This window comes from Aeromonas sp. DNP9 (genome assembly GCF_001728955.1).
Classification (GTDB): Bacteria; Pseudomonadota; Gammaproteobacteria; order Enterobacterales; family Aeromonadaceae; genus Aeromonas; species Aeromonas veronii.
In genome coordinates this window covers 1-112,724 of the sequence record NZ_LYSQ01000020.1, presented here as the reverse complement: position 1 = coordinate 112,724, position 112,724 = coordinate 1, and the positions used below count along the sequence as shown (strand labels likewise).

At 58.5% G+C, this 112,724-nt stretch carries 96 protein-coding genes and 1 other RNA gene; 50 read left to right on the top strand and 47 right to left on the bottom strand.

All coding sequences use genetic code 11. The features are described from left to right. Positions 1–231: 231 nt before the first annotated feature. The 7 genes from A9G06_RS14875 to A9G06_RS14845 all read right to left on the bottom strand — a co-directional run bounded on the left by A9G06_RS14875 (position 232) and on the right by A9G06_RS14845 (position 7,068). Entirely contained in the window at positions 232–1,161 is a 930-nt protein-coding gene (locus A9G06_RS14875; RefSeq protein WP_216093220.1) for a class I SAM-dependent methyltransferase, read from the bottom strand. A 21-nt stretch (positions 1,162–1,182) separates the two neighbouring features. After that, complete coding sequence (gene pseC / locus A9G06_RS14870) at positions 1,183–2,316, bottom strand: UDP-4-amino-4,6-dideoxy-N-acetyl-beta-L-altrosamine transaminase (RefSeq protein WP_069555725.1); 1,134 nt, start codon at positions 2,314–2,316, stop codon at positions 1,183–1,185. Beyond that, positions 2,313–3,317, bottom strand: coding sequence for a UDP-N-acetylglucosamine 4,6-dehydratase (inverting) (gene pseB, locus A9G06_RS14865; RefSeq protein WP_069555724.1), 1,005 nt, complete (start codon positions 3,315–3,317; stop codon positions 2,313–2,315). The genes pseC and pseB overlap by 4 nt, the downstream gene beginning before the upstream one ends. A 146-nt stretch (positions 3,318–3,463) precedes the next feature. Beyond that, positions 3,464–4,321, bottom strand: a complete 858-nt coding sequence (locus A9G06_RS14860) for a cobalamin-binding protein (protein WP_069555723.1) — start codon at positions 4,319–4,321, stop codon at positions 3,464–3,466. Next, positions 4,314–5,276 (bottom strand): cobalamin biosynthesis protein, encoded by a 963-nt coding sequence (locus A9G06_RS14855; protein ID WP_069555722.1) that lies wholly within the window; start codon positions 5,274–5,276, stop codon positions 4,314–4,316. The genes A9G06_RS14860 and A9G06_RS14855 overlap by 8 nt, the downstream gene beginning before the upstream one ends. After that, positions 5,273–5,965 (bottom strand): 5'-methylthioadenosine/S-adenosylhomocysteine nucleosidase, encoded by a 693-nt coding sequence (gene mtnN, locus A9G06_RS14850; RefSeq protein ID WP_069555721.1) that lies wholly within the window; start codon positions 5,963–5,965, stop codon positions 5,273–5,275. The genes A9G06_RS14855 and mtnN overlap by 4 nt, the downstream gene beginning before the upstream one ends. Before the next feature lie 170 nt (positions 5,966–6,135). Beyond that, entirely contained in the window at positions 6,136–7,068 is a 933-nt protein-coding gene (locus tag A9G06_RS14845) for a ZIP family metal transporter (RefSeq protein ID WP_005361496.1), read from the bottom strand. Between the two features lie 338 nt (positions 7,069–7,406). Here A9G06_RS14845 and A9G06_RS14840 point away from each other — a divergent pair, with 338 nt between their 5' ends. Continuing rightward, positions 7,407–9,038: a methyl-accepting chemotaxis protein gene (locus A9G06_RS14840; protein WP_069555720.1), complete on the top strand. Its 1,632-nt coding sequence runs from the start codon at positions 7,407–7,409 to the stop codon at positions 9,036–9,038. 406 nt (positions 9,039–9,444) lie between these two features. On the opposite strand, the gene suhB is transcribed toward A9G06_RS14840, so the two are convergent. Continuing rightward, on the bottom strand, positions 9,445–10,248 hold the full coding sequence (suhB, locus tag A9G06_RS14835; protein ID WP_069555719.1) for an inositol-1-monophosphatase: 804 nt from the start codon (positions 10,246–10,248) through the stop codon (positions 9,445–9,447). Between the two features lie 199 nt (positions 10,249–10,447). Here suhB and A9G06_RS14830 point away from each other — a divergent pair, with 199 nt between their 5' ends. From A9G06_RS14830 to emrD, 3 genes are all read left to right on the top strand, one after another. Next, a complete protein-coding gene (locus tag A9G06_RS14830) occupies positions 10,448–10,903 on the top strand; it encodes a hypothetical protein (RefSeq protein ID WP_064342011.1) in 456 nt (151 codons plus the stop codon). A gap of 168 nt (positions 10,904–11,071) precedes the next feature. Beyond that, complete coding sequence (locus A9G06_RS14825; protein WP_069555718.1) at positions 11,072–11,734, top strand: glutathione S-transferase N-terminal domain-containing protein; 663 nt, start codon at positions 11,072–11,074, stop codon at positions 11,732–11,734. Positions 11,735–11,995: 261 nt separating this feature from the next. Beyond that, positions 11,996–13,192 (top strand): multidrug efflux MFS transporter EmrD, encoded by a 1,197-nt coding sequence (emrD, locus tag A9G06_RS14820; protein ID WP_005333920.1) that lies wholly within the window; start codon positions 11,996–11,998, stop codon positions 13,190–13,192. Positions 13,193–13,276: 84 nt separating this feature from the next. Here the strand turns inward: emrD and A9G06_RS14815 are convergent, their stop codons facing one another. Next, entirely contained in the window at positions 13,277–14,185 is a 909-nt protein-coding gene (locus A9G06_RS14815) for a LysR family transcriptional regulator (protein ID WP_069555717.1), read from the bottom strand. 161 nt (positions 14,186–14,346) lie between these two features. Here A9G06_RS14815 and fdhD point away from each other — a divergent pair, with 161 nt between their 5' ends. Both fdhD and A9G06_RS14805 read left to right on the top strand, forming a co-directional pair. Then, positions 14,347–15,144 carry a formate dehydrogenase accessory sulfurtransferase FdhD gene (fdhD, locus tag A9G06_RS14810; RefSeq protein WP_069555716.1) on the top strand — a complete coding sequence of 266 codons (798 nt, stop codon included), beginning with the start codon at positions 14,347–14,349 and terminating at the stop codon, positions 15,142–15,144. Further along, positions 15,131–17,422, top strand: coding sequence for an FdhF/YdeP family oxidoreductase (locus tag A9G06_RS14805; protein WP_069555715.1), 2,292 nt, complete (start codon positions 15,131–15,133; stop codon positions 17,420–17,422). Before fdhD ends, A9G06_RS14805 begins: the two co-directional genes overlap by 14 nt. A gap of 165 nt (positions 17,423–17,587) precedes the next feature. Here the strand turns inward: A9G06_RS14805 and ssrS are convergent. Together ssrS and zapA are read right to left on the bottom strand one after the other, a co-directional pair. Next, positions 17,588–17,769, bottom strand: a non-coding RNA gene (ssrS, locus tag A9G06_RS14800) — 6S RNA. A 16-nt stretch (positions 17,770–17,785) separates the two neighbouring features. After that, complete coding sequence (zapA, locus tag A9G06_RS14795) at positions 17,786–18,118, bottom strand: cell division protein ZapA (RefSeq protein ID WP_005333910.1); 333 nt, start codon at positions 18,116–18,118, stop codon at positions 17,786–17,788. A gap of 173 nt (positions 18,119–18,291) precedes the next feature. On the opposite strand from zapA, the gene A9G06_RS14790 reads away from it, so the two are divergent. From A9G06_RS14790 to A9G06_RS14780, 3 genes are all read left to right on the top strand, one after another. After that, positions 18,292–18,861, top strand: a complete 570-nt coding sequence (locus A9G06_RS14790) for a UPF0149 family protein (protein WP_005346580.1) — start codon at positions 18,292–18,294, stop codon at positions 18,859–18,861. 177 nt (positions 18,862–19,038) lie between these two features. After that, a complete protein-coding gene (gene ubiH / locus A9G06_RS14785; protein WP_069555714.1) occupies positions 19,039–20,262 on the top strand; it encodes a 2-octaprenyl-6-methoxyphenyl hydroxylase in 1,224 nt (407 codons plus the stop codon). A gap of 121 nt (positions 20,263–20,383) precedes the next feature. Next, a complete protein-coding gene (locus A9G06_RS14780) occupies positions 20,384–21,652 on the top strand; it encodes an FAD-dependent 2-octaprenylphenol hydroxylase (RefSeq protein ID WP_069555713.1) in 1,269 nt (422 codons plus the stop codon). Between the two features lie 212 nt (positions 21,653–21,864). On the opposite strand, the gene A9G06_RS22010 is transcribed toward A9G06_RS14780, so the two are convergent. Further along, positions 21,865–22,092, bottom strand: coding sequence for a hypothetical protein (locus A9G06_RS22010; RefSeq protein ID WP_115544863.1), 228 nt, complete (start codon positions 22,090–22,092; stop codon positions 21,865–21,867). Between A9G06_RS22010 and gcvT the strand changes: the two genes are divergently transcribed. From gcvT to gcvP, 3 genes are all read left to right on the top strand, one after another. Further along, entirely contained in the window at positions 22,069–23,166 is a 1,098-nt protein-coding gene (gcvT, locus tag A9G06_RS14775) for a glycine cleavage system aminomethyltransferase GcvT (protein WP_069555712.1), read from the top strand. The genes A9G06_RS22010 and gcvT overlap by 24 nt on opposite strands. 85 nt (positions 23,167–23,251) lie before the next feature. Then, the gene (gene gcvH / locus A9G06_RS14770; RefSeq protein ID WP_005333898.1) at positions 23,252–23,641 is read left to right on the top strand and encodes a glycine cleavage system protein GcvH; all 390 of its coding nucleotides are present in this window, start codon (positions 23,252–23,254) and stop codon (positions 23,639–23,641) included. 298 nt (positions 23,642–23,939) lie between these two features. Beyond that, a complete protein-coding gene (gene gcvP / locus A9G06_RS14765; protein WP_069555711.1) occupies positions 23,940–26,816 on the top strand; it encodes an aminomethyl-transferring glycine dehydrogenase in 2,877 nt (958 codons plus the stop codon). Between the two features lie 91 nt (positions 26,817–26,907). On the opposite strand, the gene A9G06_RS14760 is transcribed toward gcvP, so the two are convergent. Then, positions 26,908–28,461, bottom strand: coding sequence for a PAS domain-containing methyl-accepting chemotaxis protein (locus A9G06_RS14760; RefSeq protein WP_069555710.1), 1,554 nt, complete (start codon positions 28,459–28,461; stop codon positions 26,908–26,910). 283 nt (positions 28,462–28,744) lie between these two features. Beyond that, positions 28,745–30,127: an amino acid permease gene (locus A9G06_RS14755; protein ID WP_005333893.1), complete on the bottom strand. Its 1,383-nt coding sequence runs from the start codon at positions 30,125–30,127 to the stop codon at positions 28,745–28,747. Between the two features lie 347 nt (positions 30,128–30,474). Here A9G06_RS14755 and A9G06_RS14750 point away from each other — a divergent pair, with 347 nt between their 5' ends. Beyond that, positions 30,475–30,810 carry a hypothetical protein gene (locus tag A9G06_RS14750; protein WP_083243801.1) on the top strand — a complete coding sequence of 112 codons (336 nt, stop codon included), beginning with the start codon at positions 30,475–30,477 and terminating at the stop codon, positions 30,808–30,810. 239 nt (positions 30,811–31,049) lie between these two features. Here the strand turns inward: A9G06_RS14750 and A9G06_RS14745 are convergent, their stop codons facing one another. Then, positions 31,050–31,862 carry a pyruvate, water dikinase regulatory protein gene (locus A9G06_RS14745; protein WP_069555709.1) on the bottom strand — a complete coding sequence of 271 codons (813 nt, stop codon included), beginning with the start codon at positions 31,860–31,862 and terminating at the stop codon, positions 31,050–31,052. A 347-nt stretch (positions 31,863–32,209) separates the two neighbouring features. On the opposite strand from A9G06_RS14745, the gene ppsA reads away from it, so the two are divergent. Next, entirely contained in the window at positions 32,210–34,582 is a 2,373-nt protein-coding gene (gene ppsA / locus A9G06_RS14740) for a phosphoenolpyruvate synthase (RefSeq protein ID WP_069555708.1), read from the top strand. 67 nt (positions 34,583–34,649) lie between these two features. On the opposite strand, the gene A9G06_RS14735 is transcribed toward ppsA, so the two are convergent. Together A9G06_RS14735 and A9G06_RS14730 are read right to left on the bottom strand one after the other, a co-directional pair. Then, positions 34,650–35,108, bottom strand: coding sequence for a hypothetical protein (locus tag A9G06_RS14735; RefSeq protein ID WP_042053127.1), 459 nt, complete (start codon positions 35,106–35,108; stop codon positions 34,650–34,652). An 18-nt stretch (positions 35,109–35,126) separates the two neighbouring features. Further along, entirely contained in the window at positions 35,127–37,001 is a 1,875-nt protein-coding gene (locus A9G06_RS14730) for a S8 family serine peptidase (protein WP_069555707.1), read from the bottom strand. Between the two features lie 521 nt (positions 37,002–37,522). Here A9G06_RS14730 and A9G06_RS14725 point away from each other — a divergent pair. Next, positions 37,523–38,389 carry a MetQ/NlpA family ABC transporter substrate-binding protein gene (locus A9G06_RS14725; protein WP_253182335.1) on the top strand — a complete coding sequence of 289 codons (867 nt, stop codon included), beginning with the start codon at positions 37,523–37,525 and terminating at the stop codon, positions 38,387–38,389. Positions 38,390–38,474: 85 nt separating this feature from the next. Here the strand turns inward: A9G06_RS14725 and A9G06_RS14720 are convergent, their stop codons facing one another. Both A9G06_RS14720 and A9G06_RS14715 read right to left on the bottom strand, forming a co-directional pair. Continuing rightward, entirely contained in the window at positions 38,475–40,325 is a 1,851-nt protein-coding gene (locus A9G06_RS14720; protein ID WP_069555706.1) for a DUF3413 domain-containing protein, read from the bottom strand. Positions 40,326–40,372: 47 nt separating this feature from the next. Beyond that, on the bottom strand, positions 40,373–40,600 hold the full coding sequence (locus A9G06_RS14715) for a YejL family protein (protein ID WP_005333874.1): 228 nt from the start codon (positions 40,598–40,600) through the stop codon (positions 40,373–40,375). A gap of 73 nt (positions 40,601–40,673) precedes the next feature. Here A9G06_RS14715 and yejK point away from each other — a divergent pair, with 73 nt between their 5' ends. The 5 genes from yejK to A9G06_RS14690 all read left to right on the top strand — a co-directional run bounded on the left by yejK (position 40,674) and on the right by A9G06_RS14690 (position 47,161). Continuing rightward, positions 40,674–41,735, top strand: coding sequence for a nucleoid-associated protein YejK (gene yejK, locus A9G06_RS14710; protein ID WP_069555705.1), 1,062 nt, complete (start codon positions 40,674–40,676; stop codon positions 41,733–41,735). 408 nt (positions 41,736–42,143) lie between these two features. Then, entirely contained in the window at positions 42,144–43,325 is a 1,182-nt protein-coding gene (gene malE / locus A9G06_RS14705; RefSeq protein WP_005333871.1) for a maltose/maltodextrin ABC transporter substrate-binding protein MalE, read from the top strand. A gap of 75 nt (positions 43,326–43,400) precedes the next feature. Beyond that, positions 43,401–45,053 carry a maltose ABC transporter permease MalF gene (malF, locus tag A9G06_RS14700; protein WP_069555704.1) on the top strand — a complete coding sequence of 551 codons (1,653 nt, stop codon included), beginning with the start codon at positions 43,401–43,403 and terminating at the stop codon, positions 45,051–45,053. 12 nt (positions 45,054–45,065) lie between these two features. Continuing rightward, complete coding sequence (malG, locus tag A9G06_RS14695) at positions 45,066–45,956, top strand: maltose ABC transporter permease MalG (protein ID WP_005333868.1); 891 nt, start codon at positions 45,066–45,068, stop codon at positions 45,954–45,956. Positions 45,957–46,024: 68 nt separating this feature from the next. Further along, the gene (locus A9G06_RS14690) at positions 46,025–47,161 is read left to right on the top strand and encodes an ABC transporter ATP-binding protein (RefSeq protein WP_005333867.1); all 1,137 of its coding nucleotides are present in this window, start codon (positions 46,025–46,027) and stop codon (positions 47,159–47,161) included. A gap of 112 nt (positions 47,162–47,273) precedes the next feature. Here the strand turns inward: A9G06_RS14690 and ppk2 are convergent, their stop codons facing one another. Further along, a complete protein-coding gene (ppk2, locus tag A9G06_RS14685; RefSeq protein WP_005361444.1) occupies positions 47,274–48,089 on the bottom strand; it encodes a polyphosphate kinase 2 in 816 nt (271 codons plus the stop codon). A 128-nt stretch (positions 48,090–48,217) separates the two neighbouring features. On the opposite strand from ppk2, the gene A9G06_RS14680 reads away from it, so the two are divergent. Beyond that, positions 48,218–49,018: an alpha/beta fold hydrolase gene (locus A9G06_RS14680; protein WP_069555703.1), complete on the top strand. Its 801-nt coding sequence runs from the start codon at positions 48,218–48,220 to the stop codon at positions 49,016–49,018. Positions 49,019–49,129: 111 nt separating this feature from the next. Here the strand turns inward: A9G06_RS14680 and A9G06_RS14675 are convergent, their stop codons facing one another. The 3 genes from A9G06_RS14675 to A9G06_RS14665 are packed head-to-tail and all read right to left on the bottom strand — an operon-like array spanning position 49,130 to position 51,301. Further along, positions 49,130–49,936 carry a MipA/OmpV family protein gene (locus A9G06_RS14675; RefSeq protein WP_069555702.1) on the bottom strand — a complete coding sequence of 269 codons (807 nt, stop codon included), beginning with the start codon at positions 49,934–49,936 and terminating at the stop codon, positions 49,130–49,132. Positions 49,937–49,971: 35 nt separating this feature from the next. After that, the gene (locus A9G06_RS14670; RefSeq protein WP_069555701.1) at positions 49,972–51,042 is read right to left on the bottom strand and encodes an AI-2E family transporter; all 1,071 of its coding nucleotides are present in this window, start codon (positions 51,040–51,042) and stop codon (positions 49,972–49,974) included. 25 nt (positions 51,043–51,067) lie between these two features. Further along, the gene (locus A9G06_RS14665) at positions 51,068–51,301 is read right to left on the bottom strand and encodes a sulfurtransferase TusA family protein (RefSeq protein ID WP_069555700.1); all 234 of its coding nucleotides are present in this window, start codon (positions 51,299–51,301) and stop codon (positions 51,068–51,070) included. A 121-nt stretch (positions 51,302–51,422) separates the two neighbouring features. Between A9G06_RS14665 and A9G06_RS14660 the strand changes: the two genes are divergently transcribed. Beyond that, positions 51,423–52,877: a M48 family metalloprotease gene (locus A9G06_RS14660; RefSeq protein WP_005352930.1), complete on the top strand. Its 1,455-nt coding sequence runs from the start codon at positions 51,423–51,425 to the stop codon at positions 52,875–52,877. A gap of 101 nt (positions 52,878–52,978) precedes the next feature. On the opposite strand, the gene A9G06_RS14655 is transcribed toward A9G06_RS14660, so the two are convergent. Next, positions 52,979–53,470, bottom strand: coding sequence for a TlpA disulfide reductase family protein (locus A9G06_RS14655; RefSeq protein WP_069555699.1), 492 nt, complete (start codon positions 53,468–53,470; stop codon positions 52,979–52,981). Between the two features lie 60 nt (positions 53,471–53,530). Here A9G06_RS14655 and arsC point away from each other — a divergent pair, with 60 nt between their 5' ends. Next, on the top strand, positions 53,531–53,881 hold the full coding sequence (gene arsC / locus A9G06_RS14650) for an arsenate reductase (glutaredoxin) (RefSeq protein ID WP_069555698.1): 351 nt from the start codon (positions 53,531–53,533) through the stop codon (positions 53,879–53,881). After that, positions 53,878–54,261 (top strand): DUF2069 domain-containing protein, encoded by a 384-nt coding sequence (locus A9G06_RS14645; RefSeq protein ID WP_005333836.1) that lies wholly within the window; start codon positions 53,878–53,880, stop codon positions 54,259–54,261. Before arsC ends, A9G06_RS14645 begins: the two co-directional genes overlap by 4 nt. Positions 54,262–54,317: 56 nt before the next feature. On the opposite strand, the gene A9G06_RS14640 is transcribed toward A9G06_RS14645, so the two are convergent. Next, entirely contained in the window at positions 54,318–54,926 is a 609-nt protein-coding gene (locus A9G06_RS14640) for an ACP phosphodiesterase (protein WP_069555697.1), read from the bottom strand. Positions 54,927–55,315: 389 nt separating this feature from the next. Here A9G06_RS14640 and A9G06_RS14635 point away from each other — a divergent pair, with 389 nt between their 5' ends. Beyond that, complete coding sequence (locus tag A9G06_RS14635) at positions 55,316–56,095, top strand: ABC transporter substrate-binding protein (protein WP_069555696.1); 780 nt, start codon at positions 55,316–55,318, stop codon at positions 56,093–56,095. A gap of 66 nt (positions 56,096–56,161) precedes the next feature. Further along, complete coding sequence (gene iadA, locus A9G06_RS14630; protein ID WP_069555695.1) at positions 56,162–57,292, top strand: beta-aspartyl-peptidase; 1,131 nt, start codon at positions 56,162–56,164, stop codon at positions 57,290–57,292. A gap of 97 nt (positions 57,293–57,389) precedes the next feature. On the opposite strand, the gene A9G06_RS14625 is transcribed toward iadA, so the two are convergent. Further along, on the bottom strand, positions 57,390–58,292 hold the full coding sequence (locus A9G06_RS14625) for a lysine exporter LysO family protein (RefSeq protein ID WP_069555727.1): 903 nt from the start codon (positions 58,290–58,292) through the stop codon (positions 57,390–57,392). A 533-nt stretch (positions 58,293–58,825) separates the two neighbouring features. Here A9G06_RS14625 and A9G06_RS14620 point away from each other — a divergent pair. The 10 genes from A9G06_RS14620 (at position 58,826) to maiA (ending at position 67,888) form a co-directional block, all read left to right on the top strand. Next, positions 58,826–59,596: an ABC transporter ATP-binding protein gene (locus A9G06_RS14620; protein ID WP_005337310.1), complete on the top strand. Its 771-nt coding sequence runs from the start codon at positions 58,826–58,828 to the stop codon at positions 59,594–59,596. 49 nt (positions 59,597–59,645) lie between these two features. Beyond that, the gene (locus tag A9G06_RS14615) at positions 59,646–60,419 is read left to right on the top strand and encodes an ABC transporter substrate-binding protein (RefSeq protein ID WP_069555694.1); all 774 of its coding nucleotides are present in this window, start codon (positions 59,646–59,648) and stop codon (positions 60,417–60,419) included. A gap of 215 nt (positions 60,420–60,634) precedes the next feature. Further along, entirely contained in the window at positions 60,635–61,375 is a 741-nt protein-coding gene (locus A9G06_RS14610) for an ABC transporter permease (protein ID WP_005352911.1), read from the top strand. 3 nt (positions 61,376–61,378) lie between these two features. Then, complete coding sequence (locus A9G06_RS14605) at positions 61,379–62,071, top strand: ABC transporter permease (RefSeq protein WP_005337302.1); 693 nt, start codon at positions 61,379–61,381, stop codon at positions 62,069–62,071. Positions 62,072–62,247: 176 nt separating this feature from the next. Further along, positions 62,248–62,907 (top strand): TIGR01621 family pseudouridine synthase, encoded by a 660-nt coding sequence (locus tag A9G06_RS14600; protein ID WP_069555693.1) that lies wholly within the window; start codon positions 62,248–62,250, stop codon positions 62,905–62,907. Between the two features lie 26 nt (positions 62,908–62,933). Further along, positions 62,934–63,602 (top strand): HAD family hydrolase, encoded by a 669-nt coding sequence (locus tag A9G06_RS14595; protein WP_069555726.1) that lies wholly within the window; start codon positions 62,934–62,936, stop codon positions 63,600–63,602. A gap of 224 nt (positions 63,603–63,826) precedes the next feature. Further along, positions 63,827–64,963, top strand: a complete 1,137-nt coding sequence (gene hppD / locus A9G06_RS14590; protein WP_058056156.1) for a 4-hydroxyphenylpyruvate dioxygenase — start codon at positions 63,827–63,829, stop codon at positions 64,961–64,963. Beyond that, positions 64,956–66,107, top strand: a complete 1,152-nt coding sequence (locus tag A9G06_RS14585) for a homogentisate 1,2-dioxygenase (protein WP_069555692.1) — start codon at positions 64,956–64,958, stop codon at positions 66,105–66,107. The genes hppD and A9G06_RS14585 overlap by 8 nt, the downstream gene beginning before the upstream one ends. Positions 66,108–66,117: 10 nt before the next feature. Beyond that, positions 66,118–67,113: a fumarylacetoacetate hydrolase family protein gene (locus A9G06_RS14580; RefSeq protein WP_069555691.1), complete on the top strand. Its 996-nt coding sequence runs from the start codon at positions 66,118–66,120 to the stop codon at positions 67,111–67,113. A 139-nt stretch (positions 67,114–67,252) separates the two neighbouring features. Further along, positions 67,253–67,888 carry a maleylacetoacetate isomerase gene (gene maiA, locus A9G06_RS14575; RefSeq protein WP_005361400.1) on the top strand — a complete coding sequence of 212 codons (636 nt, stop codon included), beginning with the start codon at positions 67,253–67,255 and terminating at the stop codon, positions 67,886–67,888. A gap of 125 nt (positions 67,889–68,013) precedes the next feature. Here the strand turns inward: maiA and A9G06_RS14570 are convergent, their stop codons facing one another. Genes A9G06_RS14570 through A9G06_RS14560 form a run of 3 tightly spaced genes read right to left on the bottom strand, consistent with a single transcriptional unit; the run spans position 68,014 to position 70,985 of the window. Further along, positions 68,014–69,546, bottom strand: a complete 1,533-nt coding sequence (locus tag A9G06_RS14570) for a tripartite tricarboxylate transporter permease (protein WP_019445074.1) — start codon at positions 69,544–69,546, stop codon at positions 68,014–68,016. A 9-nt stretch (positions 69,547–69,555) separates the two neighbouring features. After that, positions 69,556–69,987, bottom strand: a complete 432-nt coding sequence (locus A9G06_RS14565; RefSeq protein WP_069555690.1) for a tripartite tricarboxylate transporter TctB family protein — start codon at positions 69,985–69,987, stop codon at positions 69,556–69,558. Between the two features lie 11 nt (positions 69,988–69,998). Continuing rightward, on the bottom strand, positions 69,999–70,985 hold the full coding sequence (locus tag A9G06_RS14560) for a tripartite tricarboxylate transporter substrate binding protein (RefSeq protein WP_042082378.1): 987 nt from the start codon (positions 70,983–70,985) through the stop codon (positions 69,999–70,001). A 222-nt stretch (positions 70,986–71,207) separates the two neighbouring features. Between A9G06_RS14560 and tctD the strand changes: the two genes are divergently transcribed. Next, positions 71,208–71,882 (top strand): transcriptional regulator TctD, encoded by a 675-nt coding sequence (gene tctD, locus A9G06_RS14555; RefSeq protein ID WP_069555689.1) that lies wholly within the window; start codon positions 71,208–71,210, stop codon positions 71,880–71,882. Further along, entirely contained in the window at positions 71,878–73,281 is a 1,404-nt protein-coding gene (locus tag A9G06_RS14550) for a sensor histidine kinase (protein WP_069555688.1), read from the top strand. The genes tctD and A9G06_RS14550 overlap by 5 nt, the downstream gene beginning before the upstream one ends. A gap of 66 nt (positions 73,282–73,347) precedes the next feature. On the opposite strand, the gene A9G06_RS14545 is transcribed toward A9G06_RS14550, so the two are convergent. The 4 genes from A9G06_RS14545 to A9G06_RS14530 form a co-directional block, all read right to left on the bottom strand. Next, positions 73,348–73,596 (bottom strand): GlsB/YeaQ/YmgE family stress response membrane protein, encoded by a 249-nt coding sequence (locus A9G06_RS14545; RefSeq protein ID WP_069555687.1) that lies wholly within the window; start codon positions 73,594–73,596, stop codon positions 73,348–73,350. Between the two features lie 223 nt (positions 73,597–73,819). Beyond that, positions 73,820–74,554, bottom strand: a complete 735-nt coding sequence (lpxH, locus tag A9G06_RS14540; protein ID WP_069555686.1) for a UDP-2,3-diacylglucosamine diphosphatase — start codon at positions 74,552–74,554, stop codon at positions 73,820–73,822. Beyond that, entirely contained in the window at positions 74,551–75,348 is a 798-nt protein-coding gene (locus A9G06_RS14535) for a DUF4269 domain-containing protein (RefSeq protein ID WP_069555685.1), read from the bottom strand. The genes lpxH and A9G06_RS14535 overlap by 4 nt, the downstream gene beginning before the upstream one ends. Continuing rightward, positions 75,338–75,835, bottom strand: a complete 498-nt coding sequence (locus A9G06_RS14530) for a peptidylprolyl isomerase (RefSeq protein WP_005337417.1) — start codon at positions 75,833–75,835, stop codon at positions 75,338–75,340. Before A9G06_RS14530 ends, A9G06_RS14535 begins: the two co-directional genes overlap by 11 nt. A gap of 212 nt (positions 75,836–76,047) precedes the next feature. On the opposite strand from A9G06_RS14530, the gene cysS reads away from it, so the two are divergent. Continuing rightward, complete coding sequence (cysS, locus tag A9G06_RS14525; RefSeq protein WP_069555684.1) at positions 76,048–77,424, top strand: cysteine--tRNA ligase; 1,377 nt, start codon at positions 76,048–76,050, stop codon at positions 77,422–77,424. A gap of 568 nt (positions 77,425–77,992) precedes the next feature. On the opposite strand, the gene A9G06_RS21590 is transcribed toward cysS, so the two are convergent. The 10 genes from A9G06_RS21590 to A9G06_RS14480 form a co-directional block, all read right to left on the bottom strand. Further along, on the bottom strand, positions 77,993–79,720 hold the full coding sequence (locus A9G06_RS21590; protein ID WP_083243798.1) for an ATP-binding protein: 1,728 nt from the start codon (positions 79,718–79,720) through the stop codon (positions 77,993–77,995). Positions 79,721–79,728: 8 nt separating this feature from the next. Further along, on the bottom strand, positions 79,729–80,751 hold the full coding sequence (locus A9G06_RS21585; protein ID WP_083243797.1) for an SIR2 family protein: 1,023 nt from the start codon (positions 80,749–80,751) through the stop codon (positions 79,729–79,731). A gap of 1,227 nt (positions 80,752–81,978) precedes the next feature. After that, positions 81,979–82,734, bottom strand: a complete 756-nt coding sequence (locus A9G06_RS14515; RefSeq protein ID WP_069555682.1) for an ABC transporter substrate-binding protein — start codon at positions 82,732–82,734, stop codon at positions 81,979–81,981. Between the two features lie 139 nt (positions 82,735–82,873). Next, positions 82,874–83,620 (bottom strand): ABC transporter substrate-binding protein, encoded by a 747-nt coding sequence (locus tag A9G06_RS14510; RefSeq protein WP_069555681.1) that lies wholly within the window; start codon positions 83,618–83,620, stop codon positions 82,874–82,876. Between the two features lie 130 nt (positions 83,621–83,750). After that, complete coding sequence (locus tag A9G06_RS14505; RefSeq protein WP_042083708.1) at positions 83,751–84,497, bottom strand: ABC transporter substrate-binding protein; 747 nt, start codon at positions 84,495–84,497, stop codon at positions 83,751–83,753. 71 nt (positions 84,498–84,568) lie between these two features. Then, complete coding sequence (locus tag A9G06_RS14500; RefSeq protein WP_069555680.1) at positions 84,569–85,087, bottom strand: GDYXXLXY domain-containing protein; 519 nt, start codon at positions 85,085–85,087, stop codon at positions 84,569–84,571. Beyond that, entirely contained in the window at positions 85,084–86,088 is a 1,005-nt protein-coding gene (locus A9G06_RS14495) for a DUF4401 domain-containing protein (protein ID WP_069555679.1), read from the bottom strand. Before A9G06_RS14495 ends, A9G06_RS14500 begins: the two co-directional genes overlap by 4 nt. Next, on the bottom strand, positions 86,081–87,019 hold the full coding sequence (locus A9G06_RS14490; protein WP_069555678.1) for a DUF2157 domain-containing protein: 939 nt from the start codon (positions 87,017–87,019) through the stop codon (positions 86,081–86,083). Before A9G06_RS14490 ends, A9G06_RS14495 begins: the two co-directional genes overlap by 8 nt. A 163-nt stretch (positions 87,020–87,182) precedes the next feature. Continuing rightward, positions 87,183–87,740, bottom strand: coding sequence for a TMEM165/GDT1 family protein (locus A9G06_RS14485; RefSeq protein ID WP_005337386.1), 558 nt, complete (start codon positions 87,738–87,740; stop codon positions 87,183–87,185). Positions 87,741–87,999: 259 nt separating this feature from the next. Then, positions 88,000–88,329 (bottom strand): translation initiation factor, encoded by a 330-nt coding sequence (locus A9G06_RS14480; RefSeq protein WP_005337385.1) that lies wholly within the window; start codon positions 88,327–88,329, stop codon positions 88,000–88,002. A 119-nt stretch (positions 88,330–88,448) separates the two neighbouring features. Between A9G06_RS14480 and A9G06_RS14475 the strand changes: the two genes are divergently transcribed. The 3 genes from A9G06_RS14475 (at position 88,449) to A9G06_RS14465 (ending at position 91,312) form a co-directional block, all read left to right on the top strand. Further along, entirely contained in the window at positions 88,449–88,676 is a 228-nt protein-coding gene (locus A9G06_RS14475) for a FeoA family protein (RefSeq protein ID WP_005337384.1), read from the top strand. A 129-nt stretch (positions 88,677–88,805) separates the two neighbouring features. Next, positions 88,806–91,076, top strand: coding sequence for a Fe(2+) transporter permease subunit FeoB (gene feoB / locus A9G06_RS14470; protein WP_040067737.1), 2,271 nt, complete (start codon positions 88,806–88,808; stop codon positions 91,074–91,076). Then, positions 91,073–91,312, top strand: coding sequence for a FeoC-like transcriptional regulator (locus A9G06_RS14465; RefSeq protein WP_005350974.1), 240 nt, complete (start codon positions 91,073–91,075; stop codon positions 91,310–91,312). The genes feoB and A9G06_RS14465 overlap by 4 nt, the downstream gene beginning before the upstream one ends. Before the next feature lie 94 nt (positions 91,313–91,406). Here A9G06_RS14465 and A9G06_RS14460 read toward each other — a convergent pair whose 3' ends face one another. Further along, a complete protein-coding gene (locus A9G06_RS14460) occupies positions 91,407–92,057 on the bottom strand; it encodes a DUF2913 family protein (RefSeq protein ID WP_058059330.1) in 651 nt (216 codons plus the stop codon). Between the two features lie 98 nt (positions 92,058–92,155). Next, positions 92,156–93,451, bottom strand: coding sequence for a DEAD/DEAH box helicase (locus tag A9G06_RS14455; protein ID WP_069555677.1), 1,296 nt, complete (start codon positions 93,449–93,451; stop codon positions 92,156–92,158). 287 nt (positions 93,452–93,738) lie between these two features. Here A9G06_RS14455 and A9G06_RS14450 point away from each other — a divergent pair, with 287 nt between their 5' ends. Continuing rightward, on the top strand, positions 93,739–94,317 hold the full coding sequence (locus A9G06_RS14450; protein WP_069555676.1) for an O-methyltransferase: 579 nt from the start codon (positions 93,739–93,741) through the stop codon (positions 94,315–94,317). A 78-nt stretch (positions 94,318–94,395) separates the two neighbouring features. Here the strand turns inward: A9G06_RS14450 and A9G06_RS14445 are convergent, their stop codons facing one another. Further along, entirely contained in the window at positions 94,396–95,811 is a 1,416-nt protein-coding gene (locus A9G06_RS14445; protein WP_005346752.1) for an FAD-dependent oxidoreductase, read from the bottom strand. A gap of 12 nt (positions 95,812–95,823) precedes the next feature. Next, entirely contained in the window at positions 95,824–100,281 is a 4,458-nt protein-coding gene (gene gltB, locus A9G06_RS14440; protein WP_069555675.1) for a glutamate synthase large subunit, read from the bottom strand. A gap of 611 nt (positions 100,282–100,892) precedes the next feature. Between gltB and A9G06_RS14435 the strand changes: the two genes are divergently transcribed. From A9G06_RS14435 to A9G06_RS22005, 7 genes are all read left to right on the top strand, one after another. Next, complete coding sequence (locus A9G06_RS14435) at positions 100,893–101,822, top strand: TIGR01212 family radical SAM protein (RefSeq protein ID WP_069555674.1); 930 nt, start codon at positions 100,893–100,895, stop codon at positions 101,820–101,822. A gap of 377 nt (positions 101,823–102,199) precedes the next feature. Then, the gene (locus A9G06_RS14430) at positions 102,200–104,344 is read left to right on the top strand and encodes a type I secretion system permease/ATPase (protein WP_069555673.1); all 2,145 of its coding nucleotides are present in this window, start codon (positions 102,200–102,202) and stop codon (positions 104,342–104,344) included. Next, positions 104,337–105,770, top strand: coding sequence for an HlyD family type I secretion periplasmic adaptor subunit (locus A9G06_RS14425; protein WP_005350982.1), 1,434 nt, complete (start codon positions 104,337–104,339; stop codon positions 105,768–105,770). The genes A9G06_RS14430 and A9G06_RS14425 overlap by 8 nt, the downstream gene beginning before the upstream one ends. A 37-nt stretch (positions 105,771–105,807) precedes the next feature. Further along, the gene (locus A9G06_RS14420; protein WP_005359768.1) at positions 105,808–107,133 is read left to right on the top strand and encodes a TolC family outer membrane protein; all 1,326 of its coding nucleotides are present in this window, start codon (positions 105,808–105,810) and stop codon (positions 107,131–107,133) included. 135 nt (positions 107,134–107,268) lie between these two features. Next, positions 107,269–108,021: a transglutaminase-like cysteine peptidase gene (locus A9G06_RS14415; protein ID WP_253182336.1), complete on the top strand. Its 753-nt coding sequence runs from the start codon at positions 107,269–107,271 to the stop codon at positions 108,019–108,021. Between the two features lie 3 nt (positions 108,022–108,024). Further along, positions 108,025–109,950 carry a LapD/MoxY N-terminal periplasmic domain-containing protein gene (locus A9G06_RS14410; protein ID WP_005337342.1) on the top strand — a complete coding sequence of 642 codons (1,926 nt, stop codon included), beginning with the start codon at positions 108,025–108,027 and terminating at the stop codon, positions 109,948–109,950. A gap of 263 nt (positions 109,951–110,213) precedes the next feature. Then, on the top strand, positions 110,214–112,724 hold a 2,511-nt coding region (locus A9G06_RS22005), incomplete at its 3' end, for a retention module-containing protein (RefSeq protein ID WP_253182334.1).

Sequence of the window (112,724 nt, the reverse complement as noted above, 5' to 3'; positions counted from 1 at the left end):
GAATACCCTTGGTCTACCTGTCAGAAAGCCCCGAGTGTAACGGTCACTTGGGGCTGGGGCAGTTGTGGCTTGATGGTTGATTTGGGAAACAGCGCCGGTTAATTTTTGTGTGAGCAAGTGAGTTCATATTGGTAGGGATTAGTATAATTAAACTACTTCCACTTGCTTAGTGTAAAAATTCATGTCAAGCATTAAAAATAATAGTCAGTGGGAGACCTTATTAAATACAACTTAGTATGAATCGACTGGGTCAGGAATTTTTTCTATGGCAAAGCTTAAGTTCTCAGAAATATCCATTGTCAGGTAACGGAATCGATAGTTGTACTCCACACAGAACTCATGTACCGCTTCAATAACACCATAGCGTAATTGAGATCTCCAATTCCCCTGCATATAGTCATGACCGACAATGATGCCATTAGGTTTAATTTTATTGGCATACCCACGTAATTCATCTCGTGTCAGTTCATAGCTATGGGTGGTATCGATATAGATCCAATCAAAGTAATCATCTGGAAACTGTTGCAGTGCATCGAGTGAAGTCTGGCGGTGAATTGAAACGACTGGTCGTGCTGGGCTTTGATTGGTTGAAAACTGTGCTTTGACTTTTGAGTAAAGTGTTTCGCCGTAACGCTCCGAGCCCCAGGTATCAATCAGGTGAAGCTCTGTGGGTTGGCAAACATCCAATATCTGGCGACTAAAATCCCCTGCTGCCACGCCTAGCTCGGCAACTATACCCTGTTTGGGTAGCAGCCGAAGCAAGGACGAGCGATTTGTTAACAGGGTGGTGCCTTCGATATGCTGCTGTTGCAGCGGGATCTTGGGCAGGCGTTCCTCGGATTTAGAGCGTACGGCTCGCATGGCTTGGTCATATTCGCTACTAGTTTGCAGGACTTCCGTCAGGTCTGTGACCGGAATACCCGGCTCTATTCCATAACTGGCTAGCGTCAGGTTTATGTCGCTGACAAAACTGCTGGCGATCAGGATTTTGTCGAATTGGAGTCCCGCGAGCTGACTGGGGTGATAAACCGGCTTGTTCATCCAGAGCGAGCCCTGTTTGGCTGGGTCACTATCGACAAAGCCAAGCAGCGTATAGTTCAATGCCAAGGCCGGTAAGAAATGCAGCGCTTGGGTCGAGGTTCCGTAGATCAGAATGTGCATAAGGCGCTCCGCGGCTCGATATCAGATCGTTGACAACAAATTGGCGTGAATGAGGCCCTGCTGGGCAGAGCTCAAGCTTGGAAACAGTGGTAAGGTGATCGCTCCGGAGTAAAACTGTTCTGCCTGAGGCAGGGATGTTTGCTGCTTGCGTTGATACCAAGGCTGCTTGTAGATCGGTATATAATGCACGTTTGCACCTATACCTTGTTCACGAAGTTGCTGGAATCGGGCCTTGCGTTGCTCTGGGGCTACATGGTGTACATACAGGTGAAAGGCGCTACGGCGCTCTGAGCTGAAGTAGCGAGGGAGCAGCTCAGGTGCCAGCTCTTCAAAGTAGTGTCGGGCCAGTTCTCCGCGTTTAAGGATCCAGGTTTCCAGATTGGCTATCTGACTCAACCCTAGCGCAGCTTGGATATCGGTCATCCGGTAGTTGAAGCCGAGCATCTGTTGTTCATAGTACCAAGGGCCGTCTGGTTCATTGATAAAGTCTTCCGGTTCGCGGGTGATGCCGTGGCTGCGGAGCATGCGCATCGTCTTGGCAAGCGCAGGGTCGTTAGTCATGGCCATGCCCCCTTCGCCGGTTGTGATGATCTTCACCGGGTGGAAGCTGAAGACGGTGATGTCGCTGTAGCGGCCGTTGCCGGTGGGTTCATCGTGATAGCGAGCCCCTAGGGCGTGACAGGCATCCTCGATGATCCGAAAGCCATACTCTTGCCCCAAGCGATGGATCTCTTTCATATCGCAGGGGAGGCCGGCAAAGTGCACCGGTATGACCACCTTGGGTAGTTTTCCTTCCGCCTTGGCGGCAATCAGTTTCCTCTCCAGCTCCACTGCGCACATGTTCCCTGTATCGGGCTCAATGTCGACGAAGTCGACTTGTGCACCGCAATAGAGAGCGCAATTGGCTGATGCCACGAAGCTGATGGGGGATGTCCAGACCCAGTCGCTGGGGCCAACGCCCAGCGCCAGACAGGCGATATGGAGTGCTGCAGTACCTGAACTGACCGCCACCCCAAATTTAGCTCCACAGTAGTCGGCAACCGCTTGCTCGAAGCGAGGAACGACTGGCCCCTGAGTCAGGAAGTCGGACGTGAGAACTTCCACGACAGCATCGATATCTGCCTGGCTGATAGATTGACGGCCGTAGGGGATCATTCTGCTACCTTGCTCTGGTTCATCTTCTGCAGCTGTTCAATGGAGAAAAAGTCAGGGTTGCTTCGAGAGTTGTATTCAAATCCCTGCTCGACCATCTTTCCTTTTTCGCCCGCAGCGGTCTTTGAGAAGTCGTTGTTGCGATTATTGAAGTTGATTGTTGGGCCGATCACGAAGAAGTCATCAAATTCAAAGGTGTGATAAGAGTCATCGGCAGGGCACATCACTTCGTGAAGTTTTTCTCCTGGGCGGATACCGATGATCTTGTGTGGCAGGTTCGGCGCCATAGCACTGGCGAGATCCGTAATTCGGACGGATGGCAACTTGGGAACGAATATTTCCCCTCCCTTCATCCGCCCAAAATTATCCAGAACGAAATCCACCCCTTGCTGCAAAGTGATCCAGAAACGCGTCATCTCCTCATGGGTGATGGGCAACGCATCTGCATTCTGGTCAATCAGCTTCTGGAAGAAGGGGACGACAGATCCGCGAGAACCTACCACGTTACCGTAACGAACCACGGCAAAACGGGTGGGATCCTGACCAGCAATGTTGTTTGCTGCCACGAAGAGCTTGTCTGATGCCAGTTTGGTGGCACCGTAGAGATTGATTGGGTTGGCGGCTTTGTCAGTGGAGAGGGCGATAACTTTTTTGACTTGATTGAGCAAGGCGGCCTGGATGACGTTTTCAGCACCATGGATATTGGTTTTGATACACTCCATGGGGTTGTATTCAGCAGCTGGAACCTGTTTCAGTGCGGCTGCATGGACCACGTAATCGACACCACGCATTGCCATGGTAAGGCGGTTGGTGTCTCTTACATCACCGATAAAATAGCGCATGCAGGGGTCGTTAAACTCCTGCTGCATCTCGAACTGTTTCAGCTCGTCGCGAGAATAGATGATAAGGCGTTTCGGTTTATAACGTTCCAGTACTGTCTTGACCAATCGTTGGCCAAACGAGCCGGTGCCACCTGTGATCAGTAGCGTTTTATCGTTGAACATTGTGGGCATCTCGTCATAAAAACAGTAGATGAATCATATGCTAGCAAATAAAGTACCAGCTTTTTTGGCAAAGAGTGTGATCCATTCACAAAAACAGTTTTAAAGATTTGGTTACTACCCAGAACACCTCAGGTCGCTCCTCATCATCAGTGATTTATCAAGATGTGCTGGTTGCTTTGCGAGCTTAGCTGGATAGCTTGGCAAATCTGCTCCACTGCATTGAGGGCTCTCGGGGTGAATCGGTGCAGCTCATCCGAGTTGATCAAATCGAGTCGCTGATGCTGCACCGCGTCGAGATTAGGCCACTTCAGCCAGTGACGTAGAGCGTCAGGATCTTGACTCCCAGCAAGGATCAGCGATGGGTTGGCTCTGATCACCTGTTCCATGTCCACTTGAGGGTAAGGGGTCTTGGCATTTGCCATGATGTTGATCCCGCCGCAGAGTTCGATTGCCTGAGCCGGCCAGGCATTGCCACTGACGCTGGTGAGTGGCGGGTACCAGAGTTGGTAGAACACCTTGACGCCGGTTGGTTGGCCATAGAACTGTTGCAGGGAATGCAGACGTGCCAGATAGCGATCGGCGGCTTCGTTGGCACTCTTCTCCACCCCAAGCAATTTGCCCAGCGCCCGCATCTCGTTAGCCAGCGAGGCAAAATCGGTGGGCTCCGAGTAGAAAACCGGGATACCCAACAGCTCCAGCGGGGCCAGCATGCGTGACTGAGCCGAGCGCCAGCCCAGGATCAGGTCCGGCTTTTGCGCCAGCACAGCCTCGACGTTGATGCTGCGATAATTCGCTACCTTTGGCTTGGTTTTCACCTCGGCTGGGTAGTCGGAAGCATCGTCAATGGCCACCAGTTTGTCGCCGGCACCGATGTCATAAAGCAGTTCGGTCAGGTGGGGTACCACGCTCACCACACGGGTCGGCGTTGCAGCCTGCAGGACACTGGGCAACCAGGCAAGCAGCACGCAGGGCAGCCAGACAGGCAAGCGCAACACTCTACCCATGAAATAACCCCGCTACCGTGACAACCAGCGCCAGTATCAACCAGCCCCAGCCGCACCCTTGCAGAATATTGAGGACCTTGCGTGGTGACTCACCGTCGGGGTCATCACCGCTGCCAAGTATCGGCCAGCGTTGCAAGGTTCCCTGATAGTAGCGGGGGCCGCCAAGGCGGGTCCGGCACTTATCTACTAGCAGAGTGAGCAGCATCCCCATCGCGGGATAGGGCCAGAGCGTCCCACTGCGCAGCAATTGAGTGGCTTGCTTGAGCCGCGGGAGCAGGAGTGGCAGCCCCAGCAGCAGGATGGTGGGTGCATTGAGCCCCTGATAGAGGGCGCTGGCAGCTCGGCCAAAATAACCAAACGCGGGATCCTTCATGCTCCAGCCCTGGCTCATCAGCTGTACCAACCGCCAGAGCAGGGCGCCCTGCACCCCGACGAGGACATACCCCAGCAGCGGGCCAGCCCATTGGCCCACCAGACGCAGGGCGCAGCTCTCCGTCACCGCTTTGGCGAGCCCCATGGTCGAGAGTTTACCGGTCTCCCGTTTGAGCCAGGGAGTCGCCTGCAATCTCGCCAGCGGCAGGGTCTCCTGCGTGGCGAGCGAGCGGGTGGCATGGGCGAGTTCGCGCAGTGGACGGGATTCGAGCATCAGCAGCAGGAACAGCAGGTCGAAGATCGGCTCGCTCAGGGCCAGATTGCGCAGCGACCAGAGCCCGGCGGCGCAGGGGAGCCAGACTACCAGCATTGCCAGCAGTCCGGCCTGCATTTGCTGGCCGGGTGAACCATCGGGTCTGTGTACCTTGTGTCCCAGCCGGGTCAGCAGGGGCGTGACGGCCGAAAGACGCAGATGGGATGGCCACGGGATCACCGCCTCCAGCAGGGCAACACCTACCAGAATGGCCGCCGTCGTCGAAAGGAGGGCGTCGGCCATCAAATCAAGCGAGCCGGTCTCGATCACAGCTTGCCGAGCATCTTGATGATCACTTCGGCGGAGTGCTTGCCGGCCACTTCGATGAAGGCATCGAAGGATTCAACCTGTTCCTTGCCAGCGATATCGGACATGGCGCGTACCACCAGATAGGGCACCTTGAACATGTGGCACACCTGACCGATCGCGGCACCTTCCATCTCGACCGCCAGCATTTGCGGGAAGTCGGCGCGAGCCTTGGCGATGGCGTCCGGTTTGCACATGAACTGATCGCCGGTACAGATAAGGCCGACCTTGGTCTGGTGCTTGCCCTGCTCGGCGATGCAATCCTGAGCGATCTCGATGAGTTTCTCGTCGCAGGGGAAGGCGGCGGGTTGCTGTGCCATCTGGCCCATCTCGTAACCAAAGGCGGTCACGTCCACATCGTGGAAACGCATCTCGCTGGCGATAACCACATCACCGATGTGCAGGTCCTGGGCAAAGCCGCCGGCAGAGCCGGTATTGATGACGCAGTCGGGGGCAAATTTTTCCAGCAGCAGGCTGGTGGCAACGCTGGCGGCGACCTTACCGATACCGGAGCGGGTCAGGATCACCTCTTTGCCTGCCAGCTCCCCTTGATAGAACTCGCAGCCGCCCAGTTGCAGGGTGGTGGGGTTGCTCATCTGGCTGCGCAGCAGGGCCACTTCTTGCTCCATGGCGCCGATAATACCTACTTTCATTGCTGACCTCGTCTTGATAGCCGTGTGGCTGAATTTAAGTTGCTGTAGATCATAACAAAAGATGGCGTCGGCGCCGAGAGGCACAAGCGAAAGGAGAGATGAAACGCGGCGCCCCATATGGAGGCGCCGCAGGTGACAACAACAGCATTGGTTAGAGAGCAGAGGGGCCTTTAGCCGAGCGCGGTGTCGAGGGTCATCATCAGGGCAAAGCCTGCCATCAGGCCGAGGGTGGCATAGGTCTGGTGACCGTTGCGGTGAGTCTCCGGAATTACCTCGTGCGAGACCACAAACAGCATGGCGCCGGCGGCGAGCCCAAGTCCGATGGGGTAGGCGATGGCAAGGCCGCTGGAGAGCCCGACCCCTAGCAGGGCGCCAACCGGTTCGAGCAGGCCGCTGGCGATGGCAACCAGCACCGCCACCGAGGGGCGAAAACCGGCGGCGCACATGGCCAGCGCCACCGCCAATCCTTCCGGAATATCCTGCAGTGCGATGGCAGTGGTAAGCGGCAGCCCCACCGACATATCCCCCTGCGAGAAGCTGACCCCGATGGCCATCCCCTCCGGCAGGTTGTGCAGGGCGATGGCAAAGACGAACAGCCAGACCCGGGAGCAGCTCTCGTGGCCGGGACCGCAGGGGCCGGTCTTGTCATGCTCGTGGGGGGTGAACTGATCCAGTCCCAGCATCAACAGCACCCCGAGGGTCATGCCTACCACCACCACGGCGGCGGCGCTAAAGCCGTTGCCGGTAATCCCCTCGGCGGCCTCCAGCCCCGGCAGCAGCAGAGAGAAGGCACTGGCCGCCAACATCATGCCGGCGGCAAAGCCCAGCATGGTGTCCTCTACCTTTTGCGGTACCGAGCGCAGAAACAGAGCGGGCAGGGCGCCGATGGCGGTGGCGGCAAATCCGGCGGCACCACCGATCAGGCCGTAGCGCACGCCGCTGGTCACCTCACCGGTAGCGAGCATGATGAGACTCTGCAACAGCAGCAACAAGACGGCAGCCAGCGCGATAAAGAGACCGAGGGCAGTGAGTGGGCGGCTTTGCATCTGGCTACGCAGTTGCTGTGACCAGGATAACGGAGGAAGAGCTGAGAGATGGTCCATGGCATGACCTCGAGTGTGCAAAGTGGATGGTGGCATTACATCCACTTGGCCGCCCCTTGTCCATGCCTGCAAGGCGATTGCCACTATCGAGAAAATGGTGTCAGGTGAATATGAAGTTTTTTGTGATCTGGCTCCGATTCTTGGTTTTGTTAAGTTGCTTTTAATTTTTAAAGAAAAGTGAGGGTGTGGTCGCTTTGTGCTAGAGTGCGCGCCTTTGCGGAACCCTATCTTCCCGGTGTTCTGCATTCTTTCCCGTCAGGAAGGTCCGGGGATTTGCTCATAGGGACGTGATCGCCACACTCCATTCGCCTGTCAGCAGTAGAGGATCACCCGCCACTATGTTTTACAAGAATCTCTCCATCGGCAAAAAGATTGCCGTGGTTTTTGCGGTCATTGCCGCAGTCAACGTTCTCTTCGGTGTTTTTCTCTCCAGCGAATTGCGCGGTGTGCGTGATCGGGTGCTGAACTTTACCGACTCTACGCTGCCGAGTGTCCTGTCGGTCGAAACCTTGCTCTATGACGTCTCCTATGTCCGTCGTGCCCAGTTCGCCTTGCTGATGGTGAACGATGCCGCTGATCTGCAAGCTCGCCGCAGCCGGATCCAGCAGAATATCCAGAAAGTAGACAACGCATTTCACGCTTATGAGGCGACCGTCGGTGCTGATCATGAGCGTCAGGTGTTTAATCAGGCCAAACAACAGTGGCTCAGTTACCAAGGTGCAGTGAACGAGTTTGATCAACTGCTGGTACAAGGACAACAAGAGCAGGCCAAGGCACAGTTATTTGCCTCGAATGCTGCTTTTGGTTCTTTGGAGCGGGCAGTTAATGCTCTGATCGATGTGAACCTCGGTTTTGTGAAGGAAAACCGCAGCAGCTTGCTTGGCAGCGTCAGCATGGTGATCACTTTCGCCATGGTGAGCATTGGTGCTCTGCTGGTGTTCATGGTGGTGATGACCTGGTTCCTGACCCGCCAGATCTGCCTGCCGCTGCAAGCGGTAGTGGCTCAGGCCAACGCCATTGCCGCCGGCGATCTGACTCATCAGCTGGAGCGTCAGCATATCGGTCGCGACGAGCTTGGCATGCTGGCCAAAGCTTCCCTCAAGATGCAGGACAATCTGCGTGGTCTGATTGAAGAGGTCGTGGCTGCGGTTGCCCAGCTGGGTGCAGCGATTGACGAAGTGAGTGCGGTTTCCGAACAGTCTGCCAAGGGTATTCAGAGTCAGCAGCAAGAGATTTCGCTGGTGGCGACGGCCATGACCCAGATGAAGGCGACCGTTGCTGATGTGGCGGGCAATACAGAGCATACCTCTGAGTCTGCCAGTGCGGCTAATACCTTGGCTCGCAAAGGCAACCAGGATGTGCAGCGTTCGCTGGTGGCGATCACCCGTGTGGCTGAAGAGATTGAGCAGGCTGGCACGCTGGTGGCCGAACTGGAGCGTGAATCCGCCCAGATCAACGTAGTGGTCGATGTTATTCGCAGCATTGCCGATCAGACCAATCTGCTGGCTCTCAATGCCGCCATCGAGGCTGCTCGTGCCGGTGAACAGGGCCGTGGCTTTGCGGTGGTTGCCGATGAGGTGCGCACCTTGGCGGGCCGCACCCAGGCCTCTACCGGCGAGATCGTCGCCATCATCGAAACCCTGCAGTCTCGCGCCAATCAGGCCAAAGAGGTGACCGGGCTGAGCTGTGACATGATCCGACAGTGCGTCACCCAAAGCGAGCAGACCGGCACCGGTATACAGCAGATCGAAGAGGCTGTCGCCCAGATTGCCGACATGGCGATCCAGATTGCCAGCGCCTGCGGCGAACAGGATGCGGTCTCCGACGAGCTGGGCCGCAACGTCGAGCGGATCAACGAGTCCGCCAACGAGGTGGCTCTCGGCGCTGACCATACTGCCCGCGCCTGTCTGGAACTGAGCCAGCTGGCGGTGGGTCTGAAGCAGACCATCGGCCGCTTCCGCCTCGCCTGATAAAGGGGCTGGCGTACGCCGGCCTCTTCATTCATAAAAAGTCGGGGCGTTTTGCATGCCCTCACGACACCCGGCCATGTGCCGGGTGTTTTTTATCTGGCGATGGGTACGAGGCCTGATGGTTGGGGTTCTTCGCAAGAGGATGAAGGTCAGGGTAAACAGGGGGGGGCAGATGATTATCCCGGCCTGTGTGCGGTGATATTCAAGAAGGTTGGTTAAGGCGAATTTGCTAACCAGAGAAAGGCGACGAACGGTTTTGGGGAGGGGGAGCGGGGCGAGCTGTTGGGGCGTGCGCTACGGGGAAGAAGAGCATAAGCAGTTGGTTGGAATGCTCTGACAGGGTATATCGCAGCAATAAAAAAACCGGCTTGCGCCGGTTTTTTTATCTGTCTGCTCGAAGGCTGGCTTATTTGGCCAGAGACTCCGGCAGATCTTCGCGGATCTTGCCCAGCATCTCTTTCAGGACGCGCGGGTTGGCAACCACGATGTTGCCGGAGTTTTCGTAGTTGTGACCACCTACGAAGTCGGTGACGATGGCACCCGCTTCTTTGGCCAGCAGTTCACCGGCAGCGGTATCCCAGGGTTTCAGGCCGATTTCCCAGAAACCGTCGACGCGACCGGCAGCCACGTAGGCCAGATCCAGTGCGGCAGAGCCGGAGCGACGGATGTCGGCACATTCGATGAACATGCTCTGGAACATCTTCAGGTAGGACTCGATGTGGTGCTTTTGCTTGTAGGGGAAACCGGTGGCCAGTACGGTGCCAGCCAGCTCTTTGGCTTTGCCGACACGGATGCGGTAGCCGTTCAGCTGTGCGCCGCTACCACGGGTAGCAGTAAACAGTTCGTCGCGGATGGGATCGTAAACAACGGCTTGTTCGGTTTTGCCTTTCACGCGCAGGGCGATGGAAACGGCAAAGTGCGGAATGCCTTTGACAAGGTTGGTCGTGCCATCCAGTGGGTCAATGATCCATTGGTAGTCCGGATTGGTACCGGCAATCTCACCAGACTCTTCAGCAACAATGCTGTGCTCCGGGTAAGATTTTTTGATGGTGTGAATGATGGCCGCTTCGGCTTCACGGTCAACGTTGGTCACGAAGTCATTGCTGCCTTTTTGGATAGCCTCAATGTTCTCAGGCTGGGAGAAGGCTTTTACTACAACTTGACCGGCGTTGCGCGCAGCGCGCACGGCGATATTCAGCATCGGATGCATAGGTTCACCACTGGATGTTAAAGAACGGGGGATAAAAGGACGCGGTATGATACCAGTATTTTGTGCGATGGCAACTGTTATCCCCCTACGACCAATTGATTGCCACTGCCAGATTTGACGGCTCCAATATAGACCAGATCTGCGCTAGTCTTATCCCAGCAGCCGGATACAGGCTGTCATGAGCATAGGGATGTGAACCATGAATTTGTCATTAGTGAGTCAGAACGTGTCAGCGGCCAGCGAGGGACTGTTGGCCATCTTGCGGTCATCACCCGAGTATGGTGATCATTTTGCCCACATCACCGTGACCCCCCTGGCCCAGTGGCAACCGGCCAAGACGGAGGCGGCGATCCTGCTGATCGACGGCGATGCGCCCTGGCAGGATGCCGGATTTGCCCGGGGAGAGGATGAGACGATCGGTTTGCCGGTCTTGCCGCTGTTGATCCGCAAGGGAGACAAGGAGCTGACGGTCTGCGGGCCGGATGTGCGTGACCCCCGTTTCTATTTTGTCTCAAACGGCATCGTGCTGGATGAGTCGGAGCTGGCCGAGCCTGCCTGCAGCCGGGTGCTGTTGCGCAAGCTGGAGTCCTACTTCCCGCTGCTTTCCCGCCTGATCATGCTGCGCCAGCGCAAGCCGGTCGCCATGATCAACTAATATCTACCATCGCCAGAGCGCACCAGCGGCGCACCGTGGCCTTGTTTGGCCTACGGTGCGCCGCTTTTTAATGGTCTGGAGCCGGTCACTTGTTGCAAGATGAGGCGGCTATGGTGTTGCACCGAGTTCCAACCGTGCAATCTGGCTATGACCAACAAGGAGTGAATCATGATCGACTTTTACACCGCCGCGACCCCCAATGGTTTCAAAGTGGCGATCGCCCTCGAAGAGCTGGGTTTGCCCTATCGGGTCATTCCTCTCGATCTTTCGGCGCTGGATCAGAAGAAGCCCGAGTTTCTTGCCATCAACCCCAACGGCCGCATTCCGGCCATCGTCGATCGGGATAACGGCGATTTTGCCGTATTCGAGTCGGGCGCCATCCTTATCTATCTGGCGGAGAAGGCGGGCAAATTGTTGCCGGCGGATCCCAAACGCCGCTTTCAGGCCATCCAGTGGTTGATGTTCCAGATGGGCGGGGTAGGACCCATGATGGGGCAGGCCAACGTCTTCTACCGCTACTTCCCCGAGAAGATCCCCGCCGCCATCGAACGCTACCAGAAGGAGGGGCGCCGCCTGTTCGAGGTGCTCGACAGCCATCTGGCCCATCATGAATATCTGGCGGACGAGTACAGCATCGCCGACATTGCCACCTGGCCCTGGGTGCGTATTTATGACTGGAGCGGCATCTCCATCGAGGGATTGCCCCATCTGCAAGCCTGGATGGATCGGATGGCACAGAAACCTGCCTGCCAGAAGGGGATCACCATACCGCCGCGCAAAGAGCAGCCAGATGAGCTGATCAAGCAGGCGCAACAGATGGTAACGCGTTGATTTCTAACTGCGGACGGGGCGAAATGCCCCGTAATATTAGAAAAACTAAGGCAAGCCGATTATAAAGATTCGTTCGTTTTTTGTGAGCTGAATCACTATGATGCCCCCATACCACCAAGCGTCCTGTGCGGTGGTCTGGCGGGCTCCCCGCCTACTGTTTCCAACACTGTTTTTGATTGCATCACAGCCTCTGTGATCAGATTCCTCTGGGCCATTTTGTGCCAGAGGGCGGCAGCATTTTTTCGATTTTTTGGGACTGATATGGATCGGCACAGTTTTTATCCGTTGTTTTTACTGACCATTCTGATGGTCGCTGTGGGCCAGATGACCCAGACCCTTTATGTCCCCTCCATTCCCATGATGGCGGGGGACTTCAATGTGGCCTCGGGCCAGCTGCAGGCGGTGATGGCCTGCTACCTGATCCCCTATGGCCTCTCCCAGTTTGTCTACGGGCCGTTGTCGGATCGCATCGGTCGTCGTCCGGTGCTGATCGTCGGCATGATGGTGTTTCTGGTGGGCACCCTGATCATTCAGGTCATCCCCCATTTTGCCGCCCTGCTGGTGGGCAGCTTTATTCAGGGGCTGGGTACCGGTGCCGGTGGCGCCATGAGCCGTACCGTGATGCGCGATCGCTACAATGGCGCCGAGCTCAACCGCGCCAACAGTCTGGTGAGCATGGGGGTGATCTTCTCCCCGCTACTGGCCCCGGTGCTGGGTGGCTGGCTGACCGAGCTGTTCAACTGGCGCGCCGGTTACTGGTTCCTGTTCGGTTTTGGTGCCGTAGCCACTCTGGCGATCATGGCCTGGTTTGGTGAGACTCTGCCTGCTGCTGCCCGTCAGCCACTGCGCGTCGGTGCTGCCTATCGCCATGTGCTGGGCAACCCCAAGTTTCAGGGCAACCTGCTTTGCCTGATGGCGACCTTTGCCGGTTTGGCAGTGTTCGAGGCTGCGGCCGGTGTGCTGCTCGGCGATGTGCTGAAACTGAGCGCCCGCACCGTGAGCGTGCTGTTCGTGCTGCCGCTGCCCGGCTATCTGTTCGGGGCCTGGCTCTCTGCCAAGCTGAGCTTCCGTTTGACTCAGGGCAAGCTGATGCGTCTGGGGATCGCCTTTCTGGCGCTCGGCTCCCTCATCATTCTGGTGCCGGGGCTGTTCGGGGTGGTGAGTGCCGCCTCGCTGGTCGGTGGTGCTGCCGTCTACTTCATCGGTAGCGGTATTCTCTACCCGACCGCCACCTCCTGCGCCATCGAGCCCTTCCCGGGTCAGGCCGGCACCGCGGGGGCCATTCTCGGCGGGATGCAGAATCTGGGTGCTGGTGTGGTGACCCTTCTGGCGGCCGGTTTCCCGATGACCGGTCAGGTGACTCTGGGGGCCATCATGACCCTGATGGTGCTGATCGTGGCGCTGAGTTTTGTCTGGCTGCGCCACCACGGCTCGCCGCACGAGCAGATGGCGATTTGATGCCCGCGCTTGCTCTTTGAAAGCCCGCCTTCTGGCGGGCTTTTTCTTTGCCAGAACCGGATGAGGTTTACCGCTCGGCCTGCGTCAAGGCGCGTTTGCCGATTCACCTTCTGCCACCAGCTCAAGAAAGGCGCGCATGGCGGGGGTGACGCTGTGCTGGCGGGTGATGAAGGCGGTGTGGCCGATATTCTCCAGCGGAGCGAGTGGCAGGCAAACGAGATCCGAGAGCTTGCTGGCAGAGCGGGCGAGGCCTGCGCTGACGATGGCCCAGCCCAGCCGGTGGCGTACGGCGCTGACCAGATGGAACAGCGAGTCAGTCTCCAGTACCACGTTGAGCGAGGTTCCCCCCTGCTCGGCGGCGCGATCCAGATACTGACGAAATTGCATGGTGCGGCTGGGCAGCACCAACGGCTGTTGCTGCAGTTCAGCAAGCGCAATGTCGCCGCTGTGCGGGTACAGATCCGCTTCGTCACGGTTCATCAGAACCGCCATCTGATTGGCGCCTTGCGGGTAGACGTGAAAGGCGCGCCGGCCAGTTCCGCCAACCGGTTCATCAAATCCCAGCCCGATATCGCACTGATGCAGCTCCAGCTGTGATAGCAGGGCTTCGTTGCTGAGCACCGACAGGCGAATGACGATGTCGGGATAGCGCTGCTTGTAGCGGGCGATAAACGGCATGATGTCGAGATTGGACTGGGGCACGATGCCGATGCGCAGGGTGCCGGAGAGTTCGCCCTGGAACAGGGCCAGCTCCTGCTTGAGCGCCTCCTGTTCCAGCAACATCCGTTCGGCATATTGGCGCACCAGCTCGCCGGCCTCGGTCAGGGCGACAAACTGGCTGGTGCGTACCACCAGATCGGTGCCGACACTCTTTTCCAGCGCGGTAATGCTGGCCGAGAGGGTCGGTTGGGTGATGTGGCAGGCTTTGGCCGCTTTGGCAAAATGCCGGTGTTTGGCCAGCTCGTGAAAGTAGTGAAGTTGCTTGATGTTCATCTGGTTGTTGTGGAGGCAGTGGAATCGGCTATTGAAGAATTAATCAATTGAAAAAACATCTTCGATAGAGCAACTCTATCAGAATATAGATTTATTTCATTGGTTTTGCGTCAGTCGCCTCTCTAAACTTGAATGCAGTTTGCATTTTTAGGCCAACCTGCATGCCTGCCCATTCGCCCGTCGCAACCCCCGCCAACTTGCCGTCACTGGATCATCTGGTGGAAGAGGTAGCCGTCGCCATCAACATCAATGGCATCAACCACGCGGTGATGATGGCGACCCCGGACGATCTCGACGACTTTGCCGTCGGCTTTCTGTTTGGTGAGGGGATCATCCGGCATAACCACGAAGTCCACGACATCCAGGTCGCGCCAGCCGAACAGGGTATTGTGCTGGATGTGACCATTGCCAACCGCTCCCTGGCTGCTTTGGCTGAGAACAAGCGTCGGCTGACCTGGGCAACTGGCTGCGGCATCTGCGGCGTAGCGGCGGTGGAGCAGGCGCTGCCTGCATTGCCGGTGTTGCCGCTGACGCCGCCGCTGGATGGGGCCTTGCTGGCGGGGCTGCGCCCGCAGATCGCCCAGTGGCAGCTCAAGGGACAGCAACACGGCGCCCTGCATGCGGCTCTGGCGCTGGATGCCGAGGGCCGGATCCTCCACTGCCGGGAAGATATCGGGCGCCATAATGCCCTCGACAAGCTGATCGGCCTGCTGCTGCGTCAGCAAAGTGCGTGCGACACCCTGGTGGTGACCAGCCGCTGCGGCAGCGAGCTGGTGCAAAAAGCCGTCCGCTTCGGCGCCCGTCATCTTATCTGTCTGGCATCGCCCAGCCAGTTAGCGATCAGGCTGGCCCTCAAATACAACCTCAACGTCGTTCATATTCCCAAGTTTGATGCCCCGGTCAGCTATTCGAGCTATCGCCCGGCGGATCCCATCGGAGAGTGCCATGAGTCATATTGAAAAGCCCGCCAAAGCCGGCGGTTTTTCGTCCCTGCAATCCACCATGAAACAGGTGCTGCGCAGCCAGAAGACCCGTCAGAACATCAAGAACCTGCTGCGGGTCAACCAGACCGACGGCTTCGATTGCCCGGGCTGTGCCTGGGGTGACAACGACCACGGCACCTTCCAGTTCTGTGAGAACGGCGCCAAGGCGGTGGCATGGGAGTCCACCGGCAAGACGGTGGGGGCCGAGTTTTTCGCGGCCCACTCGGTGCGCCAGCTGGCCACCCAGAGTGACTACTGGCTCGAGTATCAGGGGCGGCTGACCGAGCCGATGCGCTACAACCCGGCGACCGATCACTATGAGCCGATAAGCTGGGACGACGCCTTCTCCCTGATCGCCGACACCCTCAAGGGGCTGAATAGCCCGGACGAGGTGGAGTTTTACACCTCGGGGCGTGCCAGCAACGAAGCTTCCTACCTCTATCAGCTGTTTGGTCGCCTGTTTGGCACCAACAACTTCCCCGACTGCTCCAACATGTGCCATGAGGCGAGCGGGGTTGCGCTGATCCAGTCGGTCGGCATCGGCAAGGGGACTGTGGTGCTGGATGACTTCGACCAGGCCGATGCGGTGTTCGTCTATGGTCAGAATCCGGGTACCAACCATCCGCGCATGATGAATGCCCTGCGCCAGGCGGCGCGTGGCGGCTGCAAGATCGTCAGCTTCAACAACTTGAAAGAGGTGGCGCTGGAGCGCTTCGCCAGCCCGCAGAGCCCGCTTGAGCTGCTGACCCCGGCGGCCACCACCATCAGCCACCAGTACCTGACGCCGAAACTGGGTGGCGATATGGCCGCCATCCGCGGCATGGCCAAGTACATCCTGGAAGAGGCGCCAGAGGCGGTGGAGCGCGACTTTATCGCCCGCCACACCCGCCACTTTGCCGAGTACGAGGCGCAGGTGCGTGCCACCGATTGGGCGGCGATCGAGCAGCAATCCGGCCTGACTCGCGCCGACATCGTGCAGGCTGCCCGGGTCTTTGCCGCCAGCCAGCGCATCATCAGCTGCTGGGCAATGGGGGTGACCCAGCATCTGCACTCGGTCGATACCATTCGCGAAATCGTCAACCTGCACCTGATGCGCGGCCAGATTGGCAAGCCGGGAGCGGGGCTCTGTCCGGTACGGGGCCACAGCAATGTGCAGGGCAATCGCACCATGGGGATCAACGAAAAGCCCACCGCTGCCTTCATCGACCGGCTCGAGCGTCACCTGCAGGTGAGTCTGCCGCGGGCCGCAGGTCACAACGTTTACGAGGCGCTCAAGGCGCTGCATGAGGGCAAGAGCAAGGTGCTCATCTGCCTGGGTGGCAACCTGGCGGCAGCGGCGCCCGATACCGACTTCACCTACGGGGCGATGAAAAAGGCCGAACTCAACGTGCAGATCAGCACCAAGCTCAACCGCAGTCATCTGCAGGTGGGCAAGGCGGCGCTGATCCTGCCCTGTCTCGGCCGTACCGAGCTCGATATCCAGCGCACGGGCAACCAGAAGATCACGGTGGAGGACACCTTCAGCATGGTGCACGCCTCGACCGGTGCGGCCGAGCCGGTGTCGCCGCTCTGCCTCTCCGAGACCGACATAGTGGCGCGGATGGTTCATGCCACCGTGGGCAGCGAGCGGGTCGACTGGCTGGCTCTGCGCGATGACTATGCCCGTATTCGCGATCTCATCGAGCAGACCATCGCTGGCTTTGCCGATTTCAATGCCCGCATCCAGCAGCCGTGCGGTTTTCATCTCGATAACTCCGCGGCGCTGCTGACCTGGAATACTGCCAGCGGCAGCGCTGAGTTTCGTGCCAGCACCCTGCCGCAATCTGTGTTGCCGGAGTGTACCCGCCATGCCGAACAGATGGTTGATCAGCCGGTACTGCTGCTGCAGAGCCTGCGCTCTCACGATCAGTACAACACCACCATCTACGGCATGGATGACCGTTATCGCGGCATCAAGGGCCAGCGCAACGTGGTGTTCATGAATGAGGCGGATGCCCGTCAGCTTGGCTTTGCCGAAGGGGATCGGGTCGACATGGCGGCCATCTGCAACGATGGGCGCGAGCGTAGCGTGACCGGTTTTGTAGTGGTGATCTACGAGATCCCGCGTGGCAACATCGCGGCTTATTACCCGGAGACCAATCCGCTGGTGCCAATCGACAGTATCGGCGCCGGGTCGTTTACCCCGACCTCCAAGTCCATCCCGGTGCTGGTGACTGCCTCCCGCCAGCAGGAGAATCTGTTGCTGGTCAAATAAAAGCGCTAATGCGACTGGCTGCGTTAACACAGCCTGCACAGTGAATGCGGTGATGCCCTGGGTGAGCTTTTCATCCGGGGCATTTTTTCAGCTCTGAAAGGGGTAGGGGGCGTTGATCATCAGGCAAAGAAAAAGCCCGTCACGCTGGTGACGGGCTTTTGCTGTTGGTACCCCGAGATGCCGTTGCCGGTTTGGGCCCTTGAACCGTCGGTTCAAGGCGGGGATCGGATCTGACCGCAGGCTTCTCGGTCGTGCCGAGCATGCGCAATAGCCAGAAGGCAGATCCCCTGTTTGGTATGAATATCGGCTCGGGGACTTGAACCGGCTGACAAACATCCCAGGGAATTTTAAAACGGTTTGCGATTAGGGCTGCTGCCCCTCTTCGCTGGAATCACCATATTGTCCGTGCTCGATCAGGGCCGCTTCGATGGTGCGCTGCAGCATCTTGATCCGCTTGTCCATGGTCTCAGAGTATTGGTGGTTCTTCTCTTTTTCAAGGCAGAGCTCATGACAGAAATTGAGCGCCGCCATGATAGCCAATTGCTCGTTGCTGGAGACTTTGGAACGTTGACGCAGGTCGATCAACTTGTCGGTCAGCTGCTCGGCGGCCTGGCGCAGGGCATCCTGCTGTCCCAAGGGACAGGATACCTTGTAGGGACGTCCCAAAATGACGATTTCTACGGCCTCTGTGCTCATGCCTTCCTCAATACGGCGGAGCTGATTTCCGCCTTTATCCACGTGGACAACTGGGCGGGACTATATAGCGCAGATGCATAAGTTTCAAGGCCTTGCTGGCTCTGCAAGAGGGAGAATGCTAGGATCCTGACCATTAATTCTGCAAATTTGACTGAACTTTGAGCGGATCCTCGATGAGCAAAACAAACCCCCTTAAATATGCGGCTGTGGCCGACATCATGGAGCAGCATGAGCTGATGGCCAGCGCAGTAGAGGCCCATGGTGTGATCTGCGGTCTGGTGTGCGGCGGTGTTGCACTGGACGACAAGAGTTGGGTGCCCCATTTCAACGATCTGGTGAACGACGGTTTTGGCCTGCCGGCCCCGGTGCGCCAGGTGATGACCGATCTTTATCACAATGTGGTCGAGAGCTTGATGGCTCAGAAAGGCGTCGAGCTGCTGCTGCCAAGTGATGATGCCCCCCTCGACGAGCGCATCGATTCGCTGGTGGACTGGTCACAGGCGTTTCTGGCCGGTTTCGGCGTGGTGCAGCAGGAGCTCTCCCGCGCGTCGGAAGAGCTGCAGGAGATGATCCAGGATATCGCCAGCATCACTCAGGTCTCTGCCGAGTTCGATCAGGAAGATGACGAGAACGAAGCCTCCTTCCTGGTGCTCTACGAACACGTCAAGCTGGGGGTCATGATGGCCTTCGAAGAGTTTGGCAAGCGCCCCGATACCCCGAGCGCGCCGCCGACCCTTCATTGAGGTGCGGGTCAACGCGACCCTTACTGAATCTGCAAGAGCGCCTGATGGCGCTCTTTTTTATGGCGCTGTTGTGGCTAACCCTGTGAGGCACAACCGGTTTTTTGCCGGTGACCTCGCATTCGGCCTGCGGCTTTGTGATAGCATGAGGCCACCTTTTTCACTTCTCCCTCTCTGCTTATGTCTCAATCTGATGTGCGACAGGTCGATGTCACCCTGGTCGGCGGTGGAATGAGCGGTGCCGTGCTGGCCCTCTCGCTGGCAGCCCTGCTTCGATCCGATGGCTCCCCCCTCGAGATCCTGCTGCTGGAGGCAAGCGTCCCCGAACAGCACACCCATTCAGGGTTCGACGCCCGCGCCATTGCGCTCTCGGCCGGTACCTGTGATGCGCTGTTGCGACGCGGACTCTGGCCGCTATTTGCCCCCCATTGCGCTCCCATTACCCAGATTCATGTCTCGGATCGGGGCCACTTCGGTCAGGCTCGCCTGTCGGCCGCTGAATACGGTCTGCCCGCGCTGGGCCAGGTGATCGAGCTTGCAGCTGCCGGTCATGAGCTTCAACGGGCGATGGCGGCCTCTCCCAATATCCGGGTCTGTTGTCCGGCACGGGTGAGCGAGATTGTGCCCGATGAGGAGAAGGTGACCCTCACCCTTGAGGACGGTGAACAGATTGAGACCCGCCTGCTGGTGGCGGCAGACGGCGGCAACTCCTTTGTGCGTCAGCACTTCAAGTTGCCGGTGACCCGCCACGACTTTGAGCAGCACGCCATCATCGCCACGGTCAAAACGGCGCAAGACCCTGCAGGACGCGCCTTCGAGCGCTTTACCGAAGGGGGGCCGCTGGCCCTGCTGCCGATGCAGGATGGGCTCTCCTCGCTGGTATGGAGCGTCGGGCAGCATGAGGTGGATGAGCTGATGGCCCTCGATGAGGTGGCGTTTCTTGCTCGCTTGCAGCAGGCCTTTGGCTGGCGGCTTGGTCGCTTCGAGCGATGCGGCGTGCGTCACGTCTATCCGCTCATTCTGACCGCCTGCGACTACCCGCTTGCCCAGCGCACCGTGCTGGTCGGTAATGCCGCCCACGCCCTGCACCCGATTGCCGGACAGGGCTTCAACCTCGGGATGCGGGATCTCGACCTGCTTACCGGCGCCGTAGCCAAGGCGTTGGCAGAGGGGGAGGATATCGGCAGCTTCAAGGTACTGAGTGGCTACTGGCAGCAGCGTCAGCGCGATCAGGAGCAGACCGTCTGGCTCACCTCTTCGCTGGCCCAGCTCTTCTCCAATGGTCACGATCCGTTGGTGGCGGGGCGCAATCTGGCGCTCACCCTGATGGGGCGATTCCCGTGCCTCAAGGCGCCGCTTGCCTCGCGCACCCTGGGCTTTGTCGCTGATGTGTGCGGCAACTAGCCAGCACTTGTTGACCGGAAGATGGTGACCGCCATTCGTTGATCAAAACCTATTGAATAAAGAGGTGATGCCTGCGGGCGCCCCTCGCTGGCCAGCCGGTCAGCCCTGAAAGGATGAGATGATGCAGATGCAAAATGTGGATGTGGTGATTGTCGGTGGCGGCATGGTGGGGCTGGGGCTCGCTGCGGCCCTGAAACATAGCGCCCTCAAGGTGCTGGTGGTGGAGGGGCAATTGCCCGATCCGCAGTTGGGGGAGGTGGCCGATAATCGGGTCAGCGCCCTGAGTCTGGCCAGCCAGCAGATCCTGCGCCATGTCGGCGCCTGGGACGGCATTGAAGCGCGCCGCCTGCAGGCCTACGACAAGATGGCGGTGTGGGAGCAGGACAGTTTCGGCCATATCGACTTCGATTCCGCCAGCCTGCGTCAGGCCAACCTCGGCCACATCGTCGAGAATCGGGTGATCCAGCTGGCGCTGCTTGAGGCGATTGAAGGTGTCAGCAATATCCAGTTGCTGACCCCCGCCAGAGCCAAGAGCCTGCAGAGCGGCCCGGCGGGCGCCCTGCTGCTTCTTGAAGATGGTCAGGCCATCTCGGCCAAACTGGTGGTGGCTGCCGATGGCGCCCACTCCTGGGTGCGCCGTCAGGCTGATATCCCGCTTACCAGCTGGGATTATGGCCACCACGCGCTGGTGGCGACGGTGCGCTGCGCCGAACCCCATGAGGCGGTGGCACGCCAGATCTTCACCCCGGATGGCCCGCTCGCCTTTTTGCCGCTGTGGCAGGAGAACCTCTGTTCCATCGTCTGGTCGCTGCCTGCGGCCCGCGCCGAGGCGCTCTGCACCTGCGATGACGAGCAGTTCAATCGCCAGCTTACCGCCGCCTTCGATGCCCGGCTCGGTCTGTGCAAGGTGGAGGGGCCGCGCAGCGCGATTCCTCTTACCGCCCGCTATGCCCGCGACTTTGCCTGCGAGCGGCTGGTGCTGGTGGGAGATGCCGCCCACACCATCCACCCGCTGGCGGGGCAGGGGGTCAACCTTGGCCTGCTGGATGCTGCCGCGCTGGCGGAGCAGATCTTGCAAAATCATGCCGCGGGTGAGGATATCGGCCTGCTCGCCAACCTGCGCAGCTACGAGCGCTGGCGCAAGAGCGAAGCGGCTCGTATGCTGGCGGCGATGGAAGGGCTCAAGCGGCTGTTCAGCGGGGCCAACCCGCTCAAGAAGCTGGTGCGGGGCGTGGGATTGCGCGCGGCCAATCTGCTGACTCCGTTCAAGGAGGGGGTGATCCGCGCCGCCATGGGGCTGGAGGGCGAGTTGCCCGCATTGGCCCGTCCTGACTGGGTCGTTGCGGCGACCAAGGGCAGTGCCATGCAGGCCAAGGGTGAAAAAAACTAATATTACTCGCGTTTTTTGACAACAAAAGTAATCCGACAAGGCTGATGACCCGTTTTGGGTGTCAGCCTTTAATTTTGCTCTGGAGCGAAACGTTTTTCTGCAAATTGTGACGAAACGGTAAAAATCAAAATTTAATCTCGCCTGAGTCGGCTTATGGCTGTTTTTATCACTGCATTTATCTTAGTGTCTGGAGTCAGTTTTACGGGAGGGGATTAGTTTTTTTTGAGCGGCACGCTCGCCTGCTTGTCATATAATCCGCTCCGTTCAAGGAATCCCTCTTGCCTGGCAAGGGCAGGAGCGAGCACACACTTTTGGATCCGGTCGCTTTTTGCTGCACGCAGTGCAGTCAGAGCGGTGACGCGGGTCGCAAGGGTGGTCGCCAAAGCGAAAAGGCTTTTTGCTAAGGAAAGAATGCGATGATCCAGACTACTGTACTGCATCCCAAACACCTGGAAGCCGGCGCCAAGATGGTGGACTTCCACGGTTGGGAAATGCCCATCAACTATGGCTCCCAGCTGGAAGAGCACCACGCGGTGCGCAGCGATGCCGGTATGTTCGATGTCTCCCACATGACCATCGTCGATTTGACCGGCGAACGGGTCAAAGCCTTTCTGCAACACCTGCTGGCCAACGACGTGGCCAAACTCACTGCCCCCGGCAAGGCCCTCTACAGTGGCATGCTCAACCCGGAAGGCGGCGTGATCGATGACCTCATCACCTATTATCTTGGCGATACGTTTTACCGGCTGGTGGTCAACTCTGCCACCCGCGAGAAGGATGTGGCCTGGATCCGCCATCACGCCATCGATTTCGATATCACAGTGACCGAGCGTCCCGAGCTTGCGATGATTGCGGTGCAGGGCCCCAACGCCAAGGTCAAGGCCGCAGCCGTGCTGAGCGCCGCTCAGCGTACCGCCGTGGTGGGGATGAAACCCTTCTTCGGCGTGCAGGCTGGCGATCTCTTTATCGCCACTACCGGCTACACCGGCGAAGATGGTTATGAAATCGTAGTGCCGCAAGAGAAAGCCTGCGAGCTGTGGCAGGCACTGCTGGATAACGGCGTGGCCCCCTGCGGCCTCGGTGCCCGCGATACCCTGCGCCTCGAGGCGGGGATGAACCTCTACGGTCAGGATATGGATGAGTCAGTCTCTCCGCTGGCCGCCAACATGGCCTGGACCATCGCCTGGGAGCCGAGCGATCGCAACTTCATCGGCCGCGACGTGCTGGAAGCACAGAAAGTGGCGGGCAATCAGCCCAAGCTGGTGGGTCTGGTGATGGAAGAGAAAGGGGTGCTGCGTGCCGGTATGCCGGTCACCTTCACCGCGGCAAACGGTGAGAAGCGGGAAGGTGTGATCACCTCCGGCTCTTTCTCCCCCACCCTGGGCTACAGTATTGCCCTGGCGCGGGTGCCCCGCGATATCGGTGAGCTGGCCGAGGTGGAGATCCGCAAGAAGCTGGTCACCGTGAAGGTCACCAAGCCCGCTTTCGTCCGTAACGGCCAGAAGCTGGTTTAACATCGTCTTGGGGGAGGGCAGTGCCTCCCCCCATCCCTTTTCATATTCGTTTTTAAACGCGACTCAAAGATCAAAGGAAGCACAAATGAGCCATATCCCGAGCGAACTGAAATATGCCACTTCCCACGAGTGGATCCGTGTTGAAGCCAACGGCGAGGCCGTGGTCGGTATCACCGAACACGCCCAGGAGCTGCTGGGTGACATGGTGTTTGTCGAGCTGCCGGAAGTGGGCAAGCAGGTCAGTGCCGGTGACGACTGCGCCGTGGCCGAGTCGGTCAAGGCGGCCTCCGACATCTACAGCCCGGTGAGCGGCGAGATCATCGCCGTCAACGAAGAGCTGGAAGGGAGCCCCGAGCTGGTCAACTCCGACCCCTACAGCGCAGGCTGGCTGTTCCGCATCAAGCTTGATGACGAGAGCGAGCTGGCCAACCTGCTGGATGCCGAAGGCTACCAGAACGTGGTGGACGAAGAGTAATGCCCCCGGGCCCTGCCAACACAGCAGGGCCCCTTTGTATGACCGCCAGCCGGACAAGCACCGGCCGGTGGAAGGGTGAAGTCGCCCGCGCCTGCCGTTTGCTTGCCTGCTTTTGCCAGGGCAAACGGGCCGGTTCGCAACAAGGCGATCCCCTCTTGATGCTGCCGCAGAATCCGGTGCCGCACCCTGTCTGCGGGACCCAGAACATGAGTGGAGTCGGTATCAGCCGACCATCAGGAACATCAGGTCTTGGTTATCAGGATGTCATGCCAGGACTTATTTATCAGGAAATAGGGAAATGACCCAGTCACTGTTTGAACTCGAGCAAAAAACCGATTTTGTCCGCCGCCATATCGGCCCGGGCGAGGAAGAGCTGCGCCAGCTGCTGGCGACCGTCGGGGCCGAAAGCCTGGACGATCTGATTGCCCAGACCGTGCCCGCCGCCATTCGCCTGCCGGGCCCGCTCGGCATCGGTGCCGGCATGACCGAAGTGGAGGCGCTGGCCAAGCTCAAGGGCTATGCCGCTCAGAACAAGATTGCCAAGAGCTACATCGGCATGGGTTATCACGATACCCATGTGCCCCACGTCATTTTGCGCAACGTGCTGGAAAACCCGGGCTGGTATACCGCCTACACCCCGTACCAGCCCGAGCTGGCGCAGGGCCGTCTCGAAGCCCTGCTCAATTTCCAGCAGCTGACGCTGGATCTCACCGGCATGGATTTGGCGAGTGCCTCCCTGCTGGATGAAGCGACTGCCGCTGCCGAGGCGATGGCGCTGGCCAAGCGGATGGCCAAGTCCAAATCCAACCTCTTCTTCGTGGCCGATGATGTGCACCCGCAGGTGATCGACGTGGTCAAGGAGCGTGCGGTTCACTTCGGGTTCGACGTGGCGGTCGGCGCCGCGAGCGATGCAGTGAGCGAAGAGGTGTTCGGTGCCCTGTTCCAGTACCCCACCACCACAGGTGAGGTGAAAGATCTGCGTGCCCTGATTGCCGCGGTACAGGCCCAGAAAGGGCTGGCCTGCGTCAGCGCCGACTTGCTCTCCCTGCTGCTGCTCAAGTCCCCGGGCGAGCTGGGGGCCGACGTGGTGTTGGGCTCCGCCCAGCGCTTTGGTGTGCCCATGGGCTACGGTGGCCCGCACGCCGCCTTCTTCGCCACCCGCGATGCCTACAAGCGCTCCATGCCGGGTCGCATTATCGGTGTCTCCAAGGATGCCCGCGGCAAGGCAGCGCTGCGTATGGTGATGCAGACCCGCGAGCAGCATATCCGCCGTGAGAAGGCCAACTCCAACATCTGTACCGCACAAGTGCTGCTGGCCAACATGGCAAGCTTCTACGCCGTCTACCACGGCCCGGTGGGACTGAAAACCATCGCCTCCCGCGTGCACCGTCTCACTACCATTCTGGCGCTTGGCCTCAAGGCCAAGGGCGTTGCCCTCAAGCATGCCAGCTGGTTCGATACCCTGACCGTGCAGACTGCCGACAAAGCGGCGCTGATTGCCAAAGCCGAGGGGCTGGGCATCAACCTGCGCGCCGATCTGGATGGCGCGGTAGGGGTGTCCCTCTCTGAAACCACCACCCGTGGCGATGTGGCCGAGCTGTTTGAGCTCTTCCTCGGTCAAGGTCACGGGCTTGATATCGAGGCTCTCGACAAGGCGGCCCAGGCCCATCACGCCATCCCGCAGGATCTGCTGCGCACCGATGCCGTGCTGACCCACGAGGTGTTCAACAAGTACCACTCCGAAACCGAGATGCTGCGTTATATCCACCGTCTCGAAGCGAAAGATCTGGCGCTCAACTACGCCATGATCTCCTTGGGCTCCTGCACCATGAAGCTCAACGCCACTGCCGAGATGATCCCGGTGACCTGGCCCGAGTTTGGCAAGTTGCACCCGTTCGCTCCGCTGGCGCAGGCCAAGGGCTATCAGCTGTTGCTGGCCGACCTCGAAAACTGGCTGGTGAAGGTGACCGGTTACGATGCGGTCTGCATGCAGCCCAACTCAGGTGCCCAGGGCGAGTACGCTGGTCTCTTGGCCATCAAGAAGTACCATGAGTCCCGCGGTGAGGGGCATCGCGACATCTGCCTCATTCCGGCCTCTGCCCACGGCACCAACCCGGCCTCTGCCCAGATGGCGGGGCTGAAGGTGATCGTCACCGCCTGTGACAAGTCCGGCAACGTGGATCTCGATGACCTGCGCGCCAAGGCCGCCGAGGCGGGCGATCAGCTCTCCTGTCTGATGGTGACTTACCCCTCCACCCACGGGGTGTATGAGGAGACCATCAAGGAGGTGTGCGACATCGTTCACCAGCACGGTGGCCAGGTCTATCTGGACGGCGCCAATATGAACGCGCAAGTCGGGCTGACGGCGCCGGGCTTTATCGGGGCAGACGTTTCTCACCTCAACCTGCACAAGACCTTCGCCATTCCTCACGGCGGTGGCGGCCCGGGCATGGGCCCCATCGGCGTGAAGAAACATCTGACACCGTTCGTGGCCGGTCACGCCGTGGTCAAGACCGACAAGGAGAGCCGTGACAACGGCGCCGTGTCGGCGGCACCGTTCGGCTCAGCCAGCATCCTGCCCATCAGCTGGATGTACATCGCCATGCTGGGTGACGAGGGGCTGAAGAGATCCACTCAGGTGGCTATCCTCAACGCCAACTATCTGGCCAAGAAGCTGGGTGAATCCTTCCCGGTGCTCTATTCCGGCCGCAACGGTCGGGTGGCCCACGAGTGCATTCTGGATATTCGCCCGCTCAAGGAGGCTTCCGGCATCAGCGAGATGGACGTGGCCAAGCGGCTGATGGACTACGGCTTCCACGCGCCGACCATGAGCTTCCCGGTGGCGGGTACCCTGATGGTCGAACCGACCGAGTCGGAATCCAAGCGCGAGCTGGATCGCTTCGTCGAAGCGATGACCTCCATCCGCGCCGAGATTGCCAAGGTGCAGGAGGGGCAGTGGAGCCTCGCCGATAACCCGCTGGTCCATGCGCCGCACACTCAGGACGATGTGATGGATGCAGAGTGGTCCCGCGGCTACAGCCGTGCCGAGGCGGTCTTCCCGTCCGACGCCGTGCGTGCCAGCAAACTGTGGCCCTCGGTCAACCGCATCGACGACGTCTACGGCGATCGCAACCTGTTCTGCTCCTGCATTCCGACCGAGGATTACGCCAAGTAAGTGGCGTTTAGGTGCAACAGTTAAGCCGTATAAACAACAGGGCCACCCAGACGGGTGGCCCTTCGTTTACATGGACTTTATCTGCATGCTGCTATCCGAATGTCCGGCTTAAGTCCTTGAGCTGGCTCGCTTTGCTCTGCAAATTGGCACTGGTTTCACTCACCTGATCGATTTTGAGACTGTTATCGTGAGAGAGCGAGGATATCTGGTTGATATTGCGACTGATCTCCTCGATGACCGCTTGTTGCTCGGTGGCCGCGGCGGTGATCTGGTTGGAAAAATCAGAGACCTTGTCTATCTCGACCACAACCTGATTCAGGTTGCCGGTGCTTGCCCGGGTGGTGGCGAGGCAGGCGTTGGTTCTGGTCACATTGAGATGCATCATCTCTTTCCATCCCCCAAGGGTTTGCTGGATATGGCCAATGCTGTTCTGGATCTGCTCTGTCGCCTTGTGGGTTCTGGTCGACAGGCTGCGAACCTCGTCCGCCACCACCGCAAAGCCGCGCCCCTGATCGCCTGCCCGTGCGGCTTCGATGGAGGCATTGAGCGCCAGCAGGTTGGTTTGATCCGCAATCCCGCGAATTTCGCTCATGATGGTGCCAATCCGCTCGGATTCGCTCGCCAGCTCGACAGCTGACTGAAAGGCTTGCTCCGCCTGGGTGGCCAGTGCCGACATCTCTTCTCCCGCTTCCGAAAGCTGGGTGCTGGTGGTGATGCAGTGGCTACGAGCCTCTTCGATCTGGCTGTTGCTGTCTTGAATATTGCGGTTGATCTCCTCGGCGGCCGAGGCCATCTGGGTGACGGCGGTGGCAATCTGCTGGATCTGCGTGTCTTGCGAAGAGATATCCTGGCTGGCCAGCGAGGCGGAGCCGCGCAGGTCATTGGCCATGGCATTGAGCGAAGCCGTGGTGTCATCCACCCGGCCGAGTACGGTACGGATCTTCGCTTGCCCGAGCTTGATATGGAAATCGGCGATGCTGTGGGGCGCATCCCCCGAGAAGATAAGGCGGCTGATGCTGTCGTAATCCTGCTCGAGCTGCTGCAAGAATCGTGGTGTGAGGAAGAGTGGGTGGCGATTGAACCAGATGGCGGCCAAGAGAGGAATGATGACCCAGAGCGCCTGCAGCGGTGATAGCAGCCAGAGCGCGCTGAGCACGCTGACGAGCAGCAGGGGGATGGTCATCATGGCCGGTGTGAGTTGACGCAGGCCCATGTGAATGGCAGAGCCGGTTTCACGGGCTTTAAGGGTTTTGTACATCTGGCTGGCACGCGCTTTGTGCTCTGCGGCGGGACGGCAGCGGACGGATTGGTAACCCACCATCTTGCCATCTTCATAAATCGGGGTGACATAGGCATCAACCCAATAGTAGCGACCATCTTTGCAGCGGTTTTTTACCATGCCTCGCCATGGTTTACCCGCCTGCAGGTGGGCCCAGAGATCGGCAAACGCTGCCTTGGGCATGTCGGGGTGGCGCACCAGATTGTGATGCTGCCCCAACATCTCTTCCAGGCGATAGCCTGCCACCTGACAAAACGCCGGATTGGCGTAGGTGATGTCCCCTTTGAGGTCGGTCGTCGATACCAACTGGATATCGTCGGCAAATTCAACCTCGGTATCTGTGGTGTGAAGCGAGCTGGTTACCATGATCAAACTCCGGTTTCGGCGTAACGGAATACTTCGTCTGAGTATGGCAGAGGATGTTCATTTATTGTGTTGTTGCATATTAACTCTTGTGCTACTGCGTGGGGACGGGATGGGTCTCACAATTTTACAGCACAGTTCGGCGAGGGGAGGCAGGCCAAGTCACATGGCCCGGAGAGCAGCAAAAACCTCATTCTTTTGGCTGTCTCAAACTGATTGCCGTACGGAATAGACAAACGCCGATCAGTTGATCGGCGTTTTGCATTGATCTTCTCAGCTGCGGGTATTAACCCAGATTGGCTGCAACCTTGCTTTGGGCTTGTCCTTTGCGCTTGATGACAAAGCCAATGCCCAGTACCACCAGCCAGGCGGGGATAAGTTCGACCGAGATGCGAAAATCCGGGGTCATATACATGATCACCAGAATACCGGCCATGAACGCGAGGCAGAGGTAGTTGCCGAAGGGATACCAGAACGCCTTGAACTTGGGCTGGACGCCTTCTGCGACCTTGGCCTTGCGGAACTTGAGGTGCGCGAGGCTGATCATCGCCCAGTTGATCACCAGTGCGGAGACCACCAGCGCCATCAGCAGGCCGAACGCCTTGCCCGGCATCAGGTAGTTGATCAGCACGCAGAGCAGGGTGGCGATGGCCGAGACCGAGAGGGCAACCAGTGGCACGCCGCTCTTGTTGGTCTTGAGCAGGGCTTTCGGGCCGTTGCCCTGTTTGGCCAGACCGAACAGCATCCGGCTGTTGCAGTAGACGCAGCTGTTGTAGACCGACAGTGCCGCCGTCAGCACCACGATGTTGAGTACGGTGGCGACCAGATTGCTGTCCAGAGCGTGGAAAATCATCACGAACGGGCTGCCGCCTTCCACCACTTTACCCCAAGGGTAGAGGGACATCAGGATAGCCAGAGCACCGATGTAGAAGATGAGGATGCGGTAGATCACCTGATTGGTGGCCTTGGGAATGCTCTTCTCGGGGTTGTCCGCTTCGGCGGCGGTAATGCCCACCAGCTCCAGACCGCCGAAGGAGAACATGATCACCGCCATCGCCATCACCAGACCGCTGATGCCGTTGGGGAAGAAACCGCCCTGAGCCCACAGGTTGGTGACGCTCGCCTCGGGTCCGCCGGCACCGGAGATGAGCAGATAGCCGCCAAAGCCAATCATGCCGATGATGGCGACCACCTTGATGATGGCGAACCAGAACTCCATTTCGCCAAACGCTTTGACGTTGGAGAGGTTGATGGCGTTGATCAGCACGAAGAAGAAGGCGGCCGACATCCAGGTCGGGATCTCGGGCCACCAGTACTGGACATAGATGCCCACCGCGGTCAGCTCGGCCATGCTCACCAGCACGTAGAGCACCCAGTAGTTCCAGCCGGACGCGAAACCGGCAAACTCACCCCAGTATTTGTAGGCAAAGTGGCTGAAGGAGCCGGCTACCGGCTCTTCCACCACCATTTCACCGAGCTGGCGCATGATCAGGAAGGCGATAAAGCCGCCGATGGCATAACCCAGCAGGACTGAGGGGCCTGCCATCTTGATGGTTTGGGCAATGCCCAGAAAGAGGCCGGTGCCGATGGCGCCGCCCAAAGCAATCAACTGAATGTGGCGGTTTTTAAGGCCGCGTTTCAGCTCCTCACCGTCTTGTTTCAAATCCATGGGTCTGTCCTTACGTCTCTGTTGTCTCTGGTCGGTGTTGGGCTCATCCTGAGCAGGCCGCAGTGCGTAGCCAAAACCTGACGAAAGCTGTATTTATTTCGTTACGCCATGCCATTTTCAATTTTTAGTGTTGGCTGGCAACCGAAGCAGAATAGTGATAATCCGCCATGAATGCACCTGTTTTCCATCTCTAATGGCCGTATTTTGTACCAAAGGCAGCTTTTTCATGATTTGAAGAGGCTTCTTGGTAGTTTCTGGTTGATGTTTGTGCAATCGAATTCTGTTTTGTTGACATTTTGTCTTGTTAGTGTGCTTTTGTGGTGCCAAGCCACAAATGGATGCAAATGATGCCAAACAAGCAAGAGTACAGGGAAGAGTGCAGGGAGTTGGAGTACAGAGAGCGCGAAAGCGTTCTGCAACAAGGGGTTGCCCGGGGTGTGCTGGTGGCGCTCTGGTTAGGGATTGCTGCCAGTCCGCTGTTGTTGCTGGTGGCCGCCACCATGCTGCTGGGCTGGCTCTCGCTCGGTGATCAGGAGTTGCTGCACTACTGGCAGCTGCTGTTGCTGGTGGGTGGGGTAACGGGGGCGCTCGTTGGCGGCTGGTTGGCGGAGCGGGTTCGCCTGCGCCACGGTTTGCTGGCCTTCTATGCCCGGTTGATGAACAACCCTGAGCTCAATCGTTAGTGAACGCTGGCTGTTTGCCGAGCGCAGCAGAACGGAATCGAATAGCGGCTAACTGGCAGCGGGTGACAAGGGCACAACGCCAAGGTCGACAAGAAGAGGGATAAGCATTTGTGGTGCTTATCCCTTTTTTATCCACGCTTTTCACTGTCATCGATGTGAATTGCAGTTCGCCACAGCTGACTTTCGCCGCGACACTGTAATTTTTATCTTTTGTTGATGCCGATAGCTGTCAAGCTGGCTTAACAGAGCTGGCGGCGCAGACCGGTCGCCTCGAGGACCTTGGCGCTGATCTCCTCCACCGAGTGGGAGCTGGTATCGAGGAAGCGGATCGCCTCCTGGCGAAACAGTCGCTCCACGCAGGCCAGCTCCTGCTCGCACTGTTCGATGGAGGAGTAGCGGCTGTTGGCACGGCGCTGGTTACGGATCTCGTGCAGCCGCTGCGGCGCTATGGTGAGGCCAAACAGCTTGTGACGGTTGGCCTTGAGGGGGGCGGGCAGCTCCAGCATCCCCATGTCCTGCTCGATAAAGGGGTAGTTGGCGGCGCGAATGCCGAACTGCAGCGCCAGATAGAGGCTGGTGGGGGTCTTGCCGCAGCGGGAGACCCCGATCAGGATGATGTCCGCCTCATCGTACTCCTTGGTGGTGATACCATCGTCGTTGGCCAGCGCAAAGTTGACCGCCTCGATGCGATCGTCATAGAGCTTGCGGTTCTCCATACCGTGGGTGCGGTGGAGGCGGGGCTCGGCTTTTACCCCCAGCTCCTGCTCCAGCGGGCTGACGAAGGTATTGAGAAAGTCGTGGCCGCACGCTTCCGATTTCAGTACCTCTTCCCGTACCAGCGGGTCGACGATGGTGTGAAACAGGATGGGGCGTACCCCGGTCTGGCGGAACTGCTCGTCGATCCGCATCCGTACCTGACGGGCTTTCTCCAGTGTCTCCACAAAGGGGATAGTGATCTGCTCGAAGGCCAGCGGAAACTGGCTCAATACCGCGTGACCGAACACTTCGGCGGTGATGGCGGTTCCGTCTGAAACATAAAATACGGCGTGCACGTAGGGCTCCTGTGATACCGCGGGTGGGGTCGCATGGGGTAAGGGGGGAGAAGTATCTCCCGAAACCATACCAGTTTTGTCAACCGGTCTGCTGTGCCCAAGTTGTGAAGTGGCTTGCAAACCTGAATCGTTATCTTTTTGTGTCGCCATTGTAGAATGTTCCGGTCATTCGACCATCCCCACCTCTTGCTCGGGGATTTTTTTGAAAACCAGTAGAAAACGTTTTCATGGTCGTTGGCAACAAAAGAAACAGACAATAACGCACCTGACTTACCCATAACCTCATCGATTAAATCGGGCGCACGAGGTGCTATGGCATCGGTGCCCACCAACCTGGAGACATCCAAGTGCAACAGTACGTGCTCTGGTACGAACAACTCGGAATGCAGGACGTAGAACGAGTTGGCGGCAAGAACGCATCCCTTGGCGAGATGATCAGCAACCTCTCTGGCGCCGGCGTATCCGTGCCGGGGGGCTTTGCCACCACCGCCTTTGCGTTTAACGAGTTTCTGGAGTCAAGCGGCCTCAACGGCAAGATCCACCATCTGCTCGACAATCTGGACGTGGACGATATCGCCGCCCTCAACCGGGCCGGTCAGCAGATCCGCGACTGGGTGATCGAAGCCCCGTTCCAGCCCGAGCTGGAGCAGGCGATCCGGGTTGCCTATGAAAAGTTGAGTGCCGGTGTCGAGGCCTCGTTTGCGGTGCGTTCCTCCGCCACCGCCGAGGATATGCCGGACGCCTCCTTTGCCGGTCAGCAGGAGACCTTCCTCAACGTACGTGGCATCGATGCCGTCATGACGGCGGTCAAGCATGTGTTTGCTTCCCTGTTCAACGATCGCGCCATCTCCTATCGGGTGCATCAGGGCTATGACCACAAGGGGGTTGCCCTCTCGGCCGGGGTGCAGCGGATGGTGCGTTCCGATCTCGCCGCCTCCGGCGTCATGTTTACTCTGGATACCGAGTCCGGCTTCAACGACGTGGTCTTTATCACCGGGGCCCATGGTCTGGGCGAGATGGTAGTGCAGGGCGCGGTCAACCCGGATGAATTCTATGTGCACAAGCCGACCCTCAAGGGGGGCCGCCCGGCGGTGGTACGCAAGACCCTCGGCTCCAAGCTTATCAAGATGACCTACTCGGGCGATGCCGGTCACGGCCGTCAGGTGAAGATTGTCGACAACAATGAGGCGGAGCGCAGCCGCTTTTGTATTACCGATGCCGAGGTGATGGCGCTGGCGAAACAGGCCCTCATCATCGAGCAGCATTATGGCCGACCGATGGACATCGAGTGGGCCAAGGACGGGCAGGATGGCAAGCTCTACATAGTGCAGGCGCGCCCGGAAACCGTGCGCAGCCGCCAGGAGGCCAATACCCTCGAGCGTTTTGCCCTCAAGCAAGCGGGCAAGGTGCTGATCGAGGGGCGGGCTATCGGTCACAAGATTGGCGCGGGCCCGGCGCGGGTCATCTCCTCCATCAGCCAGATGGACGAAGTGCAGCCCGGCGATGTGCTGGTCACCGACATGACAGACCCGGACTGGGAGCCCATCATGAAGCGGGCCTCCGCCATCGTCACCAACCGGGGTGGCCGTACCTGTCACGCCGCCATTATCGCCCGCGAGCTGGGCATTCCGGCAGTGGTGGGCTGTGGCAACGCTACCGATCATATTCAGCCGGGCCAGCGGATCACCGTCTCCTGCGCGGAAGGGGATACCGGTTTTATCTATGACGGCGAGCTGGACTTCGACGTGGCGGTGACCGAGGTGGGCAATATGCCGCGCCTGCCCATCAAGATCATGATGAACGTCGGCAACCCGGACCGCGCTTTCGACTTTGCCCAGTTGCCCAATGCCGGGGTAGGGCTGGCACGCCTTGAATTCATCATCAACCGGATGATCGGGGTGCACCCCAAGGCCTTGCTGGAGTTTGACCAGCAAACCCCAGAGCTGCAGGTCACCATCGGCAAGATGATCGCCGGTTACGACAGCCCGCGGGAGTTCTACGTGGCCAAGCTGACCGAGGGGATCGCCACTCTGGGCGCTGCATTCTGGCCGGAGCGGGTGATCGTGCGGATGTCGGACTTCAAGTCCAACGAGTACGCCAATCTGGTGGGCGGTCGTGGCTACGAGCCCCACGAGGAGAACCCGATGATCGGTTTTCGTGGCGCATCCCGCTACATCGCCGATAGCTTCCGCCCCTGCTTTGCCCTCGAGTGCGAGGCGATCAAGCGAGTGCGCGATGTGATGGGGTTGACCAACGTCGAGGTGATGATCCCCTTCGTGCGCACTGTGGGCGAGGCGGAGCAGGTGATCGACATCCTGGCTGAGAACGGTCTGCGCCGCGGCGAGCGGGGGCTCAAGGTGATCATGATGTGTGAGATCCCGAGCAACGCCCTCTTGGCAGACAAGTTCCTCGAGCACGTGGATGGCTTCTCCATCGGCTCCAATGACATGACCCAGCTCACCCTTGGGTTGGATCGGGACTCGGGGCTGATTGCCCATCTGTTCGACGAGCGCAACGAGGCGGTCAAGGCGCTGCTGGCGATGGCGATCCAGGCTGCGCGCAAGGCGGGCAAGTACGTGGGGATCTGCGGTCAGGGGCCATCCGATCACCCTGACTTTGCCGCCTGGCTGGTGGAGCAGGGGATCGATTCGGTGTCTCTCAACCCCGATACCGTGGTCGATACCTGGCTCTATCTGGCGGAGCAGCATGGTGCCAAGTAAGTCACTGTCAAAATGAGCAGCAGAAAGGGGGCCATGATGGCCCCCTTTGTTATCTGTGTGTCGCGACCTATTTCGGCTGCTGTTCGGCCCCCGACAGCTCGATCTGCACATTCACCCCTTCGCTCTTGAGCTTGGTGGCGATGGCGTTGAGATCGGTGCCCGATTTGGCCTCCAGCAGGGCGATACCACCGCTGCTCTGCTTGAAGTTCAAGCCGTGGCGAGTCGCCAGCGCCTTGGCGCTGGCATCGTCAGCTTCCACCAGCAGGGTGCCGCTTACAGTCAGCTCGGGGCTGGCGGCCCCTTGCATCAACACGTCACCGCGGCGCAGGGTCTGTTGCGGGACCTTGCTGTCAAGGCTGCGGGCGACCCGCTTCTTACTGCCGTTGTCAGGAATGAGGTAGGTCTGGCCGTTCACCTCTATGGTGCTGTACTGCTTGCCATCCATGGTGACGGACTCCTGAGCGCAGAGCTGTCCCGAGAGGGGGGCCAGCAGGGTTGCCAGAAGCAAGGTAACAGGTTTGTTCATGGTAATACTCCTAGCGTGTTAGCTGCGGTTGGCATCGTGACCCAGGACCCGCAGGGACCATGAGATCAGTTTGCCCGGTTGACGGTTGTTGCGCTCGGTCAGGGTGGTGCGCTCACGGGTCTCGCGATTGAGCAGAGAGACCTGACGGGTACCGTTGGCAACGTCGGTCACTTCCAGTCGCCATGTGCCTTGCGCCGATTCGCCGTAGAACTTGTTGGATAGCATCCGCATGTCGCGCAATCCCTTGGTTCGCACAAAGCCCAGCTGCTGCTGGTCGAGAGATTGGCCGACCAGGCTGTTGAAGGGGCTCAGCAGGATGCTGCGGGTGCCGGCGGGGGAGACCAGTTCGATCAGCAGATCGGGCAGACGCTGGTGATCCAGGCTCACCATCACCTGAACCGCTTCCACCGTCAATGGTGTCGCGATGCGGGTGCTGGAACGGGTCGGGCTGTTGCCCACATCCGCAATGGCGGCGGCACTGCCGCTGACATTGATCTTCTGCCAGGGCAGTTGCACCAGCGGGGGCAGGGGCTGGTGATTGGCTGCCAGCTCAAGGGCCTTGTTGACGTCGATCAGACCAAAACCGTAAGTCGGGCTGAACCACATGCCAGCGGCATTGCGCTCCCACCCTTCCAGCCCTTTCACATCGCGCACCTTGCCGGTGCTGCTGGTGTAGCTGACCATCACAGGTTTCTGTGTGGCATCGACCCGGGTTGCGCTGCGCGCCAGCAGATCCCGCAGGTCACGTACCGACAGATCCGGGTAGGCGGACATCAGCAGCGCCATGGCGCCGGAGGTGCTGGGGGTGGCGGAGGAGGTGCCGTTCATCACACCGTTGTAGTCGCAGCTGGCATCCAGTTGCGGGTTGCCGTGCAGCCGGTTGGTGCTGGGATCGTCGGTGCGGTTGTAACCCATGTCGCAGCCGGGCAGATCCGTGGTCACCATCGCCGGAGCGTCGGTACCGTACTCGCCACCGGTCGCGCTCAGGAAGATGTTGCTGCCGACGCTGGAGTAGGAGGATCTGACTCCATCGGCGTTGAGAGCACTTACCACCAGGTTCCAGAAGTTGCTGTTGGAGGGATCGAGATTGCTGTTTTCAAACGGCAATTTGGGGCCATTGCCGGTGCGGTTAAGCACATAGCCGCCCGCCGCTATCTTGTTGAAGCCGTTGCCGGCGGCCTTGATATAGGCCGCGCCCTGCGCCTTGAGGGTCTGCTGTTCAAACAGGCGATCAAGCTGGGATTGATCCAGAGAGTTGGCAGAGCGGGGATCCACCACACTCATGCCGTAGCTCTGGTTGAACACCCGGTTGTCGCGACTGGCATCGCTGTCGCCAAGGGCGTAGAGCCAATCCTTCTGCAACTGCTGGCTGTTGTCATCCAGCAGGTTGAATCCCTGCAGCTGGGCTCGCGGGGCTATCCCCTTGGTCCCGATGGCGTTGTCTACCGCCGCTATGATGCCGGAGACCGAGGTGCCGTGGGCCGTATCCGGATCAGTCGGGGTCGGGTCATCGCTGCCGGTCACCACGTTTTTTGAGCCCGGACGGACGTTCTCCGCCAGATCCGGGTGGGCGATAGCCAAGCCATCATCCACCACGGCCACATTGACTCCCTGGCCCAGCACACCGGTGCGATGAGCCCACCAGAGGTTGAGATCATTGCCCGCTATACCGCCACGGGCGCTGAATCCATCCTGGCCGCTGTTGAGCAGATACCACTGCTGATCCTGCAGGGGATTGGCACCTGGCAGGCAGCGCTCGGTGCTGCTGCGTCCGATATCCATGCCGCTCTCCTTGCCGGTGAGTGGCGCACAACCTTCATTTGCCTGAACGAGCGCACTGGGCAGGGTCGACAGCAGTGCTGTGATCGCCAGTGCTAACGATGTTTGCTTCATTATTTTTTTAACTCCATCTTGGATCGCACTCATCCTGAGTGCGACGGAAATCTATACACGGGTGAAAGGGGTTCAAAAAGAGCCATTTTCAAAAAACGCAATGAGGTTCAAAGAAATCCGATGCAGTTTGTGGTAGGTATTCCAATGACACTGGTTATGTGTTCTATTGAGAATGGTTCTCACCGCTCGCTACTGATCTTTTTATCTGTAATTCACTCTCTCGTGACTCTTCTTCGCCGCAGCCATCTCGATTCGGGGCAATCCCGAGGGGAGCTCGTGCGCTCTTGAACGTGAGCGGCATGGTTGTGTGTGCCAATGTGATACAGCTATGCATTCGGGGGTGACAGCAAGGGTGATGAGGTGGAACCAGCGGTTTATTGCTTGGCGGCGGTGGATGGCTCTGTTATGGTAATTGAAATAGCCGTTTGGATGGCTAGATTGCTGCGGTTTGAGGGGCCTAATCTCTGAGAGACACCCCGCCGCAGTCCCATAGCTTGATGCGTACCTGACAGGGAGTCCCTATGCCGTTTCGTTCCTTCTTATCTTCTCCTTTGACTGCTTCCTTGCGCGCCACTGCTGGCGCCAGCACCTTTATTGCCGCGATAGCGGTCGGGAGCCTCTCTTTTTCCGCGGTTGCCGCCGATGCGTTTTTGCCGACCAAACAGGAGATTGTGATTGGTACCACGGTGGGGGATTTTGCCGACATGGTGACCGACTCCATCAAGCCGCAGCTGGAGGCCAAGGGGTATAAGGTCAAGCTGGTGGAGTTCACCGACTATGTGACTCCCAATATTGCTCTGGCTGACGGATCACTGGATGTGAACTGTTTCCAGCACAAACCTTATCTGGAGAGTTTTGCCAAAGATCGCGGCTTGTCGCTGGCGCCCATTACCCAGGTGCCAACCGGTCCGATGGGACTCTATTCCGGCAAGCTGGCAGCACTCGACAAGGTGAAAGAGGGGAGCACGGTGGCCATCCCCAACGATCCCACCAATCAGGCGCGGGCGCTGCTGATGCTGCAGGATCTTGGTTGGCTCACTCTCAAGGAGGGGATAAACCCGCTAAAAGCGAGCGAGTTTGATGTGGTGAATAATCCGCACAATCTCAAGCTGGTACTGCTGGAGGCGGCGCAGTTGCCCCGCTCGCGCGAGGATGTGGATTTCTCGGTGATCAACGGTAATTTTGCCGCCTCCAGCGGTATCCCGTTCAGTGAAGGACTGTTTCTGGAGCGCAGCTACGATTTCATCAACTGGGTGGTGGTGAAAAGCGCAGATGCGGATCAGCCGTTTGCCAAAGATGTGGCGGCAGCCTACAACTCGGCGGCTTTCAAGGCCTATGCAGCCAAGCGTTTCGTCGGCTACAAGTACCCGCAAGGGTGGGGTGGTTAACTGTCGTGAACGTGGCCCGGCTATACAACGAAAAACGCCCCGAATTCGGGGCGTTTTTTATGGTATCAAGCCATCAACGGGCGCTTCACTGGTTGCGATAGAAGCGGTTCAGCTCGTTCATCACCTGGATCATGGCGCCCATATCCGGGGTACCGTGCTTGATCGGGCGATAGCTGTTGCGCTCCAGCAGTTCGAAGTCACCCTGCTTGTTGAAGTGGGTGATGGTCTCCCCTTCATAGATGGCGAAGTCGTTCTGATCCCCGGCCAGCAGCCAGTTGCGCGGGCTGGTATCAAACAGCGAGCGGCCAACGCTGTAATCGCGCGCCGGATTGCGCACACCCAGCATCCCCTGCATCAGGGTCGGCGCCAGATCGAAATGGCTGCTTGGTTGTTCCCTAACGTCACTGCCGCGCCCCGGCCAGGCCAGTACCAGCGGTACCTGCACTTGATAGGGTGAGTAGTTACTGCCTGCGCCCCAGCTGTTGCTGCGGGTGTCGTTGAACTCCTGACCGTGGTTGGCGGTGATGACGACGATGGTGTTGCTGTCCATCCCCTGCGACTGCAATTTGGTCAGCATCTGCTCAAGCAACTGGTCGGTATAGAAGACCGAGTTCTTGTAGCGGTTCTCCAGTTTTTGCAAGTTCTCCGCCCGATAGGCGGTCGCCGGATTGAAGTTGGCAAGTTCCGGCTGGAATGGCCCCTTCATGGTGGCGGGCAATTGGTAATCGCCGGGGCTTGAGAGATAGACCAGCGAGAACCAGGGACGCTCGGGAGAGCGCTTCTCCAGCCATTGCTGCCAGTCGGTCAGCAGCTTGCCATCGTCAATCTGCTCGGAGACAAACACCTGTTTGCGCAAACCGGCGAGGATGCTCTTGCGATACTTCTGGGCATCTTCCATAGCGCCGAACAGCCCGAACTGGTAATCCTGGCGCAGCATCTCGTCGAACAGCACCGGCGGACGCTTGTCGCTGCTGATCTCTTTGTAGTAGTGGCCGGGCAACCCGTAGAAGAGGCTGAACATGCCCATCAGGTCGTCGTTGCCACCACTCAAGTGATTGCGGAACGTCAGATGCTGATCCGCATAGCGCTGCAGATTGGGCATGTTGATGTTGTTGAGCATGTCAAAACGCAATGAGTCGACCACCACAATCAGCAGATTGCTGTGAGTCAGGGGGGCGTTGACGTTGAGCGGGCGCAGCGGATAGTGCATCCGGCTGTCGCTGTTATCCCCCTGGGAAGCAGCCTGCTTCTCGTATTGATCCAGATCCAGCCAGCCATGTTTGGCCAGGAAGGAGCGGGCCGTCATGGGGTAGGAGAGGGGGAAGTTGGCTCTCTGCATGGTGATGGGTTGATAGAGGGTCGCATCCGCCCAGCTGTTGACCACGTGGGTCAGAATAAAGCAGATCAGCAGGGCCAGCCCCACCTGATTGCCGTACTGGCGGCGCTTGCGCTTGTTGATCTTGCGCCAGACATAGGCCGACAGCAGCAGTTGCAGCAGGAAGATGGTGGGCACGGCAACGAAGATGATGCTCCAGATTGAGCCCTCTTCGGTTTGCGCCTGATCCAGCAGCAACTGCCATACCTGACTGTTGAGGTGGAACTTGAACAGCCGGAATACCTGGGTGTCGATCAGCAGCAGCACCAGCGCCAGGGTGGCGATGATGGCGGAGATGAACCGCAACGACTTCTCCTTGGGCAGCACGAAGCTGAGCGGGAAGATCGTCAACAGGTAGGTGACAAAACTCAGAAACGAGAAGTGGCCAATCCAGCTTACAACGAGATAGATCACGCCAAGCGTGGTCGATGGCCAGCTGATGGCACCCAGATAACGGGTGGCGATGAGCATGGCCAGAATAATGTTGAAGAAGGAGAACCAATGCCCCCAGGTGATCAGGCGAGAGACATTATCACGATAGGGGTTACCGGTTTCGACCATAGTGATCCATCTGCGTTGAGAAACGTCAAATCAACAGAGTCGGGGACTCAGTGTGCGTCGTGGCGATTATCGACCGATGCGGTCAGGGCCTGGACAAACTTTTCAGTGATGGCCTGGCGCTGGGCCGGTGCCATACCGTTGATGATATTGGTGGTCAGATTGCCAAGCACCATAAGGCTGAGATCCACCGGCGCTTTATGCTTTTCCAGCGCGGTGATCAGGTCGTTCATCAGGGCGTCAAATTGCTCGTTATTGTACTTTGATACGATAGGCATAATCTTCAGTTCATCTCGGTTCAAAGCGCCTTATAATACTTCACCCTTTCGGCTAACACTATGGCTTTGTGACATGAGTCTCGATATCGACAAGATCATTCTTCACTCCTTGCGCCAGGGCGGCGATGGTCAACCCCACGCCGATACCCGCAGCCAGACCCTGCCCCCTGATGAGGCGGTACAGGGACTGGTGGCGGAACTGCATCGGATCTACAACGGCAAGGGCGGCAAGGGCTTTGGCTTCTTTGCTGACCCCGAGGCCGCCGTCGCCGAGCTGGCCGACGGCATCGATGCTCCCAAGCAGCCTTCACCCGCGTTTCGTATCGCCCTCGAACAGCTGCTCGACGAGCAGACCGAATTCGTTCCCTTCTCGGTCACCGTGACCCAGATGCTGGTCAAGCAGCTGGTGGAGCACGCCCTCGATGAGCAGGGGGTGCTGCTGTTTGCCAAATATAACTACGTCGGGGTCGATTATCTGCTGATTGCCCTGCTGGAGGGCAAGGAGAGCGTCACCGTCAGCGAAGCGCTGGAATTGCGCCATATTCAGTATCTGGATATCGGCAAACTCAATCTGGTGGCCCGTATTGATTTGACCGAATGGAAAACTCAGGCCGATTCGCGCCGCTATATCACCTTCAGCAAGGGACGCATTGGTCGCAAACTGGGCGACTTCTTTATGGATCTGCTCGGTGCCCGTGAAGGAATGGATGCCAAGATCCAGAATAAAGGGTTGCTGCAGGCGGTTGAAGATTATTGCGAGAGTCGCCAGCTCGAACCGGCAGAGCGCAATGACTATAAAAAGCAGGTTTTCAAATATTGCACCGAGCAGGCGAGTGCCGGTGAAGAGATCGAGATCAAGGAGCTGTCGGCAGAACTCTCCGCAAAAGATGCCGGCGAGGGTGACCTCGATTTTTACAGCTTTATCGGTCAGGAGTATGAGCTGGAAGAGCGCTTCCCGGCGGATCGATCTACCCTGCGCGGCCTGACCAAGTTTGTCGGCTCCGGCGGAGGGCTCACGTTGAGCTTCGAGCAGAAACTGTTGAACAGCCGCATTTTTTACGATCCCCAGACCGACACCCTGACCATCAAGGGTGTGCCGCCCAATCTCAAGGATCAGCTGCTGCGCCAGTCGTAGTCATGCTCCCGAGTGTGATCAACTCGTCATTTCTGGCAAAAAGAGACTCCGCCCCGGCGGGGTCTCTTTTTTTATTGCGCTCGGGCAGACCTCGAAACTGGCGCGGTACTTTGTTAACAAATCAAACAAAATAAACCACCTGAAAGGGTTTTCATTGAGGTGAAAACCCTTTCATTAATGAAATTTTATTTCATTTTGGTAATTATTATTCTGTGGTTGTCTGGAATTAAGCCGATAAATGGCCGTAATTCCCTGAAATAAGAAAATGTTTTCAAAACTTTCTGGAAGGAAATACGTAATTGCATTTCAAAAATGCGAGTTGCGTCATGTGAGCCGTTTGCCGCTTGGGATAATATTCATCTCGCACACAATGCTCTTACAGCGCGGAACTAATACAAGGAAAGGCTCATGAAAAAGAAATTGCTGTCATCCCTGATCGGTCTGGCCACTCTTGGCGTCGCTTGCTCTGCTACTGCTGCCATCGATGAAGGCCAGCTGACCATCTGGATCAACGGTGACAAGGGATACAACGGTCTGGCTGAAGTGGGTAAGAAGTTTGAAGCAGAAACCGGCATCAAGGTTACTGTGGCTCACCCGGATCAGGTTGAAGTGAAATTCCAGCAAGCCGCCGCCACTGGCAACGGCCCGGACATCTTCTTCTGGGCTCACGACCGTTACGGTGAGTGGGTCAAAGCCGGTTTGCTGGTTCCGGTAACGCCGAACGCTGCCACCAAAGGCAAATTTGAACAGCTGGCATGGGATGCCATGACTGTTGATGGCAAAACCTATGGCTACCCGGTTGCCATGGAAGCCGTCAGCCTGATTTATAACAAGGACCTGCTGCCCGAGCCGCCGAAAACCTTCGAAGAGATCGCCAAGATTGACGAGACTCTGAAGAAAAACGGCAAGCGCGCCATCATGTGGGCTTATGACACCCCGTACTTCAGCTATCCGCTGGTGGCTGCCAACGGTGGTTACGCCTTTAAGAAAACCGCTACCGGTTATGACGTCAAAGATACCGGCGTGAACAACGCAGGTGCCAAGATGGGCGTGGGCTACATCTCCGAGATGATCAAGTCCGGTCACCTGGAAAAAGGCATCGACTACGGTGTGATGGACGCCAAGTTCAACAAGGGCGAAGTGGCCATGATGATCAATGGTCCCTGGGCCTGGAGCAACCTGGACAAGAGCGGCATCAAGTACGGCGTAGCGCCGCTGCCGACCCTGAACGGCAAGCCGGCCAAAGCCTTCGTTGGCGTACTGGGTGCCACCATCAACGCCGCCAGCCCGAACAAGGATCTGGCTATCGAGTTCCTGGAAAACTACCTGCTGACCGATGCCGGTCTGGCGCCGGTTAACGCCGACAAGCCGCTGGGTGCCGTTGCGCTGAAATCCTTCCAGAAGACCCTGGAATCCGATCCGCACATCAAGGCCACCATGCTGAACGCCCAGGCTGGCGAGCCGATGCCATCCGTTCCCGAGATGAGCCGTTTCTGGTCTTCCTTCGAAACTGCCCTCAAGAACGTGACCTCCGGTCGTCAGGGTGTTGACGAAGCGCTGGATACCGCTGCCAAGCGTATCGTTCAGTAAGCACGCACTACCCGGGAGGCCGTCATGGCCTCCCACTCTCTCAAATCTCTCTTGGCGTTATAAAGGTTAATTGGCATGGAAGTAGTACCTTCTGTTGAGTCCTATGCCGGTCCGAAGGATAAGCACACCTGGCTTAAGTGGACCATAGCGGCCCTGGTTGCCATCCTCAACGGCTACGCAGCCGTGATGATGTACGCCAGTGGCGAGTGGGTATTCGCGCTGCTGGATCTGGTGGTGGTTTCCGTCGGTCTGTATGTCTTCATGAACAAGAAGACCTATGCCCATCGCTACATCTTTCCGGGTGTTGCGGGCATGGTTGTGTTTATCATCTTCCCTCTTGCCTACACCATTGGCATTGCCTTCACCAACTATTCGGGGTCCAACTTGCTCTCCGTGGAGCAGGCGCGGGACTACCACCTGAAGAAAACCTACAAGGTGGCGGGCGGTGAATTCGATTTTACTCTGCTGGGTGGCGACAACGGCCAGTTCCAGCTGCTGCTGACACAGGATGGTCAATCCTTTATCAGCCAACCTGTTTCCCTGATGACCAACAAGGCCCGTGAGCTGGCGTCCCGCGAGGGCCGTGTGCAGAACACCCAGCAAGTGGTCGAGCTGCAGCCCTTCACTGGCGAAGCGGCCAGCAAGGCCGCACCGATCCGCGCCATTGTTGAGCATCGTACTCACCTGAGTGACCTTGATTTGGTGCTGCCGGATGGCGGTACCCACCTGACCCTGAGCAGTCTGCGCAAGTTTGCCGCCCAGAAGCAGCACTACACGCGTCTGATGGATGGTGCCGTGCTCAAGTCCGGCGTGGTGATCAAAGACAGCAACCTGCTGCGTGATACCCAGAATGGCGAGCTGATGCTGCCCAATGGTGAGACCGGCTTCTATCAGTACATCGACGAACAGGGTCAGTTTGTCGGCAAGGGTATTGCTCCGGGCTTTGTGGTGAGCGTCGGTTGGAAGAACTTCGCGCGCATCGTCACCGATCCGGGCATCCAGTCACCCTTCCTGCAGATCTTCATCTGGACCGTGATCTTCTCAACCTGCTCCGTCGCTTTCACCTTGGCTATCGGTATGGTGCTGGCCTGTTTGGTGCAGTGGGAAGAGCTCAAGGGGCGCGGTTTCTATCGGGTCATGCTGATCCTGCCCTATGCGATTCCGGCGTTTATCTCCATCCTGGTGTTCAAGGGGTTGTTCAACCAGAACTTCGGTGAGATCAACATGTTCCTGGAAGCGGCGTTTGGCATCAAGCCGGACTGGTATACCAACCCCTTCCTGGCCAAGGTGATGATCCTGATTGTCAACACCTGGCTTGGCTACCCCTACATGATGATCCTCTGCATGGGTCTGCTCAAAGCCATTCCGGAAGATCTCTATGAAGCGTCCGCCATGGATGGTGCCGGTCCGGTGCAGAACTTCTTCAAGATCACCGTGCCGCTGCTGATGAAGCCGCTGACACCGCTGTTGATTGCCTCGTTCGCCTTCAACTTCAACAACTTCGTGCTTATCCAGTTGTTGACCAACGGTGCGCCCGACATCATCGGCGCCAGCACCCCGGCCGGTACCACCGACTTGCTGGTGAGTTATACCTACCGGATTGCGTTCCAGGGATCGGGTGGTCAGGACTACGGTCTGGCCAGTGCCATCGCCACAGCTATCTTCCTTATCGTAGGTGCGCTGGCGCTGCTCAACCTGAAATTGTCCAAAGCCGACAAGCAGCTGTAAGGAGGCTTCAACATGGCAATCGTACAACCCAAATCAGTCAAATACCGGGTGTGGGCAACCCACCTGGTCATGTGGGGCTTCCTGGCGTTGATCATCTTCCCGTTGATCATGGTTATCGCCATCTCGTTCCGTAACGGTAACTTCGCGGTAGGGGAGATCATCCCCTCCAATCCGACGCTGGATCACTGGAAGCTGGCGCTGGGCATGTCCATCACCAACGCCGACGGCAGCATCACGCCGCCGCCGTTCCCGGTGCTGACCTGGTTGTGGAACTCCATCAAGATCGCCGGCATCACTGCCCTGATGATCGTGACGCTCTCCACCACTTGTGCTTACGCCTTTGCCCGCCTGCGTTTTCGTGGCAAGTCCACCATCCTGCAGGGCATGCTGATTTTCCAGATGTTCCCGGCAGTGCTGGCACTGGTAGCCATCTACGCGCTCTTTAACAAGATTGGTGACTACATCCCCTGGCTGGGTCTCAACACCCACGGTGGCCTGATCCTGGCGTACATGGGGGGGATCGCCCTCCACGTCTGGACCATCAAGGGCTACTTCGAGACCATCGACTCCTCCCTGGAGGAGGCGGCGGCCATCGACGGTGCGACCCCGTGGCAGGCATTCCGTCTGATCCTGTTGCCCCTGTCGGTGCCCATCCTGGCGGTAGTGTTTATTCTGGCCTTTATCGGTTCCATTACCGAGGTGCCCATGGCCTCCATCCTGTTGCAGGATGTGAACAATCTGACCCTGGCGGTCGGGGCCCAGCAGTACCTCTATCCGCAGAACTATCTGTGGGGTGATTTCGCGGCGGCCGCAGTGCTCTCCGGTTTCCCCATCACAGTGGTCTTCCTGCTGGCACAGCGCTGGTTGGTTGGCGGTCTGACCGCCGGTGGTGTGAAAGGTTAAGTTTATGGCCGGGGGAGCTGACTCCCCCCGCTATCACGATTTGCAAAGATTCAAGAGCGGAGCTCGTCATGGCTGAAGTAGTACTCAACAACGTTCGCAAAAATTACGATCCGGCTGTTCACAAGGACACCCTGCGCAACATCAACCTCTCCATCAAGGAAGGGGAGTTCATTGTCTTCGTCGGCCCGTCCGGCTGTGGCAAATCCACCCTGCTGCGGATGATCGCGGGTCTGGAAGACATCACCAGCGGTGAGCTGACCATCGGCGGTCGCTACATGAACGACGTGCCGCCGGTAGAGCGCAACGTCGGCATGGTGTTCCAGTCCTACGCCCTTTATCCGCACATGAACATCTACGAGAACATGGCCTTTGGTCTGAAGCTCAAGAAAATGGACAAGGAGAACATCCACAAGCGGGTGATGCGCGCCGCCGAGATCCTGGGTCTCGAGCCGCTGCTGGACAGAAAGCCCAAGGCGCTTTCCGGTGGTCAGCGTCAGCGTGTCGCCATCGGTCGCTCCATCGTGCAGCAGCCGCAGGTATTCCTGTTTGACGAACCCTTGTCCAACCTGGATGCCGCCCTGCGGGTCAAGATGCGGATCGAGATCGCCAAGCTGCACAAGGAGCTTAACTCCACCATCATCTACGTGACCCACGATCAGGTGGAAGCGATGACCCTGGCCGACAAGATTGTGGTGCTGAGCCCGCTCAAGGCCGAAGCTGCCACCAACCTGGAACAGTTCGGTTCACCGCTGGATCTCTACCACAACCCGGATAACAAGTTCGTGGCGGGCTTTATCGGCTCTCCCAAGATGAACTTCCTGGCGGGCGAGTTGCTGGAGATTGGCGAGCAGGAGTGCCTGGTCAAGTTGACCTCTGGCGATACCGTGCGTGCCCGGGTCGATGCCCGCAGTGGCGCTGTGGGTGACAAGGTGGAGCTGGGCATTCGCCCCGAGCACCTGATGCCGCTGGATCACCCCCATGCGCACAGCAAGGTGAGCGGGATCGTGCAGGTGGCCGAACACCTGGGCGCCGAGTCCTTCGTTTATATGGATGTGGATGGTCACGACTTTACCGTCAAGGCCACCTCGGATGTGGATGTGGCGACCGGTCAGACCTACAGCGTGGGTATCCCGGCCGAAGCCTGCTACCTGTTCGATGCCAAGGAGCAGGCGTTCCCCCGTACCGCCAAATATATCCGTACCTGATGTTTTATTGTGCTGGTTTTCCTTTCTTAATAATCAATGCCTTTTTGCCGGTCGTCAGACCGGCTTTTTATTGCCTGCGATCTGAACATGCAGATAGGCAAGGTAACCCGGTTCAAGCCTCGAGTTCGGCGGTAATATCGGGCACAAAGGTCTGGCTGGCCAGCGGCGGGCGCTCATACCCTTCGGTCTTGATGGGGGGGAGTTTGATGGGCTCGTAGTGGATCGCCTCGTAGGGCACCTTGCTCAGCAGATGGGCGATGCAGTTGAGGCGGGCACGGCGCTTGTCGTCCGCCTCCACCACGAACCAGGGGCAATCCTCGGTGTCGGTGTAGGTGAACATGTCATCCTTGGCGCGGGAGTACTCCACCCAGCGCGAGCGGGATTGCAAGTCCATCGGGCTGAACTTCCAGCGCTTGATGGGGGTGTTGATCCGCTCTTTAAAGCGCTTCTCCTGCTCCTCGTCACTGACCGAGAACCAGTATTTGATCAGGGTGATGCCGGAGCGGATCAGCATCCGCTCAAACTCGGGGCAGGCACGCAGAAACTCGCGATACTCGGCGTCGCTGCAAAATCCCATCACCCGCTCGACTCCGGCCCGGTTGTACCAGGAGCGGTCAAACAGCACCATTTCGCCAGCGGCGGGCAGGTGGGCCACATAACGCTGAAAGTACCACTGGGAGCGCTCCCGATCGGAGGGGGCTGGCAGCGCCGTGACCCGGCAGACCCGGGGGTTGAGCGGCTCGGTGATCGCCTTGATGACGCCCCCTTTACCGGCGGCGTCCCGTCCCTCGAACAGTACCACTACCTTCAATCCTTCCTGCTTGACCCACTCCTGCAGCTTGACCAGCTCCTCCTGCAGATGGGCAAGGTGGTGCTCGTAGCACTTCTTGTCCAGACGTGGCCGCTTCTTGCTCTTCTCCTTCGCCATGGGCTTCTCCTTTTGGCATCCTTTCATGGGTGACTTCTTTGAGTCACTGTCAGCTTGCACCAGGGAGGCGTCACCTGCCAAGGGGGACGTGATACACTGCCCGCCCATCGCTGGCAACAGGAGATAACATGAAGCATTTTATGGAGATAGCGGGCCGCCGGATGGCCTATCTGGACGAGGGGCAAGGGCCGGTACTGCTGTTTGGCCACAGCTATCTGTGGGACAGCGCCATGTGGGCGCCGCAAATCGAGGCGCTCAAGGGCAGCTATCGCTGCATCGTTCCCGAGCTGTGGGGCCACGGTGATTCCGACCTGCTCCCCGAAGGTGGCTGCACCCTGTCGACTCTGGCGCGGGATCACCTGGCGCTACTCGATGCCCTCGGCATTGAGGAGTTCGTGTTGGTGGGCCTCTCCATCGGCGGCATGTGGGGTGTTGAGCTGGCGCGCATGGTGCCAAACCGCCTTAAGGGTCTGGTGCTGATGGATAGTTTTGTCGGCTTGGAACCGCAGATCACCTGCGAGCGCTACCTCGGCATGCTGGCGATGATCGAGCAGCTCGGCACCGTGCCGGCGCCCATCATCGAACAGGTGGCGCCTATCTTCTTTGCCAACCAGCCCGATGCCGACTTGCTGGCCGATTTCAAGGCGCGTCTGGCCGCTTGGCCAAACGAGAAGATTGCCGCCATGGTGGCGGTGGGCCGCAGCTTTGTGACCCGCGAAGATCGTATCGAGTGGCTGGAGGAGGTCACCACTCCCGCGCTGGTGATGACAGGCTGCGAAGACAAGGCCCGTCCGGTGCTGGAGGGCTATCTGATGGCCGAGGTGCTGGGTTGCCCGTTCAAGGAGATCCCGGCCGCTGGCCACATCTCGTCGCTGGAAAATCCGGCCTTCGTCAATCAGCAGCTGGCCGATTTTCTGGCGGCGCTGTAAGCCTGAATAGGCAGCTTGAGCAGGCTGTACTACCAGCCTGATGGTCGTGAAAAAGGGAGCCGAGGGCTCCCTTTTGTTTGGTCGTGCCTCACGGTTCAAGACTAATAACCGTTACCAGATATAGCCCAGCGCAAAGCCTGCATAGAGTTCGCCATCGTGCTGGACGATGGGGCTATTTTTGATGTCCCGATCATACCATTCGTAGTTCATGGCAAACATGCCAATCCAGTTGGGGCTGAAGCGGTAGCTGGTGATGAGCGCCGCCATCGGGGAGAGGGTAGTGCCGGTATCCCAGGCGGGCCGCTGGGCGGTCGCTTCACTCTCGGAGATGCCGCCGAAGTAGTAGTTGGCCATCTTGTCGCTGCGCAGCATCAGCCCCATCCCCGGCATGATCAGCAGGTTGTCGCGCAGGATGGGGAAGTCGGCCCACAGCAGCAGCTCTTGTCCTTTGCTGCGGCCGGTGACATCACTGTTGGCACGAACGGTCAGCAGGGCGTAGGGGGTGATGATGTTGCCACCGATCCCGCCTTCCAGCTGCCATTTGCGCTGCTCCATGCCAGTAAAGGCCGGAGAATCCTCGGGATCCAGATTGCCAAACCGAACCCGGCCATAGCCGTAGAGGGCGACGTTCTCATCCTTGTGGAAGTAGTAGCGGGCCCGATCTCCCAGAAACATAAAGTCGTCGCCGAAGTAGATAAAGCCCGGGATGGCGTAGAGTGCGTTGTCCTGCGCTTCATAACGGGCCTGTCCCCCGATGAGCGCTGCACCGGCGACAAAGCCCTGTGGCACCGGGCTGGTAGGGTTGTCGCTGGTGAGCAGATCCATGGCGCCAAGATCGATATCGGCGCGGACGGGCAGGGCGGCAGCGAGCAGCAGGGCCGTCAGCCCTGCCGCTCTGATTTGACGAAAAAAGGTCATGGACACTCCGTTGTCACGATTGCAGGGGATGCGGGTTATTTTGCGGCACCGGGCATCTCTTCACGTTTTGGCCAGGCATTGATCACCGCCTTGACCAGGGTGGCGAGAGGAATGGCGAAGAAGACCCCCCAGAATCCCCACAAGCCGCCGAAGACCAGCACGGCGATGATGATGGCCACCGGATGGAGGTTGACCGCTTCCGAGAAAAGCACCGGCACCAGCAGGTTGCCATCGAGAGCCTGAATGACCAGATAGGCCACCATCAGCCAGGCGAACTCGGGGGTGAGCCCCCACTGGAACAGGGCCACCATGGCGACCGGTACGGTCACCACGGCGGCGCCGATATAGGGGATCAGCACCGAAAAGCCGACCGCGACCGCCAGCAGCACCGAATAGCGCAGCCCCATCAGGGCGAAGGGGACATAGGTGGCGATGCCGACGATGAGGATCTCGATCACCTTGCCGCGGATGTAGTTGATGATCTGGTTGTTCATCTCGACCCACACCCGGTTGACTAGGGTGCGGTTGCGCGGCAGGAAGCGGCGCAGGCTGCCCATCAGTACCCGCTTGTCTTTGAGCATAAAGAAGACCATCAGCGGCACCAAAATGAGGTAGATCATGATGGCCACCACGTTGACCAGCGAACTGAGGGAGGCGCTCACCAGATGCTCGCCGCCACTGAGGATGCGCTGGCGAATATTGTCGATGACGGTCTCCACCAGACTGACGTCGATGAGCTCGGGGTATTTGTCCGGCAGGGTGCGGACATAATCCTGAGCGTGGGTCAGCATGGCCGGCGCCTCTTTGGCCAGATTGATCCCCTGACTGACCAGCGTCGGGATAAGACCCAGCAAGGAGGCGACTGCTACCGCAATAAAGAGGATCAGAATGACGCTGGTGGCCAGGGTGCGCGACAGCCCCGCTTTTTGCAGCCGGGCGACCGGCCACTCCAGCAGATAGGCCATTACCAGCGCCACCAGCAGGGGGGCCAGCAGATCGCCAAACAGCCAGATGATGGTGAAGCAGAACACCAGCAACAGGAAAAGGGTAACGGCATCGGGATCGGAAAAACGGGTCTGATACCAGTGCTTCAATACTTCTAACATGACGGCATCCTTACATCACTGGGGCTCAAGATGGTTGTTTAGCCCCGACAACCAACTGCAAAGAGAGGGTTTTGTCCGCTTCTTGCTGCACCTCGACATGGTGGCCCTGACGGTGCAGATAGGCCGGAATATCCTGCCGGGAGCCCGCATCGGCCAGCCGGATGGTGACGGTTTGACCGCTTTGGGCCTCCCTTAACCAGAGCTTGAGCCGGATCAGCGGCTCGGGGCAACGCCAGGGGGTCAGGTCGAGAACTTCCATGGGGGCTCCATCAGGCAGGTGGCCGCTATTATGGCCGTGATAAGAGCATGAAACAACGCTTGTAGCCCTTGATGGGCAAGGGTATTCTGCCGAGGCCCTTTCTGATGGAGATAGAGATAACGTGGCACGTTTTTCCCCCCTGATGGCATCGCTTCCCCTGCTGGCTTCCCTGATGGGCGCCACGTTTCATGCCGAGGCCAACAATCAGCTTCCCGACATCGGCACGGCCGGGGTTGCTGCCCTGCCCATCGAGCAGGAAGTGCGTTACGGCAATGCTTTTATGCGCTTTGCCCGTGCGGGTCTGCCGATCATCGATGATCCGGTGCTGAGCCAGTACATTGATGATCTGGGTCAGCGACTACTGACCAACGCCGATGGGGTGCGTTTCCCGTTTACCTTCTTCCTCATCAATGATCCCACCATCAACGCGGCCGCCTTCCTCGGCGGGCGGGTCAAGGTGCACACCGGCCTCTTCCTCTACGCCGACAGCGAGAGCGAGCTGGCCTCGGTACTGGCTCACGAAATCACCCACGTGACCCAGCGCCATATCGCCCGTTATATGGAAGCGCAGGCGAGCAGCTCGGCGGTGACTCTGGCCGGTTTGGTGGGCTCCATCGCGCTGGCGGTGATCAACCCGACTGCCGGTATCGCCGCGCTGCAGACCACGCTGGGCCTCTCCATGCAATCGGCCATCAACTACACCCGCGACAACGAATATGAAGCGGATCGCATCGGCATGAAGACCCTCTATGATGCCGGTTTCGATCCCATGGGGATGGCCAATTTCTTCCAGAAACTGGCTGCCGAATACCGTTACGCCAGCAAGCCGCCGGAAATGCTGCTCACTCACCCGCTGCCGGAGACCCGGATCAGCGAGGCCCGCGCTCGGGCGGGCAGCTATGGCCGCCGCGACTTGCCGCCCAGCCTCGACTTCTGGCTGGCCAAGGTGCGGATTCAGGTTCGTTTTGGTACCGATACCCCGCAGGGGCTGCTGAGCTACTTCGATAGCCGGATCCAGAAGGGGGATTATCCGCTCAAGGATGCCGCCATCTATGGCAAGGCGCTGGCGCTGATCCAGCTCAAGCGCACCGACGAGGCTGATACCCTGATGCAGGAGCTGGCGGCCCGTCATCCGGAAGATCTCTTTATCGTCGATGCCCAGACCGACATCGATCTGGCCAAGGGGCGCAGTGCCCAGGCCATCGCGCGCCTCGAGAAGTTCCGCAGCCGGATGCCGGACAACGAAGTGGTGGTGGTCAACCTCGGCAACGCCTATCTCGAGAGCGGCAACTACAAGAAGTCCATTGCCATCCTCGACCCCTATGCCCGTGCGCATGAGGAGAACAATCTGGCCTGGAACCTGCTGGCCGATGCCTATCGCAAGGCGGGCAGAATGACCGAGCTGCATATGGCGCGGGCCGAGATGCTCGCACTGCGCGGGGATTATCAGGCAGCCATCGACGAGCTGATCGTGGCGCGCGGTACCACCAGCGACCGGATGACCCTGGCTCGTCTGGAGGCGCGCATCACAGAGCTGGAGCGGGCCAAGAAGGATCTCGACAGCCTCAAGGGCTAACGACAGCTGGCATTGGCCAATCCAACAAGGGCGCACCACGGTGCGCCCTTGTTGTTTATGGCGGTGGCGTTGATGTGGGGGACGGTGATAGCAGCGATGGGCTAGTGACTCAGGTTGCTGGGGGTGCTGGCGGTCGCCTTGAGCATCTCGATCTGCTGCTGGTCGAGTTCGCCGACCAGCGTCTGCTTGAGTTTGCCCTCACTATCGAGCAGGTAGCTGGTAGGCAGCCCGCTTGGGCGAGGGAAGGGGAGCTTGGCATCTTCATTGGCAATAAGGAGCGGCACCTTGATGTGATACTGCGCAGCCAGCTTGTCCAGCTCTGCTGGCGTGGTCGGGTCGTAGTTGATGGCCACCACGGTGATCTGGCCCTCCGCTGCCAGCGCGTTGAGGCGCGGCATCTCCCGCAGGCAGGGGGCGCACCAGGGGGCGAAGTAGTTGACCAGCAGCGGCTTGCCGGCAAAGTGGCGCAGGCTGACCGACTGCCCTGTTGCATCGGTAAATTCGGGGGCGGGTGTGCACGCGCCCAGCAGGCCAGCCACAATCAGCCAACAAATTCGTTTCAATTCCTTTCCACTGCCGCTTACCCTGACCATCACTTTCCCCTACAATAGCGCCGTTTCTAGTCCCATCTTGCGATTAATCAGGGAGTTACCATGAGCGAGACCCAAATCTACCACAATCCGCGCTGCTCCAAGAGTCGCGAAACCCTGGTTCTGCTGGAACAGCACGGGATCGCCCCTGATGTGGTGCTCTATCTGGAGCAGGCCCCGAGCGAAGATGAGATCCGCAACCTGCTCTCTCTGCTCGGCTTTAACGATCCGCGCCAGCTGATGCGCACCAAGGAAGAGCTCTACAAGGAGCTGGGATTGGCCGATGTCAGCGGTGATGCCCTTATTCGCGCCATGCACCAGCATCCCAAGCTGATCGAGCGCCCAATTGTCATCAAGACTGGTCAGGCCCGGATCGGTCGCCCGCCGGAGCAGGTGCAGGAGATCCTCAAGTGAGCACCCGCTTCGCACGTTGGCTGACCCTGGTCGGCTTCTTCGGTCTGCTGGGCTGGGTCATCCTCTGGCATCTGTGGCTGTCGCCCCATCCTGACCTCAACCCCTGGCTGCTGCCGGTGATCTGGACGGTGCCGCTGCTCTTCCCTCTCAAGGGGATAGTGCAGGGCAACCCCTACACCCACGCTTGGGGCAACTTCGTATTGATGCCCTATTTCCTCCATGCCCTCACCCTGATCACTACGGATGAGGGGGAGCGGTGGCTGGCGGTGGTGGAGCTGGTCTTCACCACTCTCGCCTTTGTCGGCACCATCTATTACGCCCGACTGCGTGGTCGGGAACTTGGCTTAAGCATTCGCAAGAAGAAAGACGAAGCCAACTGATGACAAACGCCCCGCAAGGGGCGTTTTTTATGGGGACGCTGCTCTATCCAGAGGGATCACTGTGCCCCTTGGGCTTCCCGATATTGGGCCAGCTGCTGCTGGCTAAAGTCCATCAGCTGGGGATAGAAGCGCAGAAATCCCGCCTCGCATGTTTGCCACTGGGACTCATCGAGGGTCAGCAGCGCCTCTCCCAGTTGTACCGGGCGGCGCAGTCGGCGACCTATGCCATTTAGCGCTTGCCCCAGCCCCTCCCTGTGGCGGTAGGAGGCGATCCAGTTCTGCTCGGCCATCCGTTTGAGGGGGAGTGGCAGTCCGTCCGGCAGGCGTGGGTGATCCGCCAATAGCTGCTCATAACCGCGTTGCAGGAAGCGGGGCAGGGGCTCGGTGCTGAACAGTCCCCAGTGCTGGCTCAGCCAGTGGTCGTAGATCATATCCACCACTATGCCGCCAAAGCGGCGCCAGGGGGCCTCGAAACAGGCGACGGCCGCCTTGTGCTCGGGGTGGCTGTCGGTGAAAGCGTCAATTTTGCGGTGTAGCCAGATCCCCTCATCGAAGTGGGCGGCAAGCCCCGTGGGCAGCGTGCCTTTGACGAAATCGCCGAGCAGATTGCCGGTGAGGGAGCTTCGGGTGTGTGCAGCCAGATGGAGATGGGCCAGAAAATTCATCGGTCGCTGTGGGTCTGTTATGGGATGGCAAGATGCTTCGAGCCTAACGGATCCTGCCCGCCTTGACCATGATCGGGATTTTGCTAATGCCCGGCGGCTGCCTCTTGCCGGGCAAAATTCGGGCGTGCTAAGGTGATGCCATCTTTGTCACAGGACGCGACAAACCACCATGATGCGCAAAGCCAGAGGCTTTTTTCTGGCCTTCTACTTCAAGCCTTTCTATCTCTCCGAGTGGTTCGACGAATAGATCGAACCTCTGGAGCAGTTCACTGACGCCCGCTCGGGCGTGATCTCGCTCATCCAGATTTTGCCGCTTTTGGTCATCGTATGCATTCGCCTGCGATGCCTTGTCCGCGCCTGTGCGCTTTTTATGTAATGGAGTACTCAAGATGAAGATCAGACTGACCCTCTCAGCCCTGTTTGTTGCCAGCCTGCTGGCCACCCCCACCATGGCCAAGGAGTGGAAAACCGTGCGTTTCGGGGTGGAGGGGGCCTACCCGCCCTTCTCCTGGACCGATGCATCGGGCGAGATCAAGGGGTTTGATATCGATCTCGCCAATGCCCTGTGTCAGCAGATGGCGGTCAAGTGCGAGCTGGTGGCGCAGGATTGGGACGGCATGATCCCGGCCCTGCTGTCGCGCAAATACGACGCCATCATAGCCGCCATGTCGATCACCGACGAGCGGCGCCAGAAGGTCGATTTCACCGAGAAATATGCCCATATTCCCAATCGCTTTGTGGCGGCCAAGGGGACCGAGCTGACGCTGACCCCGGAAGGCATGGCGGGCAAGCGCATCGGGGTGCAGCGGGCCACCACCCACGACAAGTACCTGACCGACAATTTTGGCTCGAGTGTCACCATAGTCCGCTACGGCAATGCCGATGAGGCCTATCTCGATCTGAAAGCGGGTCGGGTGCTGGCCCTGCTGGCCGATGCCTCTGCCATCGAGCAGGGGCTCCTTGGCAAAGAGGGGGGCGACAAGTTCGACTATGTGGGGCCTGCCCTGACCGATCGCCAGTGGTTTGGTGATGGGATGGGGATCGCCGTGCGCAAGAGCGATAAGGAGCTCAAGGGCAAGCTGGACGAGGCGATCAAGGCCCTGCGTGCCAATGGTACCTATCAGCAGATCAACCAGAAGTACTTCAAGTACGATATATATGGTGGTTGACGGGGGGAGGGAGCTTGCTCCCTCTCTTTTCATTGGGCAAGCGACAATCGAGCAAGGAGGATTGCCATGTTGACCCTGATCGAGGGAGCCGAGATCTTCAGCCCCACCCACCTTGGCCAGCAGGATCTGCTGGTGGCCGATGGCCGTATCGCCTGGATGGGCAAAGGGTTGACGGTACCCGCAAACTGGCCGCTGCATCGGGTCGATGGTCGTGGCCGCTATCTGGTGCCCGGGTTGGTGGATCCGCTGGCCCATATTACCGGGGGCGGCGGTGAGGGGGGCTTTGCCTTTCGCACCCCTGAACTGGCGGCGAGCGAGGCACTCAGGGCCGGTGTCACCACCCTGGTGGCAGCGCTTGGCACCGACAGCCTGACCCGCACCCCCGCGCAGGTGCTCGGCAAGGTGCGCGAGTTTCGCGCCGCCGGGGTGAGCGCTTTTATGTATACCGGCTCCTACCATCTACCGGTCAAGACCCTGACCGGCACGGTGGAGTCGGACATCGTCCTGATCCCAGAGGTATTGGGGGTGGGGGAGGTGGCCATCAGCGACCACAGATCCAGCGCGCCGACCCACGATGAGCTGGCCAGGCTTGCCAGCGAGGCGCGGGTGGCCGGGCTGCTTGCGGGCAAGAGCGGGGTCAGCTTCTTCCATGTCGGGGATGGCAAGGGGGCATTGGCCCCCCTGCGGGCTCTGCGCGATAAGACCGATATTCCGCTGCGCCAGCTCTATCCCACTCACTGCAACCGCAACCCCTGGCTCTTTGCCGAGGCCATCGAGTGGGGCAAGGCGGGAGGTTGGGTCGACCTCACCACCTCGAGCTTTCCCGATCTGCTGGAGGATGGCGAGCGGCTTGCCGCCGATGCGCTCGTCGAGTTGCTGGCCGCCAATGTGCCTGCCGATCGCATCACCTTCAGCTCGGATGCCAACGCCAGCCTGCCGCGCTTTGATGGCGAAGGGCGGCTAATCGAGATGCGCTGCGGCCAGATTGCCAGCCTGTGGCAGCAGTGCGTGCGCGCGACCCGGCTCGGTGTCTCGCTGGAGAGGGCATTGGCCGCGGTGACGAGCAATCCGGCGCAGGCGCTGGGGCTTGGCAGCAAGGGGCGTATCGGGGTCGGGCAGGATGCGGATCTGCTGCTGGTGCACGACCGGACGTTTGCTATCGAAAGGGTGATGAGCGGCGGCCTGTGGCGCGAATAAGGCTGCGAGCAATATCGCAGCCAGTGCGTGGTTGCTCCAAACAGCAAAAGCCCGACAACAAGGTCGGGCTTTTTTATCTGCAATGTGGGAATCAGGCTTAGATCGCCAGAAACCCGAGGATCAGGATGGGGCCGAGCAGGCTCAGGATAAAGCCGGAGACAATGGCCACCGGCACCACCTGAATGCCCCCTGATTTCTGGATAACCGGCAGGGTGAAGTCCAGTGCCGTGGCGCCACCGTAACCGATGGCCGCCGAGGGGTGGCGACGCATCAGCACCGGGATGATCAGAATGGCGATAAGCTCGCGCCCAAGATCGTTGATAAAGGCAGCAGAACCGAGCACCGGCCCCAGTTTGTCGGCCACCAGAATGCCGGAGAGCGAATACCAGCCGAAGCTCGAGCTCATCGCCAGACCATGGGCAAAGGGCATCTCCAGCAACTGGGCCGCCAGCAGGCTGCCCAGCCAGCTGCTGAGGATGACGGTGGCGGCTATCTTCATCCCCCAGGGGTTGAGCAGGATCTGGCGCAGCCGCATGCCGGAGTTGCGCATCTGCACCCCGATGAGAAACAGCAGCAGCATCAGGGCCCACTCGCTCCACTTGTCGATGGGCAGGGCGCGCAGATCTACCAGTAGACCCAGCAGCACACCGCCGAGCACCACAAAGCAGAGCTGCAGGGATTCCCACAACAGGTGCAACTTGCCCGGCATCTTGGCATCGCTCGCCTCGTGGGTCGGCGGCGTGCGCTTGTCGAGCCACCAGAGGGCCAGCAGGTTGCAGACCGTGATCGCGGTGAGCATCACCCCGGCGACCTTGAAGATCACCGCCAGATTGCTGCCCAGGTTCTCCACATAGGCAAGCCCCAGCCCCATCAGGAACAGAATGAGGTAGACCATCTTGCCCAGACTCTGGTTGACCAGCTTGATCAGCCGGGCAGAGGAGAGGGGAATCAGATAGCCGATTGCCAGTGGCAACAGGATCAGCAACACATTGAGCAGCATCGAGGCCTCGATCACAAAAACTGATAAAAACACCACCTTATCATTACTTATTGGCTCTGTGTCACATATCTATCGCTTTCATGGCCGAAAACAGCCCTTTTGGGGGCGGACTGTTACTTTTTCGCCACAAACTCTCTGTTTGATAAGGTTCTGTGCGAGCCCGATTGCACCAATGAAATCAAGTTGATCCAATCGGGGTGCCGATATTTCGCTCGGCAAGGGGATGCATAAAGCCGTTTTGGTGCCAGTTTGGCACACATCACGCTTTTCTCTTGCCACTGATATGATTGGGGTATAAAAAGGCGGTATCGGAATAGCCATTGAAACGGCTGTTTATGCAAACAAAGTGCTGAAAAATACGCAAAGAGCGAATAAAAATAGAGCGAATCCCCTGAAGACCCTCGTTCTGTATTGTTTTTTCACTATCCGGGTGATATTTTCGCTGAAGGTTGCCATCGGTTAACTTTTTGTTAAATGGACGATGGTTGAGTCACGCCCCCTGCGGCGTCTAGGGACAGACAAGGTTGTAATGGATGAGCGACGTTGCCGCACTGGAAGTACGTGATCTGCACAAATATTTTGGCACCCACGAAGTGCTCAAGGGCATCGACATGACCGCCCACAAGGGGGATGTGATCTCCCTTATCGGCTCCTCCGGCTCGGGGAAGTCGACCTTTCTTCGCTGTATCAATCTGCTCGAAACCCCCTCATCCGGCACCGTCTCGCTCCATGGCGAGCTGATCCGGATGAAAACCAGCCGCGCCGGCGAGCGGTTGCCCGAGGATATGCGTCAGGTGGAGCGGATCCGCAGCCGCCTGGCTATGGTGTTTCAAAGTTTCAATCTCTGGTCACACATGACCATCATGCAGAACATTATCGAAGTGCCGATCCAGGTGCTCAAGGTGCCTCGCGCCGAAGCACTGGCCAAGGCAGAGCAACTGCTCAACCGGGTTGGACTCTGGGAGCGGCGTGACTACTATCCCGGCCACCTCTCCGGTGGTCAGCAGCAGCGGGCCGCCATCGCCCGTGCGCTGGCGGTAGAGCCCGAGGTGATGTTGTTTGACGAACCCACCTCGGCGCTGGATCCCGAGCTGGTGGGGGAGGTGCTCGGCCTGATGCGCGAGCTGGCCGAAGAGGGGCGCACCATGCTGGTGGTGACCCACGAGATGTCGTTTGCCCGGGATGTATCGAACAAGGTGATGTTTCTGCATCAGGGGCGGGTGGAAGAGGAGGGCAACCCCAAGGAGATTTTCGCCCATCCCAAATCCGAGCGGTTCAAGCAATTCATCTCCTCCATCTACTGATGGCGGGATGCCTGGTTACCCAATCAACTGTTTTATCAAGGAGAGATACATGAACAAGCTGATGCTGGCGACAGCCGTAGTTACTGCCCTTGCGTCCGGTAGCCTGATGGCCAAGGAGTGGAAAGAGGTCCGGATCGGGGTTGAGGGTGCCTATCCCCCCTTCTCCTGGACCGAGCCCAGTGGCGAGGTGAAAGGCTTTGATATCGACATCGCCAACGCCCTGTGCGAAGAGATGAAAGTGAAGTGCACCCTGGTCAAGCAGGACTGGGACGGCATCATTCCGGCGCTGCTGTCACGCAAGTTTGACGCCATCATCGCCACCATGGACATCACCGAAGAGCGCAAGAAGAAGGTGGACTTCACCCAGAAGTACCAGCACATTCCGGCCCGCTTTGCCGCCAAGAAGGGCACTGATGTGCAGCTCGACAAAGCCTTTATGGAAGGCAAGTCCGTCGCGGTGCAGCGTGCGACCTCCATGGATACCTTTATTACCGACAACTTCCCCAACGCCACCATCAAGCGTTACGGTACGGCCGATGAAGCCTATCTCGATCTGAAATCCGGTCGTGTGGACTATGTGCTGGCCGACTCCGCCGCCATTACCGACGGTCTGTTCAAGAAAGAGGGGGGCGATGCCTTTGAATTCGTCGGTCCGAAACTGACCGATCCCAAGTGGTTTGGCGAGGGTGCAGGTATTGCGGTACGCAAGGCTGACAAGGATCTGAAAGAGAAATTCAACGCCGCCATTCTGGCACTGCGTGCCAATGGCAAGTACAAGGCGATCAACGACAAGTACTTTGAGTTCGACGTATACGGCGAGTAAAAACCGGAGTCGTGTACGGTGAGTCATTCGCCACATAGATAGCGAATAACAGGCCGACCGGCTCACCTCGTCAGTCGTCATCGGGCCCGTTCTCTCCGTGTGGAGCGATGGGCCCTATTAATTGCAATGGAGCTGCATCTGGCCGTGTTAAGGATGTGGGTTCTCTTGTTGTTCAGAGGCACCAGCCCACTCGATAAGTTGCAATGGAGCTGCATATGTTTGATTTGAAAGGATACGAAGCCTCGCTGCTGGAGGGTGCCTGGGTCACCCTGGAAGTGGCGCTGGCCTCCCTGCTGCTGGCGTTGCTGCTGGGGATGCTGGGGGCGCTGGCCAAACTCTCTCCCTACAAGTGGGCCCGGGCCATCGCCACCGGCTACACCACCATTATTCGCGGCATCCCCGATCTGGTGCTGATGATGCTGCTCTTCTTTGGCGGCCAGGTGCTGATCAACGGTATCTGCACCTGGGTCAACGAGACTTACAACAGCTGGTTACTGGAGAGTAATCCCAATCAGGAGTGGGTCTCCCTGCTTCCGGACTATATCGACATCAGCCCCTTTGTGGCCGGTGTCGCGACCATCGGCTTTATCTTCGGCGCCTATATGACCGAGACCTTTCGCGGCGCCATTCTGGCGGTGGACAAAGGCGAGCTGGAGGCCGCACGGGCCTTTGGCATGCGGGCAACCCAGGTGTTTGTGCGGATCCTCTTCCCCCAAATGATGCGCCACGCCCTGCCGGGCTTTGGCAACAACTGGCTGGTGCTGCTGAAAACCACTGCGCTGGTCTCCATCATCGGCCTTGATGACATGGTGCGCAAAGCCTCGCTGGCGGCGGGCTCGACCCAGCAACCCTTCACCTTCTACATGGCGGTGGCGCTGATCTTCCTGATCTTCACCGCAGTCTCCACCTCGGCGCTCAAGTGGGCCGAGCGTCATTACGCCATCAAGACGAGGTAAGCCATGGATTTCTCAATCATTCTCAAAGAGTGGCCCACCTATTGGGAGGGGCTCTATACCACCGTCTGGCTGGTGGCCCTCTCTCTGATCCTTGGGTTAATGCTGGCGGTGCCCATGGGCATCCTGCGCAATAGCCGCAACTGGCTGATCAAGGGGCCGATCTGGGCCTATATCTACTTCTTTCGCGGCACCCCGCTGCTGGTGCAGCTCTTTATCATCTACTACGGCGCCGCCCAGTGGGAGTGGCTGAAGAACAGTGCCGCCTGGTCGCTCTTCTCCGAAGCCTGGTTCTGTGCGCTGCTGGCTTTCACCCTCAATACCGCCGCCTATACCGCCGAGATCGTGCGCGGGGCGGTGCACAATATGCCGCGCGGCCAGATTGAGGCTGCCAACGCCTTTGGCATGACTCGCTGGCAGACCCTGACCCGGATCATTTTGCCCAACTCGTTTCGTCGGGCACTGCCGGCTTACAGCAACGAGGTGATCTTCATGCTGCAAGGCTCAGCGGTGGCGGGCATCATCACCATCGTCGATCTGACCGGCGCGGCGCGGATCATCAACTCCCGCTACTACAGTCCGTTCGAGGCGTTTTTGACCGCGGGGCTGCTTTATATGCTGCTCACCTTTGTCATCGTCTGGCTGTTCAAGAAGTGGGAAGCGCGCTGGCACGCTCACCTGCGCCCGCGCAATGTGTAAGGGGTGAGCTGCCAAGATGAGCGAAAATGGCTCCGCCTGTTGCAGGCGGGGCCATTTTTTATCTTCATCCTCTGCCCGCCCAGTTTGCCAAATGGCGGACAAGCAGGGAGAATGCAGCACTCCCGAGCGCCGCCAGCCGTTGGCTGCGTGCCTTATCCCCCAGTTCCCGAGGTTTTATGTACCGGATATTGTTTGAGCATCCCGCTTTCCTGGTTATCGACAAGCAGCCCGGTATCGGCATGCACGACGAGAAGGGCGACGGGGAGTCGGTCAATCCGGGGCTGGTCAATCGCGTGAAGGCCGATACCGGGCTCACTCTCTATCCGGTGCACCGGCTCGACAAGATGACCTCCGGGCTGGTGCTGCTGGCTCGCACCACGGAGGCGAACCGCGCGCTGAGCATGGCCTTTGCGGCCCGTGAGGTGAGCAAGCAGTATCTGGCGCTCTCCGATCGCAAACCCAAGAAGAAGCAGGGTTGGGTGAAGGGGGATATGCAAAAGGGGCGCGGCGGCAGCTGGATGCTGGCGCGCACGCTGGATAACCCCGCCATCAGCTGGTTTGATTCGGTGTCGGTGCGAGAGGGGGGGCGGCTCTATCGCATCAAGCCCCAGACCGGCAAAACCCACCAGATCCGGGTTGCCCTCAAAAGCATCGGTGCCCCCATTCTCGGGGATGAGCGCTATGGCGGTACGTCAGCCGATCGTGGCTATCTGCACGCCTGGCGACTCAGCTTCACTCTTGCGGGCGAGCCGTTCGATTTTGTTTGCCCGCCCGATGTGGGGAGTGAATTTGTCACTCCCGAGCTTACGGCCGCCATCGCAGCCCTTGCGCCCTGATGCTTATGCGCCCAGTGTCTGACGCCATGATCCATTCAGCGAAAGAGCGTGATCCTGACGGACGTGCGCCGCGCTGGATCCTGGCCGACTTTGACGACACCCTGGCCCCCGGCGACAGCCATGCCGGCTTGCTGCGCTATATTCTGCGCCGCCGGATCTGGCCGCTGTTGCTGTTGCCGGTGATTACGCTGGGTGGTTTGGTCTATCTGGTGCCCAACCAGCGGCGGCGCGGCATCTCCCTTATCTGGTGGGCCATGACCCTAGGGCTCTCTCCCCTCGGCTGGCGCAAGCTGGTGCGCGCCTACTGCCACACCCGTCCGGGGCTCTTTCGCGAGGCGCATCGGCTGCTTGAAGAAGAAGGGCATCGCTGCTGGGTGATCTCGGCCAGCCCGCGGGCGCTGGTACGGGCCCAGTTTGCTCTGCAACGGCCTGCAGACTTGCCTTATCGCACCATAGGCTCGCTGATGCACTACCGGCTTGGCGGTCTGATGCCCCGCTTCTACTGCCACGGTCAGCACAAGCTGCTGCCAGAGATCTGCGCCCTCGATACCGAGCTGGCCTTAAGCGACAGCCTGCACGATCTGCCGCTGCTGGGGTTGGGGAAAGAGGCGTGGTTGATCAATCCGACGCCTGTGCGACTGCAAAAGGCCCGGGCCTGCTTGCCCCATCTGATGGTCAAAAACTGGCAACTGTAAGGCAAAGCTGACAGCCATGCGGGTCGTTACCGTTTGAACCGCAAGGCTGCGGCTTAAATGTCACAATCCATTTACATTCTTTGCTGCCAGCTGCGAAAAACTATCTGTAACCTGCCTCTTCTCTTCCTGCTACGCCCTGCTTCTAATGAAACAAGTTGTTAACACTTGCCGCGCCGCTGGGTGCTGCAATCCGTTTTAACCGAATCAAGAGCAAGGAGCGCCCGATGAATGCCACCTCTTCCGCCACTCACACCATCAATCCGTTAGGCACAGACGGCTTCGAGTTTGTCGAGTACACGGCCCCCGATGCCAAAGGGATTGCTGCCCTCAAGAGCCTGTTCGTTTCGCTCGGGTTTGCCGAGGTCGCCAAGCACAAACACAAGCAGTGCTGGCTCTACCGGCAGGGGGATATCAATTTCGTGGTCAATGCCGAGCCTCACTCCCAGGCGGAGCAGTTTGCCAGCTTGCACGGGCCGAGCGTCTGCGGTATGGCATTTCGGGTGAGCGATGCGGGCAAGGCCCAGCAGTACGCCATCGCCAAGGGGGCCAAGCCCTTTGTTGGCAAGATTGGGCCGATGGAGCTCAATATTCCCGCCATCTACGGTATCGGCGAGAGCACGCTCTCCTTTGTCGACCGCTATGGCGACAAGGGCTCCATCTATGATGTGGATTTTGTCTTCTACCCCGACTGGCAGGCCCGGATGGCCGAGGTGGATGCCGGTCTTATGGAGATCGATCACCTGACCCACAACGTCCATCGCGGCAATATGGATGTCTGGTCCAACTTCTACGAGCGGATCGGCAACTTCCGTGAAATTCGCTACTTCGATATCGAGGGCAAGCTGACCGGGCTGCATTCACGCGCCATGACCGCCCCCTGCGGCAAGATCCGCATCCCCATCAACGAGTCGGCGGATGACAAGTCCCAGATTGAGGAGTACCTGCGCCAGTACAAGGGGGAGGGGATCCAGCACATTGCCATGGCCTCCAGCGATATCTACCACACCATCCGCACCCTGCGCAGCCGCGGCACCGGCTTTATGCCGACGCCCGATACCTACTACGAGAAGGTGAACAGTCGGGTCGAGGGGCATCAGGAGGATCTGGCGGCCCTCAAAGAGCTGCGCATCCTCATCGACGGCTCCCCCACCAAGGATGGCATCCTGCTGCAGATCTTCACCGATACCGTGATTGGCCCGGTCTTCTTCGAGATCATTCAGCGCAAGGGCAACGAAGGGTTTGGCGAGGGCAATTTCAAGGCACTGTTTGAATCGATCGAGCTGGACCAGATCCGCCGCGGCGTGCTGGATGGCGGTGAGGATGAGAAGGGTGCCCGCAAAGAGGGAGCGAGCAATGCGTAACTGGATTAACTTTCCCCACCGGGAGGGAACCCACTCCCGACAGGCTCATGCCGACCTGCCGGAACAGGCCATCTATGAGCGCGAGCTGGGGCGTAGCGGCTTTTTTGGCCCCGCCACCCACATGCACCACAAGCATGCCCCTACCGACTGGAGCAGTTGGGAGGGGCCGCTGCGGCCACGGCTGTTTGACCTCAATGTCCTCCAGGAAGAGGTGAGCTCACTCTCTCCCTGGGTGGCTCCCGACATTCTCAGCAACCCCCACTGCCGCTACCGAGTCTGGCGGCTCTCCGAGGCGATGCCGTTTCTGGTGCGCAACGCCGATGGCGACGAGCTGCTCTTTATCCACGAGGGGGGCGGCGAGTTCTTTTGCGACTACGGCCACCTGACTCTTCGCGATGGCGACTACGTGGTGATCCCCCGTGGCACCATGTGGCGCATCGAGCCGACGGCGCCCCTGTTCATCCTGATGATCGAGGCGACCAACGACAGCTACCAGCTGCCGGACAAGGGGCTGGTGGGCAATCACGCCATCTTCGACCCGGCGGCGCTGGATGTGCCCGCCATCAACGAGCGCTTTTTGGCCCAGCAGGATGAGAATCCCTGGTCGCTGCAGGTCAAACGCCACGATCAGGTGTCGGTCATCACCTGGCCCTTCAACCCGCTGGATGCGCAAGGGTGGCACGGGGATTTATGCGTGGTGCGCCTCAACTGGCGGGATATCCGCCCGCTGATGAGCCACCGCTACCATCTGCCGCCGTCGGCTCATTCGACCTTTGTGGCGAGCCGCTTTGTCATCTGTACCTTCGTGCCACGCCCCATCGAGAGCGATCCCGGCGCCCTCAAGGTGCCCTTCTATCACAGCAATGACGATTACGACGAGGTGCTCTTTTACCACGCCGGGGACTTCTTCAGCCGGGACAATATCGAGCGGGGCATGGTCACCTTCCATCCCGCCGGATTCACCCACGGCCCCCATCCCAAGGCGTTTGCGGCGGGGCAGGCCTATGCCAAGAAGTTCACCGACGAGGTGGCGGTCATGCTCGATACCCGCGATGCGCTGAACGTCGGTAGCCTCTGCGAACGGATCGAGAACACCCGGTATGTCTCCAGCTGGCAGCGCCCGGACGCTGCTGCCGGCAAATAAGGAATCGCTTATGAAATTGGCAACATTGAACAATGGCAAGCGCGATGGCGCTTTGGTGGTGGTGAGTCGGGATCTGACCCGGGCGGTGCGGGTGAGCGAGATTGTCCCCACCTTGCAGGCTGCCCTCGACGAGTGGGCCGAGGTTGCCACCAGGCTGGAGGCTGTCTATCAGCAGCTTAACGAGGGCCGTGCGGTAGAGGCGTTCCCCTTTGATGAAGCGTCTTGCCTCTCTCCGCTGCCGCGTGCCTATCATTGGGCCGATGGCAGCGCCTACGTCAACCATGTGGAGCTGGTGCGCAAGGCCCGCGGCGCCGAGATGCCGGAGAGCTTCTGGCACGATCCGCTGATCTATCAGGGGGGCTCCGACAGCTTTTTGGCTCCCCGTGGGCCGATTGTCATGGGATCGGAGGAGTGGGGGATCGATTTCGAGTCGGAGGTAGCCATCATCACCGACGATGTGCCGATGGGGGTGAGCGCGCAGGGGGCCGCCAGCCACGTCAAATTGCTGATGCTGGTCAACGATGTGAGCCTGCGCAACCTCATTCCGGGGGAGCTTGCCAAGGGCTTTGGCTTCTTCCAGTCCAAACCGTCCAGCGCCTTCTCGCCGGTGGCCATCACCCCGGATGAGCTGGGGGATGCGTGGCGCGATGGCAAAGTGCATCTGCCGCTTCTGACCCACCTCAACGATGCCCTGTTTGGTGCGCCCGAAGCCGGGGTGGACATGACCTTCAACTTCTTCGAACTGATTGCCCACGCCGCCAAGACCCGTCCCCTTGGCGCTGGCTGCATCATCGGCTCCGGCACTGTCTCCAACTACGATCGCAGTGCCGGCTCATCCTGCATCGCCGAGCGCCGCATGTTGGAAATTCTTGATTGTGATCAAGCTATAACCCCCTATTTGCAGTTTGGTGATAGAGTGTCGATCGCGATGGAAGATCGCTCTGGCCAAAACCTGTTTGGCACTATCTCTCAACAGGTGGTGCCAGCGAGCGGTCAGGGAGGTTGATGGCCAGCGCCGGTTGGCGGCAAGGATATTCGGGATATGTCCGGATCACGACGAGTCCTCAACCGGTGCCGGGTACACAAGGAGGCAGGTGGCGAGCACCTGCCGGGCTTCGGGCCCAGATAAGATGCAGGGACAGATTATGTTGCAGTTGTTTGGCTATTGGCGTTCATCGGCAAGTTTTCGGGTGCGGATCGTGTTGCAGCTCAAGGGGCTCGCCTACGAGCAGCATCCCATCAATTTGCGGCAAGGCGAGCAGAGCGAGAAGGCCTATCGCCGGATCAATCCGCAAGGGCTGGTGCCGTTTCTGGTGGATGGCGATGTGCAGATCGGTCAGTCGGTCGCCATCATGGAGTACCTTGACGAGACCTATCCCGCCTACTCCCTGATGCCCTCTTCCCCCGACGCGCGGGCCCGGGTGCGCCAGATCGTCAACATGATCGCCTGCGATATTCACCCGCTCAACAATCTGCGGGTACTCAACTATCTGGAAGAGCACTTCAGGGCCAACAACGAGCAGGAGGCCCGCTGGTATCGCCACTGGATTGACGAGACTTTCACTGCCCTCGAACAGCTGTTGATGACCACCGCCGGTGTCTACTGCGTCGGCAACGAAGTGACCCTGGCCGACTGCATGCTGGTGCCCCAGGTCTACAATGCCCGCCGCTACGACATGACCCTGGACGATTACCCCACTATCCGCCGCATCGTCGCCAACTGCGAACAGTTGCAAGCCTTTATCAAGGCGGCCCCCGCCAACCAGCCGGACGCGCAGTGACCTACTGACTTGAATCGCGGGATGGCGTCAACACGCCATTCATAAACAAGGGCCCCACTGTGTGGGGCCCTTGTTCGTTAACGGCACACCAGTTTGCTGGCGTGCCTCTTTCTGTTCAGAGGGGATCAGGCGCCCTGCTCCGGGCGGGCGTCCGGGATCAGCGGATCGGCTTTGCGGCGGCGCAGCAGGCGTACCAGCGGGGGCAGGGTGATCACTGCAATGGCCAGTACCAGCAGGGTCTGGCTGATGCCGCTGCTCCACAGGATGGCGGTGTCGCCATTGCTGATGGATAGGGCGCGGCGCAGGTTCTGCTCCAGCATTTCACCGAGTACGAATCCCAGAATGAGCGGTGACATGGGGAAGTGCATCTTGCGCAGCAGGTAGCCAAATACCCCGAGGGCCACCATCAGCAGCAGGTCGAAGGTGGTGCTGTGCACCGCATAGACTCCCACCGCCGAGACGCTGGCGATGGCGGGCACCAAAAACCAGAGCGGGATGGAGAGCATGCGGGTAAAGAGCCCTACCATGGGGATGTTCATCACCAGCAGCATGACGTTGGCCAGCAAGAGGGCGGCGATCAGTCCCCACACCACATCGGGCTGTTCGGTGAACATGGTGGGGCCCGGAGTGATGTTATAGAGGGTCAGCGCCCCCATCATCACCGCTGTGGTGCCCGAACCCGGCACCCCCAGGGTCAGCATGGGGATAAAGGAGCCGCAGGCGGAGGCGTTGTTGGCCGCCTCCGGTGCAGCCACGCCGCGAATGTCCCCTTCGCCGAATTTGGCATTCGGCCCCGCCAGTCGCTTCTCGGTCATGTAGGTGATGGCACTGGCGATGGTGGCACCGGCGCCGGGCAGAATGCCGACGAAAAAGCCGATGGTGGAAGAGCGCAGCATGGTACCGGTGCAATGGACCAGCTCCTTGAAGTTGAACAGCATCCGTCCGGTGGTGCGCACCAGCTTGCCGCCGCCACTGGTGTGCTCGAGCATCAGCAGGATCTCGCTCACCGAGAAGAGGCCGATCACCACCACGATAAACTGTACCCCGTCCGAGAGGTGAACGCTGTCGAAGGTGAAGCGATAGACGCCGGTGTTGGCATCCACCCCGACGGTGGCGAGCCCCAGTCCGATCAGTGCCGCCATAAAGGACTTGAGCGGGTTCTGGCTCATCATGCTGCCAAGGCAGGCGATGGCGAACACCATCAGGGCGAAATACTCCGCCGGGCCGAAGGCCAGTGACCAGCGTGCCAGCGCCGGGGCGAACAGGATTATCCCCCCGATGGCGAGCATGGAGCCGACAAAGGAGCTGACCGCCGAGATGGAGAGGGCCACTCCCGCCTTGCCCTGCTGGGCCATGGGGTAGCCATCCAGCGCGGTCATGATGGCGGCGGCATCTCCCGGCACGTTGAGCAGGATCGAGGAGATCCGCCCGCCATACTCGCAACCTATGTAGACGGTGGCGAGCAGAATGAGCGCCGATTCGGGGGGCAGCTTGAGGGCAAAAGCCAGCGGCAACAGGATGGCGACCCCGTTGATGGGGCCAAGGCCCGGCAGCAGGCCGACCACGGTGCCGACAAAGCAGCCGATCAGGGCGATCACCAGATTTTCCGGGGTGAGTGCCACCGCAAAGCCCTGGGAGAGGTACATCCAGGTATCCATATTGACTCCTTAAGAGAACCAGACGCCGAGGGGCAGGGTGACATCCAGCAGCCGGTCGAAGGCGAGATAGAGCACCAGACCGCCGACAACGCCGGAGAGCAGGGCGGCTTTGGCCGAGGCGCCAAACAGGCGCCCCAGTACAAAGGTGAGCAGGGCGGTAGCCAGTGGGAATCCCAGCCACTCGAAGCTGGCACCGTACCCGGCCAGCGCCACCACCATGATGGCGAGGTGGCGCAGGGTACGCAGCGGCGGCCAGCTGACGGTGTCCGGCTGGCGGCGCAGCAGCAACAGGGCGCAGAGCGCCATCAGGCCGATGATGCCGAGCGGGAAGGGACGTGGCCCTAGCGGCTCATAGCTGTATTCGCTCTGGATCTGCCAGGCGATAGCGGCACCTGCCAGACAGAGCAGCAGCCAGATGGCGGCGAAGATGCGATCGCTCATGGCTGCGGCTCCTATTTGGCCAGACCGAAGGCTTTGGCCTGCTCGCGATATTGCGCCACCTGCTCCTTGACGTAGCTGTCGAGCGCCTCGCCGGTGAGGTCAAACTCGAACAGGCCGCGCAGATCCCGCTGCGCCTTGAAGGTGTCGGTCTTCACCAGCTGATCGAAGGTCTGCTTCCACCACTGGTATTCGCTGTCGCTCACTTTGGGGCCGACATAGAAGCCGCGGATCACCGGCCACACCAGGTCATAACCCTGCTCCTTGGCGGTGGGGATGGTTGCCAGCTTGCCGGGCAGCCGCTCGGCAGAGAACACCGCCAGCACCCGCAGTTTGTCGCCACCGATATAGGGCACCATCTCGCTCAGATCGCCGGAGACCGCCTGCACATGGTTGCCAAGCAGCGCGGTGACCGGCTCGCCGCCCCCTTCAAAGGCGACGTAGCGCATTTTGTGGGGGTCAACCCCGGCCTGTTTGGCCAGCAGCGCCGTCTTCATCCAGTCCTGACTGCCGATGGAGGCACCCGCGCCGATCACCACGCTGTTGGGATCGCGCTCCATGGCGCTCACCAGCTCCTTGAGATTCTGATAGGGGGCATCGTGGCGCACCGCAATCATGCCGTAATCGGTGCCCACCGCCGCCAGCCAGCGCACATCGTCCACCCCGTAACGGCCAAATTTGCCCTGTGAGAGGTTGAGCAGGGAGCCACCGGAGAAGGCGACCACAGTCCCCGCCTCGGCAGGGCGCTGGGCCACGATGGCGTTGTAGGCCACGGCGCCGACCCCGCCCGGCATGTAGGTGACCCGCATCGGCTTGTCGATGGTGCCGGTCTCCTGCAGGCTCACCTGCAGCAGCTTGCAGGTGAGATCGAAACCACCACCCGGTTTGGCCGGTGCGATGCATTCGGTACGGCTTGGAGTCGCGGCACTTTCGGCCGCTTGCAGTGGCAGGGCGCCGAGCAGGGTCAACAGGGCGAGGGCATGACGTGTGCGTTGCTTCATGGTTGTGTGCTCCATCTTGTCGTTGTTTTTCCTGGGTGTGACTCCGTCGATAGACGAAGTGATGCGAAATTGTTAAAACAACAACCTTTCATTCACCTTTCAATCACTGACCAAGAGCCGGGAGTGTGACCCTGATCTCACCTTCTCCTGCACTGGCAGTGATGAAGGGATGCAGTTGAAGCAGTGCGGCTGAATGCCGTGGTTAGGAACAAGGGGAGAGGGATGCGCTTGCTGTTGGCAGAAGATAATCACGAACTGGCCCACTGGCTGTCGCGGGCACTCACCACCGCCGGTTTCGCGGTGGATTGGGTGGCTGACGGGGCTCAGGCTGACCACCTGCTGCGCCACGAACAGTACGCGCTGGCGGTGCTCGATATCGAGATGCCCAAGCTCGACGGGCTGGCGGTACTCGGCCGATTGCGCAGTAGGGGGCAGGGGGTGCCGGTGCTGCTGCTCACCGCCCGCGGCGCAGTGGAGGAGCGGATCTGCGGTCTCAATGCCGGAGCCGATGACTATCTGGCCAAGCCGTTCGATCTGGGGGAGCTGGATGCCCGGCTGCGGGCCCTGCTGCGGCGCAGCGAAAGCGGTGGTGCCGAGCTGCGGCTGGGTCGCCTGACCCTGCACCCCGACGGCTATTTTCTGCTGGCCGATGCCCGCCTTGCCCTGACTCCGCGCGAACTGGCGCTGCTGACTGCGCTGATGTACCGCCACGGGCGGCCGGTCGCCAAGGGGCAGCTGTTCGAGCAGGTGTTCAACCTCGATGACGAGGTAGGGCTCGACAGCATCGATCTCTATATCCACCGGCTGCGCAAAAAGCTGGTGGGCAGCGGGGTGGTGATCACCACCCTGCGCGGGCTGGGCTATCTGCTGGAAGCGGCGCCGGAGGCCTCCCATTAGTCGCTCCCTGCTCCATCAACTGCTGCTGTTTCTGGGGGGCCCACTGCTGATCCTCTGGGCCGCCTCGGCTTGGTATAGCTACTACGGCGCACTGGCGGCGGCCACCTCGGCCTATGATCGCACCCTGCTCGCCTCGGCCCGTACCGTCGCCGAACGGCTGACGGCAGCCGAGGACAGCCTCAGGGTGGATGTGCCCTACGTGGTGCTCGACAGCTTCGAGCGCAACATGCGCGATCGCCTCTTCTATCAGGTGCGCGGCATCGACGATAGGGTCATATCCGGCTTTGACGACCTGCCCCCCATGCCGGACGGTACGCCCCTGACCGACCGCTATCCGGCGCTCGCCTACTTCTACGACGGGCTTTATCAGGAGGCGCCGATCCGCGCCGTGATGCTGCTGCAACCGGTAGGCGAGGGTGGCGTCAACGGCATGGCCCGCATCACGGTGGCGGAAACTCTGCTCGGCCGCCAGCAACTGGCGGAGCAGCTGCTCTGGTCGGCTGTGCTGACCCAGGGGGCGCTGGTGGTGCTCACTCTGCTGCTCGCTTATCTGTTGCTCAAACGGCTGCTCACCCCGATGCGGCGCCTGTCGCGGGAGATCCTGCGCCGCGATGCCGCCAATCTCGCTCCCTTGCCGGATTTGCTCCCCTGGCAGGAGACCCGGCCGCTGGTGCAGGCGTTCAACCGCCAGCTGGCCCGATTGCGCCAGCTGGTGGCTCGGCAGGAGCGCTTTAGCGCCGATGCCGCCCATCAGCTGCGCACCCCGCTCACCATCCTGAAAACCCAGGTGGAAGTGGCGCGCAGCAGTGGCGACTCGGCCCTGATGAGCGAAAGCCTCGATGCTATGGCCGTGCGGCTAGATCACACCATCGCCCTGACCGAGCGGCTCCTGCTGTTGGCCCGGCTCAAATCGGACGAGTGCTCCGGGCTGCGTCAGCGTGAACCCATGGAGTTGACGGCGTTGGTGCAGCAGGCCTGTCTGTCACGGTTGGCGCAGGCGCGCAGCAAGGGGATCGATCTCGGTTACGAGGGGGAGGAGTCCGCCATCATGGTGGCGGGGGAGCCGCTGCTGCTGGGAGAGCTGTGTGCCAACCTGCTCGACAACGCCATCAAATACACCCCGCCCCACGGCACCGTGACGGCGCGGGTGGTGCGAAGCAACGGGCAGATCTGGCTGGAGGTGGAGGATAGCGGCCCCGGCATCGCCCCCGAGCTGGCGGAGCGAGTCTGGCAGCCGTTCCAGCGCCTCGAGCAGGGGAGTGAACAGCCGGGAGCGGGGCTGGGTCTGGCGCTGGTACGCGATATCGCCCACTACCACCACGGCGAAGTGGTGTTGCTGCCGGCCACCCAGCTGGGGGGCTTGCTGGTGAGGCTGGTCTTGCCGCTGGCAACATCGTGAGGGCGATAAAAAAAGAGAGGGCACCTCGCGGTGCCCTGTTTATCTACACATAGATGGCGTTGGGGGTCAGCTGCGGATCTTGTTGAAGATAAACAGGACGATAAGGGCACCCACGGTCGCCAGCGCGATGCTCGGGATATTGAAACCGGTCACTGAGCCTAGCCCCAGCAGGGTACCCACATAGCCGCCAACCATGGCGCCGACAATCCCCAGCAGGGCGGTCATGAAGAAGCCACCGCCATCGCGGCCCGGCATGATCCACTTCGCCAGAATACCCACCAACAATCCCAATACGATCCAGGTGATAAAGCCCATGGATTAATCCTCTCTGTGTGTTTGAGCCCGCATTATAGGCAGGGATGCCGGGATGCGAAGGGCCAGACGGTGCTGGCTGGTCACAAGCTGTCGGACTTGTTATGACGCAGGGGATACGGTGACGGCCGCGCCTCTTTGAGCCAAGCGCCTGTTTTGCCCATGAACAAGGGGCGCGTCACTGCTGACGCGCCCCTCTCTTTATTGATTCCTTGTGAACCTGCTGTCAGCGTGCGGCTGCCAGCGCCCGCATTTCCAGCCGCTGCTCGCCGGGGCGGCAGACCAGCACCGAGCCTTGCTCGAACCAGTCCCCCAGCACGATGCGCCGCGCCGGATGGCCATCAAGGGTGAAGTCGTGGATGGCGGGTCTGTGGGTGTGGCCGTGGATCATCATCCGGCAGTCGTGGGCGCGCAGGGTGTCGTCCACCGCCGCGGGCGTTACATCCATGATGATCTGGCTCTTGTAGGCGTTCTCCATCTGGCTTTGGCCGCGCATCTTGCAGGCGATGGCCTGACGGCGGGCAAGCGGCAGCCGCAAAAAGAGCCAGCGCAGCCACTTGAGCTGGGTGATGCGGCGAAACTTCTGATACCCCTCATCCAGGGTGCAGAGCAGATCGCCGTGGCTCAGCACTACCCGCTCCCCATAGAGGTCGATAACGCAAGGGTCACCCAGCAATGTCATCCCCGCGCGCTTGGCGAACTGCTGCCCCAGCAGAAAGTCGCGGTTGCCGTGGATAAAGTAGATGGGCACGTTCTGCTGGCTCAGGGCCAAGAAGGCATCGGCCATCTGTTGATGGAGCGGATTGGGGTCATCATCGCCAATCCAGAACTCGAAGAGATCCCCCAGCACATAGAGGGCATCGGCGCCGGGGGCGTCGTGCTCGAGAAAGCGCACCAATGCCGCGGTCATATCGGGCCGCTGGGCAGAGAGGTGAATGTCACTGATAAAAAGGGTGCTCATGATGTGGGGGTCGGGCTCTCGGTCGAAACAGGGCAAACAGGGGTGGCAGAGGTAGTAGAAACAACAGGGGACGAACAGTGCGCTGCGGGTGCCATCGCGCCAGTTAAGGTATGGATATCGTCACGGGATGGCGGCTGCCATGACAGCTCGGCCAGATTTCGTTCCTCCAGCGTCAGCAGCGCTGCATAAGGATCGCCCGCCAGCCCCAGCAACCGGCACATGGCCGCTTCCCCTTTTAGTCCCTCTTCAAGGCGCAGGTGCAAGACCTCCTGATAGAAAGCATCGCCAAACCGCTCGAGCAACGCGGCCATCAGGGTGAGGTGGCGCCAGCCGTTCAGCGTCTCGATGGGGGCGGGGGTGACATAGAGCTCCAGCGGCCAGCAAGCATCGCTCTTGTCAGAACCGCTATTAGCACAGCTCTGGTCGAGGCAGGCAAAGGTGCGCTCCAGCAGCCAGATATTGTCGCCCTTGTGGCTCGCCTGCCAGCCTTGCTCTGCAAAAGTAGCGGCAAACTCGGCCGGATCAGCATGCTGGCAGAGGGTATCGAGATCACTGCCCGGCCGATCGAGGCCGATGGCGAGCGTGCTCACCAGCGCCAGATCGCTGCACTGCGCGGCCAGCTCATCCCACACACCGGCGGTGAGCAGGGCATGGGCCGAGCGCTGGCGCGGGTTGCCGTGGGCCAGATAGTCGAGGCGGCGCCAGTTCGGACTGGCAGTGGGGGAGGCAGATGGAAAAACTGCGGCCGGGGCCGCAGTTTTGTCAGTGCCGAGTCGGCAGAGATCAGTCAGCAAGGGTCACCTTGGTGATCACTACGTCTTCTACCGGCACGTCCTGGTGGATGCGGCCGTAGTTACCGGTCTTGACGCCCTTGATCTTGTTGACCACGTCCATGCCGGCGGTCACTTCACCGAATACGCAGTAGCCGAAGCCCTGAGTGGTAGCGGATTTGAAGTCGAGGAAGTCGTTGTTGTTCACGTTGATGAAGAACTGGGCGCTGGCAGAGTGCGGCTCCATGGTGCGGGCCATGGCGATGGTGCCGATCTTGTTGGACAGACCGTTGGCCGCTTCGTTCTTGATGGGAGCGCGGGTGTCTTTCTCTTCAAAGCCCGGGGCATAGCCGCCGCCCTGGATCATGAAGCCGTCGATAACGCGGTGGAAGATGGTGTTGTCGTAGTGACCGTCACGGCAGTATTGCAGGAAGTTGGCCACGGTTTCCGGGGCTTTTTCAGCATTCAGGGTGAGGGTGATGTCGCCGTGATTGGTGTGCAGAGTGACCATGATATGTCCTTTCATTTGATGCGGGCGACGAAGTGCCCGCAGGTGTATGGCATAAAGTGGTGGCAATTCTAGCCCATCAGGGGCTGGCGGCATAGTCTCTCTGGCGCCGTAACCGTGCTGGCAGACGGGATTGGCCCGCTTTTCTGCCTCGTTTTCTGCCCCTGAACGGGGTATCATGACCAACCATTTTACTCACAGGCAGTGGTTAGAAGATGCTGAAGATATACAACACACTCACTCGTCAAAAAGAAGAATTCAAACCTATCCACCCGGGCAAGGTGGGCATGTATGTGTGTGGTGTCACCATCTACGATCACTGTCATATCGGCCACGGCCGCACCTTCGTCGCCTTTGATGTGGTCGCCCGCTACCTGCGTTACGCCGGTTACGACCTCACCTACGTGCGCAACATCACCGACGTGGATGACAAGATCATCAAGCGTGCCGCCGAGACCCAAGTGACCTGCGACGAGCTGACCGAGCGTCTGATCGGCGACATGCACGCCGACTTCGACGCCCTCGGCATGGTGCGCCCGGATATCGAACCGCGCGCCACCCAGCACATCGAAGAGATCATCGAGCTGGTGCAATCCCTGCTGGATAAAGAGCACGCCTACGTGGCGGACAACGGCGATGTGATGTTTATCGTCGAATCCTACGCCGACTACGGCAAGCTCTCCGGCCAGGATCTGGAGCAGCTGCAAGCCGGTGCCCGCGTTGACGTGGTCGATGCCAAGCGCAACCCCTTGGACTTCGTGCTGTGGAAGATGTCCAAGCCGGGCGAGCCGACCTGGGAAAGCCCCTGGGGTCCGGGCCGTCCTGGCTGGCACATCGAGTGCTCCGCCATGAACTCCAAGCACCTTGGCAACCACTTCGACATCCACGGCGGCGGCTCCGATCTGCAGTTCCCGCACCACGAGAACGAGATCGCCCAGTCCTGCTGCGCCCACGGTGGCGACTACGTCAACACCTGGATGCACAGCGGCATGGTGATGGTGGATAAAGAGAAGATGTCCAAATCCCTTGGCAACTTCTTCACCATCCGCGATGTGCTGGCTCACTACGACGCCGAAACTGTCCGTTACTTCCTGATGTCTGGCCACTACCGCAGCCAGCTCAACTACTCGGAAGATAACTTGAAGCAAGCCCGCGCCGCGCTGGAGCGGATGTACACCGCCCTGCGCGATCTGCCGGTGGCCGCTGCTGCCGGTGGTGACGAGCAGGTGGCTCGCTTTAAAGAGGCGATGGACGACGACTTCAACACCCCGGAAGCCTACTCCGCCCTGTTCGATCTGGTGCGCGAGATCAACCGCCAGAAGGGTGAAGACATGGCCGTTGCCGCCGCGCTGGGCGCCCGTCTGCGCGAGCTGGGCGCCGTGCTCGGCATCCTGCAGCAAGACCCCGAGTCTTTCCTCAAGGGTGACGAAGCGGACGAAGAGGTTGCCGAGATCGAGCGCCTGATCGCCGAGCGCAATCAGGCCCGTGCCGACAAGAACTGGGCTGCCGCCGATGCCGCCCGCAACCGTCTCACCGAGATGGGTATCGTGCTGGAAGACAGCGCCGGCAAGACCAGCTGGCGCCGTGCCTAAGGCCGGTGTGCCTTGTTGGCGTCTGGTGCCAACAGGTTGAGCCAATAAAAAAACCGCAGCCCTTGGGCTGCGGTTTTTTTGTGGTCTGCCGGAGGGCTGACACTTTCCCTCTCTCCTGATTGGCATGGCTTCGCCATGCAGGACGCGAGGGCACGGCCCTCGAAGGGATTTCGCCCGCCCTTCGGGCTGGGGCGAGTGACTTTGGAAAGACCCAAAGTCACCAAAAGTCTTCTCCCCCGGCAAACCGCCCGCTTCGCGGGTTCCCTCGTCTCGTCCAACGGGTCGGACGGAGCGCCGCAGACGGCACATCCCTGTGCCGACTGCGGCTGCGCCATCATCCCTGATGGCGCTCCTGACCCGTTGAACTCGACTCGGCGGTTTGCAGGGGGAACCAATACCGTGCCCGCCCGTGGCTTTAGCGTGCATGTTGACCGCCTTTTCCGCTGAAAGGGGAGTGCTGTGCAAGGGGTTGGCTAAATATTCTCTAATTGGGGCCAAAGAGTGTTTTGAAAATAGAAATGAAAACCGCAGCTCAAGGCTGCGGTTTTTAGTGGTTGGATGACAGAAATTAATTTAATTTCTGTTTACGCCAGTTATCAACTGCAGTTTCGAGGCGTGAAGGGGAAACATCTTTTTGCCATTCTTGCCAAAATGCTATTGTACCACTATTCGGTTTGTTAATAGGTTCATCTATGCGAATTCGGCTAGGTAACAAGCTCGCATCACCGACAACTAAAGCCTCACCAGTATCTAATGTAGGCAAAATATCACTAAATCCACCGAGACTATCAGGAAGTAACTTTCTAATTACAGACTGATCATCTGAATTCGTTAGTCGCATTGCTACGAAATTACTACATTGACTAAGAATTGTTTTGTTTACTTCTGATGGTCGTTGGCTAATTACGACAAGGCTTAGTCCATACTTTCTTCCTTCTTTTGCAATTCGCTCAAATATTTTAATGGATATTTCATCCGCAGAGTCAGCAATGTTTCTATTCGGTATATATAGGTGAGCCTCATCGCACATTAACGCTATTGGATGTCTTTTTTCTGACGAGGTCCATTGCTGAATGGAAAATGCTAACCTTGCTACTAATGATACTATTAGCGGTAGGACGTCAGATGGGACTTCAGAGAAATCAATGATTTTAACTCCGCCATGCCCATTTTCTACAGTGCTCCCTAATAAGCATGTAGCCAATCGTTCAAGATAATTGAATTGCAGTGTGTCGGAATTTCCTTGGAAGAGGAACCCTAACCGTCTATCAGAGGTTTTGTTCTCTAACCTAGAGATCATTCGGCTTAACTTTCCATTAAACTCACCTGCTTTAGTGGTTCCTGCTCTTGCTCCTTCAACTTGCTCAACGTTAATTTCATTAAGGCTATCAAGTAATGATGAAAGATCAAATGGAACTGGGCTATCGATTGTAAAATTGTTTAATACATCGTTGTAATCGCCAGCTTTTAAATACCTTGCCTTTGCAGCATTTATTTCCCTTGATATTATCATTGCTTGGTTCGGCGCATTCTGGTCACTCCTGTCAACGAATAATGATACCAGTGCTTCGTAAGACAGGAGCCAATATGGTAGATATATAGCCCCATCAGATATAGTTTTCCCTGAATCTACATCACTTGGTCCTGCAATTTTATAATGCTTTATCCCATTGTGTTTTAGCGGCGAGTATTCACCATGCAAATCAAAAATTATTGCGTTTGCACTTTTTAATTCAGCAACTTGCTCGATTATTTTTGCAGTTGTCCAAGACTTTCCTGCTCCCGTACTACCACCTATGAAAGCATGGCGTTGGAAAAATTTATTTCCATTAAGTAAGGCTACAGCATGTTCATCTAGAGTATATTTTCCTAAAACTAAAGAATTCCCATCAACTTCGGCATGGGAAATAACTCGCATGAATGCAGTTAAGTGCTCACCCTCAAGAGCAAAGCAATTTGCATCAATTTCAGGAACGCTTTCCAGAGTCCTTCGGAATACATTTCTTTTAACGCCTTCAGCGTCTAGTAATGAACCAATTAGTGCAACCTTACAAAGGTTTTGTTCGTTAGGCTCATCTTCGCTTTCATCATGGTTTGTAATTAATTTTTTCCTAGTTACTTGGCTAATAAGGCCTATAAGGTGCTGCCCTGGCTTACTGCTTTGTAAGACGGCTAACCTATTAACCTGTAGTCTTTTTAATTTTTCGCAATCGTCAATGTCAATTATCACAGTTGACGTATCTACGGAAGATACCTTACCCAAGGCATCACTATCAGAGAAGTTAAAAATAGTCATTGAAACTCCTACATAATTAATTTAATGAAACCACCCAGAGACCAGAAATCACCATCAATTACTACTGGTTCTTTAAGCTCTGAACTGAACACTTTGCTGTTAATATTGTCATCACTTGATTCTATGGCTAAGTATCGTCCACAATTTCCTTCAAATAAGAATCTCTTTGCCTGATCAGATAATTTATATGTGACTACAATAATTGATGCATCGTTTTTAGAGCATCTATTTATTAATTTTTCCTGAATATGTATGTCATTAAATCCAAAGCCAATACATAAGTAGGAAGATGCTTGGTCTATGATGTCATCTGCCTCGTGGATTGTTGTTTTATATGGTTCTTTGTGTGTGCTTCTATACTTTTCTATACCGGGTGTAACAATTAATGGAGTCAAGCCATCCGGAATCTCTTTCACATTAGTTAGGGCACATATAACTTGACTATGATTAGTAAACCATCCGAGAGAACCATGAACTTTCCATATGTTCACTTGCCTTGTGCACTTTAGATAATCTTTTTTAACTAAGCTTCCACGATAGCCATGTGAGAAGCCAGTATAGTGGTGAAGATGTTCTTGTTCGCAGGCATACTCTGCAAGTCGATCATAATTAGGTGTGATTATATTTATCTGTGGTATTGTACTTCTCAGCATGTGCTTCAATAGCTTGCCTAGTGGAAATAGACTTGTATTATTAAGCGATTCTTCGAAGATAGCTAAATCTTGTGGCACGAGAAGTGACCATGTAGCTAAAACTACTTTTTTGGTTAATGCATCAGATAACGTAATCTGATGTAATGCACTTTCAAGATCAGTACCCTCGTTTAATAGTTTACAAAAAGCCTCCCATGCTAATAATTCAGCAGGCGATAAATCACTCTTTGGGACTGTCTTAATTAAATGCTGAGATAACTCCCACATGCCAGCCATACCATATGCAGCAGATGCACCACTGCCTAGAATAATTACAGGGGTCGTTTTATAATATTCCTGCGCCTGTTTTGAAATGACATCTAATATATTATCGCCCATTGTTAGACCTTGTTTATTGTTTTAAATTAATTTTCTAGATTATTATCGCTAGGTAAGTTACTGAATTATAATATGACCGAGCTGTCTCACAGATAAATACTCAACATCTGACCTTCAAAATAAAACCATTCCCCGATAGGGATATGTACAGCTTGCTGCTGTACTCACAATGATTTTTTCACTTATGCAACCATGTCGATGATACCTGTTACATAGGGGCGGCAATCTGATCTCGCCATGGGGTGGGGGAGGTGTTGGCTGTGAGCTAACAACCCGCCCGATCTTTGCCCCGAATAGGCTGGGGGCTGTTACCGTGGTGCAATGCGCTGCGCTTATTGCACCCTACGCCTGTTAACCGGCCTCGGCACTGCGGGTTGGGAGTTGCCCCCTGTTGTTCGCCGAGGTGAGGGCACAAGGTCAGGAGCGCCGTCATGGACGACGGCGCAGACGCAGGCGGTACAGGGATGTACCGTCTGCGTCGTTCCGCCAGACCTTTTGCCTGAACCGAGGGAACCCGACGTAGGAGGGCGAACAAGTGGGGGTGGCCTTTCTTTTGGTGACTTTTCTTTGGCCACGCAAAGAAAAGTCACTCGCCAAGCCGCGCAGCGGCGGCGAAACCCCGTCGAGGACGGAGTCCTCGTGTCCTGCATGGCGAAGCCATGCCCATCAGGCTAGTGACCCCTCACCCTAGCCCTCTCCCGCAAGGGGAGAGGGAACAGCGACCGTGGACGATTACGCTTCGCTAATCGACCCTACTGGCGAAGCCATGCCAATACCCTGTTGCAGGGCAAAGACGTTACCGACCCCCTCACCCTAACCCTCTCCCGCAAGGGGAGAGGGGATGGTTACCGCGGACGATTACGCTTCGCTAATCGACCCTACTCGACCCTACGCTAAAGTCGCTACCGCCCCTGACTCTCGCTACCAGATTGCGCCGTTGACCATTGATCTCGGAAAAGGGGTCAACAGACGCCCGTTGCCATATTACGGAGCCAGAGTGGTCTTATCTATGGTTTTGATGAGCTAACTATCAGAAAAGAGTGATTTTTTGCGCTGGCACAAACTTTTATTAATTAGCGATTAGTTGTTGGTTGTCGGGGCTTGGCAGTGGCAGGGCGGTGGGGTGACGCCGCGAGAGGCGTGCAAACGGTAAAAAAAGAGTGAAGCGCAAACGGAGCAAAGCGAAGGGGCCCGCGGTGGGCCCCTTGTTGTTGGCGCTCGACGCCGCTATTTGGCTGCGGGGGTAGGGAAGTATTTGCTGTGCAGCAGCGGGTATTCGCTGCTCGCCAGCACCTGGGTCAAGCCGGTCTGGAACTCCTTGACCAGCTCGTCGCTCACCGGATGGCTGAAGGCGAAGCAGAACTGCTCCGAGCTCAGAACCCATTGCTCCTTGAAGCGGGCGGGATCGAGTTTTTGTTCGACGATCAGCTGCTCCATGGTGGTCTTGTTGGTGGAGACCAGATCGACCCGGCCGGAGGTGAGCATCTTGAGCGCCTGTGCCAGCCGGTTGGCGGCCATCAGTTTGGTTTCGTCAAAGCCGTTGTTGAGCAGCAGTTGCTCCCCCACATCGGCTCGCACCGCCCCGATATTGAACGTCTTGGCATCGTCGAGCTTGGTGATGGTGATATTGCGATCGGCCAGCCCCACCAGCACGATCTCGGCATACCCGATGGGGCAGGCCCACTTGAACAGGGGGTCTCGCGCCTGGGTACGAGCTGTGGAGAAGAGCACAGCATTGGGCTTTTGGGTCAGCAGGTAGTAACCGCGCGCCCACGGCATGATGGTGATGGGCTGCGCCGGCGTGTTGGTCTTTTTCCACACCAGTTGCAGCAGCTCGACCGCGAGGCCGGTGGGGGCGCCGCTGGCATCGGCGTAGTTGTAGGGTTTGTACTCTTCGGTGATGTAGTGCAGTTTGCCGAGCTCAGGACTCGCCTGTGCGAGGGTGGCCAGCAGCGCCCCGGCCAATCCAATCCATGGTTTCATTTTTGCCATCCTGATCAAGGGAATATCTGCTCAAGTGTGACCAAGCTGGCCGATTTCGCCAAGGCGACGGAGCATGTTTGGCAAAAAAGCGCGGGTGCACAGTCCCATCCCGCGCCCTATGTCGGCGGCGATCAGGGCGTTAGCGCAGCGGCAGGTATTTGGCTTGCAGGGCCGAGAAATCCGCTGAGGCGACGACATGGGTCAGCGCCTGCTGAAAGAGGGCGACCTCGCTGTCGGGCACCTGACGGCTGAAGGCATAGCAGAGCGGTCTGGCATCCAGCACGAAGGCGACATGAAAGTCATCCGGCTTGAAGCCGAGCTGCTGCAGGGTTTGATAGCCCACCAGCTTGTTGGTCGCAAACAGATCGGCACGACCTGAGGTGAGCATTTTGGCCGCCTGGGTGAGGCGGTTGGCCAGCATCAGCTGGCGCTCATCGATACCGCGCTCGAGCAGCAGCTGTTTGGAGACGGTGGAGCGCACCACGCCGACCTTGTAGCGGCTGATCTCGGCCTCCGAGCCGAGGGTGATGTTGTCCGCCTTGCGCCCCAGCAGCACAAACTCCGAGTGATCGATGGGGCAGGCCCACTTGAAAAGCGCTTCCCGCTGCGGGGTTCGGGCGGTGGCAAACAGCACCACATTGGGTTTTTGTTGCAGCAGGTTGTAGCCCCGGGCCCAGGGCAGAATGCGGATTGGCTGTGGCGACACGCCCCGCGCTTTCCAGATAAGCTGCATCAGCTCTACCGACAATCCGGTTGGCATCCCTTGCTGGTCGCTGAAATTAAACGGGGGAGAGATTTCGCTCAGATACTCGAGTTTGCCCGGGTCGGCCTGCGCGAAGGTGGCCCACAAGAGCAGTAGCAGATGAGGTAGGTGCCATGTCCGCACGGGAAAGATCCTTCACAATCAACTATGTAGCCCAGTTTGACTGCTTGCGGCGGGAATAGCTAGCCACCTCTATTGCATCTTTCATCAATAAAATGGGCAGCGAACTGCTGCCCAGCGGGTGAGTGAGTGCTCAGCGCACCGGCAGGTATTTGGCCTGCAATTTGCGAAACTCTTCCGAGGCGAGGGCGCGGGTCAGGCCCTGCTGAAAGAGGGTGATCTCGCTGTCTGGCACCTGACGGCTGAAGGCGTAGCAGAGCTGCTCTGCGCTCAGCACCATGGCCACGTTGAAGTCGTCGCTGCTCAGCTTCAGTTCGCGGATGGCGTCATATCCCGCCAGCTTGCTGGTGGCGAGCAGGTCGGCGCGGCCGGAGAGCAGCATCTTCAACCCCTGCGACAGGCGGTTGGCCGGGATGATGTTGTTGTCATCCATGCCGTTGTTGAGCAGCAGCTGCTCGGCGGCATCCGAGCGCACCGCGCTGATCTTGTATTGGCTCATCTGTTCGAAGGCGGTCAGGGTGATGTTCTGCGCTTTGCGGCCCAGCAGTATGTACTCCGAGTAGCCGATGGGGCAGACCCACTTGAAGAGATCCTCCCGCGCCTGGGTGCGGGCGGTGGAGAAGAGCACCACGTTGGGCTTCTGGGTTAGCAAGTAATAACCTCGCGCCCAGGGCAGGATGCGCACCGGCTGGGGCGTCACGCCGCTGTGTTGCCAGATCATCTGCAGCAGATCGACCGCAAGGCCGGTGGGCTGGCCTTGCGGATCGCTGTAGTTGTAGGGGGGGTACTCTTCGGTGAGGTACTCGAGCTTGCCCAGATCAGCCCGGGCCGTCGAGGCCCAGCAGAGCAGCAACAGATGACAGATCAGCCATATCCTCATTGGGAACATCCTTAGCGATCAACCTTCCCTTGAGTGTGACCATGAACAGAGTAAATAGCCACTCACTGCCGTTACCAGCGGGCGCGGATCTGCCCGATGGGCTGGTAGGCCTCATCCCGCAGCCCCACCAGCAGGGTCTTGCCATCTGCTTGCAACCGGAACTCGCCGTAGCGGGCCATTTCGTACTGCTCCCCCGTGCCCTCTTCAAAGAAGTAGGCATCGGGGCCAATCTGCCACTGCCGCTCGCTCTGGTGCACCAGCAATAGCCGCTCATCACTGGCGAGCCGATCCGGTTTGCCATCGGCCACCAGACTGGCCACCTGATGGGCATCGAGGCGGATCACCAGGGTGTTGCTGCCCTTGTTTTGAGTAGTACGGGCGTCGCGGCTGGTCAGCTCGAGGGCAATTTCATAGTTGAGCCGCATGTAATCCCCCTGCATCAGGGAGCGGGGATCGACCGGAGCGAGCCGCAGCAGCACCACTTCGCCGCTGCTCATGGCGTACTCATAGCGCCAGACGGTGGCATTGATGCCCGCCAGGATGGCGAGGCCGCTCAGCAACAGGGCGAGCTGTCGGGTGACGGGTTTCATGAGTCGTTCCTTGCCGCAAAGGTGGTGAGCAACTGGCGGGCCACCAGCAGCAGGATGCCGGAGCCAAGCAGCAGCCAGGATTTGGTCATCAGGGTGAGCCCCAGATCGTAGTAATAGAGCGAGCCATAGCCGAGCAGCAGCAGGGCCGAGAGTGTCATCAGCCCCAGACTGCCGGCATAGAAGCCGAGGATCAGCACCAGTGCGCCTGCCCCCATGCCAGGGATAACGGCGCTGATCAGCACCAGCGGCAGGCCAAACAGCAGGGGGAGCTTGAGTTTCACCATCACCGCCAGCAGCAGGGCGGCGCAGATCAGCGGATTGAGCCAGAGCGGCAGGCGGGACAGCCCCAGCTCGTCCAGCACGCTGCTGCCGCCATCCCACAGCGGGTGGTGCAGACGGCCCAGCACCAGCAGCGAGAGGGCCAGCCCCAGCGTGATGGAGTGGTAGAGCTGGTGGCGCTCTGGATCCCTATCTGCCCGCAGCCAGCAGAAGGTGATGGCCGCCATCACCAGCGGCAGCGCCAGCAGTTGCAGCCCTAGGCAGGCAAGGCCAAGAGTGAGCAGCAGGGCCGCCGCCACGCTGTGAAACAGCCGCACCAGCCAGTGATCGAACAGCACGGCGATGGTGAGCGACAGCAGGCACAACCCAAACCAGAGCAGGGCGTGATGAAGATCCAGCTGATCGAGCAGGCCATAGAGCAGCCAGGCATCGGCCGCCAGGGTGAGGGCCAGCACGAACTGATCCCAGAGATCGCCGCTTTGGCTGCGATTGAGGGCGTAGGCCACCCCGAGTAGCACGGCGCCAAGCAGCAGGGCGCTGTTGGCCTCGCGGGTCAGCTGCTCGAAGGTGAGAAACAGGAAAAAGAGCAGGAACAGGGCGGCAATCCAGCCCACCAGCCCCAGCATAAAACGGCTCGACCAGTGGGGTTGGGTATCACGGGGCATCTCCCCTTCCACCAGATTGGCCTGTTGCAGCGCGTGCCAAAGGGTCAGATCACTCATGAGACCTCCGTTGTTGTTGCAGCCAGCGGGCGGCGGTGACAGAAAGGCCGATGGCAATCAGGCTCAGCAGCAAGAAGCCGTTGATGTCGGGCTCCATCCACTTGCCCAGTGCCGCGAGGATGACGGCAATCAGGCTGAGGCACCCCATGGCGAGTCCGGCGATAAATTTGTGGTGCCAAAGGGCATAGGCGGCGGCCAGCCAGCCCAGCCAGAGCGGCCACACCAGCGGGGAGGCGGCATCGAAGAGCGCCAGCAGGGTGAGCAGGGTGGCCCCCAGACCCGCAGCCAGGCCCGCCAGCCAGCTTGGCATCAGGCGCCAGCTGGCAGGTGCCAGCAGAAGCAGACCCCAGAGGGCGGCGTTGAGCAGGGTAAGGCACCAGCCCAATCCCTCTTCATCGAAGGTAAAGAAGAAGGTGAACAAACCGAGCCGCCAGTAGAGCACCAGCGCCAGCTGGCCGAGCAGCCAGCTGAAGGTCCAGAGCAGGGGGCTTTGGCCAAATGCCGCCAGCGGCACCAGCATCAGCGCCCAGGTGGCGAACAGCTGCCAGGGATCGGCGCCGGTCTGGTAGGTCTGACCCACCAGCGCCAGCAGGGCGCCGATATTGAGGGCGATGGCGAGCAGCAGCGCCTGACGGGGGGTATCCCCCAGCGGCTTGCGCCACAGCAGAAGCAGCATGGCGAGCAGCGGCGCCTCCAGCAGGGCGAGGCGGGAGACCCGGCCCAGCTCCTGCCAGTTGAAGGCGACGAAGAAGATGAGGCCAGCCCCGATGCAGAGGGCACCGAGCCAGAGCAGTAGCCGGTCAAACAGCCACTGCCAGCGCGCCGGATGGGGGGGAAGATCGGCGAGGGTCAGGGCGTCCGCCAGCTTCTCTGGCGCCAGCCGTCCTTGTTTGACCCATTCGAGAAGCGTCTCTCTTGATACGTTGTGCATGGGGGGACTCCACGAGGTTTGCCCCATTATGGCATGAGGCACCCGCAACCGTGCACTGCCCCTTGGCTCTACGGCTGGTGGTTGCGACAGCGGATTACGCAATAGACACAGCAGTAAACAAAAAGCCCTCCGAGGTGGAGGGCTTGGTCAGCGGAAAAGGCGATCAGGCAAAGATCAGGGTGCTCACCCCGAGGCCGACGAAGAGGATGGCGCAGGCGATGCGGATCCCCTTGAGCGGCAGCTTGTCTGCTCCCAGCTTGCCGATCAGCACCACAGGCACGTTGGCCAGCATCATGCCGAGGGTGGTCCCGGTAATGACCTGTACCAGCGAGTCATATTTGGCGGCCAGTAGCACGGTGGCAATCTGGGTCTTGTCGCCAATCTCGGCAATAAAGAAGAGCACGAAGGTGGCCATAAAGGGGCCGTATTTATCCAGCGAGCTCTCCTCGTCATCCATCTTGTCCGGCACCAAAATCCAGATAGCCATGGCGATAAAGGCGATGGCGACCAGCCAGGTCATTATCTTGGGATCGAGCCAGCGGCTGATGAACTCACCAATCCAGGCCGCGCCCGCATGGTTGAGCAGGGTAGCCGCCAGCATGCCGGCGATGATGGGCCAGGGCTTGCGAAAACGGCAGATGAGCAGCAACGCCAACAGCTGGGTTTTATCGCCGATTTCGGCAATGGCGACGCTGAGGGTTGAGGTTAACAAGGCTTCCATAAAAATGACCGGGGGACGGAATTGTTATAAACCAAAGACAAGCCTGCGCCATCCGTCCCCGGTATTGGCACTGGCCCGTCAAAGGTCTTGTCAAATCCATGGCTGGCATGGATCACCATGACCATGGTGATTTGGCACCAAGTATGTTGATCAGGGTCGCAAACCGGTATTCATGCAATGGATGGCACCGGCGTGCGAGACTACTCCCCCTCGATGGGAGCGGGCATTCTAGGGAAAAACCGCATGAGTGACAAGGGGATCAGCCACCCACCAGCTTGACGCTGAAACCGGCTTTCTCCAGCTCGGTTTTGATCAGGTCCCGTTTATCCCCCTGGATCTCGATCACTCCCTCCTTGATACCGCCTCCGGTGCCGCACTTTTTCTTGAGCAGGGTGGCCAGGGATTTTTGCTGATCGGCGGGTACGCCATGAATGGTGATCACCCCGGCACCCTTGCGCCCCTTGGTCTCGCGGCGAATGCGCACGGTGCCGTCGGTGGGGAAGGGGGAGGCGGATTGGGGAGCGCTCTGCTCCTTGATCATGCCGCCATCTGTGCTGTAAACGAGGCGGCTGTTGTTGTCGTGACTCATGGCAATACTTTATGGGTTAGCTAAGCGGAGTTTGATTTTACTCAAATAAAAGTTGAAGACACAGCTTATAATGCCCCAAGTAAAAGCGAATTATTATTGTTTAACTTCAGGAGTCAGTCATGGTACTCACGCAGTTGTCACCGGGACAGAGTGCTCGCATCAAGAATATGAATCAGCTCGCCCGGCCGCTGCGCCGCAAACTGATGGTGATGGGCCTGTTGCCCCAGACTGAAGTCATCTATCTGCGCTCCGCCCCCCTGGGGGACCCGCTCCAGATCCAGTGCCAGGGGATCTGTCTCTCCATGCAAAAGAGTCTGGCCCAGCAAATAGAAGTCGAGCCGGTATAACCCCCTGCTCGGCTACCGCTCCGGTCAAGAAACGTCACCGGGAGCGGTTCAGAGACAAGAAGTCGAACCTGCAAAGCGGCTTGCCACACGCACGCGGCGGGTTCAGAAGAAAATAGAGGTAGAGCTGGTATGAATTATTCCCTGGTAACGGTAGGTAACCCCAATAGCGGCAAGACCTCCCTGTTCAACGCCCTGACCGGCGCCCGCCAGCAAGTGGGCAACTGGAGTGGTGTCACCGTCGACAAGAAGATGGGTGAGTTCAGCGCGGGTGAGCATCACTTCAAGCTGATGGATCTGCCCGGCATCTATAGCCTGGCCAGTCAGGATGGCAGTCTGGACGAGCAGATCGCCAGCCGCTTTGCCCAGGGTCAACAACCCGACCTGCTGCTCAACGTCATCGACGCCGCCAATCTGGAGCGCTCCCTCTACCTCACGCTGCAACTGCGCGAACTGGGCCTGCCCATGGTGGTGGTGCTCAACAAGCTGGATATCCTGCAAAAGCGCCGCATCGTCATCGACGAGAGCAAGCTCGGCAAATCCCTCGGTTGCCCGGTGGTGGCCCTCTCTGCCCACAACAGCAAGCAGGTTGCCGCCTTCAAACAGCAGATCCGGCAGTTTATCGGTCAGCCGCAAGCCGCCTTGCAGCTCGATTACGGCCACGCGCTTGAAACCGATCTGGCGGAGCTTGAGACCCTGCTCGCCCCGCATCACCTCACTACCCGTGGTCGCGCCCTGCGCCTGCTGGAAGAGGATGCGGTGATGCAGGAGACCCTGCTGCCCGGTCAGCAGGCGGCCGCCGCCAATGTAGTGGCTCGCGCCCATCAGGGACAGGATATCGACCTGCAACTGGCGGATATTCGCTACGGCCATATCCACCAGTGGGTACAACAGGCTCGTCAGCAGAAGGGCAAGCTCACCGAGGCCCAGAGCGAGTGGCTGGATCGGGTGCTGCTCAATCGCTGGATTGGCATCCCCTTCTTCCTGTTTGTCATGTACCTGATGTTCCTGTTTGCCATCAACGTCGGCAGCGCCTTTATCGACTTCTTCGACATCATGGGCGGCGCCCTGTTTGTCGATGGGGTGCACCACCTGCTGGGGCTGGTCAATGCCCCCGAGTGGCTGGGCGCCATTCTGGCAGACGGCTTTGGTGTTGGTTTGCAGACCGTGGCCACCTTTATTCCGGTGATTGGCTGCCTCTATCTGTTCCTCGCGGTGCTGGAGAGCTCCGGCTATTTGGCCCGTGCCGCCTTCGTGGTGGATGCCCTGATGCGCCGACTCGGCCTGCCGGGCAAGGCGTTCGTACCTATGCTGATGGGCTTTGGCTGTACCGTCCCCTCGGTGATGGCGACTCGTACCCTCAACTCCGAGCGGGAGCGGCTGATGACCTCCGCCATGGCCCCCTTCATGTCGTGCGGTGCCCGTCTGCCGGTTTACGCCCTGTTTGCGGTGGCTTTCTTCCCCGAGTCTGGCCAGAACCTGGTGTTCGGTCTCTACCTCATCGGCATTCTGGTGGCGGTGCTCACCGGCCTGTTGCTGCGTAGCACCCTGCTGCCGGGCAAGAGCGACTCCATGCTGATGGAGATGCCGGATTACGAGTGGCCGCGTCCGGTCAACGTTGCCATCAAGACCTGGCAGAAGCTCAAATCCTTCGTCTTTGGCGCAGGTAAAACCATCGTACTGGTGGTCGCCGTGCTGAGCGTGCTTAACTCCCTGGGTACCGATGGCAGCTTTGGCCATCAGGAGCAGGAGAGCTCGGTGCTGAGCAAGATCAGCCAGGCGGTGACCCCGGTGCTGCACCCCATCGGTGTACGCGATGACAACTGGCAGGCCACAGTCGGTATCGTCACCGGTATCTTCGCTAAAGAGGCGGTGGTCGGGACCCTCAACAGCCTCTACGCCGGTGGTGGCGATGCAGAGGAGGAGAGCGAGTTCTCGCTGGTGGCCAGCTTCCACGAGGCGATCGATGCCGTGGCGGCTAATCTGGCGGAGATCAACCCGAGTGACCCCATGGGGCTTGATGTTGGCAACCTCGACGACCAGAAAGCTGCCGCCGAGGCGCAGGAGGTCGATGTCTCCACCTACGGCAACATGCAGACCCACTTCGACGGGGCGGCCGGTGCCTTTGCCTACCTCTTGTTCGTGCTGCTCTACATGCCTTGCGCCGCCGCCATGGGCGCGCTGGTGCGGGAAACCGGTCGTCAGTGGGCGCTGATGACGGCGGTATGGTGCAACTATATGGCCTTTATGTGCGCGACCCTCTTCTATCAGGTCGCGACCTTTGCCGCTCACCCGGAGCAGAGCCTGTTCTGGATCGTCAGCTACGGCCTTTCTCTGGTGTTGCTCTGGTGGGCCGGTCGCCGTCACGGTGACATAGTCGCCCGCAAGGTGGTGACCTTATGATCCTGCGCGAGCTGGGGGATTACCTCGCCGCGCAGCAGAAGGTGAGCCGGCGTGATCTGGCTCGCCACTTCCACACCTCGGAAGATGCGGTGGAGGCCATGCTCGGCGTCTGGATGCGCAAGGGGCGGGTCATCAAGCGTGAAAGCCGTGTCTGTGGTGGCAGTTGCTGCGGCAAGAGCGAGGAGGTGATGTTCGAGTGGTGTGACGCGGGCCAGATTGGCATCAAGATCCGCTAAACGACTACCAGACCTCATCACCAAACATCGAACAATAAAAAACGGCAGATCCTGCGCAAGGGTCTGCCGTTTTTATTGCTGAAAACAGGCGGGATCAGGCGCTCTGGCGAGCCTCGCTCAGCAGTGCCAGTGCCGGTTGGGCGTTGTCCGGCATCAGCCGGTAGGCTTTGTGGTGTTTGACCAGGGTGGTCTTCTTATTGCCCTGGCTCAGCAGCAGACCGTGCTTGAAGGCCGCCTCGGCCAGCACCTTCTCGTCACCGCGCACATAGAGGGTAAGGGGTTTGACAAGCTCACCGTCCTCGATATGGCTTTCATATTCGCTATGGCTTACTACCAGACTCGCTTGACCGCCCGATTGCAGGCGCAGCTTGGCGTTCACTTCGCTCTCGGTCAGCACCAGCCAGCCTGCCGCTGAGAGCTCCTCCAGCAGCGCCGCCAGTTTGGCCCCCAGTTGTTGCGGGTTGGTCATGGCGCACTGGTACTGGAAGGCGATGCGCTCCAGCAATCCCTTGAGATCGGCGCCCGCACCCAGCGTGCGGCCAAGCTGCACCCAAGCTTTCAAATCTTCCATCACCAGACGGGAGAAGCGCTTCTCCTTGAGGGAGTCGGCCATCCAGGTGCAGAGAAAGTGGCTCTCTTGCGCCGGAGTGCGCTTGCCCGCCTTTTGCTCGGCGGTGCGGGCCAGTTCGGCCAGGCTCTGGGTGGCCATCTCGAACAGGGCCTGATTGTAGGTTGGAGAGGTCATAAGCAATCCTTGAGTTGACCACCAGGGGCCAACACCGATGACAGAGATGGCAAAGGCGCCAGTGGCGCCTTTGCGGTTCAATAGAGCAACTGCCCGCCTTATTTCGGCTGACGGGGCTTCTTGGCGGCGGCCAGACGCTTGAGGCGCTGACCCTGCAGCTTGGCTTCGGCCATCACCTGGGCCACGGCGTTATCTTCACGCTGCGGGCGCTTGCCAAAGCGACGACGCTCTTGCAGCTGTTTGATCAGCTCGTCACGGCTGCTCACCTCATAGCCCGGAACCATGATGCGACGGATCTTCTGGCCGATCAGGGCCTCGATCTCCAGCAGGGTGCGCTCCTCTTCACGGCTGACGAAGGAGATGGCCATGCCGCGCTTGCCGGCACGACCGGTACGACCGATGCGGTGTACGTAATCTTCCGCCAGGAACGGCAGATCGTAGTTGACCACGTATTCCAGATCCGGGATATCCAGACCACGGGCGGCCACTTCGGTGGCGACCAGTACCCGTACCTTGCCTTCCATGAATTCGCGCAGGGCGCGGCGACGGTTGCCCTGGGCCTTCTCGCCATGGACAACGGCGGACTTGATGCCGTCGAGGTTCAGCTCCTCGACCAGCACATCACAGCTCTCGCGGGTACTGGCGAACACCAGCACCTGCTGCCAGTTCTGCTTGCCAATCAGCTCTGAGAGCAGCTCGCGCTTGCGCTTCTGCTCGACCGGATAGACGGTGTGGCTGACGGTGTCGGCGGTGGAGTTCTGCTTGTTGACGCTGACGATCTGCGGGCGATCCAGCATCAGGTTGGCCAGCTTCTTCACCGCGTCGGAGAAGGTGGCGGAGAAGAGCAGGTTTTGACGGGTCTTGTTGACCGCTTGCAGGATCTTCTGTACATCGGCACTGAAGCCCATGTCGAGGATGCGATCCGCTTCATCCATCACCAGACACTCGACGCCGGAGAGGCTGAGGTTGCAGGCGGTGAGGTGCTCCAGCAGACGGCCCGGGGTGGCCACAATGATGTGAGCGCCCGCTTTGAGCTTCTTGGCCTGCACGTCCTGCTTGCCACCGCCGACGATGGTGATGGTGGTGATATCGAGATACTTGGCGAAGTCATTGATGTTGCTCGCCACCTGAGCCGCCAGCTCGCGGGTCGGGGTCAGGATCAGCACACGGGCGTTGGAAGGCTGTACCGGAGCCGGATTGTCTACCAGACGCTGCAAGATGGGCAGGGAGAAGGCGGCGGTCTTGCCGGTACCGGTCTGGGCGCTGGCCAGCACATCGCGGCCACGGCGAATGGCCGGGATCGCCTGTTGCTGCACAGGGGTCATCTCCTGATAACCGCAATCTGAGACAGCACGCAAAATCTCGGGGGCAAAATCGAACGATTCAAATCTCATAATGGGTTCCTGTGTTCCAGCTGGGCTGTGTTTGGCTTGGTTAGCTCGGCATGAGCGAGACGGAGGTTGTAACCACCGACGGCTGCGCCTGACATCAAGTCAGAGAGTGAGCCGGAAAATGGCGGGCGCGAAGTGTAACAGATAGACGTCACAAATTCTGCCTCAAATGGTTGTCCTTTTCTCATCCTTTGTGGTGTGAATGGCGGTTGAAAGCAATCATTTGACTCCCAAATGCCAAGCTTGGAGGTGTGGGCTAACGGTTTTGGGCAAGGACGAAAGGGATATCGATGGAACTGGAACAGTTAAAACGCCAGCTGGAGCAGCTTGGCGAGCGCAATGACAGCATGCAGCAGGCACGCCACCGCAAGCTGCTCAATATCACCCGCGACACGGGGGAGTTGCTGTCAGTGCTGGTGCAGACCCGTGGGGCGCAGGCTGTGCTGGAGATCGGCACGTCAAATGGTTACTCCACACTCTGGCTGGCAGAAGCGGTGCGTCGGCTGGAGGGGCACGTGACTACCATTGAGCTGGATGAGGGTAAGCGCGTGCTGGCCCATGACAACTTTCAGAGGGCAGGGCTGGCCCCCTGGGTAACCTTGCTGGCAGGGGATGCAGGCGAGCTGTTACCGACCTTGCCGCAAGGCGGCTATCAGCTCATCTTCCTCGATTCGGATCGTCAGCACTACCGGGCATGGTGGCCGCAGATCCGCCGTCTGCTGGCACCCCGTGGCCTGCTGGTGGTCGACAACGCCATCTCCCATCGCAGCGAGATGGTGGAGTGGATGAACGAGGTCGGGCAGGATCCGGCCTTTGCCACCTCGCTGGTGCCGGTCGGCAAGGGGGAGTGGCTGGTGGTGCGTTTGTAGGGGGGGGTAGCTACAAAAAATCAGCCCCGCATGGGCGGGGCTGATAGTAAAAGCGCATCAGGGCCTTGGTCGGTCGGATTAGACAGCCAGATAGTCCATGATCCCTTCGGCCGCTTTGCGTCCTTCGTAGATAGCGGTCACCACCAGGTCGGAGCCGCGTACCGCGTCGCCACCGGCGAACACCTTGGGGTTGCTGGTCTGGAAGGCATATTCCGCCTGCTCGCGGGCCTTGATGCGATCCCGGTTGTCGAGCTCGATGCCGAACTCCGCCATCCAGGGCTGGGGGTTAGGCTGGAAGCCAAACGCCATCACCACCGCATCGGCGGCCAGCACCTGCTCGGAGCCTTCGATAACCACCGGATTGCGGCGGCCATTGGCATCGGGTTCACCCAGCTCGGTGCTCACTACTTTGATGCCGACGGTGCGACCGCTGGCATCCAGCTCGACCGCTACCGGTTGCAGGTTGAACATGAACTCGACCCCCTCCTCGCGGGCATTTTTCACCTCCCGCTTGGAGCCCGGCATGTTCTCCTCGTCGCGGCGATAGGCACAGATCACCTTGGCGGCTCCCTGACGGATAGCGGTACGCACGCAGTCCATGGCTGTATCACCACCGCCCAGCACTACCACCTGCTTGCCGGCGAAGTCGATATAGTCGGCTTGTGCCTTCTCGAAGCCCAGCAAGCGGTTGGCGTTGGCGATGAGGTAGGGTAGGGCATCATAGACTCCCGGCGCCTCTTCGTTGGCAAAGCCACCCTTCATGTACTTGTAGGTGCCGACCCCGAGGAAGACCGCATCGAACTCGCCGAGCAGGTCGGCGAAGGTGATGTCCTTGCCCACTTCGGTCTCGAGACGAAACTCTACGCCCATCCCCTGGAATATCTCGCGGCGACGCTGCATCACCTCTTTTTCCAGCTTGAAGGAGGGGATACCGAAGGTGAGCAGGCCACCGATCTCCGGATACTTGTCAAACACCACCGGGGTGACACCGTTGCGCGCCAGCACGTCGGCACAGGCGAGACCAGCCGGGCCTGCGCCAATAACGGCGACCCGCTTGCCGGTCTTGACCACGTTCGAGAGGTCGGGCTTCCAGCCCATCTCGAACGCCTTGTCGGTGATGTACTTTTCGATATTGCCGATAGTCACCGCACCGAAGCGATCGTTGAGGGTACAGGAGCCCTCGCAGAGGCGATCCTGCGGGCAGACCCGACCGCACACTTCCGGCAGGCTGTTGGTCTGGTGGGAGAGCTCCACCGCCTCCAGAATGCGCCCCTCTTTGGCCAGTTTCAGCCAGTTGGGGATGTAGTTGTGGACCGGACACTTCCACTCGCAATAGGGGTTGCCGCACTCGAGGCAGCGATCCGCCTGCATCTGTACCTGCGGCTGATTGAAGGACTCGTAGATCTCCACAAACTGGATTTTGCGGATCTTGAGCGGCTTCTTGGGCGGGTCGACCCGCTGGACATCGATAAACTGAAATACGTTCTGGCTCATAGGGTTCCCTCCTTATTGCGCCTGGATTCTGAGTTCTGCACTGGAACGGCTGGTGTGACCCAACAGCGATTTCACGTCGCTTGACTTGGGTTTGATCAGCCTGAACTTGGGCACATAGGAGTCGAAGTTGGCCAGGATCTCCTCGGCGCGCGAGCTGCCGGTCTCATTGAGGTGCGCCGTGATGATGCCACGCAGGTGCTCCTGATGGATGGCGAGATCCGCCACGTCCAGCAGTTCCACCAGCTCGGGGTTGGTGCGCTTGGCGAAGTTGCCGCACTCGTCGAGCACGTAGGCAAAGCCGCCGGTCATGCCCGCTGCGAAGTTGACGCCGGTCTGACCCAGTACGGTGACGATGCCGCCGGTCATGTATTCACAACCGTTGTCGCCAATTCCCTCGACCACCGCCAGGGCGCCGGAGTTGCGCACCGCGAAACGCTCGCCGGCAGTGCCTGCGGCGTAGAGTTTGCCGCCGGTGGCGCCGTAGAGGCAGGTGTTGCCGATGATGGCCGCTTCATGGGATTTGAACGCCACGCCGACATGGGGCTTGATCACCAGCTTGCCGCCGGTCATCCCCTTGCCCACATAGTCGTTGGCGTCACCGGTGAGGATCATCTCGAGGCCACCTGCGTTCCAGACGCCGAAGCTCTGGCCTGCGGTGCCGTTGAAGTGCACCTTGACCGGATCCGCCGCCATTCCCTGATTGCCGTGACGTTTGACGATCTCGCCCGAGAGACGCGCCCCCACCGAGCGGTCGGTGTTGCGAATGTCGTAGCGGAACTCGCCGCCGCTTGAGGTTTCCACCGCTTCCAGCAGATCTTCCACCATTTTCAGGTTGAGCGGCCCCTTGTCGAAGGTGGGGTTGTGCTGCTGGCTGAACAGGCTGGAGCCTGCCGGAGCAACCGGACGGGCCAGAATGCCGGAGAGATCCAGCTTGGCCTGACGGGCGGTGAGGCCGGGCAGGGCCTCCAGCAAATCGGTGCGGCCAATCAGGTCGGTCAACTGGGTGACGCCGAGCTGAGCCATCAGCTCGCGGGTCTCTTCGGCGATGAACTTGAAGTAGTTCATCACCATCTCCGGCAGGCCGGTGAAGTGCTCGCGACGCAGCTTCTCATCCTGAGTGGCAACGCCGGTGGCGCAGTTGTTCAAGTGGCAAATACGCAGGTATTTGCAACCGAGCGCCACCATGGGGCCGGTGCCAAAGCCGAAGCTCTCGGCGCCGAGGATGGCTGCCTTGATGATGTCGAGGCCGGTCTTGAGACCGCCATCCACCTGCAGCCGCACCTTGTGGCGCAGACCGTTGGCGACCAGCGCCTGCTGGGTTTCAGCCAGACCCAACTCCCACGGGGAGCCGGCATATTTGACCGAGGTGAGGGGGCTCGCGCCAGTGCCGCCGTCATAACCGGAGATGGTGATGAAGTCGGCATAGGCCTTGGCCACGCCGCAGGCGATGGTGCCGACGCCAGGCTCGGAGACCAGTTTCACCGACACCAGGCAGCTCGGGTTGATCTGCTTGATGTCGAAGATGAGCTGGGCCAGATCCTCGATGGAGTAGATGTCGTGGTGCGGCGGCGGCGAGATCAGGGTCACGCCGGGCACGGAATAACGCAGCTGGGCGATCTGGGCGGTGACCTTGTCACCGGGCAGCTGGCCACCTTCGCCGGGCTTGGCACCCTGCGCCACCTTGATCTGCACCACATCGGCGTTCATCAGGTAGTGGGGGGTGACGCCAAAGCGGCCGGAAGCCACCTGCTTGATGCGGGAGTTCTTCTCGGTACCGAAACGCTTGGGATCTTCGCCACCTTCGCCGGAGTTGCTCTGACCGCCGAGGCGGTTCATGGCAACAGCCAGTGCCTCGTGGGCCTCAGGACCGAGGGCACCGATGGACATGGCGGCGGAGTCGAAGCGGGGGAACAGCTTGTCGGCCGGCTCAACCTGATCCAGTGCGACCGGATTGTCGACCTTCTTTAGCGCCAGCAGATCGCGCAAGGTGGCAACCGGGCGCTCGTTCACCAGACGGGCGTACTCCTTGTAATCGGCATAGTTGCCGGATCGCACCGCCGCTTGCAGGGTCTGCACCACATCCGGGTTGTAGGTGTGGTACTCGCCGCCGTGGACGAACTTGAGCAGGCCGCCGTGGGGGAGGGGCTTGCGCACCAGCCAGGCCTGACGGGCCAGATTGTGCTGATCCTGCTGGATGTCGGCAAAGTCGGCGCCTTGAATACGGCTCGATACGCCGCGGAAGCAGGTATCGACCACCGACTTGGCCAGGCCCACCGCTTCGAACAGCTGTGAGCAGCGGTAGCTGGCGACCGTGCTGATGCCCATCTTGGACATCACCTTGTAGAGCCCCTTGTTGATGCCGTTGCGGTAGTTGACCATGGCCTGGCGCAGGGACATGGTGAGCACGCCCTCTTCAACCTGTTTGGCCAGGGTTTCGTAGGCCAGATAGGGGTAGATGGCGGTCGCGCCAAAGCCCAGCAGCACCGAGAAGTGGTGCGGGTCACGGCAGCTTGCGGTTTCCACCAGAATGTTGGCGTCGCAGCGCAGGTTGTTGTCCACCAGGGTGCGCTGTACCGCGCCCACCGCCATGGCGGCCGGGATCGGCAGGGTGTCGGCGCTGATATCGCGATCCGACAGCACCAGCAGCACGGTGCCACTCTTTGCGGCGGTTTTTGCCTCCTCGCAGATACGCAAGATGGCCGCTTCCAGCCCCTCTTCGGGCTTGAAGTTGAGGCTGATCACCTGATGACGGTAGTACTCACCTTCCAGTGCCAGCAGCTGGTGGAAGTCGGAGTAGAGCAGGATCGGCGACTGGAACAGCACCCGGTGGGCGTGGCCGAAGGTCTCGTTGAAGACGTTCTGCTCGCGACCGATACAGGTGGCCAGCGACATCACGTGGTTCTCCCGCAGCGGGTCGATGGGCGGGTTGGTCACCTGGGCAAACATCTGGCGGAAGTAGTCATAGAGGGTGCGCGGGCCGGAGGAGAGCACCGCCATCGGGGTGTCATCCCCCATGGAGCCCACCGCCTCCTGACCATTCTCACCGAGCACCCGGATGATCTGATCCAGCTCCTCAAAGGAGTAGCCAAACAGCTTCTGATAGGTTTTCAGCTGGTCGTCGGAGAACTCGCGGCTACCGGTCTGGCTGTCGTCCATCTGCTCGAAGGGGACTAGCCGGCGGCAATGTTTATCCATCCACTGCTTGTAGGTGTGGCGGTTCTTGAGGTCGTCATCGATCTCGAAGCTGGTCCACACCTTGCCGTTGCTGGTATCCACCACGAACAGCTCGCCCGGGCCGACCCGGCCCTTCTCCAGCACTTCGTCCGGGGTGTAGTCCCAGGTACCGACTTCTGAGGCGAGGGTGATGAACTTGTCCTTGGTGATGACGTAGCGGGCCGGACGCAGACCGTTGCGATCAAGGGCGCAGGTGGCGTAGCGACCATCGGTCATGACGATACCGGCCGGGCCATCCCACGGCTCCATGTGCATGGAGTTGAAGTCGTAGAAGGCGCGCAGGTCGTCATCCATGTTCGGGTGCTTTTGCCATGCTGGCGGGATCAACAGGCGCATGGCGCGGAACAGGTCCATGCCACCGGCGAGGAAGAGATCCAGCATGTTGTCGAGGCTGGAGGAGTCAGAGCCGGTGGTGTTGACGAAGGGAGCCGCTTCCTGCAAATCGGGGATCAGCGGCGTCGCAAACTTGTAGCTGCGTGCCTTGGCCCACTGGCGGTTGCCGGCGATGGTGTTGATCTCGCCGTTGTGGGCCAGATAGCGGAACGGCTGCGCCAGCGGCCAGCGCGGGCTGGTGTTGGTGGAGAAACGCTGGTGGAAGACGCAGATGGCCGCCTGCATACGGATGTCGGCGAGATCCAGATAGAAGCGCGGCAAGTCCACCGGCATGCACAGCCCTTTATAGACGGTGACCAGGTTGGAGAGGCTGACCACATAGAAGTAGTCGTCGTTGACGCGCTTTTCGATGCGGCGACGCACGATATAGAGGCGGCGCTCGAGATCCTTGTCGACCCAGCCGGGCGGGGCGTTGACAAAGACCTGTTCAATGCTGGGCAGGGAGGCTTTGGCGATGGTACCCAGTACGTTGGTATCGACAGGCACCTTGCGCCAGCCGACCAGACTCAGGGTCTCTTTTTCCAGCTCTTCGTCGATGATGTCGCGGGTCTGCTGGGCCAATACGGGGTCAGGGTTGAGAAACAGCATGCCGACCGCATAGTTGCGGCCAAGGTGCCATCCCTTCTCCTCGGCGACAGCTCTGAAGAAGCTGTCCGGTTTTTGCAGCAGCAGACCGCAACCATCGCCGGTCTTGCCATCGGCGGAGATCCCGCCGCGGTGCTGCATGCGAGCCAATGCTGACATCGCGAGACGGACAAGCTTGTGGCTGGCTTCCCCTTCCATGTGGGCCAACAGGCCGAAGCCACAGTTATCCCTCTCCAGCTTTGGATCATATAGTGACATTGCATTTCTCCCTTGCTCGGCCTTGTATCGCACAGTCATCACCTGACTGCATAAATTGCGATTGGCTCTTGTGGTTCCGTCTGCCTGACGTGGCGAATCTCCAAACTAATGGGATTTTCTGGCGAGGTCAATCGCAGGTCAGGTTTGTCTTCATGGTTACATTCGCATAACAAAATGTCGGGTTAGGGGGATTCGCTCGCAGTTATGGAGTGTTTATTCTGTGTAGTTTGATTTTGTTGGTTAAATATATCGCCATTGGCGGGCTCAATGGTGCGCTCGGCGACGATGGGCGAATGTAGTAATTTTACCAACCCGATGTGGCCGACAGCGGAAGGGATCACATTTTCAATATCCCATGCTTGCAATTGTGTGCTGTCGGGTCTCTTTGAATTTTTCATTGTTCAACAGTGGGTTATCAGGTCTCATTGTCATATGGATGTTTACTGTTTGAATCGTCAAAGAACTGTAAAAATCCTTTTTTTGCGCTTTTTCTCTATATTTATTCAAAATTGGTCGGGTATTTATATGTTTTACCCTCTCCGCTAGCTTGATCCAGCTCAGCCCCTGTTTTGCGCAAGCTCGTACAATGGCGCTCCTTTAGCGGAGGTGTCATGCAGTTACACGAACTCGTCAATACATTCGGTCAGGATCTCAAGCAGCGTCATGGTCAGAAGATCCACAAACTCTCCATCCATGGGGCCTTCACCTGCCCGAACCGTGACGGCACCCTGGGCCGCGGTGGCTGCACCTTCTGCAATGTATCCTCTTTTGCCGACGAGTCGGCTCAGCAACTCTCAGTGGTGCAACAACTGCTGGCTCGCCGGGACGAAGTCACCCGTGCCAAGCGCTATCTTGCCTATTTTCAGGCCTATACCAGCACCTATGCCGAGGTCGAATATCTGCAGCGGATGTATGAAGAGGCGCTGTCAGTGAGCGATATGGTGGGGCTCTGTGTGGGCACTCGCCCCGATTGCGTGCCGGATGCGGTGCTGGATCTGTTGGCGGGCTATCAGGCCCGGGGTTACGAGGTGTGGCTGGAGCTCGGGCTGCAAAGTGCCAACGACAAGACCTTGCAACGGATCAACCGCGGCCACGGTTATGCCGCCTATGAGGATGCGGTAAGACGTGCCCATCAGCGCGGCATCAAGGTATGTGCTCATCTGATCGTCGGCCTGCCTGGCGAAGTGTCGATGGACAGCCTCGATACCCTGCATCGCATCGTTGAGACCGGTGTTGAGGGGATCAAGTTGCATCCGCTTCATGTGGTTGAAGGCAGTACTCTCGGCAAGGCGTGGCAGGCGGGGCGGCTTGAGGTATTGACGCTGGAGCAGTATGTGGAGGCGGCCGTTGCCATGATCCAGCACACGCCGCCCGAGGTGGTGTATCACCGGATTTCGGCCTCCGCGCGCCGTCCAACCCTGTTGGCGCCAGCCTGGTGTGAAAATCGCTGGACGGCCATGGCGGACATTGCCAAAGCACTCTCATTGAACGGCCCGCAAGGTCACGCGTTGGGCAGACCCTTCATACTTCCTGACCTATAATTGAGCGCCAGATTATTATTTTCACGTAAAACATAGGGTTATATAAAAAACTTCATACCCTAAACTATAGTTTTGGTACGTGCCGGTTGATATAGTGGTGCGCCATAATAAATGTCATTATCAATTAACTCCGACATTCACCCTGATTGCAGTGTTAGCATGGTGTTGATGAGCCGATTATTTTTACCAATAACGAATCATGCCGCCATTGCTGCTGTGACGGGAAATTGGGGATGAGTGTCGCGATCTATCTGGACAGTTTTATCCCCTGATCAGTCTCATCAGCGGGAAGGCCACTCGGTTTTAGCGTGGCTATAGCAGGGAAATATGAGCGATGAACGCTCTTATCTACCTCATTTATGCAGTGACAGGATGCTATGCAAGCAGAAACAAGTCGTATTGATGAGTTATTGGAGTGTCTGGTCTTCTTGACCCGTTTTTATGGTGTGCCCAACAGCCAGGATGCCCTGACGACCGGGTTGCCACTGGTCTCCGGGCGCATGACTACCGCACTCTTTTGCCGTGCTGCCGAGCGGGGCGGGTTATCCGCCCGTGAAGTGATACAGCCACTGGCCGATATTTCTCCCTTGCTGCTGCCTTGTGTATTGCAGATGCGCAATGGTGGCGCCTGCATTTTGCTGGAGTGGAACGAAGATCGCAGCCAGGGGAAAGTGATTTTCCCGCAGGCAGGTGATGCAGCCCAATGGCTAACCGCAGCCCAGTTGGGTGATGAGTATCTGGGGCGCCTCTTCTACGTGAAGAAGCAGTTCAAGTTTGACGAGCGCTCTCCCAAGGTGCTGGAAACACGTGATGGCCACTGGTTCTGGAGCACCTTGTTCGAATCCCGCGGCATCTATCGTGATGTGCTGATCGCCTCCATTCTGATCAACCTGTTTGCCATCGCCAGCCCTCTTTTCACCATGAACGTCTATGACAAGATTGTGCCCAATCTGGCGTTTGATTCGCTCTGGGTGCTGGCGGTCGGGGCCATGGTGGTCTTTACCTTCGATTTTGTGATGCGGCAGTTGCGCAGTTACTTTATCGATATCGCTGGCAAAAAGTCTGATGTGCTACTGTCCGCCAAGATCTTCGCCAAGGTGATGGGCATGCGGATGGAGTCTCGTCCCGCTTCCACCGGCGCGTTCGCCAAACATCTGCAGGAATTTGAATCGGTGCGGGAGTTTTTCACCTCCGCAACGGTTTCTACTCTTATCGATCTGCCTTTTGCCGTTTTCTTCCTTTTTATTATCTGGATGTTTGCAGGCGTAATGGTGGTGGTTCCCATCGTCGCCATGCTGATCCTCATCGCCTACAGCTTCTATATTCAGGAGCCCCTCAAGCAGTCCATCGAAGAGGGGTCACGCCTTGCGTCCCAGAAGAACGCCAACCTGATTGAAAGTATTTCCGGGCTGGAAACCGTCAAGATTTTCGGCGCCGAGAGCATGTTCCAGCATCGTTGGGAGCAGGCCGTCTCCCATATTTCCACCTGGGGCGTACAGACCCGCCGGATTACCAACTCCATGTCCTCGCTGGCCAGCTATATCCAGCAGGTGGTGACGGTCGGTCTGGTGATCGTCGGTGTTTACCAGATCTCCGAAGGTTTGGTCACCATGGGGGGCATGATTGCCGCCGTGATGCTCTCCAGCCGCGCCATTGCGCCCATGGTGCAACTCTCCGTGTTGTCGACCCGTTATAACCAAGCCAAGTCAGCACTGGATATTCTGGAAAAAATCATGCAAACCCCGGGGGAGCAGGAGGAGGGCAAGCAATATATCCATCATCCGGTGATTGCCGGTCGCATTGAATTTGAAAATGTCTCCTTCAAATATCAGGGAATGGAAACCAGCACCCTGCACAATATCAATTTGCGCATTCAGCCGGGCGAAAAGGTGGCGATTATCGGCCGGATTGGGGCGGGTAAAACGACCCTCGAGAAGCTGTTGATGGGGTTGTATCGACCGACCGATGGCTCGGTACGTATCGACGGTTTTGAACTCGATCAACTGCCACCAGCGGTGATCCGCCGCAATATTGGTTGTGTCCCGCAAGATGTCATTCTTTTCTTTGGCTCGGTGCGGGACAACATCATGCTGGGTAATCCGCTGGTGGATGATGTGAGAGTCTTGCGCGCAGCAAAGCGGGCGGGTGTCACCAACTTTACCAACCGGGATCCCAACGGGCTGGATCGGCAAATAGGTGAGGGGGGGCGTCAGCTCTCCGGTGGCCAGCGTCAGTCGATCCTGCTGGCACGCGCCCTGCTCAATGATCCCCCCATTCTGGTGATGGATGAGCCGACCTCCAACATGGACAACCAGTCCGAGATGCAGGTCAAACAGGAGCTCGCCAGACTGGGCCCGGAAACCACATTGATCCTCATCACTCACAAAACCTCGATGCTGGATGTGGCATCGCGAGTGATCGTTATCGAGCAGGGGCAGATCGTTGCTGATGGCCCCAAAGAGGTGGTGTTGCAGCAGTTGAAGGAAGGCAAGGTGCGCGTGCAGGAGGTGTCCCATGGTTAAGGGGCTCATGGACTGGTTCAAGCGCAGCAAAAAGACGCCTTCCGGCGAGGTATTGCCAGCACCAGAGCATCTGGAGTTTGTCGATGACGGCGCGGCAGCTGTACTGCTGACCACGCCGACCGGAGCTCGTATCCTGCTATGGTGCTGTTTCCTCTTTTTCATGAGTGCCATCGTCTGGGCGGCCTGGGCCGAACTGGATGAAGTCACCGTGGGTCAGGGCAAGGTTATTCCATCCCGTCAGCTGCAGGTGATCCAGAACCTGGAAGGGGGGATCGTCAAAGAGATCTTCGTCAAAGAGGGGGATATCGTCGAAAAGGGGCAGCCGCTGCTGCGCATTGATGACACCCGTTTCCGCTCCGACTTTAGAGAACGGGAGCAAGAGGTGGTCACTCTAAAGGGGGATGTGGCCCGTCTGCGCGCCGAGATGGCCAGCGTCGAGGTGAAAAACGACCCGGCACTGGGGTGGCGTGAACAGGTCGTGGTAGGTGAAGCGCCAATCCAGTTTCCCGATGGTTATGAAACCGTTTTTGCCGAATACGCACACCGTGAGCGGTCTGTACAGCGGGATCGCCTCAATAACCTGAAGAACCAGCTCTATATTCTTGGTCAGCAAATCGAACAGAAAGAGCAGGAGCTGATTGAACTGAATGCCAAGATCCGCACCGTGAATCGCAGTGTGGATTTGGCCAGACAGGAACTGAATATTAGCCGTCCGTTGGCGAAAGAAGGTATAGTGCCTCAAGTGGAGCTAATCAAGCTTGAGCGGCAGGTCAACGAGATGCAGGGGGAGCTGGAGAGCAACCGTCTGCTGATCCCAAAACTCAATTCGGTACTGCGTGAGACCATCTCCAAGCGTAATGATATTGCGCTCAAGTTCAGAGCAGATTCCCAGACTGAACTGAATGAGAAACAGGGGCGGCTTGGCCAGTTATCAGAAGGGCAGGTTGGCTTGCGAGACAGGGTTGACCGGACCAGCGTGATTGCACCGCTCAAGGGCACCATCAAGAAGCTCAAGATCAACACCCTGGGCGGCGTGGTTCAGCCCGGCATGGATTTGATGGAGATTGTGCCGCTGGAGGATACCTTGCTGGTAGAAGCCAAGGTGTCACCGAAAGATATCGCCTTCCTGCGACCGGGGCTGGATGCCATCGTCAAAATTACTGCCTACGACTTTACAATCTATGGAGGATTGCATGGCAAGGTTGAACAGATAAGTGCGGATTCGATCCAGGATGAGGAGGGGAACTCCTTTTATCTGGTTCGGGTTCGAACAGAGAAAAGTTACTTGGGCGATGAGCTTAACGCACTTCCCATCATCCCCGGTATGTTAGCCAGTGCTGATATCATTACTGGTAAAAAAAGTGTCCTAGACTATTTGCTTAAGCCGATTTTACGGGCAAAGCAGTCGGCACTGAGAGAACGATAAGCCAACAATCTAAAAACAAAACATGACTGGAGATAACATGAAAAAAACGATTGTTGCCATGCTGGTCAGTGGCTGCATCCTGATCCCTAGTTTGGGTCAGGCCCAGACTCTGGAAGAGTCGGTGGCACAGACACTTGCTACGCATCCCAAGATCAAGGAAGCGTTTGATCTGTATCAGGCACGACTCTATCAGCATGATGGAGCCAAGGGTGGCTATTATCCCACGATCGATCTGCGTGGTGGCGTAGGCTATGAAAAAACTGACAGCCCTTCTACCCGTGCTGCCAGTGCCAACAGCAATATTGATGATTCCATGACTCGCAAGGAGGCTGGACTCAGTCTGCGGCAAATGTTGTTTGATGGCTTTGATGTCAGCAACAACGTCTCCAGAACCGAAGCTGAAGCCAATGCCCAGCGTCTGGCGATGATCTCCGAAGCAGAGAATACCGCACTTCGAGTAGCTGAGGTCTACCTCAATATGCTGCGCCAGCAGGAGATCCTGGAGCTTTCCAAACAAAACCTGGAAACCCACGAACAGATCCGCAGCGACATCAGCAAGCGGACTGATTCAGGGCTTGGCTCTACTGCGGATCAGACCCAGATTGAAGGTCGTGTTGCCCGGGCCTATTCAAATCAGGCCGCTGCCGAAAACAACTATCGCGACGCAGAAAGCGAATTTATTCGTGTCGTGAACGAGGTACCTAAAGATCTGGTACAGCCGGTTCCCAATACCGAGCTTATCCCGACCAGCCTCGATAGTGCTCTGAAAACAGCGACCGAAGTCCACCCGACCCTGCTCTCTTCCCTGCAGGATATCGAAGCGGCCAAGTACCAGCATGAAGGTGCCAAATCCGGTTTCTACCCCAATGTGACATTCGAGGTCGATCAGAACTGGAATGAGGATATCGATGCGGTCAAAGGGCGCAACGATGATCTGACCGCCATGGTGCGGATGCGTTACAACCTGTTCCGTGGCGGTTCTGATGTGGCAGAGAGCAATGCAACATCGGCGCTCTACTCTCAGGCGAAAGACATTCATTTGAATGCGTTCCGCCAGGTGGAGGAAGGCACTCGTCTGGCCTGGAACGCGAAAGAGTCGCTGGCCAAGCAAAAGACCTTCCTGAAAGAGCATGTTGACGCCAGCTATGACACCGTACAGGCCTACAAGAAGCAGTTTGGTTTGGGTCAGCGGACATTGCTGGACGTATTGAACACCGAGAACGAACTGTTCGAGGCGCGTCGCAGCTATATCACTGCCGAGTATGATGCACTGCTGGCTGACTATCGCATTCTCAACGCGACAGGCAGTCTGCTCAATGCATTTAGCGTCAAACAACCCGCTGAATGGCAGGCCAGGCAATAACCGTTTGTTCATGATCCCGCAGGGATCATGAACGCCAACATGGTGACTGCTGCTGGCAGTCACCATGTTTGGCTAACGCAGGTTGTTGTACGAGCTTTGAGGAGTGCAGCAGTAATAATGCAGCAGGAATATGATGTGACACTCCAGCGTGGTAGCGGTAGCCGATGGTGTTATCTTCTTAATGAATGGAGATACCGATCGCTACGCGCTCTGCGCCACTCCTTATGGATCCTGCTGTTACCCTTCTCACTACTGCTCTGTGCCAGTCAGCCTTTGCCACAGGAAGATCTCAACTTGATCAAACGGGCGGAGCAGACCTATGGCGCCAGAGCCGGCAAGCGTGTAACCAGTTGGCGTATGCTGGTCATGGAGACGAAGGGCAGGGCCCTGAGCGAAGAAAAAAAGCTTGAGCGGGTTAATAATTTTTTCAATCGGATGCGTTTTATTGACGATATCAAGTTGTGGCGCAAAAAGGATTATTGGGCAACCCCGCTAGAATTTTTGGGGGCCGCCGGGGGAGACTGTGAAGATTTCAGTATCGCCAAATACTCTACGCTGCTCGAGCTTGGGATCCCGGATGATAAAATGCGGATGGTGTACGTCAAGGCTCTTGATTACAACCAGTTTCACATGGTGGTGGCATATTATGAGACCCCCTCCTCCGTTCCGGTTATTTTGGATAATTTGATAGGCTCGATTCGCCCTGCCACACAGCGGCGTGATCTGGTGCCTATTTACAGTTTTAACGGTAGTCACTTGTGGTTGATGAAGGCACGAGGCCAAGGGGAACTGGCTGGTCAATCATCCCGCTTGGGATTATGGAATGATTTACGCAATCGCATGACCTCGGGGCGATTGGCTCGGCCAGTGGTGAATTTGGATGATTAACCTATGACGCTCTATCGACAGTTATTAGCCACCATGCTGCTGCTGTTTGGATTGTTATTTGCGGCCACATACTGGGTGCAATTCAATTCAACCCGCACTTATCTTGCGCAGCAACAGGAAACAACGGTCATCAATACGGCAACCTCGCTGGGGCTTGCGCTCACCCCCTATCTGGAAAACGGTGACAAAGTTGGTGCCGAGTCGGTGATCCAGGCCATTTTTGATGGTGGCTATTATCGATTGGTTCGCTTGGATTTGCTGGCATCAAAGGATGTCATCGAGCAGGAAAATACCAACAATATTCAGGGGGTACCGCAGTGGTTTGTGAATTTGGGACTGTTTCCTGAGGTATCCAACGAGTCAATTTTGACGTCTGGCTGGTTGCAGCTTGGAAAATTAAAAGTAGTGGGTCACCCAGGCCAGGCTTATTACGAGTTGTGGCGGGGGATGAGTGAGCTGGCGAGCTGGTTTCTGGTCGGCTTTTTGATCACCACAATTTTGTTGATGAGAGCACTCAACTACTTGCTCAAGCCACTCAAACAGATCTGTGATCAAGCCGTCGAGATCGAGCTGCACCATTTCGGTCATACGATCCCGGAGCCTAAAACCCATGAATTGAAGCAGGTCGTTCAGGCGATCAACACCCTCTCAAGCAAGTTGGCGTTGCAGTTTAAAGAGCAAGCCGATGAGGCCGAGAAATTGCGTGAGCGGGTTTATGTCGATGCCGTATCGGGACTTGGCAACCGAGCCTATTTTGTGGGTCAGGTAAACGCATGGATAGCAGAGGCTGGCCAAGGTGGCGTCATGCTGGTTGCGGTCGACATGCTGGATGATATCTATCGCGATGAAGGCTTTGCTGCCCGTGACAACATGGTCAAATCGATAGCTCAGGCTTTGAAAGAGCAATTAAAAGGGTGGGATGGCGCCGCCTTGGCACGGATCTCCGCGACGGAATATGCGTTGCTCTGTCCAACTGACGATCTGACTCAGCTAAAAGAGCTGGCTGAAGTGATTAATAGCCGCATTGCCGATCTGGTGGTGAATCCAATGGGCGAAGGGGATGCGCTCTCCGTCATTGGTATTGCCGGTCGTGATGGCAATGATGATCTCTCTGCCTTGTTGACCAAAGCCGATAATGCGCTTGGCAAGGCGCGCAATGAACGCCGCGGTGCTGTGGTGATGGAAGGGGGGACCGAGCAAGGTTTGATGGGGCGTTTGGCCTGGCGAGATCTGGTACAAGATGCCATTTCACGACAACTTTGGCGCTTCAAAGCACAACCAGCTTGCCGGTTTGATAATGGAGCAAGGTTGCATGCCGAGCTGTTTGCTTCTATCTCTCGCGACGGCACAGATTATTTTGCCGGTCAGTTCTTGCCCGCGATTGAACAGTTCAAATTGGGTGGCGAGTTTGACCAGGCGGTGCTTGATGCTTGCGTTCCATTACTGCAAAAACAGTCTGATCTGGTACTGGCGATCAACATCACTGCTGGCTCGCTCTGCTCGGATGAATTTTTAACCTGGCTGACGCGCTATCTGACCGAGCATGCAGAGCTCAAAGAGCGGTTGTTATTTGAAATACCTGAAGCTGCCATCATGAAACATAAAGACAACGTGGCTGCGTTGGTTGGCACCTTGCAAGCTCATGGCTTCCAGTGGGGGGTTGACCACTATGGTCGTCACTTCCAGTCTCTGGGCTATCTGGAGGAGCTGTCACCGGCTTATGTCAAGGTCGATCACGGTTATACCAGTCAGGTCATGGAGCCGGGGGCTGACACCTCATTCCTGGCTGCAGTGTGTCGCGCCGCACACAATGCCGGTGTGACCACCATTGCGACCCGTGTCGAGGATCAACATCAAGTGGAACTGCTTTCCAAGTTGCATATCGATGGTTACCAGGGATTTGTTCATCCTGCCTTCCCATTGTCTTGAACTAAATGCTGGAAATGGCCCCGATAGGGGCCTTTTTTATACCAGTCACTTCTCTTTTCGCCATTTTTCTATAACCAACTCAAGGTCAGCCTTGAATGGGGCTGTATCTAGGGTTCTGATTTGTATTAAGAAATACCAACTCTTCGATTTTTTTCCGTCCATTTGTTGAATTTCTCTCGAACGTACGCTTTTTTGCAACGGAACAGCGCGCTATCTACTTCTACGGTGTAGACATCAAGATCTGTCACCTTGGAGCAATGGATATGCGTACCCAAATTATCGACAAGTCCGTGGTTGTCTCAGCTATCGAAGGCAATGTGGAGATTGTGCTGGCTGATGGAAGCAGCCGCCCTCTGCAAAAAGGGGAAATTCTCCAACCTGGGGCCAAATTGACCATAGCGGATGACGCCAAGCTGGCTCTTTCCCCTTATGACGATACTCCTGCATCGGATGTACCGGTAGGTTCCGAGTCCGCTGAACCTGCTCAACCGCAAGTGACTGCCAGCCAGGAAGGCGCTCCTTCAGATATTGCCGCATTGCAAGAATCGATTCTGCAGGGGGTTGACCCGACTCAAAACTTTGAGGCTTCTGCTGCTGGTGGGGCACCAGCGGCCGGTGGTGGTGGCGGTATTGGTGGGGTTGCGGGGGCCAGTGGTAATGGTGGTTTCGTCACAATTGATCGAACCGGCGATGCCACGATAGCGGCTGCAGGGTTTGATACAACCTACGATACGGCTGCTGTCATCAATGAAAATCAGGCCGAAGATTTGATTCTTGAAAATCAGCTTGATGATTTGGGCGAAACCACCGTGACCCTGGAAGACACCCAGGTCAGTGGGAATTTGCTCGACAATAGTGCCAATCCAGATGGACCGGCTGATGCCTCTATCGTTTCATATGACTGGGGTATCAATATCGGAGTCCCTGCCGGTGTTGCTGCCACCATTACCGGAGTGGGCACGCTGATCATCAATCCGGATGGGAGCTATACCTTTACTCCGGCTCCTAACTATGATGGCGCAGTTCCCCCGGTGAGCTATCAGGTAACTGATGGCCAGGACACAGTGACTTCAACACTCGTTATCTCCATTATTCCGCTAGATGAGGAGGTAAGTCTTGATGGGCTTACTCAGGAAGGGGGAGAGGTGTTGGTCAGTGATGCCAACTTGGCCGACGGTTCGGCACCTAACGCTGCCGCGTTAACTCAAAGTGGGGTGTTTACCTTTAATGCCCCTGATGGTGTGCAAACGCTGGCAATCGGGGCGATCCAGTTGATCAGCAATGGCACCGTGGTTGCTCAGCCTGTATCCATTGAAACGCCGCTTGGCAATGGATTGCAAATCACCTCAATAACCTACGATCCCGTTACCGGTAACGGCAGTGTCTCCTACAGTTATACCCTCCTTGATAACGAGGCCCATCAACAACCCGCTTCTGACCTGCAATTGGGTGAGAGTCTCGCTGTGACCTTGACCGATGATGACGGTGATACAACCAGTGCAACGCTGGACATCGTTATTCAGGATGATGTGCCGACCCAAGATGTGGGGGTGGCCGAAGAGGCTAATTTGGGTGGATTGTCGGTCAGTCTGGACGAGACGGTTGGCAAAGAGGATACCTACAGCGAAAGTGATGTGAATGACGGCTATGTCAGTGATGACGCAGAGGGTGTACTGGCCCGGGCTACAACAGCGATTGAAGGTGGTTTGCTGTCACTGTTTACCAGCAGTGGCAGCTACGGTGCTGATGGTGCAGGTAGCATCACCGGCAGTTTCAGCTTTGTCGGAATTGGCGAGGCGGGGGTTGCCACCAACCTGTCGGCCACCAAAGGTGGTGAGATTACCCTCAATGCAGTGAGCGCGACCGAGCTGCAAGGGGTTGATGGTGAAGGAGATGTGGTCTTCAGCATTAAGATTGTGGTGGTAGATGGGGTATCCCAACTGCAGACCACCCAGTTTGAAGCCTTGTCTCATGACAACACCGGTTTGTTTGATGAATCACTGTCGCTGCTGCTCAGTGGACAGAACAGTCTGGGACTGCAATACAGCGTGACCCGTGTGGACGGAGATGGCGATAGCGTGACCGACAGTGCCACTGTCAGTTTGATTGCGGGCGAGCGGTCGGTATTCAGCTTCGATGATGATGGCCCGACCCTGAGTGTCAGTGCCGAGGCCTCGGAAGTGGAACTGGCGGCCCTGCAGGTCAGCCTGGATGAGAGCGTCGGGGACGACCGTGCGGCGTCTGGTGAGACCGCCGATGGTAATGACGACGATACCGGTCCGGGCCTGGCCCAGGTGTACAGCAGCGTCAGTGGCGGACTGGCCAGCCTGTTTGCCCAAAGTGGCGTCAGCTATGGCTCGGACGGTGTGGGTAGCACCACCGCCAGCCTGAGCTTCGTGGGGGTACCGGTGGGGGGGCTGGCGACCAATCTGAGTTCGACTGTAGGGGGGGCAATCACCCTGTTCCAGGAGGGGGGGAACCTGGTGGGACGCGATGCCAATGGTGGCGACCCGGTGTTCACGATCAAGATCGTCAATGTGGCCGATGCCGGCGACCCGCCAGTCTACCAACTGGAAACCACCTTGTACGAAGCGCTGGACCATGGTGATAACGCCACCTTTGACGAGGCGGTAAACCTGTTGCTGAGCCAGGACGGCGCCGTGCAGCTGCAGTACAGCGTGACCGTGATGGATGGTGATGGCGATAGCGTGACCGACAGTGCCACAGTCACTCTGATTACTGGCGAGCGGTCGGTATTCAGCTTCGATGATGAC

Coding starts and splice junctions, on each gene's coding strand:
- A9G06_RS14875 (WP_216093220.1), bottom strand. CDS start 1,161: ATGCACATTCTGATCTACGGAACCTCGACCCAAGCGCTGCATTTCTTA.
- pseC (WP_069555725.1), bottom strand. CDS start 2,316: ATGATCCCCTACGGCCGTCAATCTATCAGCCAGGCAGATATCGATGCT.
- pseB (WP_069555724.1), bottom strand. CDS start 3,317: ATGTTCAACGATAAAACGCTACTGATCACAGGTGGCACCGGCTCGTTT.
- A9G06_RS14860 (WP_069555723.1), bottom strand. CDS start 4,321: ATGGGTAGAGTGTTGCGCTTGCCTGTCTGGCTGCCCTGCGTGCTGCTT.
- mtnN (WP_069555721.1), bottom strand. CDS start 5,965: ATGAAAGTAGGTATTATCGGCGCCATGGAGCAAGAAGTGGCCCTGCTG.
- A9G06_RS14845 (WP_005361496.1), bottom strand. CDS start 7,068: ATGGACCATCTCTCAGCTCTTCCTCCGTTATCCTGGTCACAGCAACTG.
- A9G06_RS14840 (WP_069555720.1), top strand. CDS start 7,407: ATGTTTTACAAGAATCTCTCCATCGGCAAAAAGATTGCCGTGGTTTTT.
- suhB (WP_069555719.1), bottom strand. CDS start 10,248: ATGCATCCGATGCTGAATATCGCCGTGCGCGCTGCGCGCAACGCCGGT.
- A9G06_RS14830 (WP_064342011.1), top strand. CDS start 10,448: ATGAATTTGTCATTAGTGAGTCAGAACGTGTCAGCGGCCAGCGAGGGA.
- A9G06_RS14825 (WP_069555718.1), top strand. CDS start 11,072: ATGATCGACTTTTACACCGCCGCGACCCCCAATGGTTTCAAAGTGGCG.
- emrD (WP_005333920.1), top strand. CDS start 11,996: ATGGATCGGCACAGTTTTTATCCGTTGTTTTTACTGACCATTCTGATG.
- A9G06_RS14815 (WP_069555717.1), bottom strand. CDS start 14,185: ATGAACATCAAGCAACTTCACTACTTTCACGAGCTGGCCAAACACCGG.
- fdhD (WP_069555716.1), top strand. CDS start 14,347: ATGCCTGCCCATTCGCCCGTCGCAACCCCCGCCAACTTGCCGTCACTG.
- A9G06_RS14805 (WP_069555715.1), top strand. CDS start 15,131: ATGAGTCATATTGAAAAGCCCGCCAAAGCCGGCGGTTTTTCGTCCCTG.
- zapA (WP_005333910.1), bottom strand. CDS start 18,118: ATGAGCACAGAGGCCGTAGAAATCGTCATTTTGGGACGTCCCTACAAG.
- A9G06_RS14790 (WP_005346580.1), top strand. CDS start 18,292: ATGAGCAAAACAAACCCCCTTAAATATGCGGCTGTGGCCGACATCATG.
- ubiH (WP_069555714.1), top strand. CDS start 19,039: ATGTCTCAATCTGATGTGCGACAGGTCGATGTCACCCTGGTCGGCGGT.
- A9G06_RS14780 (WP_069555713.1), top strand. CDS start 20,384: ATGCAGATGCAAAATGTGGATGTGGTGATTGTCGGTGGCGGCATGGTG.
- gcvT (WP_069555712.1), top strand. CDS start 22,069: ATGATCCAGACTACTGTACTGCATCCCAAACACCTGGAAGCCGGCGCC.
- A9G06_RS22010 (WP_115544863.1), bottom strand. CDS start 22,092: ATGCAGTACAGTAGTCTGGATCATCGCATTCTTTCCTTAGCAAAAAGC.
- gcvH (WP_005333898.1), top strand. CDS start 23,252: ATGAGCCATATCCCGAGCGAACTGAAATATGCCACTTCCCACGAGTGG.
- gcvP (WP_069555711.1), top strand. CDS start 23,940: ATGACCCAGTCACTGTTTGAACTCGAGCAAAAAACCGATTTTGTCCGC.
- A9G06_RS14760 (WP_069555710.1), bottom strand. CDS start 28,461: ATGGTAACCAGCTCGCTTCACACCACAGATACCGAGGTTGAATTTGCC.
- A9G06_RS14755 (WP_005333893.1), bottom strand. CDS start 30,127: ATGGATTTGAAACAAGACGGTGAGGAGCTGAAACGCGGCCTTAAAAAC.
- A9G06_RS14750 (WP_083243801.1), top strand. CDS start 30,475: ATGCCAAACAAGCAAGAGTACAGGGAAGAGTGCAGGGAGTTGGAGTAC.
- A9G06_RS14735 (WP_042053127.1), bottom strand. CDS start 35,108: ATGAACAAACCTGTTACCTTGCTTCTGGCAACCCTGCTGGCCCCCCTC.
- A9G06_RS14730 (WP_069555707.1), bottom strand. CDS start 37,001: ATGAAGCAAACATCGTTAGCACTGGCGATCACAGCACTGCTGTCGACC.
- A9G06_RS14725 (WP_253182335.1), top strand. CDS start 37,523: ATGCCGTTTCGTTCCTTCTTATCTTCTCCTTTGACTGCTTCCTTGCGC.
- A9G06_RS14720 (WP_069555706.1), bottom strand. CDS start 40,325: ATGGTCGAAACCGGTAACCCCTATCGTGATAATGTCTCTCGCCTGATC.
- A9G06_RS14715 (WP_005333874.1), bottom strand. CDS start 40,600: ATGCCTATCGTATCAAAGTACAATAACGAGCAATTTGACGCCCTGATG.
- yejK (WP_069555705.1), top strand. CDS start 40,674: ATGAGTCTCGATATCGACAAGATCATTCTTCACTCCTTGCGCCAGGGC.
- malE (WP_005333871.1), top strand. CDS start 42,144: ATGAAAAAGAAATTGCTGTCATCCCTGATCGGTCTGGCCACTCTTGGC.
- malF (WP_069555704.1), top strand. CDS start 43,401: ATGGAAGTAGTACCTTCTGTTGAGTCCTATGCCGGTCCGAAGGATAAG.
- malG (WP_005333868.1), top strand. CDS start 45,066: ATGGCAATCGTACAACCCAAATCAGTCAAATACCGGGTGTGGGCAACC.
- A9G06_RS14690 (WP_005333867.1), top strand. CDS start 46,025: ATGGCTGAAGTAGTACTCAACAACGTTCGCAAAAATTACGATCCGGCT.
- ppk2 (WP_005361444.1), bottom strand. CDS start 48,089: ATGGCGAAGGAGAAGAGCAAGAAGCGGCCACGTCTGGACAAGAAGTGC.
- A9G06_RS14680 (WP_069555703.1), top strand. CDS start 48,218: ATGAAGCATTTTATGGAGATAGCGGGCCGCCGGATGGCCTATCTGGAC.
- A9G06_RS14675 (WP_069555702.1), bottom strand. CDS start 49,936: ATGACCTTTTTTCGTCAAATCAGAGCGGCAGGGCTGACGGCCCTGCTG.
- A9G06_RS14670 (WP_069555701.1), bottom strand. CDS start 51,042: ATGTTAGAAGTATTGAAGCACTGGTATCAGACCCGTTTTTCCGATCCC.
- A9G06_RS14665 (WP_069555700.1), bottom strand. CDS start 51,301: ATGGAAGTTCTCGACCTGACCCCCTGGCGTTGCCCCGAGCCGCTGATC.
- A9G06_RS14655 (WP_069555699.1), bottom strand. CDS start 53,470: ATGGTCAGGGTAAGCGGCAGTGGAAAGGAATTGAAACGAATTTGTTGG.
- arsC (WP_069555698.1), top strand. CDS start 53,531: ATGAGCGAGACCCAAATCTACCACAATCCGCGCTGCTCCAAGAGTCGC.
- A9G06_RS14640 (WP_069555697.1), bottom strand. CDS start 54,926: ATGAATTTTCTGGCCCATCTCCATCTGGCTGCACACACCCGAAGCTCC.
- A9G06_RS14635 (WP_069555696.1), top strand. CDS start 55,316: ATGAAGATCAGACTGACCCTCTCAGCCCTGTTTGTTGCCAGCCTGCTG.
- iadA (WP_069555695.1), top strand. CDS start 56,162: ATGTTGACCCTGATCGAGGGAGCCGAGATCTTCAGCCCCACCCACCTT.
- A9G06_RS14625 (WP_069555727.1), bottom strand. CDS start 58,292: ATGCTGCTCAATGTGTTGCTGATCCTGTTGCCACTGGCAATCGGCTAT.
- A9G06_RS14620 (WP_005337310.1), top strand. CDS start 58,826: ATGAGCGACGTTGCCGCACTGGAAGTACGTGATCTGCACAAATATTTT.
- A9G06_RS14615 (WP_069555694.1), top strand. CDS start 59,646: ATGAACAAGCTGATGCTGGCGACAGCCGTAGTTACTGCCCTTGCGTCC.
- A9G06_RS14610 (WP_005352911.1), top strand. CDS start 60,635: ATGTTTGATTTGAAAGGATACGAAGCCTCGCTGCTGGAGGGTGCCTGG.
- A9G06_RS14605 (WP_005337302.1), top strand. CDS start 61,379: ATGGATTTCTCAATCATTCTCAAAGAGTGGCCCACCTATTGGGAGGGG.
- A9G06_RS14600 (WP_069555693.1), top strand. CDS start 62,248: ATGTACCGGATATTGTTTGAGCATCCCGCTTTCCTGGTTATCGACAAG.
- A9G06_RS14595 (WP_069555726.1), top strand. CDS start 62,934: ATGATCCATTCAGCGAAAGAGCGTGATCCTGACGGACGTGCGCCGCGC.
- hppD (WP_058056156.1), top strand. CDS start 63,827: ATGAATGCCACCTCTTCCGCCACTCACACCATCAATCCGTTAGGCACA.
- A9G06_RS14585 (WP_069555692.1), top strand. CDS start 64,956: ATGCGTAACTGGATTAACTTTCCCCACCGGGAGGGAACCCACTCCCGA.
- A9G06_RS14580 (WP_069555691.1), top strand. CDS start 66,118: ATGAAATTGGCAACATTGAACAATGGCAAGCGCGATGGCGCTTTGGTG.
- maiA (WP_005361400.1), top strand. CDS start 67,253: ATGTTGCAGTTGTTTGGCTATTGGCGTTCATCGGCAAGTTTTCGGGTG.
- A9G06_RS14570 (WP_019445074.1), bottom strand. CDS start 69,546: ATGGATACCTGGATGTACCTCTCCCAGGGCTTTGCGGTGGCACTCACC.
- A9G06_RS14565 (WP_069555690.1), bottom strand. CDS start 69,987: ATGAGCGATCGCATCTTCGCCGCCATCTGGCTGCTGCTCTGTCTGGCA.
- A9G06_RS14560 (WP_042082378.1), bottom strand. CDS start 70,985: ATGAAGCAACGCACACGTCATGCCCTCGCCCTGTTGACCCTGCTCGGC.
- tctD (WP_069555689.1), top strand. CDS start 71,208: ATGCGCTTGCTGTTGGCAGAAGATAATCACGAACTGGCCCACTGGCTG.
- A9G06_RS14545 (WP_069555687.1), bottom strand. CDS start 73,596: ATGGGCTTTATCACCTGGATCGTATTGGGATTGTTGGTGGGTATTCTG.
- lpxH (WP_069555686.1), bottom strand. CDS start 74,554: ATGAGCACCCTTTTTATCAGTGACATTCACCTCTCTGCCCAGCGGCCC.
- A9G06_RS14530 (WP_005337417.1), bottom strand. CDS start 75,835: ATGGTCACTCTGCACACCAATCACGGCGACATCACCCTCACCCTGAAT.
- cysS (WP_069555684.1), top strand. CDS start 76,048: ATGCTGAAGATATACAACACACTCACTCGTCAAAAAGAAGAATTCAAA.
- A9G06_RS21590 (WP_083243798.1), bottom strand. CDS start 79,720: ATGACTATTTTTAACTTCTCTGATAGTGATGCCTTGGGTAAGGTATCT.
- A9G06_RS21585 (WP_083243797.1), bottom strand. CDS start 80,751: ATGGGCGATAATATATTAGATGTCATTTCAAAACAGGCGCAGGAATAT.
- A9G06_RS14515 (WP_069555682.1), bottom strand. CDS start 82,734: ATGAAACCATGGATTGGATTGGCCGGGGCGCTGCTGGCCACCCTCGCA.
- A9G06_RS14505 (WP_042083708.1), bottom strand. CDS start 84,497: ATGAGGATATGGCTGATCTGTCATCTGTTGCTGCTCTGCTGGGCCTCG.
- A9G06_RS14500 (WP_069555680.1), bottom strand. CDS start 85,087: ATGAAACCCGTCACCCGACAGCTCGCCCTGTTGCTGAGCGGCCTCGCC.
- A9G06_RS14495 (WP_069555679.1), bottom strand. CDS start 86,088: ATGAGTGATCTGACCCTTTGGCACGCGCTGCAACAGGCCAATCTGGTG.
- A9G06_RS14490 (WP_069555678.1), bottom strand. CDS start 87,019: ATGCACAACGTATCAAGAGAGACGCTTCTCGAATGGGTCAAACAAGGA.
- A9G06_RS14485 (WP_005337386.1), bottom strand. CDS start 87,740: ATGGAAGCCTTGTTAACCTCAACCCTCAGCGTCGCCATTGCCGAAATC.
- A9G06_RS14480 (WP_005337385.1), bottom strand. CDS start 88,329: ATGAGTCACGACAACAACAGCCGCCTCGTTTACAGCACAGATGGCGGC.
- A9G06_RS14475 (WP_005337384.1), top strand. CDS start 88,449: ATGGTACTCACGCAGTTGTCACCGGGACAGAGTGCTCGCATCAAGAAT.
- feoB (WP_040067737.1), top strand. CDS start 88,806: ATGAATTATTCCCTGGTAACGGTAGGTAACCCCAATAGCGGCAAGACC.
- A9G06_RS14465 (WP_005350974.1), top strand. CDS start 91,073: ATGATCCTGCGCGAGCTGGGGGATTACCTCGCCGCGCAGCAGAAGGTG.
- A9G06_RS14460 (WP_058059330.1), bottom strand. CDS start 92,057: ATGACCTCTCCAACCTACAATCAGGCCCTGTTCGAGATGGCCACCCAG.
- A9G06_RS14455 (WP_069555677.1), bottom strand. CDS start 93,451: ATGAGATTTGAATCGTTCGATTTTGCCCCCGAGATTTTGCGTGCTGTC.
- A9G06_RS14450 (WP_069555676.1), top strand. CDS start 93,739: ATGGAACTGGAACAGTTAAAACGCCAGCTGGAGCAGCTTGGCGAGCGC.
- A9G06_RS14445 (WP_005346752.1), bottom strand. CDS start 95,811: ATGAGCCAGAACGTATTTCAGTTTATCGATGTCCAGCGGGTCGACCCG.
- gltB (WP_069555675.1), bottom strand. CDS start 100,281: ATGTCACTATATGATCCAAAGCTGGAGAGGGATAACTGTGGCTTCGGC.
- A9G06_RS14435 (WP_069555674.1), top strand. CDS start 100,893: ATGCAGTTACACGAACTCGTCAATACATTCGGTCAGGATCTCAAGCAG.
- A9G06_RS14430 (WP_069555673.1), top strand. CDS start 102,200: ATGCAAGCAGAAACAAGTCGTATTGATGAGTTATTGGAGTGTCTGGTC.
- A9G06_RS14425 (WP_005350982.1), top strand. CDS start 104,337: ATGGTTAAGGGGCTCATGGACTGGTTCAAGCGCAGCAAAAAGACGCCT.
- A9G06_RS14420 (WP_005359768.1), top strand. CDS start 105,808: ATGAAAAAAACGATTGTTGCCATGCTGGTCAGTGGCTGCATCCTGATC.
- A9G06_RS14410 (WP_005337342.1), top strand. CDS start 108,025: ATGACGCTCTATCGACAGTTATTAGCCACCATGCTGCTGCTGTTTGGA.